Source organism: Bifidobacterium santillanense, from assembly GCF_018555385.1.
Classification (GTDB): Bacteria; Actinomycetota; Actinomycetes; order Actinomycetales; family Bifidobacteriaceae; genus Bifidobacterium; species Bifidobacterium santillanense.
In genome coordinates this window covers 115,344-230,686 of record NZ_JAFEJS010000002.1, presented here as the reverse complement: position 1 = coordinate 230,686, position 115,343 = coordinate 115,344, and the positions used below count along the sequence as shown (strand labels likewise).

At 66.3% G+C, this 115,343-nt stretch carries 91 protein-coding genes and 1 CRISPR repeat array (2 of these 92 cut by a window edge); of the genes, 75 read left to right on the top strand and 16 right to left on the bottom strand.

What is annotated here, in order from left to right:
- Together JS528_RS03525 and JS528_RS03520 are read right to left on the bottom strand one after the other, a co-directional pair.
- Nucleotides 1-438: the 5' end (the start) of a M13 family metallopeptidase gene (locus JS528_RS03525; RefSeq protein ID WP_214357723.1), read on the bottom strand. Its footprint begins 1,794 nt before the window's first position; 438 of the gene's 2,232 nt are visible here — the first part of the coding sequence; it begins with the start codon at nt 436-438; the stop codon falls past the left edge of the window.
- A 54-nt stretch (nt 439-492) separates the two neighbouring features.
- Nucleotides 493-1,242, bottom strand: coding sequence for a 3'-5' exonuclease (locus JS528_RS03520; protein WP_214357722.1), 750 nt, complete (start codon nt 1,240-1,242; stop codon nt 493-495).
- A gap of 155 nt (nt 1,243-1,397) precedes the next feature.
- On the opposite strand from JS528_RS03520, the gene JS528_RS03515 reads away from it, so the two are divergent.
- The gene (locus JS528_RS03515) at nt 1,398-3,716 is read left to right on the top strand and encodes a GTP-binding protein (RefSeq protein ID WP_214357721.1); all 2,319 of its coding nucleotides are present in this window, start codon (nt 1,398-1,400) and stop codon (nt 3,714-3,716) included.
- Between the two features lie 19 nt (nt 3,717-3,735).
- Here JS528_RS03515 and JS528_RS03510 read toward each other — a convergent pair whose 3' ends face one another.
- Nucleotides 3,736-4,395 (bottom strand): alpha/beta hydrolase, encoded by a 660-nt coding sequence (locus JS528_RS03510; RefSeq protein ID WP_214357720.1) that lies wholly within the window; start codon nt 4,393-4,395, stop codon nt 3,736-3,738.
- A 182-nt stretch (nt 4,396-4,577) separates the two neighbouring features.
- Here JS528_RS03510 and JS528_RS03505 point away from each other — a divergent pair, with 182 nt between their 5' ends.
- From JS528_RS03505 to JS528_RS03445, 13 genes are all read left to right on the top strand, one after another.
- On the top strand, nt 4,578-5,807 hold the full coding sequence (locus tag JS528_RS03505; RefSeq protein ID WP_214357719.1) for a trans-sulfuration enzyme family protein: 1,230 nt from the start codon (nt 4,578-4,580) through the stop codon (nt 5,805-5,807).
- A gap of 605 nt (nt 5,808-6,412) precedes the next feature.
- On the top strand, nt 6,413-7,513 hold the full coding sequence (locus JS528_RS03500; protein ID WP_214357718.1) for a glutathione S-transferase family protein: 1,101 nt from the start codon (nt 6,413-6,415) through the stop codon (nt 7,511-7,513).
- Nucleotides 7,514-7,548: 35 nt separating this feature from the next.
- Entirely contained in the window at nt 7,549-8,430 is an 882-nt protein-coding gene (locus JS528_RS03495; protein WP_214357717.1) for a transporter substrate-binding domain-containing protein, read from the top strand.
- Between the two features lie 344 nt (nt 8,431-8,774).
- Complete coding sequence (locus JS528_RS03490; protein WP_214357716.1) at nt 8,775-9,527, top strand: amino acid ABC transporter permease; 753 nt, start codon at nt 8,775-8,777, stop codon at nt 9,525-9,527.
- On the top strand, nt 9,520-10,356 hold the full coding sequence (locus tag JS528_RS03485) for an amino acid ABC transporter ATP-binding protein (protein WP_214357715.1): 837 nt from the start codon (nt 9,520-9,522) through the stop codon (nt 10,354-10,356). Before JS528_RS03490 ends, JS528_RS03485 begins: the two co-directional genes overlap by 8 nt.
- The gene (locus tag JS528_RS03480) at nt 10,356-12,062 is read left to right on the top strand and encodes a GNAT family N-acetyltransferase (RefSeq protein ID WP_214357714.1); all 1,707 of its coding nucleotides are present in this window, start codon (nt 10,356-10,358) and stop codon (nt 12,060-12,062) included. Before JS528_RS03485 ends, JS528_RS03480 begins: the two co-directional genes overlap by 1 nt.
- A gap of 326 nt (nt 12,063-12,388) precedes the next feature.
- Complete coding sequence (locus tag JS528_RS03475) at nt 12,389-13,261, top strand: transporter substrate-binding domain-containing protein (RefSeq protein ID WP_214357713.1); 873 nt, start codon at nt 12,389-12,391, stop codon at nt 13,259-13,261.
- A gap of 30 nt (nt 13,262-13,291) precedes the next feature.
- Nucleotides 13,292-14,425 carry a glutathione S-transferase C-terminal domain-containing protein gene (locus JS528_RS03470; protein WP_214357712.1) on the top strand — a complete coding sequence of 378 codons (1,134 nt, stop codon included), beginning with the start codon at nt 13,292-13,294 and terminating at the stop codon, nt 14,423-14,425.
- A gap of 333 nt (nt 14,426-14,758) precedes the next feature.
- Nucleotides 14,759-15,859, top strand: coding sequence for a glutathione S-transferase family protein (locus tag JS528_RS03465; RefSeq protein WP_214357711.1), 1,101 nt, complete (start codon nt 14,759-14,761; stop codon nt 15,857-15,859).
- A 35-nt stretch (nt 15,860-15,894) separates the two neighbouring features.
- Nucleotides 15,895-16,761 carry a transporter substrate-binding domain-containing protein gene (locus JS528_RS03460; RefSeq protein ID WP_214357710.1) on the top strand — a complete coding sequence of 289 codons (867 nt, stop codon included), beginning with the start codon at nt 15,895-15,897 and terminating at the stop codon, nt 16,759-16,761.
- 237 nt (nt 16,762-16,998) lie between these two features.
- Nucleotides 16,999-18,195, top strand: coding sequence for a glutathione S-transferase family protein (locus tag JS528_RS03455; RefSeq protein ID WP_214357709.1), 1,197 nt, complete (start codon nt 16,999-17,001; stop codon nt 18,193-18,195).
- A gap of 163 nt (nt 18,196-18,358) precedes the next feature.
- On the top strand, nt 18,359-19,570 hold the full coding sequence (locus JS528_RS03450; RefSeq protein ID WP_338069763.1) for an amidohydrolase: 1,212 nt from the start codon (nt 18,359-18,361) through the stop codon (nt 19,568-19,570).
- 122 nt (nt 19,571-19,692) lie between these two features.
- Nucleotides 19,693-20,988 carry an O-acetylhomoserine aminocarboxypropyltransferase/cysteine synthase family protein gene (locus tag JS528_RS03445; RefSeq protein ID WP_214357707.1) on the top strand — a complete coding sequence of 432 codons (1,296 nt, stop codon included), beginning with the start codon at nt 19,693-19,695 and terminating at the stop codon, nt 20,986-20,988.
- 329 nt (nt 20,989-21,317) lie between these two features.
- Here the strand turns inward: JS528_RS03445 and JS528_RS03440 are convergent, their stop codons facing one another.
- Nucleotides 21,318-22,274, bottom strand: coding sequence for a hypothetical protein (locus tag JS528_RS03440; protein WP_214357706.1), 957 nt, complete (start codon nt 22,272-22,274; stop codon nt 21,318-21,320).
- Nucleotides 22,275-22,799: 525 nt separating this feature from the next.
- Here JS528_RS03440 and JS528_RS03435 point away from each other — a divergent pair.
- The 3 genes from JS528_RS03435 (at nt 22,800) to JS528_RS03425 (ending at nt 27,188) form a co-directional block, all read left to right on the top strand.
- Nucleotides 22,800-23,600: a MurR/RpiR family transcriptional regulator gene (locus JS528_RS03435; RefSeq protein WP_214357705.1), complete on the top strand. Its 801-nt coding sequence runs from the start codon at nt 22,800-22,802 to the stop codon at nt 23,598-23,600.
- Between the two features lie 132 nt (nt 23,601-23,732).
- On the top strand, nt 23,733-25,676 hold the full coding sequence (locus JS528_RS03430; protein ID WP_214357704.1) for a beta-glucoside-specific PTS transporter subunit IIABC: 1,944 nt from the start codon (nt 23,733-23,735) through the stop codon (nt 25,674-25,676).
- 3 nt (nt 25,677-25,679) lie between these two features.
- Nucleotides 25,680-27,188 (top strand): glycoside hydrolase family 1 protein, encoded by a 1,509-nt coding sequence (locus JS528_RS03425; protein WP_276312605.1) that lies wholly within the window; start codon nt 25,680-25,682, stop codon nt 27,186-27,188.
- 358 nt (nt 27,189-27,546) lie between these two features.
- Here JS528_RS03425 and JS528_RS03420 read toward each other — a convergent pair whose 3' ends face one another.
- From JS528_RS03420 to murI, 4 genes are all read right to left on the bottom strand, one after another.
- A complete protein-coding gene (locus JS528_RS03420; protein WP_214357703.1) occupies nt 27,547-28,545 on the bottom strand; it encodes a D-2-hydroxyacid dehydrogenase in 999 nt (332 codons plus the stop codon).
- Nucleotides 28,546-28,716: 171 nt separating this feature from the next.
- Nucleotides 28,717-29,670 (bottom strand): SPFH domain-containing protein, encoded by a 954-nt coding sequence (locus tag JS528_RS03415; RefSeq protein WP_214357830.1) that lies wholly within the window; start codon nt 29,668-29,670, stop codon nt 28,717-28,719.
- Nucleotides 29,671-29,816: 146 nt separating this feature from the next.
- Nucleotides 29,817-30,665: a patatin-like phospholipase family protein gene (locus JS528_RS03410; protein WP_214357702.1), complete on the bottom strand. Its 849-nt coding sequence runs from the start codon at nt 30,663-30,665 to the stop codon at nt 29,817-29,819.
- Nucleotides 30,666-30,868: 203 nt separating this feature from the next.
- A complete protein-coding gene (gene murI, locus JS528_RS03405) occupies nt 30,869-31,663 on the bottom strand; it encodes a glutamate racemase (protein ID WP_214357701.1) in 795 nt (264 codons plus the stop codon).
- Nucleotides 31,664-31,759: 96 nt separating this feature from the next.
- Between murI and dapF the strand changes: the two genes are divergently transcribed.
- The 3 genes from dapF (at nt 31,760) to JS528_RS03390 (ending at nt 34,349) form a co-directional block, all read left to right on the top strand.
- On the top strand, nt 31,760-32,650 hold the full coding sequence (gene dapF, locus JS528_RS03400; protein WP_214357700.1) for a diaminopimelate epimerase: 891 nt from the start codon (nt 31,760-31,762) through the stop codon (nt 32,648-32,650).
- 75 nt (nt 32,651-32,725) lie between these two features.
- Nucleotides 32,726-33,433, top strand: coding sequence for a vitamin K epoxide reductase family protein (locus JS528_RS03395; protein WP_214357699.1), 708 nt, complete (start codon nt 32,726-32,728; stop codon nt 33,431-33,433).
- Between the two features lie 31 nt (nt 33,434-33,464).
- Nucleotides 33,465-34,349 carry a PHP domain-containing protein gene (locus JS528_RS03390; protein ID WP_214357698.1) on the top strand — a complete coding sequence of 295 codons (885 nt, stop codon included), beginning with the start codon at nt 33,465-33,467 and terminating at the stop codon, nt 34,347-34,349.
- Between the two features lie 190 nt (nt 34,350-34,539).
- Here JS528_RS03390 and JS528_RS03385 read toward each other — a convergent pair whose 3' ends face one another.
- Nucleotides 34,540-34,764, bottom strand: a complete 225-nt coding sequence (locus JS528_RS03385; protein ID WP_214357697.1) for a DUF3107 domain-containing protein — start codon at nt 34,762-34,764, stop codon at nt 34,540-34,542.
- Between the two features lie 124 nt (nt 34,765-34,888).
- The gene (locus JS528_RS03380; protein WP_240541308.1) at nt 34,889-36,940 is read right to left on the bottom strand and encodes a phosphotransferase; all 2,052 of its coding nucleotides are present in this window, start codon (nt 36,938-36,940) and stop codon (nt 34,889-34,891) included.
- A 69-nt stretch (nt 36,941-37,009) separates the two neighbouring features.
- On the opposite strand from JS528_RS03380, the gene JS528_RS03375 reads away from it, so the two are divergent.
- The 16 genes from JS528_RS03375 (at nt 37,010) to JS528_RS03310 (ending at nt 57,824) form a co-directional block, all read left to right on the top strand.
- A complete protein-coding gene (locus JS528_RS03375; protein WP_214357829.1) occupies nt 37,010-38,638 on the top strand; it encodes an ATP-dependent helicase in 1,629 nt (542 codons plus the stop codon).
- Nucleotides 38,639-39,002: 364 nt separating this feature from the next.
- The gene (gene ileS / locus JS528_RS03370) at nt 39,003-42,305 is read left to right on the top strand and encodes a mupirocin-resistant isoleucine--tRNA ligase (protein WP_214357696.1); all 3,303 of its coding nucleotides are present in this window, start codon (nt 39,003-39,005) and stop codon (nt 42,303-42,305) included.
- 314 nt (nt 42,306-42,619) lie between these two features.
- Nucleotides 42,620-43,858, top strand: coding sequence for a Fic family protein (locus JS528_RS03365; RefSeq protein WP_214357695.1), 1,239 nt, complete (start codon nt 42,620-42,622; stop codon nt 43,856-43,858).
- A gap of 6 nt (nt 43,859-43,864) precedes the next feature.
- Nucleotides 43,865-47,080: a CRISPR-associated helicase Cas3' gene (gene cas3 / locus JS528_RS03360; protein WP_214357694.1), complete on the top strand. Its 3,216-nt coding sequence runs from the start codon at nt 43,865-43,867 to the stop codon at nt 47,078-47,080.
- A complete protein-coding gene (gene casA, locus JS528_RS03355; protein WP_214357693.1) occupies nt 47,067-48,773 on the top strand; it encodes a type I-E CRISPR-associated protein Cse1/CasA in 1,707 nt (568 codons plus the stop codon). The genes cas3 and casA overlap by 14 nt, the downstream gene beginning before the upstream one ends.
- 3 nt (nt 48,774-48,776) lie before the next feature.
- Entirely contained in the window at nt 48,777-49,493 is a 717-nt protein-coding gene (casB, locus tag JS528_RS03350) for a type I-E CRISPR-associated protein Cse2/CasB (RefSeq protein ID WP_214357692.1), read from the top strand.
- Nucleotides 49,494-49,603: 110 nt separating this feature from the next.
- Nucleotides 49,604-50,794, top strand: coding sequence for a type I-E CRISPR-associated protein Cas7/Cse4/CasC (cas7e, locus tag JS528_RS03345; protein WP_214357691.1), 1,191 nt, complete (start codon nt 49,604-49,606; stop codon nt 50,792-50,794).
- A 3-nt stretch (nt 50,795-50,797) separates the two neighbouring features.
- Entirely contained in the window at nt 50,798-51,622 is an 825-nt protein-coding gene (gene cas5e, locus JS528_RS03340) for a type I-E CRISPR-associated protein Cas5/CasD (protein ID WP_214357690.1), read from the top strand.
- Entirely contained in the window at nt 51,619-52,314 is a 696-nt protein-coding gene (gene cas6e / locus JS528_RS03335) for a type I-E CRISPR-associated protein Cas6/Cse3/CasE (protein ID WP_214357689.1), read from the top strand. Before cas5e ends, cas6e begins: the two co-directional genes overlap by 4 nt.
- Complete coding sequence (gene cas1e / locus JS528_RS11500) at nt 52,311-52,985, top strand: type I-E CRISPR-associated endonuclease Cas1e (protein ID WP_240541283.1); 675 nt, start codon at nt 52,311-52,313, stop codon at nt 52,983-52,985. Before cas6e ends, cas1e begins: the two co-directional genes overlap by 4 nt.
- Nucleotides 52,973-53,494, top strand: a complete 522-nt coding sequence (locus JS528_RS11495) for a CRISPR-associated endonuclease Cas1 (protein ID WP_240541282.1) — start codon at nt 52,973-52,975, stop codon at nt 53,492-53,494. The genes cas1e and JS528_RS11495 overlap by 13 nt, the downstream gene beginning before the upstream one ends.
- Complete coding sequence (cas2e, locus tag JS528_RS11850) at nt 53,491-53,736, top strand: type I-E CRISPR-associated endoribonuclease Cas2e (RefSeq protein WP_420838174.1); 246 nt, start codon at nt 53,491-53,493, stop codon at nt 53,734-53,736. Before JS528_RS11495 ends, cas2e begins: the two co-directional genes overlap by 4 nt.
- Nucleotides 53,690-53,809 carry a hypothetical protein gene (locus JS528_RS11845; RefSeq protein WP_420838178.1) on the top strand — a complete coding sequence of 40 codons (120 nt, stop codon included), beginning with the start codon at nt 53,690-53,692 and terminating at the stop codon, nt 53,807-53,809. Before cas2e ends, JS528_RS11845 begins: the two co-directional genes overlap by 47 nt.
- Before the next feature lie 119 nt (nt 53,810-53,928).
- Nucleotides 53,929-54,200: a CRISPR direct-repeat array (repeat unit 28 nt; unit sequence GTTTGCCCCGCATCTGCGGGGATGATCC).
- 168 nt (nt 54,201-54,368) lie between these two features.
- The gene (locus tag JS528_RS03320; protein ID WP_214357688.1) at nt 54,369-55,226 is read left to right on the top strand and encodes an HdeD family acid-resistance protein; all 858 of its coding nucleotides are present in this window, start codon (nt 54,369-54,371) and stop codon (nt 55,224-55,226) included.
- Nucleotides 55,227-55,484: 258 nt separating this feature from the next.
- Nucleotides 55,485-56,264, top strand: coding sequence for a type I methionyl aminopeptidase (gene map, locus JS528_RS03315; RefSeq protein WP_214357687.1), 780 nt, complete (start codon nt 55,485-55,487; stop codon nt 56,262-56,264).
- A 267-nt stretch (nt 56,265-56,531) separates the two neighbouring features.
- Complete coding sequence (locus tag JS528_RS03310) at nt 56,532-57,824, top strand: citrate synthase (protein ID WP_214357686.1); 1,293 nt, start codon at nt 56,532-56,534, stop codon at nt 57,822-57,824.
- Between the two features lie 186 nt (nt 57,825-58,010).
- Here JS528_RS03310 and dapD read toward each other — a convergent pair whose 3' ends face one another.
- Nucleotides 58,011-59,030, bottom strand: coding sequence for a 2,3,4,5-tetrahydropyridine-2,6-dicarboxylate N-succinyltransferase (gene dapD, locus JS528_RS03305; protein WP_214357685.1), 1,020 nt, complete (start codon nt 59,028-59,030; stop codon nt 58,011-58,013).
- A gap of 138 nt (nt 59,031-59,168) precedes the next feature.
- Here dapD and JS528_RS11710 point away from each other — a divergent pair, with 138 nt between their 5' ends.
- From JS528_RS11710 to JS528_RS03240, 14 genes are all read left to right on the top strand, one after another.
- On the top strand, nt 59,169-59,303 hold the full coding sequence (locus tag JS528_RS11710; protein ID WP_338069762.1) for a hypothetical protein: 135 nt from the start codon (nt 59,169-59,171) through the stop codon (nt 59,301-59,303).
- A gap of 196 nt (nt 59,304-59,499) precedes the next feature.
- A complete protein-coding gene (gene prfB / locus JS528_RS03300; protein ID WP_214357684.1) occupies nt 59,500-60,630 on the top strand; it encodes a peptide chain release factor 2 in 1,131 nt (376 codons plus the stop codon).
- Nucleotides 60,631-60,684: 54 nt separating this feature from the next.
- The gene (gene ftsE / locus JS528_RS03295) at nt 60,685-62,061 is read left to right on the top strand and encodes a cell division ATP-binding protein FtsE (protein ID WP_214357683.1); all 1,377 of its coding nucleotides are present in this window, start codon (nt 60,685-60,687) and stop codon (nt 62,059-62,061) included.
- Complete coding sequence (ftsX, locus tag JS528_RS03290; protein ID WP_214357682.1) at nt 62,058-62,981, top strand: permease-like cell division protein FtsX; 924 nt, start codon at nt 62,058-62,060, stop codon at nt 62,979-62,981. The genes ftsE and ftsX overlap by 4 nt, the downstream gene beginning before the upstream one ends.
- Nucleotides 62,982-63,126: 145 nt before the next feature.
- Nucleotides 63,127-64,650, top strand: coding sequence for a CHAP domain-containing protein (locus JS528_RS03285; RefSeq protein ID WP_214357828.1), 1,524 nt, complete (start codon nt 63,127-63,129; stop codon nt 64,648-64,650).
- 130 nt (nt 64,651-64,780) lie between these two features.
- Nucleotides 64,781-65,263, top strand: coding sequence for an SsrA-binding protein SmpB (gene smpB / locus JS528_RS03280; RefSeq protein WP_214357681.1), 483 nt, complete (start codon nt 64,781-64,783; stop codon nt 65,261-65,263).
- A gap of 452 nt (nt 65,264-65,715) precedes the next feature.
- Nucleotides 65,716-66,672 (top strand): ABC transporter substrate-binding protein, encoded by a 957-nt coding sequence (locus JS528_RS03275; RefSeq protein WP_214357680.1) that lies wholly within the window; start codon nt 65,716-65,718, stop codon nt 66,670-66,672.
- 210 nt (nt 66,673-66,882) lie between these two features.
- Entirely contained in the window at nt 66,883-67,827 is a 945-nt protein-coding gene (locus JS528_RS03270) for an ABC transporter substrate-binding protein (protein WP_214357827.1), read from the top strand.
- Nucleotides 67,828-67,933: 106 nt separating this feature from the next.
- Entirely contained in the window at nt 67,934-68,917 is a 984-nt protein-coding gene (locus JS528_RS03265) for an amino acid ABC transporter permease (RefSeq protein ID WP_214357679.1), read from the top strand.
- 22 nt (nt 68,918-68,939) lie between these two features.
- On the top strand, nt 68,940-69,737 hold the full coding sequence (locus JS528_RS03260) for an amino acid ABC transporter ATP-binding protein (RefSeq protein ID WP_214357678.1): 798 nt from the start codon (nt 68,940-68,942) through the stop codon (nt 69,735-69,737).
- A 301-nt stretch (nt 69,738-70,038) separates the two neighbouring features.
- Nucleotides 70,039-71,931 carry a glutamine--fructose-6-phosphate transaminase (isomerizing) gene (gene glmS, locus JS528_RS03255; RefSeq protein WP_214357677.1) on the top strand — a complete coding sequence of 631 codons (1,893 nt, stop codon included), beginning with the start codon at nt 70,039-70,041 and terminating at the stop codon, nt 71,929-71,931.
- A 314-nt stretch (nt 71,932-72,245) separates the two neighbouring features.
- Nucleotides 72,246-73,208, top strand: coding sequence for a pseudouridine synthase (locus JS528_RS03250; RefSeq protein WP_214357676.1), 963 nt, complete (start codon nt 72,246-72,248; stop codon nt 73,206-73,208).
- Between the two features lie 154 nt (nt 73,209-73,362).
- Nucleotides 73,363-73,812 carry a hypothetical protein gene (locus JS528_RS03245; RefSeq protein ID WP_214357675.1) on the top strand — a complete coding sequence of 150 codons (450 nt, stop codon included), beginning with the start codon at nt 73,363-73,365 and terminating at the stop codon, nt 73,810-73,812.
- Between the two features lie 522 nt (nt 73,813-74,334).
- Complete coding sequence (locus JS528_RS03240; RefSeq protein ID WP_240541281.1) at nt 74,335-75,237, top strand: CTP synthase; 903 nt, start codon at nt 74,335-74,337, stop codon at nt 75,235-75,237.
- 249 nt (nt 75,238-75,486) lie between these two features.
- On the opposite strand, the gene JS528_RS03235 is transcribed toward JS528_RS03240, so the two are convergent.
- Nucleotides 75,487-76,476, bottom strand: a complete 990-nt coding sequence (locus JS528_RS03235) for a LacI family DNA-binding transcriptional regulator (RefSeq protein WP_214357825.1) — start codon at nt 76,474-76,476, stop codon at nt 75,487-75,489.
- A gap of 454 nt (nt 76,477-76,930) precedes the next feature.
- On the opposite strand from JS528_RS03235, the gene JS528_RS03230 reads away from it, so the two are divergent.
- The 4 genes from JS528_RS03230 to JS528_RS03215 all read left to right on the top strand — a co-directional run bounded on the left by JS528_RS03230 (nt 76,931) and on the right by JS528_RS03215 (nt 82,366).
- Nucleotides 76,931-77,863, top strand: coding sequence for a carbohydrate ABC transporter permease (locus tag JS528_RS03230; RefSeq protein WP_214357674.1), 933 nt, complete (start codon nt 76,931-76,933; stop codon nt 77,861-77,863).
- Nucleotides 77,860-78,849: a carbohydrate ABC transporter permease gene (locus JS528_RS03225; protein ID WP_214357673.1), complete on the top strand. Its 990-nt coding sequence runs from the start codon at nt 77,860-77,862 to the stop codon at nt 78,847-78,849. Before JS528_RS03230 ends, JS528_RS03225 begins: the two co-directional genes overlap by 4 nt.
- Before the next feature lie 206 nt (nt 78,850-79,055).
- A complete protein-coding gene (locus tag JS528_RS03220; RefSeq protein WP_214357672.1) occupies nt 79,056-81,137 on the top strand; it encodes a beta-galactosidase in 2,082 nt (693 codons plus the stop codon).
- 131 nt (nt 81,138-81,268) lie between these two features.
- Nucleotides 81,269-82,366, top strand: a complete 1,098-nt coding sequence (locus tag JS528_RS03215; protein WP_240541280.1) for a LacI family DNA-binding transcriptional regulator — start codon at nt 81,269-81,271, stop codon at nt 82,364-82,366.
- A 76-nt stretch (nt 82,367-82,442) separates the two neighbouring features.
- On the opposite strand, the gene arfA is transcribed toward JS528_RS03215, so the two are convergent.
- The gene (arfA, locus tag JS528_RS03210; protein WP_240541279.1) at nt 82,443-84,002 is read right to left on the bottom strand and encodes an arabinosylfuranosidase ArfA; all 1,560 of its coding nucleotides are present in this window, start codon (nt 84,000-84,002) and stop codon (nt 82,443-82,445) included.
- Between the two features lie 162 nt (nt 84,003-84,164).
- Between arfA and JS528_RS03205 the strand changes: the two genes are divergently transcribed.
- The 3 genes from JS528_RS03205 (at nt 84,165) to JS528_RS03195 (ending at nt 89,156) form a co-directional block, all read left to right on the top strand.
- Nucleotides 84,165-85,523: an ABC transporter substrate-binding protein gene (locus tag JS528_RS03205; protein ID WP_214357670.1), complete on the top strand. Its 1,359-nt coding sequence runs from the start codon at nt 84,165-84,167 to the stop codon at nt 85,521-85,523.
- 557 nt (nt 85,524-86,080) lie between these two features.
- On the top strand, nt 86,081-87,427 hold the full coding sequence (locus JS528_RS03200; protein ID WP_214357669.1) for an ABC transporter substrate-binding protein: 1,347 nt from the start codon (nt 86,081-86,083) through the stop codon (nt 87,425-87,427).
- A 271-nt stretch (nt 87,428-87,698) separates the two neighbouring features.
- Nucleotides 87,699-89,156 carry an ABC transporter substrate-binding protein gene (locus JS528_RS03195; RefSeq protein WP_214357668.1) on the top strand — a complete coding sequence of 486 codons (1,458 nt, stop codon included), beginning with the start codon at nt 87,699-87,701 and terminating at the stop codon, nt 89,154-89,156.
- A 24-nt stretch (nt 89,157-89,180) separates the two neighbouring features.
- On the opposite strand, the gene JS528_RS03190 is transcribed toward JS528_RS03195, so the two are convergent.
- On the bottom strand, nt 89,181-89,951 hold the full coding sequence (locus JS528_RS03190; protein ID WP_214357667.1) for a type III pantothenate kinase: 771 nt from the start codon (nt 89,949-89,951) through the stop codon (nt 89,181-89,183).
- Between the two features lie 58 nt (nt 89,952-90,009).
- Entirely contained in the window at nt 90,010-91,419 is a 1,410-nt protein-coding gene (locus tag JS528_RS03185; RefSeq protein WP_214357666.1) for a bifunctional phosphopantothenoylcysteine decarboxylase/phosphopantothenate synthase, read from the bottom strand.
- Nucleotides 91,420-91,697: 278 nt separating this feature from the next.
- Between JS528_RS03185 and dapB the strand changes: the two genes are divergently transcribed.
- The 12 genes from dapB (at nt 91,698) to JS528_RS03125 (ending at nt 106,873) form a co-directional block, all read left to right on the top strand.
- The gene (dapB, locus tag JS528_RS03180) at nt 91,698-92,453 is read left to right on the top strand and encodes a 4-hydroxy-tetrahydrodipicolinate reductase (protein ID WP_214357665.1); all 756 of its coding nucleotides are present in this window, start codon (nt 91,698-91,700) and stop codon (nt 92,451-92,453) included.
- 57 nt (nt 92,454-92,510) lie between these two features.
- Nucleotides 92,511-93,416 carry a 4-hydroxy-tetrahydrodipicolinate synthase gene (gene dapA, locus JS528_RS03175; RefSeq protein WP_214357664.1) on the top strand — a complete coding sequence of 302 codons (906 nt, stop codon included), beginning with the start codon at nt 92,511-92,513 and terminating at the stop codon, nt 93,414-93,416.
- A gap of 67 nt (nt 93,417-93,483) precedes the next feature.
- Nucleotides 93,484-95,433: a ribonuclease J gene (locus JS528_RS03170; protein ID WP_214357663.1), complete on the top strand. Its 1,950-nt coding sequence runs from the start codon at nt 93,484-93,486 to the stop codon at nt 95,431-95,433.
- A gap of 96 nt (nt 95,434-95,529) precedes the next feature.
- Nucleotides 95,530-98,139: an aminopeptidase N gene (gene pepN, locus JS528_RS03165; protein WP_214357662.1), complete on the top strand. Its 2,610-nt coding sequence runs from the start codon at nt 95,530-95,532 to the stop codon at nt 98,137-98,139.
- A gap of 124 nt (nt 98,140-98,263) precedes the next feature.
- The gene (locus JS528_RS03160) at nt 98,264-99,130 is read left to right on the top strand and encodes a sulfite exporter TauE/SafE family protein (RefSeq protein ID WP_214357661.1); all 867 of its coding nucleotides are present in this window, start codon (nt 98,264-98,266) and stop codon (nt 99,128-99,130) included.
- A gap of 178 nt (nt 99,131-99,308) precedes the next feature.
- Nucleotides 99,309-100,694 (top strand): phosphoglucosamine mutase, encoded by a 1,386-nt coding sequence (gene glmM, locus JS528_RS03155; protein ID WP_214357660.1) that lies wholly within the window; start codon nt 99,309-99,311, stop codon nt 100,692-100,694.
- A gap of 51 nt (nt 100,695-100,745) precedes the next feature.
- Entirely contained in the window at nt 100,746-101,399 is a 654-nt protein-coding gene (locus tag JS528_RS03150) for a peptide deformylase (protein ID WP_214357659.1), read from the top strand.
- Nucleotides 101,400-101,635: 236 nt separating this feature from the next.
- Nucleotides 101,636-103,312 carry an ABC transporter substrate-binding protein gene (locus JS528_RS03145; protein ID WP_214357658.1) on the top strand — a complete coding sequence of 559 codons (1,677 nt, stop codon included), beginning with the start codon at nt 101,636-101,638 and terminating at the stop codon, nt 103,310-103,312.
- A gap of 8 nt (nt 103,313-103,320) precedes the next feature.
- The gene (locus tag JS528_RS03140) at nt 103,321-104,283 is read left to right on the top strand and encodes an ABC transporter permease (RefSeq protein WP_214357657.1); all 963 of its coding nucleotides are present in this window, start codon (nt 103,321-103,323) and stop codon (nt 104,281-104,283) included.
- Nucleotides 104,283-105,266, top strand: a complete 984-nt coding sequence (locus tag JS528_RS03135) for an ABC transporter permease (RefSeq protein ID WP_240541306.1) — start codon at nt 104,283-104,285, stop codon at nt 105,264-105,266. Before JS528_RS03140 ends, JS528_RS03135 begins: the two co-directional genes overlap by 1 nt.
- Entirely contained in the window at nt 105,256-106,047 is a 792-nt protein-coding gene (locus tag JS528_RS03130) for an ABC transporter ATP-binding protein (RefSeq protein WP_214357656.1), read from the top strand. The genes JS528_RS03135 and JS528_RS03130 overlap by 11 nt, the downstream gene beginning before the upstream one ends.
- A complete protein-coding gene (locus tag JS528_RS03125) occupies nt 106,040-106,873 on the top strand; it encodes an ABC transporter ATP-binding protein (RefSeq protein ID WP_214357655.1) in 834 nt (277 codons plus the stop codon). Before JS528_RS03130 ends, JS528_RS03125 begins: the two co-directional genes overlap by 8 nt.
- Nucleotides 106,874-107,069: 196 nt before the next feature.
- Here the strand turns inward: JS528_RS03125 and JS528_RS03120 are convergent, their stop codons facing one another.
- Nucleotides 107,070-108,656, bottom strand: a complete 1,587-nt coding sequence (locus tag JS528_RS03120; RefSeq protein ID WP_214357654.1) for a glycoside-pentoside-hexuronide (GPH):cation symporter — start codon at nt 108,654-108,656, stop codon at nt 107,070-107,072.
- A gap of 537 nt (nt 108,657-109,193) precedes the next feature.
- Between JS528_RS03120 and JS528_RS03115 the strand changes: the two genes are divergently transcribed.
- The 6 genes from JS528_RS03115 to JS528_RS03090 form a co-directional block, all read left to right on the top strand.
- Complete coding sequence (locus JS528_RS03115; RefSeq protein ID WP_214357653.1) at nt 109,194-109,562, top strand: GntR family transcriptional regulator; 369 nt, start codon at nt 109,194-109,196, stop codon at nt 109,560-109,562.
- Nucleotides 109,559-110,551, top strand: a complete 993-nt coding sequence (locus JS528_RS03110) for an ATP-binding cassette domain-containing protein (RefSeq protein ID WP_214357652.1) — start codon at nt 109,559-109,561, stop codon at nt 110,549-110,551. Before JS528_RS03115 ends, JS528_RS03110 begins: the two co-directional genes overlap by 4 nt.
- The gene (locus tag JS528_RS03105) at nt 110,548-111,552 is read left to right on the top strand and encodes a hypothetical protein (protein ID WP_214357651.1); all 1,005 of its coding nucleotides are present in this window, start codon (nt 110,548-110,550) and stop codon (nt 111,550-111,552) included. The genes JS528_RS03110 and JS528_RS03105 overlap by 4 nt, the downstream gene beginning before the upstream one ends.
- 698 nt (nt 111,553-112,250) lie before the next feature.
- The gene (locus JS528_RS03100) at nt 112,251-113,273 is read left to right on the top strand and encodes a pyridoxal-phosphate dependent enzyme (RefSeq protein ID WP_214357650.1); all 1,023 of its coding nucleotides are present in this window, start codon (nt 112,251-112,253) and stop codon (nt 113,271-113,273) included.
- A gap of 160 nt (nt 113,274-113,433) precedes the next feature.
- Complete coding sequence (locus JS528_RS03095) at nt 113,434-114,618, top strand: cystathionine gamma-synthase (RefSeq protein ID WP_214357649.1); 1,185 nt, start codon at nt 113,434-113,436, stop codon at nt 114,616-114,618.
- A 22-nt stretch (nt 114,619-114,640) separates the two neighbouring features.
- Nucleotides 114,641-115,343, top strand: the beginning of a protein-coding gene (locus tag JS528_RS03090) for a RecQ family ATP-dependent DNA helicase (RefSeq protein ID WP_214357648.1). The gene runs 1,292 nt beyond the window's last position; 703 of the gene's 1,995 nt are visible here — the first part of the coding sequence; its start codon is at nt 114,641-114,643; its stop codon lies beyond the right edge, outside the window.

Here is a 115,343-nt window from a genome sequence, read left to right as displayed (position 1 = left end):
GAGGCCGAAGATGTCGGAGCCGCCCTCGGCATTGAGCTCGCCGAGCGTGCGGGTCATCGCGGCCTTGTCGGCGGCGGCGTCGATGGCGTCCAGCGCGGGCCTGATCGGCGCGATGCCGGCCGCCTCGATCGCCTCGGTATCGAGGAACGAGCGGTACAGGGCGCGCGACTTCGCGGCCGGCTTGTCGCCCGCGTCGCCGGAGTCGGCCCCGTCCGCGTCCTCCTCGAGGATGTCGCGGATCTGGTTCTCCGCGTCCTCGGCGAGCTTGTCGAACGAACCGTAGCGCGAACGGTCGTCGGGCAGACGGTACGTGTCGATCCACGGGCCGTTCGCGTAGCGGAACAGATCCTCGGACGGCCTGATGACGCCGGAGAACGACGCCGGATCGATGCCGGACTTCATCGCCGGCGTGATGTTGGTTTCGGGTGTTTCACTCATGGGAACCAACAGTAGTCGGCATGGGGGAGCGGTCGGGCCGTTCCGGCGATAAGTTCACCTGCAGTTCGACAGCGTGAGCTGACGGTGGATGACCGCGTCGTTGTTCTTGGCGGGCACGTCGTTCCAGCGGGCCTCGCCGAATCCGGTGCGGCCGGCGTGACGGTCGGTGTAGCGGTGCATCCACTCGAGGCACTGCTGCGTCTGGATCGCATCGCTCAGGGCGCGGTGCTCCTCGTTGTCGGCGATCTCGAAGCGCTGGATCAGGTCGAGCAGACGGTGATGACGCTCGTACGGGAACAGCGTGCGGCTGATCTGCATCGTGTCGTAGTCGACGCAGGAGAACGGGTCGCCGAGCACGTGGCGCGCGTTCCAGTCGAGGAAGCGGATGTCGAAGCTCACGTTGTGCCCGACGATCGGTTCGAACGGCACGGCCGCCACGGACTCGCCGTCGGCCTCGTAGGAGGCGTCCGGATCGGCCGAGACGCCGGCGGACAGCCACGCGACGAAGTGCGGCAGCACCTCGTCGATCGTGGGCAGGCCCGCGACCATGTCGTCGGTGATGCCGGTCAGCCTGACGACCTGCGCGGGGATCGGGCGCAGCGGGTTCACCAGCTGCTGGAAGCGGTCCACGATCCGACGCTCGCGCACGCGCACCGCGCCGATCTCGGTGATCGAGCAGCTGTTCGGATAGAAGCCGGTGGTCTCCAGATCGAGCGTGACGTAGTCGGTCGGGAATCCGGTCGCGTCGTCGTCGTACGCGGAATCGTCGATGCGGCCGAATGCGGTGATGCCGGAAGCGGTCACGGTGTGCTCCTTCTGTAACGTGGGCGCGCGAACCGTCCGGCGCGCCCGAAATGCTCAATCCATAGTAGAGGCACGCGCGGAAGGCGGGGCCGGTGCGCCGACGGCGGGCGGTCTATATTGGTGGGAATACGCGTTTCCGGGACGAAAGGAAGACGATGACACGGATCACGGCGGGAATCGTGGCGCATGTGGATGCCGGCAAGACCACACTGTCCGAGGCGCTGCTGTACCGCACCGGAGAGATCCGCACGCTCGGCCGCGTGGACCACGGCGACGCCTTCCTCGACACCGATTCGCTCGAGAAGGCGCGCGGCATCACGATCTTCGCGCACCAGGCGCTCGTCGAGCACGGCGACCTCAGGCTCACGTTGCTCGACACCCCCGGGCACGTCGACTTCGCCGCCGAGACCGAGCGTGTGCTGCGCGTGCTCGACTACGCGATCCTCGTCGTCTCCGGCACCGACGGAGTGCAGGGCTACACCGAGACGCTGTGGCGGCTGCTCGCGCGGTACCGCGTGCCGGTGTTCCTGTTCGTCAACAAGTGCGACGCGCCCGGATTCGACCGCGACGCCGTGCTGGCTCAGCTGCGACGACGCCTGAGCGACGCGGTGGTCCCGCTGCCGGCGATGGGCGACGGCGCCTCCGACGGGACGACCGTGCCGTTCGGTGACGAGGTCGAGGACGTCGCCGCGCTCGACGAGTCCGCGATGGAGGAGTACTTCGACGCCGGTGGGCTCACGCTCGGCCGAGTGCGCGCGATGATCGCCGCGCGCGAGCTGTTCCCCGTGTTCTTCGGCTCCGCGCTGAAGCTCGAAGGGGTCGAGGAGTTCCTCGACGGGTTCGCCGCCTACGCCCGCGAGCGCGAATGGCCGGCCGGGTTCGGCGCGCGCGTGTTCAAGATCTCGCACGACGACAAGCACAACCGCCTCACCTGGCTGCGCGTGACCGGCGGCACGCTCAGGGCGAAGTCGCTCGTGCGCACCGGCGACGGATCGGGCAGCGGGACGGCCGATGCGGCGGGCGATGCCGGCACGGCCGGGAACGGCGCCGGAACCACCGAGAAGATCGACCAGGTACGTGTCTACAACGGCGCGAAGTTCGACATCGAGACCGAGCTGCCCGCCGGCTCGGTGTGCGCGGTCACCGGTCTGGAGCACACGTTTCCCGGCGAGGGGCTCGGCGCGGAGCCGGACGCCGAATCGCCCGCGATGCAGCCGGTCCTCACCTACACCGTGCTGCCCGCCGGCGCAGGCGGCGTCGCCGTCCCGTCGTCATCGTCGGAACAGGATCGGAGCCCAGCCGCCGAGTTCCCGCGCTTCGACGACCTCACCCTGCACAAGGTGCTCACGGCCCTGCGCGAGCTCGAGGACGAGGACCCGCTGCTCCACGTCGTGTGGGTGGAGCGCGTGCAGGAGATCCACGTGCAGCTGATGGGCGCGGTCCAGCTGGAGATCATCCAGCAGACGCTGCACACGCGCTTCGGCCTCGACGTGTCGTTCGGCCCCGGCTCGATCCTCTACCGCGAGACCATCACCGAGCCGATCGAGGGCGTGGGGCACTTCGAACCGCTGCGCCACTACGCCGAGGCGCACATCCTCATCGAACCGGGCGAGCCGGGCAGCGGCGTGCATGTCGCGTCGGCCCTCACGACGAACGAGCTCGACCGCAACTGGCAGCGGCTCATCCTCACGCATCTGACCGAACGCGAGCATCTGGGCGTGCTCACCGGCTCGCCGCTGACGGACGTGAGGATGACGTTGGTCGCCGCGCGTGCGCACCTCAAGCACACCGAAGGCGGCGACTTCCGCCAGGCCACGTACCGGGCGATCCGTCAGGGGCTGATGGAGGCGCGCGCCGGCGTCGCCGGGCACGCGGTCGTCGGGAAGGACACGCAGCGACCCGCGTACGAGATCGACGACGAATCGGACGCGCCGGACGGCACGTCGCCGGAACCGTCGGGAAAGTCCGGGAAAGCGGGAGGGACGGAAGCCGACGGAACCGCCACGACGAACCCCGACGCCCGCGCGGAGGCCGTCGCGGCGATGGTCAAGGCCGTGGCCGCCGACCCGGGCAACTGCGTCGTGCTCGAGCCGTGGTACCGCTTCCGGCTCGAGGTGCCGGACGATATGGTGGGCCGCGCGATGGCGGACATCCAGCGCATGTCCGGCACGTTCGACCCGGCGACGTCGGACGGCGAGTACGCCCTGATCGAGGGGTCGGCGCCCGTGGCGGAGATGCGCGACTACGCGATGGACGTCAACGCGTACACGCACGGCCGCGGACGCTTCTCCGCGACGTTCGGCGGATACCGGCCGTGCCACGATCAGGCTCGCGTCATCGAGGAGGCCGCGTACGACCCCGAGTCGGATCTGGAGCATACGCCAGATTCGGTGTTCTGCGCGCACGGCGCCGGATATCCGGTCAAGTGGTACAAGGTGCCCGAGTTCATGCACGTCGACTACGCGACGGCGTGACCGCGGGGCCGCGTGGTGGTCACCAGATGCGCGGGCGCGTGAATCCGTTCGACTCGAGGAAGCGCTGCACGTCGCGCAGCTCGTCCATGTTGATCGAGTGCGCCATGCCGGGGTAGACGCGTTCGTCGAGCGTGCCGTGAGCGCTCCAGAACGCGCCCATCGCCGCGACGTCGGCCTTCGGGAAGATGTCGTCGGCCGCGCCGTGGCCGTAGAAGACCGGCGGCTTCATGCGTTCGAGCGTTCCGTCGCCGTCGGCCGCGCCCGGAGCGAGCCATCCGGAGAAGCTCACGGCCGCCGCGTAGCGCGCGGGGTCGAAGCGCAGCATGTGCGCGGCGAGGAGGCCGCCCTGCGAGAAGCCCATCGTGACGACCGGACGGTCGGCCGGGATGTTCGCCTTGACCCACGCGTCGATCGCCTCGGCCGCGTCGTGCGCCTGACGGGTCAGCGACTCGCCCTCCGGCACGCCCTCGTGCGCCCAGTCGCCGAACCACGTGTAGCCCATGCCGTATGCGATCGGGGCGCGAAGGCTCGCGTAGTCGGCCGAACCCGCGCCGCAGTAGCCCAACAGGTCGGGCAGATCGTATTCGTTGGAGCCCCAGCCGTGCAGCAGCACGAACACGGGATCGGTGGAGGAACCGGAATCGTCGGTCAGACGCGTCAAAGCCTTGGTGATCTTCATAAGGCCCAGTGTAGGCGGTCCGCGTGCGGTCCCGGCGTATGCCGTCGCGGGTTCATAACGCCCCATAAGCAAGCCGTATAACGACACCCTGTTTCGCGGGGCCGAGTTGCGTTATCTTCGATATCAGCCGCACGGGGAATGGCCCCGGGCGAACGACACACGAACACGATAGGGGGTGCGCAATGACCAGGTTCAACACTCAGCTCGTCCACGGACTGCCGGTCGGTGACAACAACACCGGCGCCGTGAACCCGCCGATCTACAACTCGACCACATATGCTTTCGAAGGGGTCGGCGCCATGCCCCGCTACGACTACGCGCGCAGCGGCAACCCCACCCGCGAGTTCCTCGAGCGCCAGATCGCGCAGCTCGAGCACGGCACCCGCGGCTTCGCGTTCGCCTCCGGTCTCGCAGCGATCCACGCCACCCTGAGCATCTTCGAGCCGGGCGACCGTATCGTCGTCGGCAAGAACATCTACGGCGGCACCTACTCGCTGTTCCACGAATACTTCTCCCGCTGGGGGCTGAAGATCGAATCGGTCGACACCCATGATTTCCAGGCGCTCGAACACGCGGTCGCCGGGGATCGCGAGCACGGCGTCTCGCCGGCCAAAGCCGTCTACTTCGAGGTCCTGACCAACCCGCTGCTCGACGTCAACGACGTGCGCGGCATCGCCAACATCGCCCGCCGCTACGGGGCCCTGACCATCGTGGACAACACGTTCGTCACCCCGTACCTGCAGCGTCCGCTCGATCTGGGCGCCGACATCGTCATCCACTCCGCGACCAAGTACCTCGCCGGACACTCCGACGTGAACGCCGGACTCGTGGTGACGTTGAGCGAGGAGGTCGGCAACAGGCTGTACTTCGCGCAGAACCGCTTCGGCGGGGTGCTCGCGCCTCTCGAATGCGACGCGGTGCGCCGCGGCATCCAGACGCTCGCGCTGCGCATGGATCGTCAGCAGGCCAACGCGAAGTCCGTCGCGCAGTACCTGCTCGCGCATCCGCTCGTCAAGACCGTCAACTACCCGGGTCTGCCGGGCCGTGACGCCGAGCTGCGCGAGAAGGGCCTCAAGGGCGCCGGCGGCGTGCTGAGCTTCGAGGTCGTGCCGGGCGTCGATCCGGCCGACGTGCTCGACAACCTGCACGTGTTCCGTCTGGCCGTCTCGCTGGGCGCGGTCGAGTCGCTCGCCGAGCTGCCGTGTCGCATGACGCATTTCGAACTGCCGCGCGAGGAGCGCCTCAAGGTCGGCATCACCGACGAACTGGTGCGTCTCGCCATCGGCATCGAGGACGCCGCCGACCTCATCGAGGATCTGGGCCAGGCGTTCGACATCGCCTACGAGAAGTACATCGAGCGCCACGCCGGCGCCGACGTCTTCGCCGAACTCACCTCGGGCGTCTTCGCCTGACCGAGATCGCCCGGACGCCGCCCGGACGCCGCTCGGGGGAGCGGCGGTTCGGGGATATTCCAAAAATTTTCGTCGTCGGAGGATCGGGGGACCTTCCGACGACGATGGAGGAAACCACCATCACACCGTGATTCATGACAGAAAGGGGATTTGTCATGATCAGCCATAAGGTCCGTATCGTCATCGGTGCGACCACCGGAGCCTTCCGAATGATGTAGCCTGCGGCCGGTTCGCAACCTGTCGTAGGCGTTAAACTCGCCCGTTTCGCGTCCGCCAGGGGCGCCGCAAGGATGTCCGGGCGATCCGTCGGGAACCGTCGCCGCATATCGATGCCGTATCACCATCCGTCATCGATTCCGCGTGGTCCCGAACACCGGTCCCGAAACCGATGACGGGAGACGTGTCCCGATCTTCCACCGTCCCGTCGATCGATCCGACATCCGTTCCGTGCCGGTCCCGTGCGACCGTTTCCGCAACGTGCGTACGAGGCCGGCACACCTTCCGGTCACGCGGTTCCCATGCGTGACCGCATCGTTTTCGATTCCAGAGCGGGATTCCGCGCGGATTCCGCCGGTCATCGTTTTCCATCATTCGAAAGGCCCATCATGTCCGATTCCATCCAGACCATCACGCAACCCGACCTGCGCCATAAGCAGCAGCTGCGCGTCACGCAGGACGGCACGTTCAACCGGCAGCGCGTCTACTTCACCAAGCGGTTCGGCTACGGCGCCGACGACCTGCCGGTCATCCCGAACCGATACCTCATCATCGGCCTGGTGACGTGCGGCTGGAACCGTCGTCTGCGCATCGTCCGCCGTCTGCTCGGACTGGAGAACGCCATCGCCGTCGAATCCGTGCTGGGAGGCGACGACGAAGGCTGGATCCTCGACCCGGAAGGATACGGCAAGCGGTTCGGCTACACGCATCTGGGCGACTTCTACGAGGCGACCGACCCGTTCTACGAGGGCAAGGGCACGTCGCCCGCCGTCATCGACGTCGAGACCGGCCGCGTGGTGACGAACAACTACCACACCCTGCCGCTCGACCTGGAGACGGTGTGGGCGCCGTACCACAAGGAGGGTGCGCCGGACCTGTACCCGAAGGACCTGCGCACGCGCATCGACCTGTTGAACCAGCAGCTGTTCGACGACGTCAACAACGGCACGTACAAGGTGCTGTTCGCCCAAAACCGCGAGGCCGCGCGCGTCGCCTACGACGTGTTCCGCATCCGCCTCGAGGACCTCGACTACCGTCTGGCCTCCCGCCGCTACCTGTTCGGACCGCGCCTGACCGACTCCGACGTGCGACTGTTCCAGACGCTCGAATCGTACGAGTCGACGTACCGTCCTGGCATCACTCGCCGGCTCGGTACGGACGACGTGGTGCACGTGTGGGACTACCCGCACCTGTGGGATTACGCGCGCGACCTGTTCCAGACGCCGGGATTCATCGACGACGAGGAGAAGTACGCGTTCGGATTCATCCCCGACGCCGACGGCGCATACAGCCCGCGCATCGTCGGCTCCGAGAAGGACGAGAGCGTGTTCGGTGGCCGCACCGAGGCCGGTCGTCCCGAATTCCTCGAGCGCTGGCTCGAACCGGTCGACCGCACGGCGCTCGCGGGCGACGAATGGTACTCGGGCCCCGGCACCGCCGGCACCGAGGAACTCTGGCAATTCGGCCGCCACATCGACCCGCTGGCCTGACGCGCCGACCGACCCGGAGGAGAGGAGAAGAACTCGTGAACACGAGGCACGGAAATTCCAACGGACTGTTCAGACGCGTCCTGGCGGGCGGCATCGCGGTGCTGCTCGCCATGGGACTGGCCGCATGCGGCTCGGCCCAGGCGGCGCAGGAAAGCGATTCGTCGACCGGCGTGAGGACGATTCGGGCCGTGACCGGAGGTAGTCCGGCGCCGTACACGTACAAGGACGAGTCCGGCACGCTGACCGGCGAGAACATCGAACTGACCAAGGCGATCTTCAAGGAGCTGCCCCAGTACAAGCTCGAATTCGAGACGGCCGACTTCAAGGCCATCTTCCCCGGGCTCGACTCCGGCCGCTACCAGATCGGCGTCAACAACTTCGCGAAGACCGACGAACGCAAGGACAAGTACCTGTTCAGCAAGCCGATCTACAAGAACCGGTACGTGGCGGTCGTGGCGCCCGGCTCGAGCATCACGAAGGTGGACAGCCTGTCCGATCTGGCCGGCCACACGATGCTGACCTCGGCGGACGGCACCAACATCTCCATCGCGTTGCAGAAATACAACAAGAGCAACCCGGACGATCAGATCAACCTGAAGTTCTCCTCCGTCGATATCCCCGACGAGATCCGCCAGGTCGAGAACGGGCAGGTGGACGCGATCATCATCGACGGGCCGATGTTCGACTTCTACACGAAGAAGCTCAACAGCAAGACTCAGGCCATCGAACTCGGCGAGAAGGTCAGCCAGGAACTGCAGGACCAGAACTACAGCTACCTGGTGTTCCCGAAGGGCGAGGAGAAGCTGCGCGACGAGGTGAACGAGGTCCTGACGAGGTTCGACAAGGACGGAACCACGAAGAAGCTCACCGAGAAGTGGTTCGGCTCCGATCAGACGCCGTCTCCCGACGCGCGGTGAGTCCGGCGCGGCGCCGATCCGCATGAGGACCATGGGCCGCATCGGGGTGACGGGAGGATTCCCGCCGCCCCTTTCCGCGTATCACGGGCGGCATCCGCCGGCGTGTCGTGGACGGTCGCGCGGGGAATTTCAACGGGATGCCGCCGCCGCGCGCCCCTCGCCGGAAACGGTTGATAGCGGTCTATAACCAACGCCGATTACGTGCGGATTGCATCCGCGCGGAACCGCGAAATACCATCTGAATAACGGTTCGAACGGGGGATTGTCGAACACCTTCGACATCGCCGGCACACGCAACCGCACATCATGAATCACGCAATCCCAACCCAGGTGGAGATGAAGCAATGCCCGACCTTTTCGACATCAAGCTGGTGTTCACGCAGATACCGCAGCTGTTGGCGTATCTGCCCGTGACGCTGGAACTGACCGCGGCGGCGGGCGTCGTCGGCCTGATCCTGGGCTTCCTCATCGCGATGATCCGCGTCAAGCGCGTTCCGGTCCTGTACCAGATCAGCACCGTGTACATCTCGTTCCTGCGCGGCACTCCGATCATCGTGCAGCTGTACATCAGCTATTTCGGCATCCCGATCCTGCTGAAGTACATCAACTACTGGAACGGCACGAACTTCGACATCAACGGCGTTCCGCCGGTCCTGTTCGCGATCCTCGCCCTCGCGCTCAACCAGTCGGCGTTCATGTCCGAGATCATCCGCGCGGCCATCACCGCCGTCGACCCCGGACAGATCGAGGCGGCCGAGTCGATGGGCATGACCCCGAACCAGGTGCGCATGCGCGTCGTCTTCCCGCAGGCCGGCATCATCGCCCTGCCGGGACTCATGAACTCGCTGATCGGACTGATCAAGGGCACGTCGCTCGCGTTCGTGTGCGCCGTGGTCGAGATGACGGCCGCCGGCCAGATCATGGCCGGATCGTCCTACCGCTACTTCGAGATGTACTGCTCGCTGGCGATCATCTACTGGATCATCACGCTCATCCTCGAATTCCTCAGCTCCCTGCTGGAGAAGAAGCTCTCCATCCCGCAGGAATCCCCCGCTTTGAAGCAAGCCACCGCTCAGGAGGTGCTGGCAAATGATTAAGATTCGCGGTCTGGTCAAGACCTATGGCAAGAACACCGTGCTCGACGGCATCGACCTCGACATCGAGAAGGGCGAGGTCGTCGCGCTGATCGGTCCGTCGGGAACTGGCAAGTCCACGTTCCTGCGGTCCATCAACCTGCTGGAGAAGCCCGACGCGGGCGAGCTGACGATCGACGGACACACGTACGACCTCGCGAAGATCTCCAAAAAGGACACGATCGCGATTCGCCGGTCCACCGCGATGGTGTTCCAGCAGTTCAACCTGTTCAAGAACCGCACCGCCCTCGAGAACGTGATGGAGGGGCTGACGGTCGTCAAGAAGGTGCCGAGGAAGGAGGCGCGCGAGCGCGCCCTCGCCGAACTGCGCAACGTCGGCCTCGAGGCGTGGCAGGACCACTACCCGCAGCACCTGTCCGGCGGCCAGCAGCAGCGCGTAGGCATCGCCCGCGCCCTGTCCATGGACCCGCAGCTGCTGCTCCTCGACGAGCCGACCTCCGCGCTCGACCCGGAGCGCGTGCGCGAGGTGCAGGAGACCATCGACAAGGCGGCGAAGGAGGGCAATACGATGCTCCTCGTCTCCCACGAGATGGGCTTCGTGCGCCAGATCGCCACCCGCGTGCTGTTCATCGACGGCGGCAAGGTCGTCGAGCAGGGCGCGCCCGAACAGGTGTTCTCCGCGCCGAAGACCCCGCGTCTGCGCGAGTTCCTCGCCTCGTTCAACGAATACGCGAACACGGAGGCGGACAACGCGCCCGCCCGCACCCCGATCAACGTGATCGTGCCGCGTACGCCCACCATCTTCCCGGTCAAGCAGGAGCAGCTCATCTGATGACGATCGCACTCGAACCAATCCAGACGAAGAACGCCGGCATCGGCATCGGTTTGACGGACGTCGCGGCGGCGAGCGCCTGCCCGGTGCGTCCCGTCCGCCTGTCGACGGGCAGGAAGGCCGACCTTCCGGTCGAGGAGACCACGGTCGAGCAGACCCCGGACGGCGCGTTCCGCCGCCAGCGCAACGCGTTCACCGCGCGCTTCGGCGACGCGCCCGGCGAGGTCGTGCCCGAATTCGGACGCTACCACCTCCTCGGGGCGATCGGCTGCGGATGGAACCGTCGCCAGCGCATCGTCATCCGTCTGCTCGGGCTCGAACGGGCCTTCCCGATCGAGGTGATCTACGGACGCGACGACCAGGGCTGGAAGCTCACGCGCACGCCCGGCTCGGTCGCCGAGAAGTTCGGCTTCGACCGGCTCAACGACTTCTACCGACTGACCGACCCCGACTACGCGGCACGCGGCACCTCGCCGTCCGTCATCGACTCCGAGACCGGCAAGGTGGTCACCAACAACTACCACGTGCTGAGCCTCGACCTCGAGACCGCGTGGAAGCCCTTCCACAAGGAGGGCGCGCCGGACCTCTACCCGGAGCCGCTGCGGCAGGAGATCGACCTGCTCAACCAGCAGCTGTTCGACGACGTCAACAACGGCACGTACAAGATCATCTTCGCGACGAACAAGGAGGCCGCCGAGGTCGCCTACGCGGTGCTCAAGGCGAGGCTCGCCGACTACGACTTCCGTCTGAAGTCCCGCCGCTACCTGTTCGGCCCGGAACTCACCGACTCCGACGTGCGTCTGTTCCAGACGCTCGAATCGTTCGAGCACACGTACCGTCCCGGCATCGTCGAGGCGCTCGGCACCGATGACGTCCTGCACCTGTGGGACTTCCCGAACCTGTGGGCCTACGCGCGCGACCTGTTCCAGACTCCCGGGTTCATCGACGACGAGGAGCTGTACACGCTCGGCTACACGCCGGACGCCGACGGCCACTACATCGCGGCCGACCTGGTCTCGGGCGACATCGAGCTGACCGCCGAGCAGAGGCGCGCCGACTACGAGCGCTGGCTCGAACCCGCGGGCCGCGAGCATCTCTCCGGCTCCCCGCTCTACTCCGGTCCGGGCGTCGGCGGCTCGTACGAGCTGTGGCAGTTCGCGCGGAACGTGGCGCCGTACGGGCATAAGGCGCCCGCGCTGCCCGGCGACCTGCTGGTCAGGGATCTCGGCGACGGGCTCACGCTGCGTCTGGCCGACCCGTCGGAATACGAGGCAGTGGGGAAGGTCCTCTACGAGGCGTTCAAAACCAACGGGCCGATGACCGAGTTCTACAAGCACCGTCTGCTTGACGTCCCGAGACGCTCTGCGAAGGAGGACATCTGGGTCATCGTCGACGGCGAGGGCACGCTGTACGGGGCCTGCACGACGGTCAAACCGGAGTTCAACACGGAGCCGACGTTCGAGTTCAACACGATGGGCGTGCTGCCCATCGGCCGCGGCCACGGCCTCGGCAAGGCGTTCGTCGAGCACAGCATCGCCGTCGGCAAGGCCTACGGCTACCACAAGGTGCTCATCCACTCCGGCCCGAACATGCCGTACGCGCACCGGCTCTACCAGAGGTGCGGCTTCGTGCGCCACCGCGAACTCGAGACGCTCGTCGTCGACGGCGGCCAGCGGCTGCTCGTCTTCACGTACGACATCGACTGACGTCGGTGGAGTTCGTCGTCAGGCTCCCCTTGGTACGAACCGAGGGGAGCCTTTGCATATCTGCCGCGGTATTCGACGAAATCTATAGCCGATTATCGGCCGGCGCGTTTCCGCACGTTGATAGCGGGGTATAAGAAATCGTGTTCGCTACGGGGGTGTGGCGGGTGTTCCGGCGCATTAGGTTGTTCATCAATCACGGATGAAGGGTCCGTGAATGTCGATTACCGGTCTGATCGCCGGCTCGCAACGCATCACACGCAATACAAACAACCGAACACGGACCGTACGGAACGTACGCGTCATCACGATTTTTCTGGAGAGAAGACATGACCTCGAAACTGGTGAAGAAGCTGATCGGAATCGCCGCCGTCGCCGCGCTGGCCTTGCCGCTGGCGGCCTGCGGCAACGCGAGCACTTCGCAGGGAGCCTCTTCCGGCAACTCGTCAACCGGCAACGTGCGCACCATCAACGCTGTGACCGGCGGCACGCCCGCTCCGTTCACCTTCAAGGACGCGCAGGGCAACGTCAGTGGCCAGAACATCGAACTGACCGAGGCCGTGTTCAAGAAGCTGCCCCAGTACAAGCTCAAGTGGCAGACCGCGGAGTTCTCGAGCCTCTTCTCCGGTCTTGACGCCGGCCGTTATCAGCTCGCCGTCAACAACTTCACCAAGAGCAAGGAGCGCGAGGCCAAGTACCTGTTCAGCGACCCGATCTACTCGAACTCCTACGTGGCCGTCGTGAGCAAGGACAGCGGTATCAAGAAGCTTGACTCGCTCGACGACCTCGCCGGCAAGAAGGTCATCGTGTGCGCCTCCGGCTGCAACATCGCGCTCGCCTTGCAGAAGTACAACACCGCGAATCCGGACAAGGCTTCCAAGCTTACCTACTCGCAGACCGAGGGCATCGATGCGATCCGTCAGGTCGAGAACGGCACCGGCGATGTCTATTTGCTCGATAAGCCGACGTTTGGCTACCTGAAGAAGAAGGTCGGTTTCGATGCGGAGAGCGTCGACCTCGGCGACGAGGCGCAGTCCACGCTCGCGCCGGACAGCTACAGCTACCTGGTGTTCCCGAAGGGTGAGGAACAACTCGTCAAGGATGTGAACAAGGCGCTCAAGGAGGTCTTCAAGGACGGCACGTCCAAGCAGATCGACGAGAAGTGGTTCGGATCCGACCAGACGCCGACCAACGTCGGCTGAGTTACTCAGTTAGATAAACAGGGGGGATCCATGGCGAACCTACTCAATCTCAAGCAGGCCGCGTCCGCAGCATGCGTCGTGCCCGACGCGGAGAACGACTCCGCCGGGGACATCGGACACGTCGCGAACCGCATCCGCGCCGAGATCACGCCCGACGGCAGCTTCCGCCGCCAGGGCAACGTCCTGCCGAAGCGCTTCGGCTACGGCATCGGCCAGGTGCCGGTCATCCCGAACCGGTACCGCGTCATCGGACTCATCGGCTGCGGCTGGAACCGCCGCCAGCGCATCGTGCTGCGTCTGACCGGACTCGACAAGGTCGTGAACATCGAGTCGGTGATCGGCAAGAAGGACCGTGGTTGGATCCTCGATCCGGAAGGCCTCGGCAAGAAGTTCGGCTACAAGGAGCTGGTCGAGTTCTACAAGGCCACGCTGCCCGACTTCCACGGCCGCGCCACCTCGCCCGCCGTCATCGACGAGGAGACAGGCAAGGTCGTCACCAACGAGTACCAGACGCTGACCCTCGACTGGGAGACCGTCTGGCGCCCCTACTGGAAGGAGGGCGCGCCCGACCTGTACCCGGAGTTCCTGCGCCGTCAGATCGACCTCTTGAACCAGCAGCTGTTCGACGACGTCAACAACGGCACGTACAAGGTCATCTTCGCCACGCAGCGCGACGTCGCCCAGGCGGCGCTCGGCGTGTTCGAGGCGCGTCTGGCCGAGATCGACCAGAGGCTCAAGACCCGCCGCTACTTGTTCGGACCGTACCTGACCGACTCCGACGTGCGCCTGTTCCAGACGCTCGAGGCGTACGAGGTCACGTACCGTCCGACCATCGTGCGCAAGGTCGGTCACGAGGTCAAGCATCTGTGGGACTTCCCGAACCTGTGGGCCTACGCCCGCGAGCTGTTCCAGACGCCCGGGTTCATCGACGACGAGGAGCTGCACGCGCTCGGCTTCGTCCCGTTCGACGACGGCACCTACGCCTACGCGTTCGGCTACACGCGCACGGACGACACCGCCACCGCCGAGGGACCGGCCGACCGTGAGGAATACCTCGCGCGTTGGAAGGAGCCGGTCGACCGCTCCGGCCTGACCGGTGGCTGGGAGTACTCCGGACCCGGCACCGGCGGCACCGACATCCTCTGGAAATTCGGCGAGATCTGATTGTCCTCTTCTTCCCTTCGGACAGTATCGTGGGGCGGCCATACGGAACCATATCGGATGGTTTCCGTATGGCCGCCTCTTCTGTTGTATGGGGCGGTCCTTCAGGGCGAGACTATACGGAAGATCTATGGTTCGCTGCAATGCCGAGGTGTCCCCGCCCCCGGATAGCGGGCCATAGATTCTCTCGTTGACGGGGGTGGTGCGTCGCGTCGCCATCCATGGTTGCATGTTCACAACGGCGAACGGGGATTCGCCGGATTGCATCATCGGGGATTCACGACTGGGGAAATGATTGGTCGGGGAATCTCGAAAATCCACGAGAGGGGAACTCCAATGGGGATTACGCTGCATCATGAGCCCGTCGCCGTGTGCGGCATCGTCGCGGACCGTACGAGGCCGATCAAGGTGCGTCTGACCGCGGACGGCACGTCGAACCGGCAGCCGGTCTACTTCACGAAGAGGTTCGGCTATGGGGAGCATCAGATCACGCCGGAGCCGAACAGGTATGCGGTTATCGGTGCGGTCACCTGCGGCTGGAATCGTCGTCAGCGCATTGCCATCCGCTTGCTCGGACTCCAGGACGTCATCGCTGTGGAATCGTTAGAAACCACACAGGATCCGGTCGGCTGGCGTCTTCGACCCGATGGCGTCGGCAAGCGGTTCGGATACGCGCATCTGCGCGACTTCTACGCCGCCGCCGATCCGGACTTTCAGGGGCGCGCCACGTCTCCCGCGGTAGTTGACCTCAAGGCCGGCAAGGTGGTGACGAACAACTACCACACCCTCACTCTCGACTTGGAGACCGTGTGGTCTCCATGGCACAAGAAGGAGGCCCCGGATCTGTATCCGAAGGAACTTCGCCCACGCATCGACCTGCTCAACGAGCAGCTGTTCGATGACGTGAACGACGGAACCTACCGCATTCTCTTCGCCGGCAACGCCCTTGCCGCGAGCCGTGCCTACGATGTACTCGCTGCCCGTCTGGCCGACTACGATTATCGCCTCGCCTCCCGCCGCTACCTGTTCGGCCAGTACCTGACCGACAGCGACATTCGCCTGTTCCAGACCTTGGAGGCATACGAAAGCATGTACCGTCCGGGCATCAGCCGCAAGCTCGGCGACGCCGTACTGCATGTCTGGGATTATCCGAATCTGTGGGCGTACGCGCGTGACCTGTTCCAGACTCCGGGATTCATCGACGACGAGGAATTGTACGAGTTCGGTTTCGTTCCGGATGAGAACGGCAGGTACACGCCGTTCGTGACCGACAAAGATTCCGACGGCACCCAGTTCGGCGGTCACACCATCGCCGGAACTCCTGAATACTATCGACGTTGGCTCGAACCCGCGCATCGCGAGCAGCTGTTCGGCGACGTCGAATATGCGGGACCGGGGACCGCCGGACTGGCCGATCTGTGGCGGTTCGACCGCTGACGCCATTCATTATCAAGCATAGGGGGGAAAGCATCATGATTCGGGGAAAGAAGAAGACCATCATCGTCGCGGGCATCAGCGTTCTCGCGCTGGCTGCATCCACGTTGCTGTCGGGGTGCGGCAACGCCAGCGCGGCAACCGCTCAGGCCGCGCAGAGCGACGGAACTAAGACGATCATCGTGGCCACCGGCGGTTCGCCGAAGCCTCATACCTATGTGAACGAGAAGGGAGAGTTGACCGGATACGATATTGCGGTGCTGAAGGCCGTCGACAAGAGACTTCCGCAGTACCAATTCGAGTATCGGAAGGTGTCATTCGACGGTCTGCTGACCGGACTCGACTCCGACCGCTACCAGATCGCCGCGAATTCGTATTCGATCACACCCGAGCGGGCCGAGAAATATGAGTACAGCGTTCCCTACTTCCATGAGAACTACGGCATCGTCACCAAGGAGGGCAATGCTCCGATCAAGCATCTGAAGGATCTCAGTGGCAAGACGACTCTCACATCCCCCGGCACCGCCATTGCGGCTCAACTTGAATCGTTGAACAAGGATCAGTTGAAGGACAATCCGATCAAGATCAACTACACGCAGGGCGACATCACGGTCATCTACAAGAGTTTGGAGGAGGGACAGTCCGACTTCCTGTTCGGTAGCCAATCGAATTACCACACGTTCACTAAGGCATTGGACATCAATCCGACGTTCACGGCTCTGCCCGACGACGAGTCGGCACTACTGGGCAACTCCGACAACGTATTCCTCTACAGCAAGACCGATGAGGGCAAGGCGTTGAAGAAGACCATCGACAAAGCCATCGAGCAACTCAACGGTGACGGCACGTTGACGAAGGTCAGCAAGCAGTTCTTCGATGGTCTGGACTTCGCGCCGAAGCAGTAGCGGTGATCGGAGAGGAATACGGAATCGATTTGCATGGACAACGGGCGCCGCATCGCGAGCATGCGGCGCCCGCTTGTCGTATAAGACGACGTTATCGGAGGCGACAACGAAAAGCGATAGAGAGGACGACATGTTGCGCTGCAGCGTCACGCATAATGACCGGCATCATCGCATATACGTCTCATCCGCGTGCATTGCGCACGATGATGCACGCATGTCAGGGGGGGGGGAATCATCATGGCACTCAACTTCGCTTCCGCATCCGTTTCGTTGAAGGCGGCCGACGTCGCGGCCGACGCGTGCGGCGTCCGTCCCGCGCAGCCGGCGGTCACGCCGCGCCCCGGTCACGACAAGCTCGACCGTCCGTTCGAGGAGACCACCGTCGAGCAGACGCCGGACGGCGCCTTCCGCCGTCAGCGCAACGCCTTCACCGTGCGCTTCGGCGACCAGCCCGGCCAGGCGCCGGTCGAGGCCGGCCGATACCACGTCCTCGGCGCGCTCGGCTGCGGCTGGAACCGCCGCCAGCGCATCGTCATCCGACTGCTCGGCCTGTGGGACGCGTTCACCCCGGAGATCGTCTACGGTCGCGACCAGGACGGCTGGAAGCTCACCAAGACGCCGGGCGGCGTCGCCGAGAAGTTCGGCTACGACCGACTCAACGACTTCTACCGCCGCACCCTGGGCGACCGCTTCACCGGACGCGGCACCTCGCCGACCGTCATCGACCTGACCAACGGCAAGGTCGTGACGAACAACTACCACATCCTGAGCAACGACCTCGAGACCGCGTGGGCGCCGTTCCACAAGCAGGGCGCGCCGGACCTGTACCCGCAGGAGCTGCGCCAGGAGATCGACCTGCTCAACCAGCAGCTGTTCGACGACATCAACAACGGCACCTACAAGGTGAACTTCGCGACCACCCGCGGCGCCGCGCAGGCCGCCTACACGATCTTCAAGGCGCGCCTTGCGGACTACGACTTCCGCCTCGCCTCCCGCCGCTACCTGTTCGGCCCCAACTTCACCGACTCCGACGTGCGCCTGTTCCAGACGCTCGAATCGTTCGAGTTCGGCTACCGTCCGGGCTTCATCCGCGCGCTCGGCACCGAGGACATCGTGCACGTGTGGGACTTCCCGAACCTGTGGGCCTACGCCCGCGACCTGTTCCAGACGCCGGGATTCATCGACGATCCGGAGTTGTTCGAGCTCGGCTACGTCCCCGACGAGGACGGCAACTACACGCGCGACCCGTTCACCCGCGACGAGGGCACGACGCCGCAGTCCGTCAAGGACGAGCGCAAGGCCGTCTACGAACGCTGGCTCGAGCCCGCCGGCCGCGAGGGCCTCGCCGGCTCCCCGTTCTACTCCGGCCCGGGCGTCGGCGGCTCCTACGAGCTGTGGAAGTTCGGCGCGTTCAACAACTACTACGAGGCCTGATCCGGCGGCCCCGATCAGGATGCCTCCGGTTCGTCCGTGCGGATGAACCGTTGAAGGGAGCGGATGACCGTCATCGCCGTTTGCGTACGGTCATCCGCTTTCCGCGTCCGTGAGCCGTTCGAAACCCAAAACCCGAAACTCGAAACCCATGAAAGGCAACGCAGTGAGCACGCCGACGACCGAAACGCCCGACCTCCACACGCTCGACGCCCTGCTTCAGGAGCACTACCGCTGGTTCCACCGGCATCCCGAACCCTCGTACGAGGAGTTCGAGACGACCGCGCGCATCCGTGGGATCCTCGAGGACCATGGCATCGAGATCCTCGACTCCGGGCTTGCAACCGGCTTGGTCGCGATCGTGCGCGGGGCGTCGAATGACGCATCCGCCCCGGTCGTCGCCATCCGCGGCGACATCGACGGCCTGCCCATCGTCGAGAACACCGGCCTCGACTACGCCTCCGAGAACCCCGGGCTCATGCACGGCTGCGGCCACGACTTCAACCTGTCGGTCGCGCTCGGCGCCGCCGTCCTCCTCAAGCGCCGTGCGGACGCGGGCGACCTCGCCGGCGACGTCAAGATCATCTTCCAACCCGCCGAGGAGGGCCGCGCCACCGCCGAACGCCCGACCGGCGCCGTGCAGGTGCTGAACACCGGCGTCCTCGACGACGTCCGGGCGTTCTTCGGCACCCACGACGGCCCCGGCGAGGTCGGATCCATCCGCATCCGCGAGGGCGGCGTCTCCGGCGCCGTCGACAAGTTCCAGGTCACCATCCACGGCAAGGGATCGCATGCGGCCGAACCCGACGGCGGCGTCGACCCGATCGTCGTGCTCACCAACGTCGTCCAGGCGCTCCAGTCGGTCGTCGGGCGCAGCCTCGATCCGGCCCACCCGCGCGTGCTGTCCGTCACGCACATCGAGGCCGGCAGCTCGTGGAACGTCATCCCGCAGGACGCCTTCTTCGAGGGCACCGTGCGCGTCACCGAACCCGAGGACCGAGTCATCGCCAAGGACCGCGCCGTCGCCATCATCGAGAACGTCGCCGCCGCGTACGGGGCGAGCGCCGACATCGAATGGTTCTTCGGCTCGCCGTCGGTCGTCAACGACCCGCATTGGGCCGACTTCGGCCGTCGCGTCGCGCTCGACAACGGCCTCGACGTGGCGGTCGACCGTCCGCAGCTGAGCGGCGAGGACTTCTCCTACTACCTCGACAGGGCGCCGGGACTGTTCGTCCACATCGGCGCCGGCGATACGGGGGCCGCCCACGGGCCGACCTTCCGTCCCGATCCCGCCGGCATCATCGCCGGCGCCCGGTTCCTCGACGCGCTCGCCGCGGATGCGCTGGACGCGCTCGCCGCGACGGATCAGATCGCGTAATCACTCGGGTTGATACCGCACGATAAGCAACGGCTGTATCGTGCGGGTCCTTTTCGCGCGGCATCGCGGCATCCGGGTTTTAGACTGGAGAGCATTGAACCGTGAGCAGAAGGACATTCCACATGACGCGAGCTTTTGACACCGATGCGATCCACGCCGGCTACGACTATTTGGGCAACGGCGACGCCGTGAGCCCTCCGATCTACGCCAGCGCCGCCTTCGACATGGAGAGCGCCGTGCGCGGCGACGCGCTCGCGGCCGGCACCGCCGAGGGATTCTCCTATTCGCGCGTGGCCAACCCCACCGTCGATGCCTTGGAGAAGCGCATCGCCAAGCTCGAGGGCGGCGTCGGCGCGGTCGCGGTCGCCTCCGGCATGGCCGCCGTGTCGTTCGCGCTGCTGTGCGCCGCGGAGGGCGGCGGTCGCATCGTCTCGCCGTCGAACCTGTACGGCGCCTCGGTCGACGCGATGGAGAGCTTCTTCCCGCAGTTCGGCATCCACGCCGACTTCGTGCACGACATCAACGACCTCGACGAGGTCGCCTCGAAGATCGGCCCGGACACGCGCGCGATCTTCGCCGAATCCGTCGCCAACCCGTCCACCGAGATCACCGATCTGGAGCCGCTCGCCGCGCTCGCACACGAGCACGGCATCCCGCTGATCGTCGACAACACCGTGCCCACCCCGTACCTGCTGCGCCCGATCGAGTTCGGCGCCGACATCGTCGTCCACTCGACGACCAAGGGCATCACCGGACACGGCAACGCCATCGGCGGCGTGGTCGTCGACGCCGGCAACTTCGATTGGTCGAACGGCCGCTTCCCGCAGTTCACCACGCCCGAGCTCGTCGTCTCCGACGAGCGCAACGGCATCGAGCACAGCTTCTTCAGCCGCTACGGGCGCGAGGCGTTCATCCGACGCATCCGCATCAAGTACCTGCGCACGTTCGGCGCGGTGCCCAGCCCGTTCAACGCGTACCTGTCGATGATCGGACTCGAGACGCTGCCGGTGCGCGCCGAGCGCGAGGTGGCCACGGCCCGCCGCATCGCCGCGCATCTGACGCGCACGCCGCACGTCATCAAGGTCAACTATTCCGGACTCGGCAACACCCCGCAGTTCGACCTGCTGCCCAAGTACTTCCCGAAGGGCGTCGGCCAGATCCTGTCGTTCCTGGTCGACGGCGACGAGAGCAACGTGCGCCGCATCCTCGACGGCGTCAGGGTGTTCTCCTACGTGCCGAACATCGGCGACGCCCGCTCGCTGATCGTCGATCCGGCGCGCATCACGCACCGCGAGGTGCCGGCCAAATACCGCATCGCCGCCGGCGTCACCGACAACCTCATCCGCCTGTCCATCGGTCTCGAGGACGCCGACGACCTCATCGCCGACCTCGACCAGGCCATCGCCAACGCCTACTGATCCGTCGGTCCGTCACGGTGCTCCGGTGACTCTCCGTTTCCGCGGCACCTTTTCTCGCGATCGTCCCGCTGCTCGAGAATAAGTACCGCTGGGCCATACTGAGCGGTACATATTCTCGCGATGGGGGAGGATCTCGAGAATAAGTACCGCCGGGAAGTTGCTGACGGCACATATTCTCGAGCATTGGACGAATCACGAGAATATGTGCCGCTGAGGCCCGCCTGGATACCGTCGGGACGATGCGCCGCGTCGGTAACCGGGAAACATCGGGACCGGGAAGCGCCGTCATGATCGGGAGCGGGGATCGTCGTCATCGTTGCGGCCGGGAATCACCGCAGTTTCGGTACGCCGGCGGTCGTCAGCTTCTCCCCGAGACGTTGCGGCGTCATCACGTCCTCATAGAAGACATGGACGATCGCCGTGACGCCCTGCGCCCTGAGATCCCGCTCACGGGCGCGTTCATAGTCGAGCTTCGACCGGAGACTGGCCCGGTTCGGATTGCTCGTGTCGGCGTATTTCGCCATGCCGTCGTATTCGGCGACGATGATGCGGCCGTCAGCGAGCCGCCAGCAGAAATCGACCCGATACGGCATCGACGGATTGGCGGGATTGTCGAATTCGACCTGCAGCAGCGGCTCGGCGAAATCCAGTTCGACGATCCGTCCGCGCATCAGCGACTCCCCGCCGTTCTCGCTCAGGGGATTCGCATGACGCAGCAGTCTGGTCACGGCGTCCTCATCGCAGGTGGTCTGGATCATGAGCGTACGCACATCCTCGATGGTGACGCGTCCTCCGCGCAGCGCGGAATCGTAGATGGCCAACGCGTTGGCGAACGGGTAGCCGGCGCAATCGATCAGCGTGCGGGCCGGGGACGTCATATAGCATCGATCGCGGTTGACCCACAGCGGTATGCGGGGCATGTAGATGCGTCGCAACCGGTCGTGGTCCCCATCGGTGATGCCTCCGGTGCAGACGATATGGACCGTGCCGTCATGGAGCGAATGGGCATGCTCGAAGCCGTACAGGCATGCGGCGCTCAATCCGGCGAACACCCATCGCGGGTGGAGCTTGGACAGTGCGCGGATCACATGCAACGACCGTTCCTCGGGATTGAGCGCATCCCAGTAGGTCCGTTCCATGTAGAGGTTCCGATACGGCGACACCAGTTCACCCGCATCCAGCCGACGCCTGCATGCCCGGCGGATGGATCTGCTGCAGCCGATGACGCAACGTCGTTCCCGTTGCGCGGTCCGCATCATCGCGGCGAGTTCCTTATGCGTTCTCATGATGCCGACCATATGGGGTCGCCATCGACGACGGCAACCGTCGGCGACCCATGTGGTCGGAGCCCCCTGTCCCGCGCGTGTCGCGGATGGTCAGTCCTTGGTCATCTCGACCCAGTACGACATTTGCCCGTGTCCCGCGCGTGTCGCGGATGGTCATGGGTCGGTGTCCTCGATGACCATGAGCCGAGGTGTCCCCGTGGCCGCGAACCACTGTAGCCCCTTAGGAGTCTGGTGTCCCTCTTCCTGATGCGTCTCCCGATGATGTGCTCTTTCCCGCTGCGCCCTCTCCGGGGTACTTATTCTCGGGATCGTCCCATTGCTCGAGAATAAGTACCGCTGATTGACGCTCGGCGGACAGACGCTCGGCGGCACCTATTCTCGCGATGGGGGAGAATCGCGAGAAAAAGTACCTCCAGGAAGCGGTTGGAGGCACCTATTCTCGAGCAAAGGACGAATCCCGAGAAAAGGTGACGCGGGGATGGGGCGTGGCTGGTTCCTCGACATTCGGGGAGGGATAATCAAAGCATGGGAATGCTGCTCAACCGTCTGCTGATCATCCTCATCGAAGAGGACATGCACTCGACGCGATACCACATCGCGCTCACCATGCTCGAGCACTATTGGTCCATCCAGAACATGACCATCGATGAGATGGCGGCGTTGTGCGCGGTCGCGAAATCGACGATCTCCAAGTTCTGCCGCTCCATCGGATTCCCCAACTACCCTGCGCTCAAGGAGTCCGTGCCGCGCAACGCCTCCAATCGACTCACCTTCGACAAGATGAATCTCGGCTACATGACCGAGCACGGCACCGACGAGTACATCGACAGACTCGCCGAGGACGTCGCGGCGCAGAAGGCGTTGCTGGAGGACGGCAACATCGATCGTCTCGCCATCGATCTGACCCGCTACGACAAGGTGGCCGCGTTCGGCCTCGTGTATTCGGAGACCGCCGCCATCGATCTGCAGTCGAAGCTCGCCTACGACCAGAAGTTCATCTACACGGCGATGCGCGACGACAAGCAGCACGAATTCGTCGCGTCGGCGGGTGAGGACACCCTGATCATCGTCTTCTCCTATTCGGGTGACTACCTGCTGCGCCAGCAATTGGCGCAGGGCGACGTCAGAAAGAACGTGTTCAAGGAGAGCCGCGCCAGAATCGTGTGCGTCACCGCCAATCCCGAGGTGGCGAAGTCGGGCATCGCCGACTACTGCATCACGATGCCGAACCCGTCGGGATTCGGCACGCACAGCGTCCTCTATCCGATCGTCACCGATCTGATCGCCTTCAAATACCGGCGATACGCCGGACTCGCCGACTCGTGAGGCCGGCGGTTTCCAATAAGGAAACCGACTCCGATTCCGCATCCTCCCGTTGTTAGTCTGGAACCACTGCGCAGCGATATCACAAGAAACCCAAGAAACGCAACGGTTTCCGACACACAATGAGGAGTGGATATGAGCGGGAAGGATTACTCCGCCCTTGCGCACGACATCGTGGACAAGGTGGGCGGCCCGGACAACGTCGTCAGCCTGTATCACTGCGTGACGCGTCTGCGGTTCCGTCTCAGGGACGGTTCCAAGGCGCGCCGCGACGAGCTGAAGCACACCAGAGGTGTGCTGTCGCTCGTCGAAGGCAACGGACAGTTCCAGGTCGTCATCGGCAGCGAGGTCGAGAACGTCTACGACGCCGTGCAGGCCGAATACCGGTTCCCGAGCCCGACCGAGGACGGCGACGGTGCCGTCGACCGTGCCGGTGCGGACGGCGGCGAGGAGAGGAAGCCGAACATCGTCATCCGACTGTTCAACACGCTCTCCACGATCTTCAACCCGGTCATTCCGGCGCTCGCCGGCGCGGGCATGCTCAAGGCCGTGCTGGTGATCCTCACCACCTACGACCTGATGAGCGCCGACGGCAGCACCTACAAGATCCTCGCTGCGGCCGGCAACAGCGTCTTCTACTTCCTGCCGTTGTTCCTCGCGGTCGGCTCCGCGCGCACGTTCAAATGCAACCCGTTCATCTCGCTGGCCATCGTGGGCGCGTTGATGGAGCCGAACTTCACCGGGCTGATGAAGAACACGGGCGATGTCGTCGACTTCCTCGGCATCCCGACCGTGCTGATGGGCTATTCGGGCACGGTCATCCCCGCGATCCTGTCCATCTGGATCTACTCGCATCTGGAACGACTGCTCAGGCGGTTCGTCCCGAAGAGTCTGGAGATCTTCCTGTCCAGCATGATCGCGCTGTTCGTCATGGTGCCGCTCTCCGCGATCGTCATCGGACCGCTCGGCGTCTATCTCGGCAACGGCATGGGCGAGATCGTCAACTTCCTGTCCGCGAAGTCCGGTCTGCTGACCGGTGCGCTCATCGGCGGCGGCTGGACCTTCCTGGTCATGGTCGGCATCCACTGGGGCATCGTGCCGATCATGGTCAACAACCTCGCCACGCGCGGCTACGACGTGATCCGACCGATGATCGCCGCCGCGACCTTCGCCTCGGCCGGTGCCGCCCTCGGCGCGTTCTTCCGCCTCAAGGACAAGGAGGAGAAGTCCCTCGCCCTGTCCGCCCTGTTCCCGGCGCTGCTCGGCGGCATCACCGAACCGATCGTCTACGGCATCTCCGTCAAGTACAAGCGTCCGCTCATCGCCCAGGTGATCGGCGGTGCGATTGCCGGCGGATTCATGGGCGCGTTCCAGACCAAGGCCATCGTGTACGTGTTCCCGGCGCTGACCACGCTGCCCGCGTTCTTCGGCGACACGTTCGCCGTCTACTGCATCGGCATCGCGATGTCGTTCGTCATCACCGCCGTGCTCACCTATATGCTCGGACTCGGCACTCAGGATGCCGATGCCGGGATCGGTGACGCGGCCGCGTCCGCGACGCCCGCCGTGCCGGTCGCGCAGCCCGAGACCGTCATCGAGGCATCCGGCGTCGACCTCGCCCCGTGCGTGGCCGGCAGGGTCGTCCCGCTCGACTCCGTCGCCGACCCGGTCTTCGCCGGCAAGGCGATGGGCGACGGCGTGGCGATCGAGCCGACCGAGGGGCAGCTGCTCGCCCCGGCCGACGGCGAGGTCAAGGTCGTCTTCCCGACCGGCCACGCGATCGGCATGGTGTGCGGGGGAGTCGAGATCCTCATGCACATCGGCATCGACACCGTCAACATGCAGGGCGAGGGGTTCACGCCCCTGGTCAAGCCGGGGGATCATGTCACGGTCGGACAACCGCTCGTCGACTTCGATCTGGGACTCATCCGCGACAGGGGATACGCGACCACCACGATGATGGTCGTCACCAACGCGGCCGAGTCCGGGCCGGTCCGAACCGTCATCGATGCATCCGGTACGGCTGATGCCGATACCGAAATCAGCGCAACCGCAACCACCAACGTCAAGGAGGCATGAACCATGACCATGAATACGATCGAAGACCCGACCGCGACCGATGTGAAGCACTTCCCCGAAGGATTCCTGTGGGGCGGCGCCATCGCCGCGAACCAGGCCGAGGGCGCGTGGAACGTCGACGGCAAGGGCATGAGCGTGGCGGACGTCGCCAGCTACCGTCCGCATCTCGACATCAAGGACTACGTCTCCCAGTGGCATGTCGGGCCGGAGGACATCGAGAAGGCGATGGCCACCGACGATGTCACGTACTATCCGAAGCGTCGCGGCATCGACTTCTACCACCGCTACCGCGAGGACATCGCGATGCTCGCCGAAATGGGGTTCAAGTCGTTCCGACTGTCCATCGCGTGGACGCGCATCTTCCCCAACGGCATCGAGGAGGAGCCGAACGAGGCCGGTCTCGCCTACTACGAGAACGTGTTCCGCTGCCTGCGCGAACACGGCATCGAGCCGCTGGTGACGCTGAGCCACTACGAGATGCCGCTCTATCTCGTCAACCACTACGACGGCTGGACGTCGCGCGAGGTCATCGGCATGTTCGTCAGATTCGCGAAGGTGTGCTTCGAGCGATACCGTGACCTCGTCACCTACTGGCTCACGTTCAACGAGATCGACAGCGTGTTCCGTCACGCGTTCACCACAGTCGGTGTGGTCGAGGAGAAGTACGCCGACAAGCACGAGGCGGAGCAGGCGATCTACCAGGCCCTGCACCACCAGTTCGTCGCCTCCTCGCTCGTCACCAAACTCGCACGCCGCATCAACCCCGACTTCCGCATCGGCTGCATGGTGACGAAGACCCTCAACTATCCGGAGACCTGCAATCCCGAGGATGTGTATCTGGCCCAGCGGGAGAACCGCACCAACATGTTCTACACGGACGTGCAGGTGCTCGGCGAATACCCGCGTCACGTGCTCAACTACTGGAGGCGCAACGACATCCACGTGCGCTTCGAGCCGGGCGACGAGGAGATCCTCAAGGCGTACACGGTCGACTTCATCACCTTCAGCTACTACATGTCGATGGTGCAGTCGGTGCACGCCGAGCAGCGCGAGAAGGTCGGCGGCAATCTCGTCACCGGAGTCAGGAACCCGTATCTGGAGACCAGCGACTGGGGCTGGCAGATCGACCCCGAAGGACTCAAGATCGGCATGATCGACCTGTATGACCGCTACCACAAGCCCGTATGGGTGGTCGAAAGCGGCATCGGCGCGTACGACACGGTGAACGAGGACGGCTCGATCGACGACGACTACCGCATCGACTACTTCCGTCGCCATTTCAAGGCGGTCGCCGAGGCCATCGACGAGGGCGTCGAATGCATGGGCTACCTCACCTGGGCCTGCATCGACATCATCAGCGCCTCCACCTCGCAGATGAGCAAGCGCTACGGCTTCATCTACGTGGACGAGGACGATCTCGGCAACGGCACGCTGGAGCGTCGCCGCAAGAAGTCGTTCGACTGGTACCGGCGCGTCATCGAGACCAACGGCGAGAGCCTGTACGAGGAGTGACGAAGCGCGTCGGCACTCCTCGGGTGCATGCCGGGGTACTTATTCTCGGGATCGTCCCATTGCCCGAGAATAAGTACCGCTGATTGACGCTTGGCGGCACCTATTCTCGCGATGGGGGAGAATCCCGAGAAAAAGTACCTCCAGGAAGCAGTTGGCGGCACCTATTCTCGGGCAAAGGACAAATCCCGAGAAAAGGTGCCGCGGAAGTGGGGTGCAGCGGATGGTGGGACGCGGTGGACGGTGAGGCGCGGTGGACGGTGAGGCGCGGTGGACGGTGAGGCGCAGTGGATGTGCGGGACGCGGTGGATGATGGGGTGCGGTGGACGGTGCAGTGGATGCCCGACTTGGTACCGATCGTTTACCGGCGCACGTTGATGAGGGGCTCGCCGGCGGCGTAGCGGCGCGTGTTCTCCAATGCGATGGCGACGATGCGTCGCTCGGTGACCTCCAGATGGTTGCCGCCGGCCACATGCGGGGTGATCAGGCAGTGCGGCTCGTCCCACAGCGGGCTGTCCGCCGGCAGCGGCTCGGGTTCGGTGACGTCGAGCCCCGCGCCGTGCAGCTGGTCCTCGGACAGGGCCCGCGCCAGCGCGATCGGGTCGACGGCGGTGCCGCGCCCCGCGTTGAGCAGGACCGCGGTGGACTTCATCATCTGCAGGCGACGGCCGTCGATGAGGTGATGGGTGTCCGGCGCGGCGGGCACGACGAGCGCGACCACGTCCGCCGTAGGCAGCAGCGCATCCAGATCGTCGAAGCCGTGCATCTCGTCGATGCCGTCCGCGGGCTTCGACGGGTCGCGGCGCACGCCGACCGTGCGCGCGCCGACCGCCTTGCACAGCGTCGCGAAGTGCGAGCCGATGTCGCCGGTGCCGACGACCAGCACGGTCGCCCCGGCCGGCGAGAGCGCGCGGCCCAGATCGTGCCAGCGGTGCTCGGACTGCTGACGCGCGTACATCGGGATGTTGCGCATCAACGACCACATCATCGCGAACAGATGCTCGGAGACGGTCTGGCCGTAGGCGCCGGACGCGTTCGTCACGCGCACGCCGTCGCCGAGGACGCCCGGCGCGACGTACCGGTCGACGCCGGCGCTCCACGTCTGAAGCCATTCGAGATGGGGGTACTGCGCGCACTCGTCCGGCGGGATGTTGCCGATGACGGCGGTCGCGCGGGACCTGAGTTCGGCGGGCACGCGCGCGTGCCACGACATCGTGCCGCGCTCCATCGGGTTGCCGACGAACTCGATGCGCGCGTCGGTACCGTCGACGGCGGAGATGAAGTCCCGCCGCTCGTCGTCGGTCAGCGGCAGGCAGTTGACGATCAGTCTGTTGTCGATGTATTCGGTGTTCTCGCTCATGCCGCCCAGTGTAGGACGGTGGGAGCCGTCCGCGGGCGTCCGTTCCGTGCAGTCGGGGATGACCTCGGTCACACGGAACGGACGACGATTGCAGGCGACACGGATGATACGAAACGTGCGAACGGTACGGAGAGGGTGGAATCGAAAGGACCGGACCGGCGGCGATCCCGACTATCTGGTCCGTGCGTGGGAGCCGGTCGAGCCGGAGGACGGCGCGGCGCCCGGAACGGTGCCGGACCCGCTCGCCTCGGACGCGGTGAGCATGGCCCTGGTGACCTGCTCGTAGAGGTCCTGGTAGCCGCCGGGCGTGGAGGCGGGCAGCACCAGGGTCTTCGCGTTCTTCGACTCGGACAACGAGCGCATCACGTCGAGGTACTGGTTGAACAGCACGACGTTGTTCACGTCGTTGATGCTCATGCCCACGGCCTGCAGGCTCTTGATCTGGTCGACGATGCCGTTGGCGATCTCGCGGCGGTAGTTGGCCTGGCCCTCGCCCTGAAGCCTGGTCTTCTCGGCCTCGGCGGCGGCCTGCGTCTCGATCTGGATGCGCTGGGCCTCGGCGCGCTGGCGCGTGGCCTCCTTCTCGCGCTGGGCCGCGTTGATCGAATCCATCGCGTTCTTGACCTGCGGCGACGGGTCGATCGCGGTGATCAGGGTCTTGACGACGGTGAAGCCGAACCGGCTCATCTCGTTGCCGACGGTCTTCTGCACGTCGAACGCGACGTCGTCCTTGCGGGCGAACGCGTCGTCGAGCGTCAGCGCGGGGATGGCGCTTCGCAGCGCGTCCTCCATGTAGGAGCGCAGCTGCCCGGCCGGGTCGCGCAGCTCGTAGTACGCGGTGGCCACGTTCTCCGGGTTGACGCGGAACTGCGTGGAGGCGACGACCGTGACGAACACGTTGTCGAGCGTCTTGGTCTCCAGCTGCACGTTGAGCTGGTTGACGCGCATGTTCGTCTTCATCGCGATGCGGTCGACGAACGGGATGCGCATGTGGATGCCGGCGAACTGCACGGTCTTGTATTTGCCGAACCGTTCGATGATGTAGGCCTGCTGCTGCGGCACGATGAAGATCGCCGAGAACAGCAGGAGGAGCAGGATCACGACGACGGCGAACACGATCGCCATCGTCGCCCCGAACGCTGCGCTGAAGAACATGGTGCTTTCCCCTTCCATGATGCGTCGCGTCCATCGTCGGCCGCGGCTGTCGATTCCATCGTATCAGCGTTCGGGGCATCCGGGAAAGGAACGTACCGGTCCGGTCCGGTACGAGATCAGCTCGCGAGGAAGTTCGGGATGGCGGCGGCCGCGGCGTAGCCCTTGCGGTACATCATCTCGAGGCCCTCGAAGTTCTTCTTCAGCGTATTGAGGCCGTAGAGGTCCTCGGGCGCGAGGATCAGCACGCGTCCCTCGGCCTCGTAGCGCTTGGCCAGCTCGATCTCGTCGTTGTACGTCTGGTAGCGCATGCGCAGACGTTCGGCGGCGGCCGGATACGTGCGCTCGAGGATGCGCGCCGGCGCGAGGTCGCGGCGCTGCTGGCGCACCTCGTCGCGCAGACGGGACAGGACCAGTACCACGCGGTCGTAGCCGTCGTCGAGCGCCTTCTGCACCGGGACCGGGTCGGCGATGCCGCCGTCGAAGTAGGGGACGCCGTCCACCACGTACGGCTCGCACGCCACCGGCACGGCCGACGACGCCTTGACCGCGTCGAAGTCGTCGTAGCGGATGCGCGACTTGTCGAAGTACTTGGTCGACCCGTCCTCGGCGTCGCACGCGACGATGGTGAATCCCGTCGGGTTCGCCTCGAACGCCTCGAAGTCGACCGGATACTCGCCGTCGTGGTTGCTCAGCGTGCCGTAGATGTAGTCGAGGTTCGCGAAGTTGTGGTTCCTGAAGTAGCTCTCGGCGCTCGCGTACTCCTTGCGGAACGCGTACTTCGTGTAGAACGTGTGGTTGCGTCCGTGCTGGCGCGCGATGAATGAGGTCATGTTCGCGGCGCCCGCGGAGACGCCGTAGCACATGTCGACGTCGACGCCCTCCTCGAGCATGTAGTCCATCACGCCGCATCCGAAGATCGCGCGGAACCCGCCGCCCACGTCGATCAGCGCCGTCCTGTTGCCCATAACACTTCCCCCTTATGTCCGCATAATCCGCGGGTTCGTGCCGTCGGCCGGAAGGTCCGTTCCGGTGCGATCCCCGCGTCGATCACGTGCGAGACTACGCCCTCGGCCGGGACAAAACGGGGGTAATTGGACAATTCGTCGGCCGTCGTCGATCTGCCTCGGGTTCCGCGGGGCCGTCCGTGAGGACGGCGCGGGAACCCGCGTCACGCCGCGAGCAGCTCCCTGGACAGCGCCGCGATGCGTTCCGACGGATCGGAGTTGGCGAGCTCGACCGATCCGGTCGCATCCTCCGGGGCGAGTCCGCCCAGCGATTCGAGCACCACGCCCAGATGCCGCACCGTGCCCTCGTTGCCGTCGATGACCGCCGCGCGCTCCGGCAGCAGCTCGCGGAAGTAGTCGCGGTAGAACACGAAATGCGTGCAGCCGAGCACCACCGAGTCGATGCGGTCCAGATCGTACTGGTCGAAGTAACCGTGCAGCGTGCGCATCACCAGATCGTGGTCGCCCAGACGCCCGGATTCGACGATCTCCACCAGATCGGGGCACGGCTCCTTGAAGATCTCGTTGTCGGAGTCGAAACGCTCCATCAGCTTCGCGAACTTGCGCTCGCGCAGCGTCAGCGGCGTGGCCGCGACGATCACGCGCTGCGGGATGTGGTGCGGGTCGGACGGCACGTCGCCGCGGTCGCACGCGATCTTGAGCGCCGGCTCCATGCCGATGATCGGGATGTCGTACGCCTCGCGCAGCTCGTTGACCGCGGCTGACGTGGCCGTGTTGCACGCGATGACCACGGCCTTGACGCCCTCGCGCACGAAGCGTTCGACGATGTCGAAGCTCAGCCGCTGCACCTGATCGGGCGATTTGACGCCGTACGGCGCGTTCGCGGAGTCGCCGAAGTACAGCACGCGCTCGTGCGGCATGTCCTTCGCCAACTGCCGGACCACCGAGATACCGCCCAAACCCGAGTCGAACACGCCGATCGGAGCCGTCGAGGCCATACGCATCCTCCTTTGCGTCTTCCTGTTCGCCTCCAGCCTACTCACCGCCGATATCAACGACAAACCGCGAGGGGAGGGCGAGTATGCTGTGGAGCCATGAGCATTCCGCAGCATGTCACCAAGGCGCACGCCACCGGCAATGATTTCGTCGTCTACCTCGATCCGGACGGCGCGTACGAGCCCACCGAGGATGAGGTCCGTCTTCTCGCCGACCGCCACTTCGGCATCGGCGGCGACGGTCTGATCCGTCTCGCCCATCCGGGCGACGTGTCCGACCTCGACGACGCGCAGGTGGCCGACTGCGCGGCGAACGGCGCCGAATGGTTCATGGACTACCGCAATGCCGACGGCTCGCTCGCGGAGATGTGCGGCAACGGCACGCGCGCCATCACGCTGTTCGCGCAGCGTCACGGCCTGTTCGACGGCGCCGAGTTCCGTCTCGGCACGCGCGCCGGCGTCAAGGTCCTCACCTCGCTCGGCGACGTGCCCGGACTCGGCCGCGACGTGTTCCGCGTGGAGATGGGGGCGTGGAGCCGCGGCGAGCTCGACGCGTACGAGGTCACGATCCCCGGCACCCCGGGCTCGGCGCGCGGCACGTTCGTCGACATGGGCAACCCGCACGTGGTGGCGCTTGTCGAGGACGCGTTCTCCAGCCTGCCCAAGGTCGAGGATCTCGATCTCGTGACCAAGCCGGTCGTCGCCCCGGTCATCGAATCCGACCAGAACGTCGAGTTCGTGCGCATCGACGAGATCGACGAGGCCGAGATGGCGGGCGAGGCGACGATGCGCGTCAACGAGCGCGGCTGCGGCGAGACCCTGTCGTGCGGCACCGGTCTGTGCGCCACGGCGATCACGCTGCGCGCCAAGACCGGCATCGACCATTGGACGATCACCGTGCGCGGCGGCACGTTGCGTGTCGACGTGACCGACGAGGACGTGAGGCTCACCGGTTCGGCCACGCTGGTCGGCGACGTCACGCTGCTGTAATCGCTGTAATCACTGCAGCCGTCGTGATCGGCGGTCTGCACGACGTCAGGCATACAGGCATAGAGGGGAGTACCGATGGCCGGCAATGGAAACCACAATGGAAACGAGGACGGGGACGCCGACACGATCGCCGTCGGGGCGGCGGCAGCGGCGGACGCGCGTCTGCCCAGGGGGTTCCGGCACGGCGCTACATGGACGTATCTGGTCATGCTGCTCGCCTCGGCGGCGGCGCTGGTCGTCTCGTTCGTGCTGAGCGCCGAGACGCTCGAACTGGCGAGGCACCCGGGCCAGTCGCTCGGCTGCGACGTGAACTCGGTGCTCTCGTGCTCGGCCGTCGCCCAGTCCTGGCAGGCGGAGATCGTCAGGTTCGCCGGACTGAGCTATCCGAACGCGTTCTTCGGCATCGCCGCGGAATCGGTGTTCGTCACGATCGCCGTGATCGGGCTGGCCCGGGTGAAGGTGCCGACGTGGTTCGCCGCATGCACGTGGTTCGGCGGACTGGCGGCGATCGCCTACTCCTACTGGCTGACCACGCAGTCGCTGTTCGTCATCCACGCCCTGTGCCCGTGGTGCCTCGCGCTCATGTTCTCGACCACGATCCAGTTCATCGCGCTGACGCACGCGACCGTCACGGTGCAGCGGCTCCCGGGCTCCCGGAATGGCGGCCCTCGCGCGCTCGACACCTACTACCGGCTTAATTACGACCTCATGGTCGACGTGGTGTGGATCGTCGCGCTCGTCGTGCTGATCGTCGTCAAGGACGGCGCCGCGCTCTTCGCCTGACCGACGGTCCGCGGCGGTTACGATAGAGGGTATGACACATTACGAGACGCCGGCCGTGCCGCCGCGGGCCGGCTGGGACCTGCATTGCCACACGGTGTTCTCCGACGGCACCAGAACGCCGGCGCAACTGGTGTCCGAGGCCGTGGAACGCGGTCTGCACGGCGTGGCCATCACCGACCACGACACCACGGCCGGCTGGGAGGCCGCCGAGGACGCGGCGCGCGCCGCCGGGCTGCCGCTGCTGCGCGGCACCGAGATCACCGCCGAGGACGACGGCGTGTCCGTGCACATGCTGGGCCTGCAGTACGATCCGCGCAACGTGCGCATCTCGCAGCTGTTCGCCACCACGCGCGAGGCGAGGCTCACCCGCACCAAACGCATGGTGGCCAGGCTCGCCGAGGACTTCCCGATCTCCTGGGAGTCGGTGCTCGACCAGGTCAAGGAGGGCGGCAGGACCACGATCGGCCGTCCGCACATCGCCGACGCGCTCGTCGCCGCCGGCGTCTACGCCACCCGTTCCGACGCGTTCGCGGGCGTGGTGAGCGCCCGGTCGAAGTACTACATCCCGACGCCCTCGCCCACGACGCACGAGGTGGTGCGCGCGGTCGGCGAGGCCGGAGGAGTGGTCATCATCGCCCATCCCGGCGATCTGAGCCGCAACCGGCGTCTGCTCTCCGACGCCCAGATCGAGCGGCTGGTCGACGAGGGGCTGGACGGTCTCGAGGTCTGGCATCGCGGCAACCCGCCCGAGCAGCGCGAACGGCTGCTCGCGATCGCGCGGGAGCGCCACCTGCTCGTCACCGGCGGATCCGACTGGCACGGCGCCGGCAAGCCCAACGAACTGGGCGAGAACCTCACCGACGACGCCACCGTGCGCGAGATCGTCCGTCGCGGCGCGATCCCGATGATCGGCTGAGACGGCACGCGATGCGCTCGGCCGCGTTTCCGTCCGGTCCGTGCATGCGCCCTCGGTTCGAGGCTCCCGAGGGCATGACCCCGCAGACGACGAAGCCCCGCGACCCATGTGGATGGTCGCGGGGCTTCGTCGCGTCATCGACGACGTCGACGGCTCCTCGTCCGTCGATCCGTCGGCCGCGATCGGTCGGTCACAGTGCGCCGAAGCCGACGGCGTGCTTGGTCTCCGAACCGACGATCGCATAGCCGAGCGCGTCGGCCGGCACGATGATGCGACGGCCCTTGTCGTCGGTCAGCGCGATCGGCTGGCCCTCGGCGACGGCCTTGGCGATGATCCCGTTGACCTCGTCGGCCGACTCGTCGGTGCTGAAGGTGACGGCGCGCGCCACGTTGCGGATTCCGAGTTCGATGTCCATGTGCTGCTCCTTTTGTGCTGCGTGTTTGTACTCGTTGTGCTTGTTGTGCTTGTTGCGCTGGTGCCCGGGCTGGCGTTGCGGGCCGATGTCCCATTGTGCCCGCCCGCGGCGAGAAGCGCGACGATTACGCCTTCGGCGTGGTCACCGATTCGCCGGTGTCGTCGTCCTCGTCCCCGTCCGTTTCCGGGTCGGGGGATCCCGTCGCGTCCGCCACCGGCGTATCGGCGGTATCGTCCGCATCGTCCGGTTCGTCCGTGACGTCGGGACCTGCGGCCGGGAACAGCCCGGACGCCGAGGCGACGGGGGTGTCCGCCGTATCGTCCGGCTCCTCGGCGTCGGCGTCCGCGGCACGGCCGTCGCCGGCATCCGCCCCGGTCGCCGCCGGCTCCGGCTTCTCGTCGAAGTTGCGGGGCTCCTCGGGCTCGGCCTGGGGCATGACGACCGGTTCGGTGTCGCGCGTGCCATTGGAGGAGTCCAGTCCGGCCCTCGCGTCGCGCAGCGCCCGTTCCTCGCGCTCGAGCAATGGGATCACGATGGTCGCCGCGTTGTTCGGATGACCGCCGCGCGGCGAGGAGAACGCGCTCGGGGGAACGCCCGGATCCATCAGACGGTCGGTGCCGAAGCCGCCGTGCGCCACCGCGGCCGCGACCGGGAACGACGGTGCGCTCGGGGCTTCGTCGTGGTCGTCCGTGGCCGGGGTCTCCTGGGAGACCGGCGCGGGGGAGTCCTTCGCCGCGCCGTCGCCGGACGGTCCCTCGACGTCGTGCTCGTCCGTGTCGTCGTCATCGTCGATCGAATCCAACGTGATGGTCTCGCTCGAGGACGGCGCCGGCATGGACGCGTATCCGCCCGCCGGCTGGGGCTTCGTGGTCGCGCCGGTCGCGCCCGTGCGCGTCGGGGCGCCGGAGCCCGCGTCCGCGGGCGCGCCGCCCACGTGGAAGCTCGGCGGCAGCGTCACCTCCGGGGCCTTGATCGGCGCGTCCATCGTGTCGTCGTTGCCGGTCGGCACCGCGATGCGCCCGGCCGCCTCGATGTCGGACGAGCCGGTGCGGTCGGACTCGGCGGTCTCGTCGTCCGGCTCCTGTGCGGCGCGCGCCGCCTCCTGCGCCGCCTTGGCAGCCGCGCGACGGCGCTCGCCGTCCTTGAGCAGCGTGCCCACGGTGATCGTCGACGGCGGGTTGTCGGCCGTGTCGTCCGGATCGTCGGCGCCGGCCGCGGCCGAGCGTCGCGCCTTGGCGGCGGCGTTGCTGTCGTCGACCGCGCGCGAGGTGACGCCCAGCTGGTGCGCGAGCCGGTCGACCTGCGCCTTGAAGCGGATGATGCCCTGCGTGTCCGCCTTGTTGAGCGCCTGGATGAACTCGCCCACCTGCTCCATCTGCACCCACAGGTTGGCGCGCAGCATGATCAGATCGTCCAGACGGTTGCCCATCATGCGCCCGTACGCCGTGAGCACCGCGTTGCGGTGGTCCTCGTCGAGCTTGGAGAAGATCCACGCCAGATCGCGCGCGGGGTCGTTGACCTGCATGTTCTGCCAGTTGTTGATCGCCGTGATCGTCGATCCGCTGAAGCGCACGTCGCCGTCCTCGAAGCCGCCGTGCACGAGGCATGTGCCGAACGACCACAGCCCCTCCGTCTCGAGGATCTTCGACCAGCTGGACGTGATCTCCGGCGGCACGTGGCCCGCGCGCTTGAGCCGTGCGATCCACGCGACCAGCTGCGCCTTGATCTGCGCGGTCGCGAACATCGGGTACTTGGCCTTGGCGAGGAACATCGGGTTCAGGCGGTGGATCGCGCCGATCGCCGTGCCCATCGACGAGCAGTCGTCGAGCGTGAGCAGGTTGAGGTCGCGTTCGCGGCCGTCCTGATGCATCGCCACCATCACGGCGGTCCGTCCGGTCGGCCCCTTCGGATCGTCGCCGGGGACGAACGCGAGCACGCGGTCGACCGCGAAGCCGAGGCCGCCCGGCTCGCGCGCCTCGGCGAGCGCCTTCGCCGCCTTCACGCGCGCCGCGAGCCGCCTGCGCCCCTTCTCGTCGTCGGTGGCGTACACGTCGTACGTTTTGCCGGTCACGTCTCGCACCTGCGCCTGGTCGATGCCGCCGATGTGCGTGGCGCCCGGAAACACGCCGGCCACGATCACGGACGGCAGTGCGGCCGAGGTGAGGGCCGCCAGCATCAGTTCATTACGTTCAGTCACACTCCCACAGTAATACAAGGAGACGCGATGGCCACGCCACTTGCCACAATGAAGGGCATGGACGTGGGGCGTACGGGATCGGCGGGGGAACTGCTCGAGGGATTGGACGAGTCGCAGCTGGCCGCGGCGAGCGCGCTGGACGGTCCGGTGCGCATCATCGCCGGTGCAGGCGCTGGCAAGACCCGCACGGTCACCCGTCGCATCGCCTACGGCTGTGCGACCGGGGCGTGGGATCCGGCGCGCACGCTCGCCGTCACGTTCTCCGTCAAGGCGGCCGCCGAGATGCGCGTGCGCCTGTCCGGGCTCGGCATCGGCGATCGGGTGACGGCCGCGACGTTCCATTCGGCCGCGCTGTCCCAGCTGCGCCGCGTGTGGGCGGACGTGTGCGACGCGCCCTTCCCGCGGCTCGTCGACGACGCCCGTGACGTCGCCGCGCGTGCGATGCGCCGCGTCGACCCGGATCTGGACGAGGACGATCTGACCGTGCGCACGGTGCGCGACGAGATCAACTGGGCGAAGATCTCGCTCGTGGCGCCCGACCAGGTGGCGCGCGTGGCCGCCGTGACCGAACGGTGCCGTCCGGCCGGCATCGACCCGGGGCGGTTCGCCGACATCTACGACGCGTACGAGAAGGAGAAGACCGCGCGCGGCGTGATGGACTTCGACGACATCCTGCTCATGGCCTGCCACGTGCTCGAGGGGTTCGACGAGGCGTCGGCCGTCATCCGGCGCTCGATCGGCTGGCTGACCGTCGACGAGTATCAGGACGTCTCGCCGCTGCAGCACCGGCTGATGCGTCTGTGGCTCGGCGACAACCGCAACGTGTGCGTGGTGGGGGATCCGGCGCAGACCATCTACTCGTTCGCCGGGGCGTCGAGCTACGACCTGCTGGCCTTCGCCGACGAGTTCGCGCCGCTCGCCGCCGACATCCGCCTCGACACCGACTACCGCTCCACCCCGCAGATCGTCTCCTACGCGAACCGCGTGCTCGCCGCGTCCCCGATCAGGCACGAGTACCTGCGGCTCACGTCGGCCCGGGAGAAGGGGCGGCACATCGAACGCACCATGTACGAGACCGACGCCGACGAGGCGCGCGGCGTGGCGGCGCGCATCCGCCGGCTCGTGGAGCAGGGCGTGAACCCGTCCGACTGCGCGATCCTGACGCGCATCAACGCGCAGCAGGCCGTGTGCTGCACGGCCCTGCGTCATGCCGGCCTGCGGTACCGGGTCAGGCGCGACAACGGCGGATCGTCGGCCGCGCCGGTCGCCGATCTGGACGCCGCGGCGCGCATCGCGATGCTCGAGGCGCTGCGCGAGACGGATGACGGGGCGGCCGCCCATGCCGGGGCGGGGGAATCGGGTGGCGCCGCCCGGCCCGCGTCCGGAGCGTCGGACGAGGGCGCGAGGGCGCGTGCGTGGGCCGCGCGGCTCGGTCAGGTCACCGTCTCGACGGTCCACGCCTCCAAGGGCCTCGAGTTCGCGCACGTGTTCCTCATCGGCTGCTCCGAGGGTCTGATGCCGTACGGCTCGCCCGCGCCCGGCGACGTGCTCGAGGAGGAGCGCCGGCTCATGTACGTGGGCATCACGCGCGCCGAGGACACCCTGCATCTGTCCTACGCGGTCTCCAAGGACGGCATGGGGCCGCAGCGGCGTCGGTTGAGCCGGTTCCTGAGCTGAACGTGCCGACGCGGGCCCTGCGCTTCCGGGCCCCGTGCCCCGGCCGGACGCCGCGCTTGATTTGGCGCATCGCCGTGCTACGATGTGCAACCGAAGTCAAGGCATCGATCCGTTATCAGCGGGGAGTCTTCGGAAGAACGGCGAAACGGAGCGTCGAATCGGCCCGAATCCGGCCCACGCGTCCGCGAAACTCAGTAGAACCGACGGGATCGGCCCGTCACAGCCGAACGCAAGAGGTCGCGCGCGGGCCATCGCCCGGACGCGACAAACGAGGTGGTACCGCGGTGGCGGGCCGGCGTCGGACGCGTCGGGCCCAAAGTCGTCCTCGTGAGCAACCAGCGAAGCACTCACGAGGAGACACACGGTGAGCGAAAACGTATATCCCAAGGCGAACGAGGGCGGCGAGACCGCGCACGTCGCGCCGAACCCCAGCTTCCCGCACATGGAGGAGACGGTCCTCGACTACTGGGACAAGGACGACACCTTCCAGAAGTCGGTCGAGCGCAACCCCTCCGGCGACCACAGCCAGAACGAGTTCGTGTTCTTCGACGGTCCGCCGTTCGCGAACGGCCTGCCGCACTACGGCCACCTGCTTACGGGCTACGCCAAGGACGTGATCCCGCGCTACCAGACGATGAAGGGCCGCAAGGTCAACCGCGTCTTCGGCTGGGACACCCACGGCCTGCCGGCCGAGCTCGAGGCGCAGAAGGAGCTCGGCATCGACTCGGTCGACCAGATCGAGAAGATGGGCATCGACAAGTTCAACGACGCCTGCCGCGCCTCCGTCCTGAAGTACACGCACGAATGGCAGGACTACGTGCACCGCCAGGCCCGCTGGGTCGACTTCGAGCACGGCTACAAGACCCTCAACATCCCGTACATGGAGTCCGTGATGTGGGCCTTCAAGCAGCTCTACGACAAGGGTCTGTCGTACCAGGGCTACCGCGTCCTGCCGTACTGCCCGAAGGACCGCACGCCGCTGTCCGCGCACGAGCTGCGCATGGACGCCGACGTGTACCAGGACCGTCAGGACACCACCGTCTCCGTGGCCGTCAAGCTGCGCGACGAGGACGCCTACGCCGTCTTCTGGACCACCACCCCGTGGACCGTCCCGACCAACTTCGCGATCGTCGTCGGCGCCGACATCGACTACGTCGAGGTGCGTCCGACCGAGGGCAAGTTCGCCGGCAAGAAGTTCTACCTCGGCAAGGCCCTGCTGCCGCACTACGAGAAGGAGCTCGGCGAGAACTACGAGATCGTGCGCGAGCTCAAGGGCTCCGAGCTCGAGGGCCGCCGCTACTACCCGGTCTTCCCGTACTTCGCCGGCGAGACCGCCGAGTCCGAGGGCCACGTGCCCGGTCCGAACGGCTACACCATCTTCACCGCCGACTACGTCGACACCGTCGAGGGCACCGGCCTCGTGCACCAAGCCCCCTACGGCGAGGACGATATGAACACCCTCAACGCCAAGGGCATCAAGAGCACCGACGTGCTCGACGAGGGCTGCCGCTTCACCGCGCAGTGCCCCGAGTACGAGGGCATGTTCGTCTTCGACGCCAACCTGCCGATCCTGCGTAACCTGCGTGCCGGCGACGGCCCGCTCGCCTCCATCCCGGAGGAGCGCCGCGCGATCCTCTTCCAGGAGAAGAGCTACGTGCACTCCTACCCGCACTGCTGGCGCTGCGCCACGCCGCTGATCTACAAGCCGGTGTCCTCCTGGTTCGTGTCCGTCACGAAGATCAAGCCGCGTCTGCTGGAGCTCAACCAGGAGATCAACTGGATCCCGGAGAACGTCAAGGACGGCCAGTTCGGCAAGTGGCTCGCCAACGCCCGCGACTGGTCCATCTCCCGCAACCGCTTCTGGGGCTCCCCGATCCCGGTGTGGGTCTCCGACGACCCGAAGCACCCGCGCGTCGACGTGTACGGCTCGCTCGAGGAGCTGAAGCGCGACTTCGGCGACTACCCGCGCGACAAGGACGGCAACGTCAACATGCACCGTCCGTGGATCGACAACCTCACCCGCCCGAACCCGGACGACCCGACCGGCAAGTCCACGATGCACCGCATCTCCGACGTGCTCGACTGCTGGTTCGAGTCCGGCTCCATGTCGTTCGCGCAGTTCCACTACCCGTTCGAGAACAAGGAGAAGTTCGAGCAGCACTTCCCGGCCGACTACATCGTCGAGTACATCGGCCAGACCCGCGGCTGGTTCTACCTGCTGCACGTCATGGCGACCGCCCTGTTCGACCGCCCGGCGTTCAAGAACGTGATCTGCCACGGCATCGTCCTCGGCTCCGACGGCCAGAAGATGTCCAAGCACCTGCGCAACTACCCGGACGTCAACGGCGTGTTCGACAAGTACGGCTCCGACGCGATGCGCTGGTTCCTCATGTCCTCGCCGATCCTCCGCGGCGGCAACCTCATCGTCACCGCCGAGGGCATCCGCGACACCGTCCGCCAGGTCATGCTGCCGGTGTGGAGCTCCTACTACTTCTTCACGCTGTACGCGAACGCCGCCGGCTACGACGCGCGCCAGCTGCGCGCGGACGAGGTCGCCTCGCTGCCGGAGATGGACCGCTACCTGCTGGCCCGCACCCGCCGCCTGATCGAGTCGACCGAGAAGTCCCTGAACGAGTTCGCGATCTCCGACGCGTGCGACGCCGCGTCCGACTTCATCGACGTGCTCACCAACTGGTACATCCGCAACAGCCGCGACCGCTTCCTGAACAAGGACGAGAACGCGTTCAACACGCTGTACACCGTGCTCGAGGCGTTCATGCGCGTGCTCGCGCCGCTCGCCCCGATGGAGGCCGAGTCCGTGTGGCGCGGCCTGACCGGCGGCGAGTCCGTGCATCTGGCCGACTGGCCGTTCGTGGCGGACGAGAAGACCGGCGAGGCCACCGAGCTGGGCCGCGTGCTCGTCGACGATCCGGCGCTGGTCGCCGCGATGGAGAAGGTCCGCGAGGTCGTCTCCGGCACCCTGTCGCTGCGCAAGGGCGCCAAGATCCGCGTGCGCCAGCCGCTGTCCAAGCTCACCGTCGTGGCCGAGGACGTGGCCGCCGTCGAGCCGTACGCCGAGCTGCTCAAGTCCGAGCTCAACGTCAAGGACATCGAGTTCTGCACGCTCGAGGACGCTGCCTCCCAGGGCCTCAAGATCGTGCACGAGCTGCGCGTCAACGCCCGCGTCGCCGGCAAGCGTCTGCGCAAGGACGTCCAGTTCGCGATCAAGGCGTCCAAGTCCGGCGCCTGGCATGTGGACGCCGCCTCCGGCGCCCCGGTCGTCGAGACCCCGAACGGCGAGATCGCGCTCGAGGACGGCGAGTACGAGCTGATCAACCGCGTGGAGGAGAAGGACGCCGCCGAGGAGGCCGTGTCCGTGTCCGCCGCGCTGCCGACCGGCGGCTTCGTGATCCTCGACACCGCGCTCACCCCCGAGCTCGAGGCCGAGGGCTACGCTCGCGACGCGATCCGCGTGATCCAGGACGCCCGCAAGGAGGCCGGTCTCGACGTGGCCGACTCCATCGCGCTGACTCTGACCGTGCCGGTCGCCGAGGTCGCCAAGATCGAGGAGTTCAAGGCCCTGATCGCCGAGTCCACGCTCGTCGCCGACGGCGCCTTCACCGTCGCCGAGGGCGACGAACTCAAGGCCGAGGTCAAGAAGGCCTGAGGCCGGGCGACCGACTGCAGTCGGTCTGACCGCCGATGAACGAACCTGTTTTCCGTCGCCCCCACGCGGAGAGACGGAAAACAGGTTTTCCGTTACCATATCCGTATGTCGCCGTTACGCCCCGCATATGCGGGGATGAACCATTGATAAAGTTCAATGGAGGAGTTGCCTCGGTGAACTGCCCCGCATTTGCGGGGATGATCGCATACGATGCCGATGAGCCGTTCGTGGTGTATACTGTATTATCTTAAGTTGATTAAGATTAATGGAAATCATATTACAACGGATATGAGCTTATGTGTTAAGGAGGATACATGAGCGTAACGGATGTCCCCCGATCATTCCCATCCCCGCTGCCCGTTCCCCCAATAGGCCACGAACCTCATGTCTGGCACCCCGATTTCGATGCCTACATGTCACGATCGGAGCGCAGGCGTGAAACCGGCGACTATTATTCGGCGGTGCCGGCCGTGATCGCGCAATACGGGTTCTCCCTGCCGGAAGGCATCTCCGCGGATCTGGAGGAGGCTGCGTACGAGCTGAGCCGGTTCGATGCGTATGCTGCGGCGAAGCTTGGCATGGACGATCACGAGCTCAGTCCGATGGCATCCATCCTGCTGCGCACGGAGTCCACGTCATCATCACAGATTGAGAACCTGACCGTTGGGGCGAGGAAGCTGGCGCTGCAGGAACTGGGCGAGGGGCACGGCGGCAACGCCCAGATCGTGGTGGGCAACGTCCATGCCATGAGAGCGGCGCTGGATTTCGCCCGGAACCTTGATGAGCCTCACCTGCTCGCCATGCATCGGGCTTTGCTCTCCGCGCAACCCGGATTCGCGCAATATGCCGGCCGATACCGCGATCAGCTGGTATGGGTCGGCGGAGGAAGGGGACCGCGTCACGCCACGCATGTGGCGCCGCAGCCGGAACTGGTCGCAGGTTGCATGGATGATCTGCTGGCCTTCCTGCAAAGGGACGATCTGCCGGTCATATTGCAGTGCGCGGTGGTGCATGCGCAATTCGAGACCATCCACCCCTTCGTGGACGGCAATGGCAGGGTGGGGCGTGCGCTGGTGCATGCGGTGCTGCGCAACAAAGGTCTGATCCGTAGCACCACGCCACCGGTCTCGGCGGGGCTGCTGACGGATACGCAACGGTACTTCGCGGCGTTGGGCGCCTACCGTGAGGGGGATGCGGAACCCATCGTGGCGTGCTTCGCGGACGCCTGCCGATACTCCGCCTCGACCGGCGTGAAGCTGATCGATGCGTTGGAAGAACAGTTGGCGGAATCCCGCGAACGGCTGCACGGCATACGCAGGGATTCGGCGGTGTGGCGGGTGCTGCCCCGGCTGATCGAACAGCCGATCATCAACCGCGACTACCTGAGCAAAACGCTGGGGCTGTCCCCGATGACCGCATCGCGCGCGATCAGGGTGTTGACGGAACGTGGGGTGCTGGACGAGATCACAGGCGGCCGGCGGAACACCGTATGGGAACATCGGGGCATCCTGTCGGTGCTGGACGACTATGCGGCCCGATTGAGAAGGGACTGATGTGATATGACTCGATGTGCATGGAACCGACGGATTTCCCCGCGTGCCGCATCCATATGGGCGAAGACCGCCTACCGCGGCCCCGAGAATGACGACCGGTATCTGCAGCTGTGGCAGCATCTCGCCGATGCAGGTGAGACGGCGTCGCATGTGTGGGAGGAATTCGTCGCCGATGATGTCAAGGGCATGCTGGCCCGTGACATAGGCGGGGAGGAGACCGCCGGGACGTTGTACCGCTTCATCGCTGCGATCCATGATGTCGGCAAGGCGTCCCCGGCATTCGTCGCGCAGAACGACGGACTCGCCGACAGGGTGAGAGACTCCGGTCTGAGCATTGATCCGATCGTCGCCAAGGACCGGGAACGCTCGTCATATCGTCATGAACTCGTCGGGTATGCGGCGGTCCGGGATTGGTTCCTCGCCCAGGGATTCCCGGTCGAACCGGGAACGTTCGCCTATGGCGTCGCCTGCATCGTCGCGGGCCACCACGGCACATCGCTGACCGGGGACAAACGTCGGCTGGTCACCCCCGGGAGTCCGGAAAGCTATCGCATGGGCACGTTCGTCGGGGGCGAGGCATGGGCCGAGACCCGCAATGAACTGCTGGATTGGGCCGCGGACATGACCGGCGCCCTACCGGTGTTGCGGTCGTTGTCCCGGCATCCGCTGCGCAGACGGTCGCAGATTATCCTGACCTCTCTGGTGGTCGTCGCCGACTGGTCCGCCAGCGACAGCCGTCTGTTCCCCCTCAACGAGGGGTCCGCCGACGAGGAGTCGTTCGATCCGTCGGAACGAGCGGCGCGCGCATGGCGCATGCTCGGTCTCCCCGGACCGTGGCGGGTACGGGGGACGGATATGTCCCCGGACGACATGTTCGCCCGGCGATTCGCCATCCCCGGCGCGCGGCTGCGTCCCATGCAACGCGAGGCGTCCCGTCTGGCGCGGGCCATGGAATCCCCGGGGCTGATGATCATCGAGGCCAATATGGGTGAAGGCAAGACCGAGGCGGCGCTGATCGCCGCGGAGATCCTCGCCGAACGTTTCCACTGCGGTGGCATCTACTACGCGCTACCCAGCCAGGCCACCGTCAACGCGATGTTCTCCCGGGTGCTTGATTGGGTGGGACGGCTTCCTGCCGGAGATCACGGGAATGTCGGGTCGGTGTTCCTCGCGCACGGCAGGAACGAGCTCAATGGTGACTATGAGCGGTTGCGTGAACAGTGGTTCGACGGCGGCGGATGCATGGATGCCGATTCGGCGTTCGCGTATCCTTCCGACGGCATCGTCGACGAGGATTCGGATGATGATTCGGAACACGATTGGCGTGATCCGTATGGAGACCATATGGTCATGCAGGCGGTCGTCAACTCCTGGCTGACCGGGCGTCGACGCGGCAACCTGTCCGATTTCGTCGTCGGCACCATCGATCAGGTGCTGATGGCTGGTCTCAAAAGCAAATACGTCGTGCTCCGGCATCTTGCGCTCGCCGGCAAGGTAGTGATATTGGATGAGGTTCATTCCAACACCGCCTACATGAACGTCTATATGGAGACGGTGCTGTCGTGGCTGGGGGCCTACGGGGTTCCGGTCATCATGCTCAGTGCGACGTTGCCGCAGGAAAGACGTCGTGCGTTCCTGACCGCATACCGCGACGGAGCCCGTGCGGCCGATGCCGTGGAACGGGAATCGGTGGATGGAGTCGAAACGACGGCGGAGAATGGCGGATCCGGTGGAGAACGTCTGCCGAGACGAATTCACCGCCGTGTGATTCCCGTCAGAAAACGGTCGGACGGCCGGGTGGACCATATGCCGGAATCTGGTTCCGAAGGCGATGGGGACGGTGCCGATGGACGTGCGGGGTTCGATATGCGATACCCGTTGATCTCCTTGGCGACGGCGGAGCGCGTGCATGGACCGTCCGCTCCCGCGCCGTCAGGTCGCGCCATCGATGTCGAGGTATCGATGATGGATGATGACGACAGCTCACTGGTGTCGTTGCTCAGGGACGGGCTTCGCGACGGCGGTTGCGCGGTCGTCATACGGGACACGGTGGCCCGTGCGCAGAAGACATACCAGACGTTGCGGGATGCGTTAGGTGACGGGATGGATGTCACCTTGGCGCATTCCCGGTTCCTGGCATGCGACCGTGCCCGCATCGATCGGGAGCTGCTCGCTCGATACGGCAGACACGGGGATCCGAAACGACGCTCCGGCATCGTCGTTGCAACGCAGGTCGTCGAGCAGTCGCTTGACGTGGATTTCGACCTGATGGTCACCGACATCGCTCCGATCGATCTGGTGCTGCAGCGTATCGGCCGATTGCACCGTCACCATCGCGGCGACGGGGAGAACCGCAGACCCGAACCGCTGAGGCATGCCCGGCTGGTCATCACCGGCATCGTGTCATGGAAGTACGACGGTCCCCCGGAATTCACCCGGGGGCTGGAACGTGTGTATCCACGGTATCTGCTGCTGCGTTCACTCGCCATATTGGGCATTGAACCGGGGAAGTGCCGGTCGTTGAATGTGCCGGGCGACATCCCCCACCTCGTGCAGACCGTATATAGTGATGCGCCGGTATGCCCTGATTCGTGGAGGGATGGGAACCGCGGTGAATTGGAGGCGCGGCGACGGCTGGAACAGGATCTGGATGCGAGTCGGAGTCTGGCCGGTCAATTCCGTATCTTCCGTCCGCAATACGACGACCAGCCGTTCGATCTGACCGACTGGTTGAAGGACAACGTGACCGATCCCGATACCCCCGGCAAAGCCGCGGAGCGTAAGGTCAGGGCGGGTGTCCGTGAGGGGGACGACTCGTTCGAGGTCGTCGTGTTGCAACAAGGGGACGATGGTGCTCTTCGTCTGCCGCCGTGGAGTGGTTTCGATGGTATGGGTCCGTTGCCCGACGGATTCGGAACTCCCGCCAAGGAGCAGGTGAGAGCGATGCTTTCATGCACGATTTCACTGGGGCGCACCGCGTTGGGGTACCTTGACCTCGACTCGGTGATCGGGGCGTTCGAATGTGCCACGCCGGAACGCTGGTATGACTACATGCAGCTGGACCGCAGTCTGGCTGGTCAGTTGATGATCACCTTGGATGAGAGCGGGACCGCGTCCTACCAAGTGCCGCTGTGGGACGGCAACGGTGGGATAATGGAATACAGGACGCTGAGGATCCAGTATTCGCCGCAGAGGGGATGGCAGGCGTATGTCGACAAATGATGTCTCGTTCAACCTCATGGATCGACCGTGGCTGCAGGTTGCGAAGACCGACGGTTCATGCCGGCTCATGTCGATCATCGAGGTCCTCGGGCAGTCCGATGAGATCCGCAGCATCGGTGGAGATATCCCATTGCAGCGCTTCGCGCTGACGAGACTGCTCATCGCGATCATGTACGCGACCTTCGGGCATGATCTCAAAGTGGATGAATGGCGGGCTCTGTTCGATGCCGGACCGCGCGACCCGGAGGTCCGTGACGCTCTGTACGGGTATTGTGACATGTATCGAGGCCGGTTCGACCTTTTTGATGAGAAACGCCCCTTCTACCAGGTCGCGGGATTGCATACGACGAAGAACGAAGTATCCGGATTGGAACGTCTGGTGCTGGATGTGCCTAATGGCGAGCCGTTCTTCACCACCCGTCTCGGCGAGGGGCTCAGAACGATGGGGCCCGCCGAAGCGGCGAGATGGCTGGTGACGACACAGGCCTTCGACGCATCGGGCATCAAATCGGGGGCCGTGGGCGACCCACTCGTCAAAGGCGGCAAGGGATACCCCATCGGTGTGGCATGGTCAGGGCATCTCGGCGGCGATCTGGTCGAGGGAACCGATCTGTGGCGGACGCTCATGCTGAACTACGTCAGTTCGCGTGTGTTCGGCATCGGGGACGCCGATGCGGGGTGGTCCGATGCCGATGATGTTCCGGTGTGGGAGCGGGAACCACTGACCCAATGCGGCGAGCCCGGGTTCTATCAGCCGCAGGAACGCACCGGGGATCCCTCGTTCTGCCATGGACCAGCCTCCCTGATGACCTGGCAGTCCAGACGGATGCTGCTGGCGCATACGGGGGAGACGGTCACCGGCGTGCTGATCTGCAACGGGGACCGGTTGAAGCCGCAGAACGCGCATCGGCATGAGACCATGACCGCATGGCGTCGCAGTGATCCGCAGCAGAAGGCCCTGAAGATGCCGTTGGTGTACATGCCGCGCAAGCACAGTCCGGAGAGGGCCCTGTGGCGTGGCCTGCTCACCGTGGTCGTCGATGAACTGACACCGCAGGAGCGCGGCGGAACCCCGGCCGAATCGTTGCGCCCCCTCACGCTGCAGTGGTTGACCGAGGTCAATTCCAAAGTCGATATCAGCGATCTGCCCGTTCGACTGCATGCCTTCGGTGTCGAATACGGCAGCAACGAGGCGGTCATCGACGCCACGGTGGATGATGAGCTCGACATGGATCTGGTCGTGCTGTCGGCGCAATCGCCTTATGTGGGGCAGATGGTCCGCAATGCCGTGCAGAAGGTGGATGACGGCGTGCGGGAGCTGCGCACATTGTCCGGAAACGTGGCGGCCGCGGCAGGCATGCCGGTGGATGCGGCCAAACGGAAGGCGGACGAACAGGGGTATACCGCATTCGATCAGGAGTTTCGCAACTGGCTGCGCACGCTTAACTCCGGAACCGACACGGAGGCCGCCGAGCGTGAGTGGAACGCAACGGCGCGTCGCATCCTGCTCCGTCTCGGTGAACGTGTCGTCGCGATGGCGCCGACACGGGCGATCGTCGGGAGGGCCATCACCTCCAGAAATCCCAAGACCGGTGTGCAGACCACGACGTACGTGAGCGCGACGGTCGCGGAGAACTGGTACAGACGCAAGATCGACGGGATCCTTCCCGTTGTTTCCAACGAAGGAGACTGATTCATGGGACAACATGACGAACGGACCGGCGAAACGTCGAGTCACGATACGGCGTATCGGCCGAAGTTGACGCCATTCGGGGATTGGGTCGCCGGACGCGTGCGACTGCTGGCGAAGGGCGGCAGGACACCCTCGGGCGTCAACGACCCCGGCTACCTGCGGAATGGTGCGTCCGCGACCGCTGCCGTGGCCAAACTCCGCCACGGGATCGGTCATGAGATCGGTGATGATTCCGATCTGCTCGCATGGGTGCTGCCGGATGCGGATGATGCGGGCATCGCCGGTCGGGATGCCGATGATTCGGGCGAACCCACGCCTCGGGAACGTGCCGCGTACGCGTCGATCACACTGTTCGCCATGCACCAGCAGTCGATCCATGACGTGTCGATGCACACGGACGGCTATGTCACCCTGGGGCGTGCCGTGGGGCGCATGGCGTACGGCAACGTCAACGAGAACGGCATCCGTCGTCTGTTCGATCGGCTGCAGACCGCCAATGGCTGGAAGGAGACGGTCCGGCACACGAGAGGCATGATCCAGCTGCTCAAACGGGAACGGATCGCCATCAACTACGGGTTGCTCGCGCAGGACCTGCTGGGATTGCGATCCGGGCGTGAGCGGGCCAACAGGGTGAGGCTGCGTTGGTGCCGTGATTTCCAGCGGGGGTACGGCGAGGCGAAGTCTCCGTCGGCATCCGCTCCGTCCAACCCATCCGCGTAGCGGCCATGTCGTTGTCCCGTAGCCCTGCACGGCTTTCATGAACATAAACCACGGGCGGCGGTGAGCGTCGGCACCCGACCTCATGACACCATTCGAAAGGAACCAGAACCATGTCCAACGTCAATCGCACCATCATCGAAATCCATGCATTGGAGACCACCGCGGCCGGCAACCTCAACCGTGACGACACCGGCAGCCCCAAGACCGTCGAGTACGGCGGCTTCACCCGCGCCCGTGTCTCCAGCCAGGCGTGGAAGCGGCCTACCCGCGAGCTGTTCCGTGAACTGGTCGACCCGAAGGATCTCGGGGTGAGGACCAAGCACGTCGTCGAGGAACTGGCGGGGCATATCGCCGAGCGTCGTCCCGACTGGGATGCGGAACGGACCCGTGGGCTCGCCGAGGCTGTGCTGCGCAGCGTGGGTAAGAAGGGCATCGCCTTGGATAAGCCCCGCAGGCGGAGTTCGGCCGACGAGACCGGGGAGGAACCCGCCAAGCAGTCGCAGTATCTGCTGTTCATGGGCAACCGTCAATACGACCGTCTGGCCGATGTGGCCATCGAGGCCGAGGACACGGGGGATGCGGCGAAGGCCCTCAAGGCGGACAAGAAGCGCATCAAGCAGATCGTGACCGATGACCGTTCCATCGATGTGGCACTGTTCGGTCGTATGGTGGCCGATGACACGGATTTGAACGTGGACGCCTGCGCTCAGGTCGCGCATGCGATCAGCGTGCAGGCGGTCGACTCCGAATCGGACTTCTTCACCGCCGTGGATGACCGTCAGGCCAAGGGCGGGGATGAGGGCGCCGGCGACGCCGGAGCCGCGATGATGGGTCAGATCGAATTCAATGCGGCCACGTTCTACCGGTATGCGAACGTGGATGCCAACCGTCTGTGCGACACGTTGGGTGATGCATCCGCAACGGCGAAGGCGGTCGCCGCGTTCGTCCGGGCGTTCGTCACCAGCATGCCGCAGGGCAAGATCAACACGTTCGCCCACGGGACGCTGCCCGATCTGGTCGTGGTCAATCTGCGTGACACGCAGGCCGTGAATCTGGTGGGGGCCTTCGAGAAGCCGGTGACGCCGGACTATGTGAGGCACGCGACCGAAGCGCTGGTGCGCCGAGAGCGGGATCTGGAACGGGCCTACGGCATCGAGCCGGTGCGTACGTGGGTCGTGCGCGTAGGCGACGACACCGCCGCCGCGGATGAGCTGGCCGGTGGCGATGGTCATGCCGTGTCGTTGAGGGATGCGGTGTCCGATGTCGAACAGGCCATCCTCGATCGTCTGGCGCAGGAGTGATCCATGACGGTGTTACTGATGAGATTGGCGGCCCCGATGCAGTCGTGGGGCGCCGGCAGTCGATTCGCCAGGCGGGAGACCGAGATGTGGCCGACCAAAAGCGGTGTCATCGGTATGGTCGCCGCGGCGTTGGGCATCGGTCGTGACGAATCGCTGGAGCGTTTCTCGGGACTGAGATTCGGCGTGCGGGTCGACCAGCCCGGCACGCTGATGTCCGACTACCAGACGGCGCGAACCGATGCGGGGGACATGCTGCCGCTTTCCCGTAGGTACTATCTGCAGGATGCTGTGTTTCTGGCGGGTCTGGAGTGCGGCGATCGCGGCGAGCTGGAGACGTACCGTCAGGCTCTTGCCGCACCGCATTACCAGTTGTTCCTGGGGCGGCGATCCTGCCCTCCCGACGGTCCGGTGCGGACATGGTTGGTCGATGACGATCTGGAATCCGCGTTGCGGAGCATACCGTGGTGCGCCACGGAACGGTACCAGCGATCTGTGCTCCTTGGCGGGGATGCCGATGGGCATCGCTTCGCGCCCATCGTGGTGGAGCCTCTGCTCGGTGAGCAAGATTCGGGCTCGGGGTTCGTCGACGAGCTGATGGATGAACCGATGAGTTTCGATCCGCGACGGCGCCAATGGGGGCCTCGCAGGTATATGAGACTTCATGATGAGACAAAGCCCGAGCCTACGGTTGTGGTGCCATCCACCACCGGTGACGTTCGGTACGGAGGGGGTCGAGGAGATACGTCGGCGTTTGACGGCGATGGGTTCTTTGAGACGGTCGCCGGCATGGATGCGGGCGTGGACGATGCGGATATGGAGGAGATATGACCGAATTTACCCGAGTCGTGGTTGATTCCCGGAACCGTCATGCAATCAGGGCGATGTCCTCGCTGGAACGCATGCACGCCATTATCGCTCGCTCGCTTGGACAGGGGGCGGAACAGGGGATGCCCCGCGCGCTCTGGCGTCTTGATGCCGGTCGTAGGGGTCGTGCGTGCAGACTGTACGTCGTCGCCTCCACGGTTCCCGATGGATTGGTGCTGGCCGAGGAATTGGGGGTTCGTCCCTCCGATGATATTGCGACGTGCGATTATGAGCCATTCCTGGGCCGACTGGAGTGCGGGCAGGAATGGGGCTTCCGTCTCAAGGCGAATCCAACCCGTTCCGTTCCCTCCAAGGATGCGTCGGCAAGGGGAAAGAGGGAAGGCATCCTCGACATCGAGAAGCAAAAGGAGTGGCTGTTCCGCCAGTCACGTCGTGCTGGATTCCATATGCCAATCAACCGTTTGGAGATGCCGGAGGTGATGGTGGGGGAGTCACGGCAGACCAGTTTCCGTCGTGGGGAATCGACAGTCACATTGGCGTCGGCCACGTTCGATGGCGTGCTCGTCGTCGATGATCCCGTTCTGCTGCGTCGCGCGCTCGTCCAAGGCATCGGTAGGGCGAAAGGATATGGATTCGGTCTGATGACACTGCTTCCGTTGCCTGCTTCGCCTCGTCCGACGGGAGACGGGGCATGAAGCCGGTGCCCGGCGTCAAACCGCCGGAATTGCGCTCGCCGGTGCGGGGACAGGATCGTCTGACATTCCTGTACGCCGAACATTGCGTGGTGAACCGTGCCGACAACGCCGTGACGATCACGGATTCGCGGGGGACGGTGCATGTCCCCGCCGCGGCGTTGAGTGTTCTGATGCTCGGTCCCGGCAGCAACATCACCTATGCGGCCATATGCCTGCTGGCCGAATCCCGTTCGACCTGTGTTTGGGTCGGCGAGCGTGGCGTACGCTACTACTGCCATGGAGCCTCTCTGGCCCAGTCGACACGGCTTCTGGAGGCGCAGGCGCGACTGGTGTCCTCGGAACGCACCCGCATCAAGGTCGCGCGTCGAATGTATGCGATGCGATTCCCCGACGAGCGCGCCGACGGGCTCACCATGCAGCAGCTGCTGGGCAAGGAGGGCACCCGTGTGCGCCGTGCATACGAACGTGAATCGCAGCGGACCGGCGTCGCTTGGTCCGGAAGATCATACAAGACCACGGATTTCGACGATGCGGACGAGGTGAACAAGGCGTTGTCCGCCGCGAATACGTCCTTGTACGGCGTCGTCCATGCGATCATCGTTGCGCTGGGGGCTCTCCGGGATTGGGATTCGTGCACGCGCGTAACGAACGTAGCTTCGTGTATGACATAGCAGATCTTTACAAAGTGGATATCACCATCCCGCTTGCCTTCGATCTGGTGTCCGAACAGGTTCCGGACATCTCCACGGCCGCTCGGCGCGGCATCCGCGATCGCATGAAGGATGGGAAGTTCATGCAACGCTGCGTGCATGACATCCGTTCGCTGTTGTTGGAGACCGACGGGGGAGAGGCCGGAGCCGTTCGCGCATCTCGTTCGGACCGATCCGATACCGGGGTCATCGACGATGATGAGGCCTCTGCAGTGGAAGTGGAGGACATCACCGCGCAGTTGTGGGCCGGTGCGTCGGGGTATAGGGCTGGTGGGTGTAACTACGGGCGGCGGGATGACGGTGAGCCGCTGCCGGATGTGGCGGCGAATGTAGGTACGGGCGATGACGGTGGCACCATCCATGACGATGATGCCGTCGCGGACGATTACGAAACCGATGAGGCGGAGGATACTCTGCGCGAGGAGTTCCGGGGTGAGGCTCATCAGAACGATTTCGGAGCGGAGACATGATTGTCATCGTGCTTACCGTCTGTCCTCCGAAGTTGAGGGGACATCTGACGCGGTGGTTGTTCGAGATCTCGCCGGGGGTGTACGTGGGCAAGGTCGGAGCCCGCGTGAGGGAGCTGCTATGGGAACAGGTGCTTGACAATATCGGTGGGGGGGGGGCGGGCGGTCATGGTCTTTCCCGCCGACAACGAGCAGGGACTGTCGTTCCGTACGCATGGTCAGGAATGGCAGCCGGTGGATTATGACGGCTTGGAGCTGATCATGAGGCCGAACTCCAATCAGAAGCAGCGTCGGAACGGGGAGCGAAAGACCGGATGAAGCAAGGCGTCTCGTTATCGGAGGTTCGGCAGATGACGGCTTGCCATGGCGTCCACGTGACTGCGCGAATCGAATTTTTCGACGTTGATGATGTCATGTTTTCCGCATAAAATCACACTGTTTGCCCCGCATCTGCGGGGATGATCCCCTCGACGTCCTGTCCGGCGGCACCGTCGCCTTGTTTGCCCCGCATCTGCGGGGATGATCCCTGGCTCGCGGGCCTCGGCAATGAGCACGCGGAGTTTGCCCCGCATCTGCGGGGATGATCCGGACGTGACCGACTGCGCCTCCTACCAGTGCAAGTTTGCCCCGCATCTGCGGGGATGATCCGCGCCCCGACCGTTGATGACCCATCGTCTCGTGGTTTGCTCCGCATCTGCGGGGGTGCTTTGTGTGGATCGGATGAGTGGCGGATTCTAGTTGCGGGGAATGCAGAAGAGTTTGAGAAGATTCGTTAATTGGGTAACGTGACCTGTTTTGGTGATGGTGTGAATTAGACGGGCTGTCTAGACTGTGGTGCAGAACCAATGACACGACACATCGTCAACAGGAGGGCATCATGACGGACTTCAACGAGAACGGCCGGGGCGATTCGAACGGCCGAAACCCGAGTCAGGGACGGCCGGAGTATGGACAGTACGCATCCGGCTATGGGGCGGGTGGAGCCGCGCAGGGCGCCCCACGGACCAACGGCCAGTACGGCGGCGGCCCCTACGGGCAGCCGCAGGCCGGGCAGGACGGCAACCCCTACGCCAATCCGTACGTGAACCAGGCCAACAACCCGTACGCGGGTGCGAACCCGAACGGCCAGTACGGCCAGCCGGGCTGGCAGCCGGTCGATCCGTTCAAGCTCATCGAGAGCATGCTGCCGCAGCGCACCAAGAACTGGGTGCGTGCCACGTACGCGATCATCGGCGTGGCCGCCATCCTCCTCGGCGTGGCCCTGCTCGTGTGGCCCGGCATCACGCTGCAGGTCGCGGCGGTTCTCCTCGGCGTCTACTTCGTCGTCTCCGGACTGGTGCGCGTGGTCACCGCCATCGTCGAGCTCGGCCTGCCCGGCGGCTGGCGCGTGCTCGACATCCTCGTCGGCGTGCTGCTCGCGGTCGGCGGCGTGGTCGTGCTCAAGAACGCGGCTCTGTCCGGCCAAACCCTCGCGCTGCTCGTCACGATGACGGTCGGCATCGGCTGGATGCTCGAGGGCTTCATGGCGCTCGTCGAATCGTGGAGGATGCCGAGCTCCGGCTGGGCCGTGCTTTACGCCGTTGTCTCGATCGTCGCCGGATTCGTCGTGCTGCTCTCGCCGGTCAGCTCGACCGTGTGGCTCGTCATCTTCGGCGGCTGCGCGCTGGTCGTCATGGGCGTATCCGCCATCGTGCGCGGCCTCAAGTTCGGCAGGCTGCCGAAGAACGCGCGGTGAAGGCGTCTGACGGGCGGCGGAATCGGAATTCCTAGGCACATTTTCCATTTCCTAGGCACCTGGCCGGATCGTCTCACGTCTGCAATGGCCGATTCCCGGGAGCCTCGCAGCGGCATACGACGGCCCACCTACCTAGGAAATGAAAAATGTGCCTAGGAATGCAGTGACATGGGCAAATGACGAGGCGGCGCACTATCGTGAGAGCCATTGCGCGGCGGGCGTCGGTCCCGCCGCATCAAGGTAGGTAGAAAGAGTCCCATGATCGAACTGAAGACCCCTCGCGAGATCGAGGAGATGAAGCCCGCCGGCCGTTTCGTCGGCTCCATCCTGCGCGAACTGAAGGAATACACGAAGGTCGGCACCAACCTGCTCGACATCGACGAGTTCGTCCACAAGAAGATCGTCGACCGCAAGGGCGCCGAGTCCTGCTACGTCGACTACGCGCCCGACTTCGGCACCGGCCCGTTCGCGCACTACATCTGCACCTCCGTCAACGACGCGGTGCTCCACGGCGTGCCGTACGATTACAACCTCAAGGACGGCGACCTCGTCTCCCTTGACCTCGCGATCAGCGTCGACGGCTGGGTGGGCGACTCCGCGATCAGCTTCGTGGTCGGCAAGGACAAGGACCCCGAGGACCTGCGCCTGATCAAGTGCACCGAGGAGGCGCTCGCCGCCGGCATCGAGGCCGCCCAGCCCGGCAACCGTCTGGGCGACGTGTCCTCCACGATCGGCGACATCGCCCGAGAGTACGGCTACCCGATCAACCTGGAGTTCGGCGGCCACGGTGTCGGCCACATCATGCACGGCGACCCGCACGTGCCGAACGACGGCAAGGCCCACCACGGCTACAAGCTGCGTCCGGGCCTGGTCATCGCCATCGAGCCGTGGTTCCTCAAGACCACCGACGAGATCTACCAGGATCCGAAGGACGGCTGGACCCTGCGCGCCGAGGACGGTTCGCGCGGCGCCCACTCCGAGCACACGATCGCCATCACCGAGAACGGCCCGATCATCCTCACCACGCGCGACGAGTGACGTCCGCGCGGCCGGTGCCGGCGATCGCCCGGCGACGGCCGTTCCGGCGGCATCCGTCCGCTCGTTTTGAGACGCCGAAAGCCGGCGTGCACCCCACGTTGTTACGATGGGGCGCACGCCGGCTTTCTCGCGTTCTCCGTACGATTCCGTTCGCCCGTACGTTCCCGCGCGATCCATCCGTGCGACCGCGTACCGACCGCGCACCCGCGGCGGTAACACAAGCGGTCTAATGTGTCCGGCAATACGTTGAACAGGAACGAGGTATCCATGGCCACAGCACAGCTGAATGTGGACGATAGCAAGTACAAGCTGCCCGTCGTGAAGGCCACGGCCGGGCCCGACGGCATTGTGGTCTCCAAGCTGCGCAACGATGGCTGGGTCACGCTCGACCCCGGCTTCCTCACCACCGCGCAGTGCGAATCGAAGATCACGTACATCGACGGCCAGCACTCGATCCTGCGCTACCGCGGATACCCGATCGAGCAGCTGTGCGACCAGTCCGACTTCCTCGAGGTCGCCTGGCTCCTGCGCCATGGCGAGCTGCCCAGCAGGGAGCAGTACGACAAGTTCGTCTCCGACATCAACCACCGCACGATGGTGGGGGAGGACTTCCGTACGTTCATGGGCTCGTTCCCGCGCACCGCGCACCCGATGAGCGTGCTCGCCTCCGCGATCAACGCGCTCGCCACCTTCTACCCGGACACCACCGACATCTCCGATTCCGACCAGCTCGACGAGTCCGCGGTCATCATCATGGCGAAGGTCCGCACGATCGTGTCGTACATCTTCCGCCGCCGTCGCGACGAGCCGATGCTGTATCCGGACTACGCGCGCGGCTACGTCGACGACTTCCTGCGCATGTGCTTCGCCGTGCCGTACGAGCCGTTCGAATCCGATCCGCTGTACGTGCACGCCCTCGGCCGTCTGCTCATCATCCACGCCGATCACGAGCAGAACTGCTCCACCTCGGTCGTGCGCATCGCCGGATCCGCCCATGCGAACCTGTACTCGGCCGTCGCCGCCGGCGTCAACGCCCTGTCCGGACCGCTGCACGGCGGCGCGAACGAGGCCGTGCTGCGCCAGCTGAAGGCCATCCGCGACTCGGGCAAGTCCGTGCGCGAGTTCGTCGAGGACGCCAAGGCGAACGGCCACCGCATCTCCGGCCTCGGTCACCGCGTGTACAAGTCGTACGATCCTCGCGCGGCCATCGCCAAGCAGTATCTGGAGAAGATCATGGAGCGCGAGGACACGTCGAAGCTGCCCGCCGACGAGCGCGCGCTGTTCGACGTGGCCACCGAGCTGGAGGACATCGCCCTGACCGACGACTATTTCGTCTCGCGTCATCTGTACCCGAACGTCGACTTCTACACGGGTCTGATCTACCGTGCGATCGGCTTCGACCCGGCCATGTTCACCACGCTGTTCGCGCTTGGCCGCATCCCCGGCTGGATCGCCCAGTACCGCGAGATGCTCGCCGACCCCAACACCAAGATCGGCCGTCCGCGCCAGGTCTACACCGGCGCCACCCTGCGCGACTACGTCCCCCTCGACGAGCGCTGAGCCTTACCGCATCGATAACGAAAGGGCAGTCCGCTGGGACTGCCCTTTCGTTATCGATGCGACGGCTGCATACGTCCATCGGGTGGAACGTGGAATAACGTGTGCGGAGGGCGCCGTCCGAAGCCGAAGGCGTACGAAGGTACGTCGAGGCTGAGGAAAGGCGGCATACGCTCCGTTATTCCACGTTCAGTTCTTGTGCAGCTTGGCGTTGAGTTCGATTCCGGTCTTGCGGTAGCGGGCCTCGATGCGGCCGTTGACCGAGTTGCGGATGAACAGGATGTTGTCCTTGCCGGACAGGTCGGCGCCCTTGACGACCTCGAGCGGTTCGCCGGCGGCGGCCTTGGCCTTGTCCCAGATCGTGACCTTGGTGCCGGCGGTGACGTACAGGCCGGCCTCGACGACGCAGTTGTCGCCCAGGGAGATGCCGATGCCGGCGTTCGCGCCGAGCAGCGAGTGTTCGCCGATCGAGTTCCTGAGCTTGCCGCCGCCGGAGAGGGTGCCCATGATCGAGGCGCCGCCGCCGATGTCGGAGCCGTTGCCGACGACCACGCCCTGCGAGACGCGGCCCTCGACCATCGAGACGCCGAGCGTGCCGGCGTTGAAGTTCACGAAGCCGGCGTGCATGACGGTGGTGCCCTCGGACAGGTACGCGCCCAGACGCACGCGGTCGGCGTCGCCGATGCGCACGCCGGTGGGGACGACGTAGTCGATCATGCGCGGGAACTTGTCCACGCCGAACACGTTGACCGAGGCGGCCGGGGCGGCGGCGGGAAGTCCGGCGTTCGCCGCGAACGACTGGGCGGCGGCGGTCGCGGCGGCCTCGACGTCGGCCTTGCGCGCGTTGAAGTCCTCGACGGCGAACGGGCCGTAGTTGGTCCACACCACGTTGGCGAGCGCCGCGAAGATGCCGTCCAGGTTGAGGGTGTTCGGCTGCGCCAGACGCATGCTCAGCAGGTGCAGCTTCAGGTACGCCTCCTCGGCGGTCGCGATCGGCTCGTCGAGCTTGGCGACGGTGAACACCGGCACGCGGCGCACGCCGCGGGCGTCGGCCTCGTCGTGCGCGAGCACGCCGAAGTCGTGGTTCGGGCGGTCGGCCTCGGCCGGCGCGGCCCCGAGCGTCAGGGACGGGTACCACACGTCGAGGGTGTTGCCTGCCGTGTCGACGCTGGCCAGACCCCATCCGTAGGCGGTGCGTTCTTCTGCCATCTTCTGTACTCCTTACGATCATCTTGCGCGGACCGGGGCCCGCGCGTCGAAAAGACGCTTCCAGCCCACCATACCGCTTCCGCCGAGAGCGCAGGACGCCGCGTCCAATGACCAAGCGGTACGGTACAATCCGACCTCGTGAGTGACTTTCAGCAGGATGAGCGCGAGGGGCGTGAGCGCCGCCGCCGCACGATGGTGCGTGCGGTGTGCGTCGTCATCGCCGCATGCATGCTGCTGTCCCTGGTGATTCCCGCCATCTACGCGGGTCTTTGACGTACGGTCACGCGCATCCCCGCGTGACGTTCCGTCCGCGCGGCGGCCCATGCCGGACCCCGCGGACCGAAGCTGCGACGATGCGCGCGACCCATGCCACCGACGACCGTCACGACGACGCCGGCAGACCGGAAACGACGTCAGGACACCAAGAACGACACCAAGCACAACGACACAGAACATAAGGTAAGACACGATGGCAGAATTCGATTATTCGCAGGCGATCGCCGACGCGCGCGCCAAGTACGATTCCATCGCCAAGGCGCTGGACGTCGACCGCATCAAGGCGGACATCAAGGATCTGGAGCAGCAGGCGGCCGCGCCGGGCCTGTGGGACGATCCGGAGAACGCGCAGAAGGTGACGAGCCGTCTGTCCGCGGCGGAGTCCCAGCTCAAGAAGCTCCAGTCCGCGGCCTCCCGCATCGACGACGTGGAGACGCTCGTCGAGCTCGGCCGCGAGGAGGGCGATCAGGACTCCCTCGACGATGCCCAGACGGAGCTCGGCTCCATCGCCGAGGATCTCGACGCGATGGAGATCCAGACGCTGCTCGACGGCGAGTACGACGAGCGCTCCGCGGTCGTGACGATCCGCTCCGGCGCCGGCGGCGTCGACGCGGCCGACTTCGCGCAGATGCTGCTGCGCATGTACCTGCGCTACTGCGAGCGCATGGGCTTCAAGGCCAAGGTCATGGACACCTCCTACGCCGAGGAGGCGGGCATCAAGTCCGCCACCTTCCAGGTGGACGCCCCGTACGCCTACGGCCGTCTGTCGGTCGAGGGCGGCACGCACCGTCTCGTGCGCATCTCCCCGTTCGACAACCAGGGCCGCCGCCAGACCAGCTTCGCGGCCGTCGAGGTCGTGCCGCTCGTCGAGGCGACCGATCACATCGACATCCCGGACTCCGACATCCGCGTCGACACGTACTGCTCCTCCGGCCCCGGCGGCCAGGGCGTGAACACGACCTACTCGGCCGTGCGCATCACCCACCTTCCCACCGGCCTGGTCGTCACGATGCAGGACGAGCGCTCGCAGATCCAGAACCGCGCCGCCGCCATGGCCGTGCTCCAGTCCCGACTGCTCGTGCTGCGCCACGAGGAGGAGGCCAAGAAGAAGAAGGAGCTCGCCGGCGACATCAAGGCCAGCTGGGGCGACCAGATGCGCTCCTACGTGCTGCATCCGTACCAGATGGTCAAGGATCTGCGCACCGGCTACGAGACCTCGCAGACCCAGGCGGTCTTCGACGGCGATCTCGACGGCTTCATCCAGGCCGGCATCCGCTGGCGTCACGAGGAGCGTCGCGCCGCCAAGGAGGAGGCCGGGGAGTAAGGTCCCGGGCGGCGTAGGTACAGTGCGTGAAGCATATGGCATAGAAGGGGCATAATGGCACTCATCTCGCTCAAGCACGTCAGCAAGGTCTACCCGAAGGGAACCCGGCCGGCGCTGGACGACATCAACCTCGACATCGACCGAGGCGATTTCGTGTTCCTCGTGGGCGCTTCGGGCTCCGGCAAGACGACGCTGCTGAGCCTGCTGCTGCGCGAGGAGGAGGCCACCGACGGCGAGATCCGCGTCGCGGGCAATGATCTGCGGCGCATCTCCAACCGTCAGGTGCCGCAGTACCGACGCACGATCGGCTTCGTGTTCCAGGACTACAAGCTGCTCAACAACAAGACCGTGTGGCAGAACGTGGCGTTCGCGCTCGAGGTGATCGGCACGCGCCGTTCCGCCATCAAGTCGCTGGTGCCGAAGGTCCTCGAGACCGTTGGACTGACCGGCAAGGAGGACAGCTACCCGCACGAGCTGTCCGGCGGCGAGCAGCAGCGCGTGGCGATCGCGCGCGCCTATGTGAACCATCCGCAGATCCTGCTCGCGGACGAGCCCACCGGCAACCTCGACCCGACCACGTCGCTGGGCATCATGGAGGTGCTTGACGCGATCAACCGCACCGGCACCACCATCGTCATGGCCACGCACAACGAGGAGATCGTCAACTCGATGCGCAAGCGCGTCGTCGAGCTGCACGCCGGCCGCATCGTGCGCGACGAGGAGCACGGCTCCTACGATTCCGCGGCGTTCTTCCCGGACGCCGAGGTTACGTCCAAGGCCCATCAGGCGATCGGCGCGGCCGCGGACGCCGCGTCGTCGGGCGCGTCGTCGGCCGCCTCCGACATGCGGTTCCGCCCGCAGGGCGCCGTCGAGACCGAGGTCACCCGCGCCATCGCCATCGAGGCCGGCGCGGTGGCGTCCGGCGCGATGAACGGCGACGAGGGCATCGCCCGACTCGCCCAGTCCGTGCACTCGGGCCGCACTGGCCGCTACGGCGAGGCGTTCGCGCCGCTGGAGACCACGCTCACGTGGGGCAAGGGTCTGAAGCTCGACGAGATGGAGCGCATCGCCAAGGCCAAGAAGGAGGCCGAGGAGACGGCCTCCCGCACCGCCGTCCCGCAGGCCGACGCGGCTCCGGACGCCTCGGAGGTCGAGGAGACGGCCGCGATGGACGCGGTGGACGAACCGCCGTCCGACGTCCCCGCGCCGCCGGTCCCGCCGACCGGCACGGCTGCGCCCGCGCACGACGACGGATCGGACGACGGCCGGGACGCCGACGATCGGACGCCGGACGCCGGTCTGCTCGCGCCGCCGGCCCCGCCCGCGCCGCCGGTCCATGCGCCGGCACGGCACGACGGTACGGACGACGTCTCCGACGCCGGCGACGGGAACGCAGACGAAGACAAGGACAGCGAGGAGGACCAGCAGTGAGGGCACGTTTCATCCTGTCGGAGACCTGGACGAGCCTCAAGCGCAATGTGCCGATGATCATCTCGGTGATGCTCGTCACCTTCATCTCCTTCGTGTTCATCGGGGCCTCGGCCCTGATGCAGGCGCAGGTGACCCGCGCGAAGGGCGAGTGGTACAACAAGATCGAGGTCGTCGTCTGGCTGTGCCCCGACGGCACCAGCCAGGCCGCCACGTGCGCGGCCGGCAAGGCCCCCACCAAGCAGGAGATCGTCGAGCTCGAGGAGTTCATCCAGGACGAGCTGACCGACAACGTCTCCAAGATCACGTACGTCAGCCGCGAGGACTTCTACAAGAACACGTTCCTCAAGCAGTACCCGAACGGCGACTATCAGGGCCGCACCCTGACCGCCGCCGACATGCAGGACTCCCTGCAGCTCAAGCTCAAGGACCCGACGAAGTACAAGATGGTCGCCGAGGTACTCTCCGGCAAGACCGGCGTGGAGGACGTCGTCGACCAGAAGCAGATCTTCGATCCGGTCTTCGCCGTACTCAACAGGGCCACCGCGGTCACCGTCGCGCTCGCCGTGGTGATGGTCGTCGTGGCGATCCTGCTGACCGGCACGACGATCCGCATGTCCGCCGCGTCGCGCAAGAACGAGACGGAGATCATGCGCCTCGTCGGCGCCTCCAACTGGACGATCCGTCTGCCGTTCATCCTCGAGGGCGTGGTCGCCTCGCTGGTCGGCTCGCTGCTCGCATGCGGCCTGCTCGCGGGCGTGGTGCAGGTGTTCATCACCGACGGCATCGCGCAGTCGGTCAGCTGGATGCCGTTCGTCACGCAGTCGACGGTGTGGCTGATCGCGCCGGCCCTGGTCGCGGGGGCCGTGCTCCTGTCGATCGTCGCCTCCGCGATCTCGCTGCGCCGCTATCTCAAGGCGTGAGCCGGCCGTCGGCATGCGGGCGGGGTCCTGCCGCGCGACTCGCCCGCTCAGATTTCTTCGTTACAATGACGCACAGCATCAACTTAGGAAGGACGATCAAGTGGTGAATCGCTCGAAGCGTTGCTGGTACACCGGGTTGGGATTCATGGTGTCCGCGGCGATGATGTCGTTGTGCGGTCTGGCGATGACCGCCACGGTGGCCGAGGTCCCGCAGGCCCAGGCCGTCTCCGTGTCCGAATACCAGCAGAAGGTGGCCAGCCACAACAACATCAAGGCCAAGCTGGCCGGCGTGGACAAGGCCCTGGCCGACAAGATCATCGAGCTGGACAATCTGACCAACGTGCAGATCCCGGCCGCGCAGCAGGCCGCCGAGGAGGCGCAGCAGAAGGCGCAGCAGGCGCAGAGCCTGGCCGACGCCACCGCCGAGCGTCTCAAGGCCGCCAAGCAGGACAAGGCCGATCTCGAGGAGAAGATCAAGGAGACCGGCATCGAGTACGACGACGCGAAGGACTCCGTCGCCGAGATGGCCCGCAGCAGCTTCCACGGCTCCCAGGCATCCAACGTGATGGAGGTCGTCACCGACGCCAAGTCGACCGACGACTTCGTCGCGCAGATGCAGTCCGAGGCGGCGGCCACGCGCTCCGCGTCGAACGCCGCGAACTCGGCCGCCACCACGCTCAACACCTCGATGAACCGCAAGCAGCGTCTCGCGGCCATCGAGGAGCAGATCACGCAGCTCAAGAACCAGGCCGACCAGCAGGCCGCCAGCGCGCAGAAGGCCGCCGCCGAGGCTACCGCCAAGCAGACGTCGCTGGAGCAGCTGCAGGACGAGGGCACCGCGCAGCGCGAGGCGCTCGAGTCGCAGAAGAGCAGCCTGACGACCCAGGAGGCCAAGGAGGCCGCCGAGATCGTCCTGCTCGAGTCGCAGCTGTCCACCTACAAGCCGTCGAGCGGCTCGACTAACTACACGCCGGGCAACACCGCGCAGCAGACCAATCCGGGCTCGTCCTCGAACAACTCCTCGAACTCGGGGAACTCCGGCTCCTCGTCCAACTCGAACTCGGGCTCGTCCTCGAACTCCGGTTCGTCGTCGAACTCGAATTCGGGCTCCTCGTCCAACTCGGGCTCCTCCAACTCCGGCGGTTCGTCGAACTCGGGCGGCTCGTCCTCGAACTCTGGTTCGTCGTCCAACTCGGGTTCCTCGTCCAACTCCGGCTCCTCCTCGAACTCCGGCGCCAGCGGCATGAACTATTCCGTGCCTGGCAACTGCCCCGAGGGCTCCTCGTACTGCTACGGCCACAACACCGGCAACACCGTCGGCGGCTCCGCCTACCCGTCCCGCCAGTGTACGCTGTGGGCGTACATGCGCCGCTCGCAGCTCAAGCTCCCCGTCGGCTCCTACATGGGCAACGGTGCGGAGTGGGGCGCCAAGGGCCGCGCGCTCGGCTACTACGTCAACACCACCCCGCACGTGGGCGCCGCGATGGTCTTCCGCGCCGGCCAGAAGGTCAGCACCTGGTACGCCAACCGCCTGTATGGCCACGTCGCCATCGTCGAGCGCGTCAACTCGGACGGCTCCCTGCTGATCTCCGAGGGCGGCACCGGCTTCGCGTCCTTCCCGAACTGGGAGACCGTCTGGCCGAACGGCAACGAGTTCGTCCACTACTGATCCGCCGATCCGCCGCCGAACCAACGCGCGACGGATTCAGCGCGCAGCGCAAAGCGCCGTACGGCTTCGGCCGGCGGCGCTTCATGCTATCGTCGATGGGTTGACACAGACCCGTGAAAGGAGGTCCGCGATGGCGAAGGAACAGGGGACGAAACTCATCGTCCAGAACAAGAAGGCGCGTCACGACTACGCCATCGAGGACAAGTACGAGGCCGGCCTCGTACTGACCGGCACCGAGGTCAAGTCCCTCAGGGAGGGACGCGCGTCGCTCGCCGAGGCGTTCATCTCGATCGACCGACGCAACGAGATCTGGCTCGAGAACGCCAACATCCCCGAATACCTCAACGGCACGTGGAACAACCACGCCCCCAAGCGCAAGCGCAAGCTCCTGCTGCACGAGCGCGAGATCCTCAAGCTCGCCCGCCAGTCCGAGGCCAAGGGCTACACGATCATCCCGCTGAGCCTCTACTTCAAGGACGGCCGCGTCAAGGCCGAGATCGCCCTGGCCCGGGGCAAGCGCGAATTCGACAAGCGTCAGGCCCTGCGCGAGGAGCAGGACAAGCGCGAGGCCCTCAGGGCCATGCGCTACGCCAACAAGCGCAGCGCGCGCTAGCCGCTGCTGACGTTCGGGAACCCGCAGATCCTTGTGACGGGCCGGGCGTCGGGCGACGATGCGCGACGCGCTCAAGGCCGCTCGGCCAAGCCTACGGTCGCGCATCGTCGCCCGACGCCCGGCCCTAACATTTGTGGGTCCGTTCCGTAAATAAGCAGGGGCGGCATGCGTCGAAACGTGACGTTCCCACGGCACGAGAGAGGGCGGATGGCCGTCGATGCGCGACCGTAGGCAGGGAGCGAAGCGACCGATGGCCGAGCGGCCTTGAGCGTGTCGCGCATCGACGGCCATCCGCCCTCTCGGACACCGGCCGAAACCGGTATCTCACGTAATGAACCATATTCATGAGATTTACGCTGCCGTAGCATAGGAAACCTACTCTCCGGAACCAGTCGGGAAACATACCCGCCCGATCGACATGTTCTGAGAGAGGAAATCCAATGTCCGTAAGCATGGGAATCACCAAGGGTCTCAAGACCGCAACCGCCGCCATCCTGTCCGCCGCGATGCTGTTCGCCGCGGCCGCGTGCGGCACCACCGACTCGTCCGACACCGCCTCGTCGTCCGGCGACAAGTCCGGTTCGTCGTCCAGCTCGTCGAGCACGAAGGGCTTCGACACCAGCTCCATCAAGAAGGACGACGAGATCGCCGCCCTGCTGCCCGACTCCGTGACCAAGGACGGCGTGCTCACCGTCGGCACCGACACCTCCTACGCCCCGGCCGAGTTCCTCGCCGCGGACGGCAAGACCCCGGTCGGCTTCGACGTCGACCTGTCCAAGGCGCTGGCCGCCGTGTTCGGCCTCAAGGAGAACACCGTCACCTCCACGTTCGATTCGATCATCCCGTCGGTCGGCTCCAAGTACGACCTCGGCATCTCCTCGTTCACCGTCACGAAGGACCGCCTCGACGCGGTCGACTTCGTCACCTACTTCAAGGCCGGCTCCACGTTCGTCGTGCAGAAGGGCAACCCGAACAAGGTCGACACCTCCGACCTGTGCGGCAAGAAGGTCGCCGTCCAGACCGGCACCACGCAGGAGGAGGAGGTCAACAAGGACAACGACCAGTGCAAGGCCGACGGCAAGTCCGAGATCGACATCCAGTCCTCCAAGCTGCAGACCGACGTGACCACCGCCGTCGCCTCCGGCAAGGCCGACGTGTTCTACGCCGACTCCCCGGTCGCCGGCTACGCGATCTCGCAGACCGGCGACACCCTCGAGGCGCTCGGCGAGGACGTCGGCGTGGCGCCCGAGGCCGTGGCCATCAAGAAGGGCGACTCCGCCACCGTCGAGGCCGTGCAGAAGGCCATCCAGAAGCTCATGGACGACGGCACGTACCAGAAGATCCTCGACACGTGGGGCGTCTCCTCCGGTGCCGTCGACAAGCCCGAGGTCAACCCCGCCGCCGAGTGACGGGGGAGCGGCGGGCGCGGACGCGTTTCGTATGTGTATGCAGTGCCGTGTATATTCGGTGCATACGTGATCGCGGTCGTGCCCGTGACCGTTCGTATACATAGCGCATATATGATGATGTGATCATCCGGTTGCTCGCCGGGCCGTCCGGCATACGGCGCGCGACCGGTGTCGTCAGGAAGAAAAGAAGTAAGGATTCATCCCATGTCCATGTCGTTCAAGGGACTCAAGACCGCCACGGCCGCCGTGCTCGGCGTCGTGATGCTGTTCTCCGCCGCCGCGTGCGGCACCACCGACGAGGCGACGAGCTCGTCCTCCGACGGCGGCTCCACCGACTCCGCCACCATCTCCAGCTACGACGTGAGCTCCGTCAAGAAGGACGACGCCATCGCCTCGCTGCTGCCGGAATCCGTCACCAAGGACGGCAAGCTGACGATCGGCACCAACCCGTCGTACGCCCCGGCCGAGTTCCTCGACTCCGACGGCAAGACGCAGATCGGCTACGACATGGACCTCGCCCGCGCCATGGGCAACGTCTTCGGCCTCGACACCGAGATCGTCTCCTCCAACTTCGACACGATCATCCCGGCCGTCGGCTCCAAGTACGACCTCGGCATCGCGGCCTTCACCATCACCCCGGACCGTATGGAATCGGTCGACTTCGTCTCCTACTTCACCGCCGGCATGGCCTACGCGGTCAAGAAGGGCAATCCGAACAAGGTCGACGAGAACGACCTGTGCGGCCTCAAGGTCGCGGTCGAGACCGGCACCGTCGAGGAGGAGGCCATCAACAAGACCGCCAAGCAGTGCAAGGCCGACGGCAAGAAGGACATCGAGATCCAGTCCTCCAAGCAGCAGACCGACGCCACCACCGCCGTCGTGACCGGCAAGGCCGACGTGTTCTTCGCCGACTCCCCGGTGGTCGGCTACGCGATCGCCCAGACCGAGGGCCAGCTCGAGCAGCTCGGCAAGGACTTCGACTCCGTGCCGAACGCCATCGCCATCAAGAAGGGCGACTCCGCCACCGTCGAGGCTGTGCAGAAGGCCATGCAGAAGCTCATGGACGACGGCACCTACGACAAGATCCTCAAGCACTGGGGCGTCGAGTCCGGCGCGCTGAAGACCGCCGAGGTCAACCCGAACGTCGAGGGCTGATCGCCCCGCCCCGCCCGGTGCGTGCGCGCGTGCATCCCACGCCGGCGCGCCGGGCGTCCCCATGCATATACGGCACACACGTCAACAATCGTAAGGAATCGAAGCAATGGCGAAGAAGGAAACCGACGGCGAGGGACTGAACATCCCGAACCGCATCAAGGCGCTGCCGGTCAAGAGCCCGGGGCCCGTCGTGGCAGCCGTCATCGTGGCGCTGCTCGCCGCGATGCTCATCCAGGGCATGATCACCAATCCGAGGCTCGACTGGCCGACCGTCTGGAAGTATCTGTTCAACGAGAACGTGCTCGAGGGCATCCGGTACACGCTCGAACTGACCGTCATCTCGATGGTCGTGGCGATCATCCTGTCGGTGATCCTCGCCATCATGCGCAAGTCCATCAACCCGGTGCTGCGCGGCGTGAGCTGGTTCTTCATCTGGTTCTTCCGCGGCACCCCTGTGTACACGCAGCTGATCTTCTGGGGCCTGTTCTCCGTGCTCATCCCGAAGCTCTCGCTCGGCGTGCCGTTCACGTCCATCGAGTTCTGGAGCATCGACTCCAGCGTCGTCGTCACCGCGTTCAACGCCGCATGGATCGGTCTGGCCCTCAACGAGGCCGCGTACCTGTCCGAGATCGTGCGCGCCGGCCTCGAGGCGGTCGACCCGGGGCAGACCGAGGCCGCCAAGGCCCTCGGCATGAAGCGCACGCTCATCATGCGCCGCATCATCCTGCCGCAGGCCATGCGCATCATCATCCCGCCGACCGGCAACGAGACCATCGGCATGCTCAAGACCACGTCGCTGGTCACGGCCGTGCCGTTCACGCTCGAACTGCAGTTCGCGACCAACGCGATCGCGAACCGCATCTACAAGCCGATCCCGCTGCTCATCGTGGCCTGCATCTGGTACCTGCTCATCACGTCCATCCTGATGGTCATCCAGTCTCGCCTCGAGAAGCACTTCGGCAAGGGATTCGACGCCCGCCCGGTCGGATCGCGCGGCAAGCAGCCGCCGCTGCCCGGCAAGACCGAGGGCGAGCCCAAGGACGACGTGAACAAGCTCAACGACGCCACGTTCAACGGATTGACGGCGTAAGGCAAGGGGAGAGGCGATTTCCATGACCGCAACCACAACCACCGGCGCGCACGTGCCCGCCGTCAAGGCCACGCAGGTGCACAAGGCGTTCGGTTCGCTCCACGTGCTCAAGGGCGTCGACCTGACGGTCGAACCCGGCACCGTGACCGTGATCCTCGGACCCTCCGGCTCCGGCAAGTCCACGTTCCTGCGCCTGATCAACCAGCTCGAGACCCTCACCGGCGGCTCCATCGAGGTCGACGGCGAGCTCATCGGCTACAAGCACGTCACCAAAAACGGCCAGGACATGCTCCAGACCCTCAACGACAAGGAGATCGCCGCGCAGCGCTCCAAGCTCGGCATGGTCTTCCAGCGCTTCAACCTGTTCCCGCACATGACCGCGCTCGAGAACGTGATGGAGGCGCCGGTCCACGTCAAGGGCATGAAGAAGGCCGAGGCGAAGGACCTCGCCATCGAGGAGCTCAACCGCGTGGGCCTCGGCGAGAGGCTCGACTACTATCCGGCCGAGCTCTCCGGCGGCCAGCAGCAGCGTGTGGCGATCGCCCGCGCCCTCGCGATGAAGCCGGAGATCATGCTCTTCGACGAGCCGACCTCCGCCCTCGACCCCGAGCTCGTCGGCGAGGTGCTCAACGTCATGCTCTCGCTCGCCAAGGAGGGCATGACGATGATCGTCGTCACGCACGAGATCGGCTTCGCACGCGAGGTCGCCGATCAGGTCGTCTTCATGGACGGCGGCGTCGTCGTCGAACACGGCACCTCCGACATCATCGACCACCCGACCGAGCCCCGCTTCAAGGACTTCCTCCAGCACGTGCTGTGACGCTGTGATTGTTCCGTAAGTTTGTTACGGTCGATCTGTTGTCCGCGAAGGGCGGCGGATCACGTTACCCGACACACTCAAGGCCGTTCGGCCAAGCCTACGGTCGGGCAACGTGATCCGCCGCCCTTCGCTCCGTTTCGTTGGTATCTCGCGCGTTTCGTACGGTTCCTGTGATGGGCGGCATTGCGTGTCGTCGGACCGTAGGCTTGGCCGAACGGCCTTGAGTGTGTCCGGCGACACGCAATGCCGCCCATCACCCACCCGCGAACCCCGTTACGTTTTGTTGGTAGGGTAGAGGGCTATGTGTGGAATCGTTGGATATGCAGGACAAGTTGAAACCGCGTGCGGCAAGCCTCTGGAGGTGTGCCTCCAGGGCCTCAAGCGACTCGAGTACCGTGGCTACGATTCGGCCGGCGTGGCGCTGACCGCGCCCGGCATGGACCACGTCGCGGTGCGCAAGAAGGCCGGCCGTCTCGCGAACCTCGTCGAGGACATCGAGAAGAAGCCCATGCCGCTGGCGACCGTCGGCATCGGCCACACGCGCTGGGCCACCAACGGCGTGCCGAGCGACGTGAACGCCCACCCGCACACCAGCGAGGACGGCAAGGTCGCGATCATCCACAACGGCATCATCGAGAACGCCTCCCAGCTGCGTCTCGATCTGCAGGCCGAGGGCTACCACTTCTCGTCCGCGACGGACACCGAGGTCGCCGCCAAGCTGCTCGGCAAGATCGTCGACACGATCATCAGGGAGGACGGCGCCCCCGACCTGTTCAAGGCCGTGCGCCGCATGGCCCGCATGCTCAAGGGCGCGTTCACGATCCTCGCCACCGACTGCCGCCAGCCGGACATCGTCGTCGGCGCGCGCCATGATTCGCCGCTCGTCGTCGGTCTCGGCGACGGCGAGAACTTCCTCGGCTCCGACGTCGCCGCGTTCGTCGCGTACACGAAGCGCGCGATGGAGGTCGATCAGGATCAGGCCGTGTGCGTGAGCGCCGACAAGGTGATCGTCACCGACTTCAACGGCAACGTCGTCGCGAACCCGAAGACCTACACCGTCGACTGGGATGCCTCCGCCGCGGAGAAGGGCGGCTGGGACTCGTTCATGGACAAGGAGATCCACGAGGATCCGGCCGCCGTGCAGCGCACGCTGCTCGGCCGATTCGACAAGAACGGCGACGTCGCCCTCGACGAGGTGCGCATCGATGAGCATGACTTCAAGGCCATCGACAAGATCATCGTCATCGCGTGCGGCACCGCCGCGTACGCGGGCATGGTCGCCAAGTACGCGATCGAGCACTGGGTGCGCATCCCCGTCGAGATCGAGCTGGCGCACGAGTTCCGCTACCGCGACCCGATCCTCACCCCGCGCACGCTCGTCGTCGCGATCTCGCAGTCCGGCGAGACGATGGACACGCTGATGGCTCTGCGCCATGCGCGCGAGCAGGGGTCGAAGGTGCTCGCGATCTGCAACACGCAGGGCGCCTCCATCCCGCGCGAATCCGACGCGGTGCTCTACACGCACGCCGGCCCGGAGGTCGCGGTCGCCTCGACCAAGGCGTTCGTCGCGCAGATCACCGCCGCCTACCTGCTCGGCCTGTACCTCGCGCAGGTCAAGGGCGCGATGTTCCGCGACGAGATCCGCCACATCCTCGACTCGCTCAAGAACATGCCCCGCAAGATCCAGTGGATGCTCGACACGCAGACCAAGACGATCCATCAGGCCGCCGAACGCATGCTGAACGCGCAGTCGTTCCTGTTCCTCGGCCGTCACGTGGGTTATCCGGTCGCGCTCGAGGGCGCGCTGAAGCTCAAGGAGATCGCGTACACGTTCACCGAGGGATTCGCCGCCGGCGAGCTCAAGCACGGTCCCATCGCGCTGGTCGACGAGGGCGAGCCGGTCGTGTTCATCGTGCCGCCGGAGCGCGGCCGCAACGTGCTGCACGCCAAGGTGCTCTCCGGCATCGAGGAGGTCAAGGCGCGCGGCGCGTTCATCATCGCGGTCGCCGAGGAGGGGGACAAGGACGTCGAACGCTACGCGGACGTCGTCTTCTGGCGCCCCGCCTGCCCGACGCTGATGAGCCCGCTCGTCGACGTGGTCCCGCTGCAGCTGTTCGCGATGGACATGGCCAAGCTCAAGGGCTACGACGTCGACAAGCCGCGCAATCTCGCGAAGTCGGTCACCGTGGAGTAGGGAATATACGAATCTGCCGGCGTGGGTCGGCGTATGCGATGCGGGACACGCTCCAGGCCGCTTGGCCAAGCCTACGGTCCCGCATCGCATACGCCGACCCACGCCTCGTTGCGCATGGATGTCGCGGGAGCGCCGGTATTGCATCTCGCTGTGTACGGATATTGCGTCGGGGTATGGCGTCCTTGCGGAGGGGACATCCTCCGAGATCAGCTCGGTGGTGGTTCGCGTGTGGCTCCTCTCGCCGGGGGGCGTCCGCGGAGCGGACTGAGGGGAGCCGGGACGGAGGATCCGGCAGACAGAGCAGAGGAGGACCCATGGCATCCCATCATCGTTTCGTGACCTCGGAACCGGCGATTCCGTTCGAGTTGGATGTGGTGTACGAGGACGCGGGCATCATCGTGGTGGACAAGCCGCATTTCCTCGCGACCACGCCGCGTGGCATGTGGTACCGCGAGACCGCGCTGATGCGGCTGCGCGAGATGTACGGGGACGACTCGATCACTCCGGCGCACCGGCTCGACCGGCTCACGGCGGGCATCGTCGTGTTCGTGCGGGAGCCCTCGCTGCGCGGGGCGTACCAGATGCTGTTCCAGGAGCGGCGCACATCGAAGACGTACGAGTGTCTGGCACCGTGCGCGCCGATCACGCGACCTCGGTACGGCACGATCGAACGGCTCGAACCGCCGCGCGTGTTCCCGTTGCGACGCCGCTCGCGCATCGTCAAGGAACGCGGGGTGCTGCAGGCGTACGAGGAACCGGGCGCCGTCAACGCCGAGACGATCATCGAACCGGGGGAGTGGCGTTCGGGCGGGTCCGTGGAGTCCACAGGCCGTCCGATTACCGCCGTGCCGCATCTCTGCGCTGATCCCGTGGATTCGGCCGCTCGGCCGTTCGTCGCCGTGTCGCATTCCCATGCCGCTTCCGAGGGCGGTCGGTCGGCCGATCCGTCGTCGGTCCCGCTCTCCGTCGGCCGGGGGCGCCGAGTCGGGCGGCGGATTATTCGGGCCGGCCGATCCGTCGTCTCTTCGTCCAATTCCGTTCGCGCCTACACGCTGCACCCGTTGACCGGCAAGACCCATCAGCTGCGGGTGCATATGAACTCGCTCGGACTACCGATCCTCGGCGACGATTTCTACCCACGAGTCGTCCAACGCGCCTACGACGACTTCTCCCAGCCGCTCGAGCTGGTCGCCCGGCGATTGGCATTCACCGATCCGGTGTCCGGCGAGCCGCGCGAGTTCGTCTCCCGCATCCCGCTTGGTCGGGTCGGCCGGTGATATCTGTCTCGACTGTGATTCGTCGGTTCGCGAACCGACGGATGCGACGGGTCTCCTTCGCATAGGCCGATCGTTCGTTTCCTGTCGTTTCCTGTCGTTTCCTGTCGTTCCGGTCCCATGGCGGATCTGTGCAGGTTCGTGTCATGGACTCCGCATGCCGGTGTGCGGCGGAATGATGGATCTCGTGGATGCCATCTCGAACCTGCTGCCGTGGTTCGTGCCTTGCGGTTTTGCCGCCGTCGCGCTCGCCGCGCTGTTTCGCCGATTGCTGCGCTGCGGGTGGATCAGCGCCGGAGCGCTTGGTTCCGCTCCGGTGCTCGGCTGGTCGGCCATGTTGCTATTGGATTTGAGCGTCGTGACCGCCGATTATCCGTCGATCTCCGCCCAGCATCCGAACGGCTGCGACGGATGGCTGCATCCGTGCGGCGTCGGTCCCGGTCCGTTGTCGGGAATGCTGTTCGCCGGCGCCGGACTGTGCGCGCTCGCGACGGTCGTCATACTGCTGATCGACGTCTTGATGCTCATCGTCGGCGTCGTTTCCCTCGTCTTCGATTGGGCCTCCGACCGTCGGGACCGTCCGTCCGGTCGTGGGCGATCCGGCTGATTCGGCCGGTTCGGATTCGACCGACTCGACCGATCCGTTCGATCCGGACTCGGTCGAATCCATGTCGGCATGTCTCGGTTGTCCCCATGAGTGGCGTCATTGCGGTGTCATCGGGCAGGTATTGGACGACACATACCTACGTGTTGTTTCACTTGGAAGCGCTGGAATGGAACAATACGCAGGTATAGGGCGGTTGAAACCTGCGTGATGTTTCATACGCCGTGCGATCCTGTCGCCATGAGGGGAGAAGCTGGTTCATGAGTGCAACGATGCACCGTCCACAGCCGGGAATCATCGGCGACGAAGGGGATTGCAATGGCAACGACAACAACGACGACATACGGACATGACGGTCGCGCATCCGAAAGGAGCGCGCCCCGCGACGGGACCCATGGTTTCGCCGGGAGCGCCGGCCCCGGCGGGAACGTCGGACCCGTAACACGCGAATCCGACGGCATCCCCGGCGCGCGGCTGTGCATCGTCGGGGCGGATCGGGCCACGCGCACACGCATGTGGCGTCGCATGAAGACCGGCAAGGCGGTCAGACCATACCGCGGCGTCTACGCCGACGCCGCATACTGGAGGACGCTGAACCCGAAACAACGTATGCTGCACGTGGCGGAGGCGCTGTCGCGGCGTCACCCGGAGTGGGTGTTCGCGGGATTGACCGCCGCGGCCGCGATGAATCTGGACTACACGTGGTCATTGCTGAACGACGATCGCATATACGTCGCTTCGGGCGCGGAAGGACGTGGGTACACGCGTTCGGAGGTGACGACGATCTTCGTGGCGTCGGGTGAAACCTGCATGACCAGATACGTCGTGGACGGTGCGGAGGTCACGGTCCGTACGACGACGCCCGCCCGCACGCTGGTGGATTGCGCGCTGCGGTATCCGTTCCGACTGGTGCTGGGCATGTTCGATTCGGCGTTCTGCCGGAAGATCGCCGATGAGGAGAGCGTGCTCGGCGAGTGCGACCGCGTACGCGCCGACTGCGGGCCGGTGTTCCGTCTGCTGCATTACACCGACGCGCGCAGCGAGAACGGAGGCGAATCGTTGTGCCGGGCGACGCTGATCGACGAGGGATTCGCCGTGCCCGAGCTGCAACGGGAATTCGTCGATCCAGCGAACGCGTGGAACGTGCGTCGCGTCGATTTCGTCTGGCATACGGCCGACGGACGCACGATCGTGCTCGAATACGACGGCACGCGCAAGTACGTCGATCCGGTCATGACGAACCGACGCGACATCCAGCGCGTCGTCGCCGAGGAGAAGTCCCGCGACGACATGCTGTTGCGTGCGGGCGTGGCGACGGTGGTGCACGTCACCTACGACGACGTCGTGAACCGGGGCGCGCTGTGGGGCAAGCTCACCGACGCCGGCGTGCCGCAGACCGGGCCGATTCCGTTCTACGAACGCGGGTAGGCGGGTGACGGGGCTATGGGCGGAACGATGGGCAGGTTTCGGACGGCACATACCTGCGTGTTGTTTCACTTGCGGGTCCTGATGTGGAACGATACGCAGGCATGTATCGTCCGAAACCTGCGTGACGTTTCATCCGGCCCCGTTCGCGGTGGATGAATCCGGTGGGCGTACGGGCATATCCCGTGGAACGGAGCCGATGGGACGGAAAGCCGACGGGCGGAATGCAGGCGGGAGCCGGAATCGGCCGCCCTACTCGTTCAAGTCGCGCACGGAGCCGCGTTCGACGAACTCGGCGGGGATGACGGTCTTGGTGCCGGTCGGCACCTTCTCGCCCTCGCACTGGCGGCGGACCATCGAGAAGGCGGTGGCGCCGATCTCATCGAACTTCATGCGCATCGTCGTCAGGTCGAGGCGCGGCACCATATGCACGAGCGAATCGTCCACGCCGACGACGCTGACGTCCTCCGGCACGCGCTTGCCCGCGGCCTTGAGCCCCTGGATCGCGCCGTACGCCATCTGGTCGTTCGCCGCGTAGATCGCCGTGCAGTTCGGGTCGTGGGCGAGTGCCATGCCGGCCTGATAGCCGGAGTCGGCACGCCAGTCGCCCACGTACGTGTCGGGGACCGGCGCGCCGAGCTGCTCGAGCGCCTCGCGCCATCCGCGGGCACGGCTTTCGGCGGCGCGCGACGACGCCGGACCGGCGATGTGGTAGACGGTGCGGTGCCCCTTGCTCATCAGATAGTCGACGATGGCGGTCGAGCAGCCGTACTGATCGGCGTCGACGGTGGGGCAGTGGTCGGCCGCGCCCTCGGTGATGAGCACGACTGGCAGGTCCTTCGGCGGACGGTATCCGGCGAATCCCGCGATGCGCTCCTCGAGCAGGACGATGACGCCGTCGACCGGCTGCTGCTTCATGCGGTCGACGGCCGCCGTCAGCGTGCGCTCGCCGGTGGGCGGGATGAGCTGGACGGTGATCGAGTAGCTGTCGGCGATCGCGGCCTTGAGGATGCCGTCGAGGATGCGCGAGTTGCCGAACGTGGTCATTTTGAACAGCACGACGCCGATGTTGCGGAAACTGCCGTGTTTCAGGGCGCGGGCCGCGTAGTTCGGGCGATAACCGAGACGCTCCATGGCGGCCTCGACGCGCTGGCGCGTGTCCGGGCGCACGGCGTCGCTGCCGTTGGCCACGCGGGAGACCGTCTGCGGCGAGACGCCCGCCTCCCTGGCGACGTCCTGCATCGACACCTGAATGCTGCGTGGCATGGTTCCTGCTCCTCGGTTCTCTCGCTCGCTATCCGTTCCGTCCGCGATCGGTCCGGTCCCGCCGGATTCCCGGCTCCGATCGGCTCCGTTCCCCGTGCCGTCGGATGGATCGGTCCGACGTTCTTCGGCATGGCGTATGGAACGCGGTTGTCCATCATACGTCCTCGTACGCTGGTTCGGTCCCGTTCTCCCCGATGCGGGGGTCGGAGGCATCCGTTTCGTCGCCGCTGACGTATATATGCACAACGATGTTTTCGTGACCATTATATGCCATTGCCGGCAAAACGCGGAAACCTCGGAGTGGACAGAGTGAGAAATGGTGTTATGATGATAACGCAAACATTTAGAGGGATGGATACGGAAGCCATGACGGCCGGAGGATCGACCGCCGGATTCCGCCCATCGAGCCTTCGAAGGAGAGGGGCTGGCAATGGCATCAGCACAGGCTTCCGCGGCCGTGGCGTCCGGTGGGGCGTCCGTCGGTCGTGAGAACAGGCACAGGGCGGATTGGCGTGGTTGGAAGTTCATGGGACCGTTCGCGGTGGTGTTCGTGTTCGTGTTCATCATTCCGATCGTGTACGCGATCTACATCTCGTTCTTCAAGAAGCAGATGATCGGCGGCACGAAGTTCGTCGGTTTCGAGAACTACACGCGTCTGTTCGTGGATGCCCAGTTCTGGAGCTCGGTCGGCCGCGTGGCGCTGTTCACGTGCGTGCAGGTGCCGATCATGCTGTTCCTGTCCGCGGCGATGGCGTTGGCGCTGGATTCGATGAAGCTGCACGGCGCGAAGTTCTTCCGCATCTCGACGTTCCTGCCCTACGCGGTGCCGGCCGTGGTCTCGACGTTGATCTGGGGCTTCGTGTACGGCGCCAAGTACGGCCTGGTCGGTTCGCTCAACGACGTGCTGGGCACCAACCTCGACCTGTTCGCCCCGTCGGTGCTGCTGGCGTCGATCGGCAACATCGTGACCTGGGAGTTCACGGGCTACAACATGCTGATCTTCTACAGCTCCCTGTCCACGATCCCGCACAGCCTGTACGAGGCGGCGTCGATCGACGGCGCGAGCGAGTGGCAGATCGTCAAGTCGATCAAGCTGCCCGAGCTCAAGGGGTCGCTGGCGATCACGGTGATCTTCTCGATCATCGGCTCGTTCCAGCTGTTCAACGAGCCCTCGATTCTGCAGAACATGGTGCCGGGCAATGCGATCACGACGTACTACACGCCGAACATGTACGCGTATAACCTGTCGTTCTCCGGCAACCAGTCGAACTACGCCGCCGCGCTGGCGATCACGATGGCGGTCATCACGATGGCGATCGCGTACGCGGTCCAGCTCAACAGCATGAAGGAGCAGATGAAGTGAGTGCAGCAACAACTTCCGCGCAGTCGCTGCGCGAGCAGGAGAGGGCCGCCCGCAGGGCCGAGAAGGAACGCCAGAGGAGGGTCGCCAGGGACGAGGCCGCGGAACGTCGTCGCGCCGAGAAGGCGGGTTTCGCGAACGTGAACAACCCGCGCCGTTCGACGTGGATGACGGTGGTGTGCGCGATCTTCGCGGTGTACTGCCTGTTCCCGTTCGTCTACCTGATGATCAACGCCACCAAGACCCAGGCCGACTTCACCTCGACCTTCGGCCTGGGCTTCGGCAGGACGTTCGCCCTGTTCGACAACATCGCGACGGTGTTCACGTACCAGGACGGCATCTTCGGCCGCTGGCTGGTCAACACGCTCCTGTACGTGGTGGTCGGCGCCGGCGGCGCGACCCTGCTGGCGATCATGGGCGGCTACGCGCTGGCGAAGTTCCGCTTCCCGGGCCGCAAGGCCGTGTTCGCGGTGATCATCGGCTCGATCTCCGTGCCGGGCATCGCGCTGGCGGTCCCGCAGTTCCTGCTGTTCGCCAAGCTGGGTCTGACGAACACCCCGTGGGCCATGATCATCCCGTCGCTGATCAGCCCGTTCGGCCTGTACCTCATGTGGATCTTCTCCGAGCAGGCGGTCCCGACCGAGCTGCTCGAGGCGGCCCGTGTGGACGGCGCCAGCGAGTTCCGCACGTTCTGGACCATCAGCCTGCCGCTGCTGGCGCCCGGCATCGTGACGACCGCGCTGTTCACGATCGTGGCGACGTGGAACAACTACTTCCTGCCGTTGATCATGCTCAAGGACGCCGACTGGTACCCGCTGACCATCGGCCTCAACCAGTGGAAGGACCAGGCCTCCACGGCCGGCGGCCAGGCGATCCAGAACCTCGTCATCACGGGATCCCTCATCACGATCATCCCGCTCGTGATCGCGTTCCTGTGCCTGCAGAAGTACTGGCAGTCCGGCCTCGCCGCAGGCGCCGTCAAGGAATGACGGGCGTGGAGACGTTCGTGATGCTGCGCATCGTGCAGGTCCCTCCCGACCGGTGCGCATGACGACAAGGGCCCGCGGGTCGCTCGCGCGATCCGGGCCCTTGCTCCGCATGGGCCGTCACGAACCGTCGTGAACAACCATCATGCGCCGCCCATGCGCCCATCCGACGAACGACGACAACCGCAACGAACACCAAAGGATTCGCAATGACTGAACGCAGAGCATTCAACTGGCCGCAGCCGCTTGCGGGCGACAAGCCCCGCATCTGGTACGGCGGCGACTACAACCCCGACCAGTGGCCCGAGGAGGTCTGGGACGAGGACATCGAACTGATGAGGAAGGCCGGAGTCAACCTCGTCTCCGTCGCCATCTTCTCCTGGGCGAAGCTTGAGCCCCGCGAGGGCGTCTACGACTTCGACTGGCTCGACCGCGTCATCGACAAGCTGGGCAAGGCCGGCGTCGCCGTCGACCTCGCCTCCGGCACCGCCTCGCCGCCGATGTGGATGACCCAGGCCCACCCGGAGATCCTGTGGGTCGACTACCGCGGCGACGTGTGCCAGCCCGGCGCACGCCAGCACTGGCGCGCCACCAGCCCGGTCTTCCTCGACTACGCGCTCACGCTGTGCCGTAAGATGGCCGAGCACTACAAGGACAACCCGTACGTGGTCTCCTGGCACGTGAGCAACGAGTACGGCTGCCACAACCGCTTCGACTACTCCGAGGACGCCGCGCGCGCCTTCCGCAAGTGGTGCGAGAAGCGCTACGGCACCATCGACGCCGTCAACGACGCCTGGGGCACCGCCTTCTGGGCGCAGCGCATGAACGACTTCTCCGAGATCATCCCGCCGCGCTTCATCGGCGACGGCAACTTCATGAACCCGGGCAAGCTGCTCGACTGGAAGCGCTTCAGCAGCGACGCCCTGCTCGACTTCTACAAGGCCGAGCGCGACGCCCTGCTCGAGATCACCCCGGGCAAGCCGCAGACCACGAACTTCATGATCTCCGCCGGCGGCACCGGCCTCGACTACGACAAGTGGGGCTACGACGTCGACTTCGTGTCCAACGACCACTACTTCACCCCCGGCGAGGCCCACCTCGACGAGATGGCATACGCCGCCTCCCTCACCGACGGCATCGCCCGCAAGAAGCCGTGGTTCCTGATGGAGCACTCCACGTCGGCCGTCAACTGGCGTCCGATCAACTACCGTAACGAGCCGGGCGAACTGGTGCGCGACTCCCTCGCCCACCTCGCCATGGGCGCCGACGCCATCTGCTACTTCCAGTGGCGCCAGTCCAAGGCCGGAGCCGAGAAGTGGCACTCCGCGATGGTGCCCCACGCGGGTGCCGACTCCCAGATCTTCCGCGACGTGTGCGAACTCGGCGCGGACCTGAACAAGCTCGCCGACGAGGGCCTGCTCGGCACCGAACTGGTCAAGAGCAGGGTCGCCGTCGTCTTCGACTACGAATCGCAGTGGGCCACCGAGCACACCGCCACCCCGAGCCAGAACGTGCGCCACTGGACCGAGCCGCTCGACTGGTTCCGCGCCTTCGCCGACAACGGCGTGACCGCGGACGTCGTGCCGGTGCGCGGCGACTGGGACAGCTACGACGTGGCCGTGCTGCCCGCCCTGTACATCCTGTCCGAGGACACCTCACGCCGCGTGCGCGAATACGTCGCCAACGGCGGCAAGGTCATCGTCACCTACTACACCGGCCTGTCCGACGAGCGCGACCACATCTGGCTCGGCGGCTACCCCGGCTCGATCCGCGACGTCGTCGGCGTGCGCGTCGAGGAGCACGCGCCGATGGGCGACGACTTCCCGGGCGCGATGGACCACCTCGACCTCGCGAACGGCGCCGTCGCGCACGACATCGCCGACGTGATCACCTCCGTGGCCGACACGGCCCGCGTCCTGACGACCTTCAAGGCCGACAAGTGGACCGGCCTCGACGGCGCGCCCGCCATCACCGTCAACGAGTACGGCGACGGCAAGGCCGTGTACGTCGGTGCCAAGCTCGGCCGCGCGGGACTGGCGACGAGCCTGCCCGAGATCCTCGGCGAACTCGGCGTCGAGACCCCGGCCGAGGACGACCGCGGCGAGGTGCTGCGCATCGAGCGTGCGGACGCGAGCGACGAGAACCACTTCGTGTTCCTGTTCAACCGCACGCACGACGTGGCGGTCGTCGACGTGGAGGGCGAGCCGCTCGTCGCCTCGCTGGCCCAGGTCAACGACGGCGAGCACACCGCCGCCATCCAGCCCAACGGCGTCCTCGTCGTGAAGCTGTAGTCGCTGCAGTCGATCCGCGCGATGCGCGACGTGACGCCCCCGCCGTACGGACGGGGGCGTCGTCGTATCCGCCGGCCGTACGGCATCGGCGGCGTCGGCCGCATCGCGGCATGTACGGTAGGGTGGAATCCATGTCTGGCAGGAACAGGAACGCGGTCACGATGGCCGACGTGGCCCGCGAGGCCGGCGTCTCGGTCGCCTCGGTCTCCAATTACCTCAACAAGCGCCCCTATATGAGCGAGGCGATGGGCGAGCGCATCGCACGGGCCATCGCGCGACTCGGCTATCAGGTCAACTCCTCGGCCCGCAACCTCAGATCCGGGCGCACCAAGCTGCTCAAACTCGTCATCCCCGACCTGCGTCAGATGTACTTCGCCGATCTCGCCGAGGACATCCTCGCCGAGGCGCGCCGGCGCGGGTACGGCGTCATCGTCGAATCGACGTCCAACAGCCGCGACCACGAGCTCGCCGCGATCGCCTCGATGGGCACGCGTCCGGCCGACGGCCTCATCCTCAGCCCGCTGATGATGACCCGCGACGACATGGGGCTGCTGGAGGGCGCCTATCCGCTGGTCATGCTCGGCGAACGCCTGTTCGGCATGGACGCGCCGCACGTGCTGATCCGCAACCACGAGGGCGCGGCGGCGGCCACGAGCCACCTCATCGAGTCCGGCCGGCGCCGCATCGCCGTCATCGGCGCCGTGCGCTCCGAAATCGCGCGGGAGGGCGCGGCTTCCGATCTCACCGCGGCGCACGGCAGATCGTCAACCGACGGGACGCGAGCCGAGACGTCGTCCGGCGCGCTGCGCACGCGGGGATACCTCGCGGCGCTCGCCGACCACGGCGTTCCTCTCGACCCGGAGCTGCTCGTCGAGACCCGCGGCTGGAACAGCGTCGACGGCTTCGACGCCATCGGGCGGATGTGCGATTCGGGACTCGGGTTCGACGCGGTGTTCGCGCTCAACGACACGCTGGCGTGGGGCGCGCTGCGGTGTCTGCGCGAGCGCGGCGTCGACATCCCGGGCGAGGTCCGCGTCGTCGGGTTCGACGACATCGACGAATCGTCGTACATGGTCCCGTCGCTGACGACGGTCGACCCCGGCCGCGCAGACATCGCCCGGCTCGCCGTCGAATCGATCGTCTCGCAGATCGAGGCGGGGGAGCGGGCCGGCGCCGCCTCGATCGAGGCGCCCTGCCGGCTGGTGTTCCGCGAATCCTCACCGAGGTAGGGCGTGTGCGACGCCCGCTCGCGACGGGTCGGGTCGGGCGCCGCACATCACGCGCGCCGCGGAACGGCCATCGGGATCACGCCGTGAAGCGGATCGCGGCCCAGGAGACGGGCGGTAGCGAGGTCGAGACGGAGCGGCCGTCGACGGCCGCGGCGAGCGGCCGCGGCGTGACCGCATCCGGCTCCTGGGCGGTGTTCGTGCGGTAGATGTCGTCGTCGTGCAGCACCTGTGTATGCGTGACGGTCGGCGCATCGCCGGCGTCGGGCAGCGAGGACAGGTCGATCGCGACGTCGTGCGCGTGCTCGGCGTCGCGGTTCACGACCAGCACGAGCCCCTCGCGGGCGGTACGGTCCCAGGTGACGACCGCATCGACCGCCGGCACGTCGCCGTAGGTCTCGGTGCGGATGACGGGGGAGTCGATCGCGGGAGCATAGGCGTCGCCCCTCGCGTGACGGGCGGCCTCGGCGAACGGATAGAACGTGGTCTGCCGCCACGCCGGGCCGTCGGGCTCGGCCATGATCGGCGCGATGACGTTGACGAGCTGCGCACGCGAGGCGGAGCGCACCCGGTCGCAGTGCCTGAGCAGCGTGATCATCAGCGAGCCCTCGACCACCGCGTCGGCCGCGGTGTACACGTCCTCCAGCAGGTGCGGCGCCTTCGGCCACGGCTCGTGGTGCAGTCCCTGGGAGGCGGCGGCCTTCCATGCGGCCTCCTGCTCGTTCCACCTGTCCGAATACCACACGCCCCACTCGTCGAAGCTCAGGGCGATGTCGCGTTCGCCGTGGTTCGCCTCGCGGGCCTCGTCGGCGCAGGCCGCGACGGTGTCGATGAATCCGGTCATGTCCTCGGCGGAGGCGAGGAACTCCTGCATCGCCTTGGCGTCGCGGGTCTTGTGGCCGTGGTCGAAGTAGTAGGCGTGCGCGGAGACGAAGTCGAGATGCTCGTAGGCGCGCGTGAGCACGGTGCGCTCCCACGTGCCGAACGTGGGCATGTGCGCGCTGGACGAGCCGCAGGCCACGAGTTCGAGGCCCGATTCGGCGAGCTTCATCGCGTGCGCGGTCTTCTCCACCGCGTCCGCGTACTCCTCGGGGCTCATGTGTCCGACCTGCCACGGGCCGTCCATCTCGTTGCCGATGCACCACATGCGGATGTCCATCGGCTCGGGAATGCCGTTGGCCACGCGCCGGTCCGCCCACGCGGTGCCCGGCGCGCCGTTGACGTACTCCAGCTCATCGAGCGCGGCCTTGAGCCCGCGGGTGCCCATGTTCACGGCGAGCATGATCTCCGTGCCGGCCTTGCGGCTCCAACGGTAGAAGTCGTCGATGCCCATCTCGTTGGTCTCGGTCTGGTGCCAGGCGAGGTCGCGGCGCACGGGGCGCTCGTCGCGCGGGCCGATGCCGTCCTCCCAGTTGTAGTTGGACACGAAGTTGCCGCCCGGGTAGCGCACGCAGGTCACGCCGAGCTCCTTGACGAGGTCGAGCACGTCGGTGCGGAAGCCGTCCCCGTCGGCGCTCGGGTGGTCCGGCTCGTAGATGCCGCCGTACACGCACCGGCCGAGATGCTCGACGAACGAGCCGAACAGCCTCGGCGGCACGTCCGCGACGGGGATGAGGTGTGCGATGGTGACGTTGCCCATGATGATTCCTTTCCATGGCCTGCTCTGGCCTGACTGATGGCCGTTCGCCACGCCGCGATGTCGTGTTTGCGCAAACATGTATCGTGTGCTATGGTCTTCTTAAAACGATACAAGACTTGGAGGAACAAGTCCAATCGTTGATTACAGGAAGGATAAAGGACGATGAAGTTCACTGCGATGAAGAAGGCGGTGGCGCTGGCAGGCGCCGTCGCGATGCTCACCAGCGTGGCCGCCTGCGGCGGCTCCAGCACTGGGTCCGGCTCCACCTCGGGCGATTCGGACAAGAAGATCGAGCTGACCGTCTGGTCGTGGGATTCCACGCTGCCGCGCACGGTCAAGGGCTTCGAGAAGGCCAATCCGAACATCAAGGTCAAGGTCACCAACGCCGGTACCAACAAGGACGAGTACAACGCCCTGTCCAACGCCATCGAGGGCGGCTCCGGCGCCCCGGACATCGCGCAGATCGAGTACTACGCGCTGCCGGAGTACGTCATCCGCGGCTACCTCGAGAACCTGTCCGACTACGGCGCGTCCGATTTCTCCGACTTCTACACGCCGGGCACCTGGGCCTCCGTGAACATCAACGACGGCGTCTACGCCCTGCCGATGGATTCCGGCCCGATGGCCTGGTTCTACAACAAGGAGGTCTTCGACAAGGCCGGTGTCGACCCGACGCAGGTGAAGACCTGGGACCAGTTCTACGAGGCCGCCAAGAAGATCAAGGCCGCCGGCTCCTACATCACCTCCGACTCCGGCGATGCGGGCTTCTTCGACTCGATGACCTGGCTGGCGGGCGCCAAGCCGTTCTCCACCTCCAAGGACGGCAAGACCGTCTCCATCGACCTGACGAGCGACGCCAAGGTCAAGTCGTTCACCGACTTCTGGCAGAAGATGATCGATGAGGGCCTCATCGACACCAAGACCGTCGGCTGGACCGACGACTGGAACAAGGGTCTCGACGACGGCTCCATCGCCTCGCTGCTCACCGGCGCGTGGATGCCGTACAACCTGCTCTCCGGCGCCCCGAACGGCGACGGCAAGTGGCGCATCGCCCAGATGCCGACCGCCGACGGCTCCGAGACCAACTCCGAGAACGGCGGCTCCTCGCTCGCCATTGTCAAGTCCGACGACAAGGACAAGGTCGCCGCGGCCTACAAGTTCATGGAGTACGCCTGCCACAACGCCGAGGGCATCAAGACCCGCGTCGACGGCGGCGCCTTCCCGGCCGACAACGACACCCTCAAGTCCGACGACTTCCTCAACATGACCACGCTGACCGATTCCGACGGCAACGCCCACGAGTACTTCGGCGGCCAGAAGTTCAACGAGGAGCTCGCCAAGGCGGCGGCCAACGTCTCCACCGGCTACAAGTTCCTGCCGTTCGAGGTCTACGCCCGCGGCAAGTTCGGCGACTTCGTCGGCGACGCCTACACCGGCAAGGGCAAGCTGGCCGACGGCATCGCCGCCTGGCAGAAGGACCTCAAGTCCTACGCCGAGGGCCAGGGCTACACGGTCAAGTGAGCCGAACGATCGATGTGCCGGTGATCGGCTGATCGGCTGATCGCCGGCCCGCACCTACGCGGCCGTCTTCCTCCCCGCAGCTCCTTCCGCGGGCATGGTCGCGATGACGGGGCGCGGGGTTCTCCGAGGAATCGGAGGGCCCCGCGCCCCTTTTGCATGCCCGGGGTTCCGGCCCCGTGCCCGTGCCCGGTCCATGTCCGTCCGTGCCCGATCCGTGGGTGGGGCCGCGGACCGCCCGGCGTCGGCGGCGACGTCTCATCCGCGCGAGTGGTCCGGTCCGTGGGGCCGGGGCCGCCCTCGCGCCGCGGATCCGATCCGGGCGCGGTCCGATGTCCGGGCGGCCGGCATCGCGCGGTGGCGTGTCGGACGAAACTGTGTATAATGAAAGATGTTATCGCAACCATACCCGTGAGGCGGCGGAAAACGTCGGTTTGCGGCGTCGGGGACGAAGCGATTTGTTTTCGATAGCATCGTTACGAGGAAGAACACGATGCGGTGTGGTCGCGGGAAACAGCGACGTCCGTCGAATGGCGGCCGAAGGAAGGAGCAATAGGACGATGAAGTTCACCAACGCCAAGAAGGCAGTCGCGCTCACCGGCGCGGTCGCCATGCTCGTCAGCGTCGCCGCGTGCGATTCCGACAGCAACTCCAGCAGCCAGCCGGAGCAGGAGAAGGACGTCCAGGAGATCACCGTGTGGGCCTGGGAGCCCACCCTGACCCAGGTCGCCAAGGACTTCACGAAGAAGACCGGCATCAAGGTCGACCTCAAGAACGTCGGCACCAACACCAAGGAGTACACGCAGCTCGACAACGCGATCGAGGCCGGCTCCGGCGCCCCGGACGTGGCACAGGTCGAGTACTACGCCATCCCGCAGTACGCCATCAAGGGCAACCTGCTCGACATCACCGACAAGACCTCCGGCTACGACAGCTTCTACACGCCCGGCCCGTGGGCCTCCGTGCAGTTCGCCGGCAAGGTCTACGGCCTGCCGATGGACTCCGGCCCGATGGCCTTCTTCTACAACAAGGAGGTCTTCGACAAGGCCGGCGTCGACGCCACCCAGATCAAGACCTGGGACGACTACTACCAGGCCGCCAAGAAGATCCACGCCCTCGGCGACAACTACTACATCACCTCCGACACCGGCGACGCCGGCTTCTACGACTCGATGACCTGGCTCGCGGGCGGTCAGCCGTTCAAGACCTCCTCCGACGGCTCCGAGGTCACCATCAACCTCACCGGCGACGAGAACGTCCAGAAGTTCAACGAGTTCTGGCAGAAGATGCTCGACGAGGGCCTGCTCGACACCAAGACCGCCGGCTGGTCTGAGGACTGGTTCAAGGGCATGGTCGACGGCACCATCGCCTCGCTGCTGACCGGCGCCTGGATGCCGGCCAACCTCGCCAACTCCGCGGCCGCGGGCGCCGGCAAGTGGCGCGTCACCCAGATGCCGACCGCCGACGGTTCCGCCACCAACTCCGAGAACGGCGGCTCCTCGCTGGCCGTGCTCTCCAGCTCCAAGAAGGCCGACGCCGCGTACAAGTTCATCGAGTACGCGAACCACGGCGACGGCGTGGCCACCCGTGTGGCCGGCGGCGCCTTCCCGGCCGACAAGGCCTCGATGGAGTCCGACTCCTTCAAGAACGCCACCACCGTCAAGAACGCCGACGGCGAGGACGTCGACTACTTCGGCGGTCAGAAGTACAACGAGGTCCTGGCGCAGGCCGCCGAGAACGTGTCCTCCGACTACCAGTTCCTGCCCTTCGAGGTCAAGGCCCGCACCATCTTCGGCGACTACGTCGGCAAGTCCTACACCGGCGACCAGAAGCTGTCCGACGGCGTGGCCGCCTGGCAGAAGGCGCTGAAGTCCTACGGCGAGGACCAGGGCTTCACCGTCAAGTGAGTCCGGTCCGATCCGATCGGTCCGGTCCGTCCGATTGACTGACCGGCCGGCCGATCGACGTCGATGCCCCGAGATCCAAGGCTCCCGTTCGCGATACGCGGCGGGAGCCTTATCCATGTGCGGCATGTGCGGCATGTGCGGCGGCGTGCGGGCCTCCCCTTCCGGGGAAGCCGGGGCGTCGGGGTGATGCCGGCATCGTCCGCGGAGAGGGGAGTCGGGTACACTCGATGGCGAATCGCATTCTGGTCGACACCACACGGCAGGAGGGCATATGACGTTCGGACGGTTCCCACGATGGCGCTCCCACCTGTCCGCGGCCGTGACCGGGGCCGTCACCAGAGCGGTGGCGTCCGTCGCCGCGCTCGCCGCCGTGGTCTCCCTCGCCTCCTGCGGACAGGCCGCCGACACCCGCACGCACATCACCGTGTGGAGCTGGGAACCGAACATGGCCGAGGTGGTCGAGGACTTCGAGCAGGACAATCCGGACGTGGTCGTGGACCTGAAGACCATCTCCGGCTACGAGAACCTCAACACCGCCATCCAGGACGGCTACGGCATGCCCGACGTGGCGCAGATCGAGTACTTCGCGCTGCTGCAGTACGCGGTCTCCGGACAGCTGCTCGACATCTCCGACTACGTCGGCTCCGACTACTCGAGCTTCTACTCGCCCGGCACCTGGTCGAGCGTGCAGCTCGCCGGCCGCGTGTACGGCCTGCCGATGGATTCCGGCCCGATGGCGTTCTTCTACAACAAGGACGTCTTCGATCAGGTCGGCGTCGACGCCACGCGGATCAAGACGTGGGACGACTACTACCAGGCCGCCAAGAAGCTCAAGGAGATCGGGGTCTACATCGCCGCCGACTCCGGCGACGCCAGCTTCTACGCGGCGATGATCTGGCTCGCCGGCGGTCAGCCGTTCCACACCAGCCCCGACGGCAAGACCGTCACCATCGCGCTCGACAGCGACGAGGGCACGAAGGAGTTCACGCGCTTCTGGCAGAAGATGCTCGACGAGGGGCTGATCGACACCCGCCGCACCACATGGTCGAACGGCTGGAAGCGCGCCCTGTCCAACGGCACCATCGCCTCGGTGTTCTCCGGCGCATGGATGCCGTCGATGCTCATGGCCAACGCGCTCGGCTCCGCCGGACTGTGGCGCGTCGCCCCGATGCCCACGACCGACGGCCGGACGACCAACGCCGAGAACGGCGGATCGGCGATGGCGGTCCTGCAGTCCACGCGCAAGCCGCGCGCCGCGTACCGGTTCGTCGACTACGTGACGCACAACCGCACCGGCATCGACACGCGCGTCAACGGCGGCGCGTTCCCCGCCGACCTCGAGACGCTCTCCAGCGAGGCGTTCCTCGACAAGACCACGATCCACAACACGAACGGCGTGGACATCCCGTACTTCGGAGGCCAGCAGTTCAACCGCGTGCTCGCCGAGGCGGCCGAGAACGTGTCCGTCGGCTACCAGTACCTGCCGTTCGAGGTGTACGCGCGCAGCGACTTCCGCAACACCGTGGGCAAGGCGTACAAGTGGGAGGGCTCATGGCAGTCCTACCTCAGGCGCCAGCGGCAGATCCGCGCCGGCATGACCGACGAGGAGGGCAACCCGCTCAAGCCGAGGACCCGCCCCACGCCGAAGGTGAGCCTGAAGGAGGGCATCGCCTCCTGGCAGGCCGACCTGCGCGAGTACGGCGCCAACCAGGGCTTCACGATCCAGTAGGGGCCGTCCGGGAGAGTGGACGCGCTAGCCGCGCACGTTGCGCGAGTAGATGTAGGACATGCCCTTGAAGATCAGGTCCGGATCGTACACGTCGATCAGATCGGTGTCCCGCTCGAACACGCGTCCGAGACCGCCGGTGGCGACCACCTGGAACGGCTCGTCGATCTCCTTGCGGAACTGGTTGATCGTGTACTCGATGCCGCCGAGGAACGTGTAGTACAGGCCGGCCTGCATGGCCGTGCGCGTGTTCGTCGCGAGGATCGACTTCGGGCGCGTGATCTCCACCTCCGGCAGCTGCGCGGTCTGGCCCCACAGCGCCTCGGCGCCCGTGCGGATGCCCGTCGTGATGTACCCGGAGACGATCGTGCCGGTCTCGTTGACGTAGTTGAACGTCGTCGCCGTGCCGAAGTCGGCCACCAGCACCGGTCCGCCGTACGTGTGGTAGGCGCCCGCGCAGTCGGCGATGCAGTCCGAGCCGAGGGTCTTCGGATCGTCGAGCCGGATGTTCATGCCCGTCTTGATGCCCGGGCCCACGACCATCGGCTCGAAGCCGAGGAACTTGATGATCGACGAGCGGAACGAGTACATGACCTTCGGCACCACCGAGCAGACGATCACGTCGTCCACGTCGGCGGGCGCGTAGCCCTTGAGCTCGAGGAACTGCCTGAGCATCAGGCCGTACTCGTCGGACGTGTGCGTCGCCTTCGTGGTGATGCGGTACGTGCCGACGATGCGCTCGCCCTCCAGAAAACCGATCACGATGTTCGTGTTGCCGATATCGACTGCCATCAGCATGGCTGCATGCTCCTTTGAATGAACTGGGATGAACGATTCGACGGACCGGACGGGAGGGTCAGCCGCGCATGGCGGCCAGACGCAGCATCAGCCGCTTGGCCAGCACGGTCTTGTCCATCTTGCTCCAACGCTCGATCTGCGGGGTGGAGAGGTCGGAGGTGCCGGGCGTGAGCACGGTCACCACGTTCGTGTCCGTCGCGAACCCCGCGCCCTCCTCGCGCAGGTTGTTCGCCACCAGCATGTCGCAGTGCTTCGAGGCGAGCTTGCGGGCCGCGTTGCGGATCAGGTTCTCCGTCTCCATCGCGAAGCCGCACAGGACCTGCGAGCCGTCGTCGCGCTTGCGCCCGCCGGCCCAGGCGAGGATGTCCGGATTCGACACGAGCCTGAGGGTGATCGACTCGCGGCCCTCCTTCTTGATCTTCTCCGGCGAGACCTCCTCGACGCGGAAGTCGCCCACCGCCGCGGCCATCACCGTGATGTCCGCGGCGGCGAACGCGTCGGACACCGCCTCGAACATGTCCTGCGCGGTGGTCACGTGCACCACGTCCACGCCGTCGGGGGCCGCGAGCGCGACCGGACCGGAGACGAGCGTGACGTGCGCGCCCAGCTCGGCGGCCGACGCCGCGAGCGCGTAGCCCATCTTGCCGGTCGAATGGTTCGTCAGATACCGCACCGGATCCAGCGGTTCCTGCGTGGGGCCGGCCGTGACCAACACGTTGAGGCCCCGGAGCGGCTGCGAGGCGGTGGCCGGATCGGCCGGTTCGCGGGACGTCGCGGCGGCGCCGGCTCCGGCTCCGGCGTCCTCGGCGGGTGCCGCCTCGCCCTTCGCCCTGATCGCGATGCCCTGCGTCGTGTCGTCGTCCGCGCCGTCGGTCTCCGCCTTGTGCGCCGCGCCGCGCAGCAGCTCCTCGACCACGCGCTCGATCTCGACCGGCTCGCTCATGCGCCCGCGCCCCACGTCGCCGCAGGCGAGGCTGCCCTCGCCCGGCTCGACGATCCTCCAGCCGAGCTCGCGGCAGACCCTCAGGTTGCGCTGCGTGGCCGGGTTGTCGTACATGTGCACGTTCATCGCCGGGCACAGCGCCTTCGGCCCCTCGTAGGCGAGGATCGTGGAGGTGAGCGTGTCGTCGGCGAGCCCCGCGGCGATGCGCGCGATCGCGTCCGCGCTCGCCGGCGCCACGACCAGCACGTCCGCCCATGCGGCGTCGCGCACGTGGTTGATCGTCTCGCGTGCGGTCGGGTTCGCCGCCACGTCGCCGAGGGCGTCGGAGGCGGGGGAGCCGGGGAACATCGTCGTGCGCGTGCGCTCGCCGGTCAGCGAGGTGAACGTCAGCGGGGTCACGAACCGTTCGGCCGCGGCCGTCTCGACGACGCGGACCGTGTGGCCGGCCTTCGTCCAGTCGGACGCCAGATGACAGGATTTGAACGCGGCGATGCTGCCGGTGACCCCCAGAAGAATGTGTGCCATATCGCCTTTCCCATACCGATGTATGCCGAAGTGCCGATGCCGCAGTGCATGGTGCGTTGCGGTCGCCGCGGACCATCCGTCGGCGCCGCCCTCCAGTATAGCCGCGCCCGATTCCGGATCGATCCGGTGGAACGCCGCTACCGCGAAGCCGCGGGGAATGCTAGGCTCGGTGCGAAACGGACAGGCGGCCGCGGCGGTCATGCCGCGCGGGCCGGTCGGGACAAGTCAAGACAGCACAATCACGACAATCACGCCAATCGGGCGGCAAGGAGTCAAACATGATCAGGGTTTCGGTGGTCGGCGCCAAGGGACGCATGGGATCGCACGTCGTCGACGCGGTGAACGGAGCCGCGGATACGCAGCTGGCGCTGGCGCTCGACGCGGGCGACGACCTGAAGGCCATCACGCCGGAGAACACCGACGTGGTCGTCGAGTTCACCGTGCCGGCCGTGAGCCTGGACAACGTGCTCGCCCTCGTCGCGCAGGGCGTCGACGTGGTCGTCGGCACCACCGGCTGGACCGAGGAGAAGCTCGCCCGGGTGCGCGAGGCCATCGCCGCCGGCCCCCGTCCGGAGAGCCAGAAGGTGTTCATCGCGCCGAACTTCGCGATCTCCGCCGTGCTCGCCGACCACTTCTCCACGCAGGCCGCGAAGTACTTCGAATCCGTCGAGGTCATCGAGCTGCACCACCCGAACAAGGTGGACGCCCCCTCCGGCACCGCCATCCACACCGCCCAGGGCATCGCCGCGGCCCGCGCGGCCGCCGGCCTCGGCCCCGTGCCGGACAACACCCAGACCGACGGCGGCTCCCGCGGCCAGGTCGTCGACGGCATCCACGTGCACGCCGTGCGTCTGCGCGGCCTCAACGCCCACGAGGAGGTGCTCTTCGGCAACGCCGGCGAGCAGCTCGTCATCCGCGCCGACAGCTTCGACCGCGGCTCCTTCATGCCCGGCGTCCTCCTCGCCGTGCGCAAGCTCGCCGGCGACGCCCCCGCCGGTCTGACCATCGGCCTCGACAAGTTCCTCGACCTGTGAGCCGGGTCCCCTCCACAAGTCCAATACGAGTCCACAACGCGAAGTACGGTAAACGATATGACTGAGAGCGATATGCATCTGCTGAATCCCGCCCCGTTCGGGCGCATCCTTCCCGCCATGGTCACCCCCATGAAGCCCAGCGGCGAGGTCGATTACGAGGCGGCGCAGAGGCTCGCCAAACAGTTGGTCGCCGACGGCGCCGACGGTCTGGTGGTCAACGGCACCACCGGCGAATCGCCCGTCACCCACATGGAGGAGAAGGTCGAGCTCGTCCGCGCGGTCAAGGAGGTCGTGAGCGTGCCGGTGATCTCCGGCGCCGGCTCCAACGACACCGCGCACACCGTGCGCATGGTCGAGCAGACCCAGGAGGCGGGCGCCGACGCGGTGCTCGTCGTCATGCCGTACTACTCCCGTCCGTCCCAGAACGGCATCGTCGGCCACTACAAGGCCGTCGACGAGAGCACCGACAAGCCGATCATCGTCTACGACGTGCCCGGCCGCACCGGACTGAAGGTCAAGGTCGACACCTACGACCGCCTCGCCGAGCTCGAGCATGTCGTGGCCGTCAAGGACGCCACCGGCGACCTCGCCGCCGCCGTCGAGAAGCAGCAGCGCACCGGCCTCGCCTGGTACTCGGGCGATGACGGCCTGTTCCTGCCGTTCCTGTCCATCGGCGCGGTGGGCATCATCTCCGTCATCGCGCACGCGGCGGCCGGCCCGATGCGCGATCTCGCCGAGGCGTTCGACCGCGGCGACATCCACGAGGCCCAGCGTCTCGCCAACCAGCTCGCCCCGCTGGTCCACGCCCTCAACGGCGACGGCTACCAGGCCGTCATGGCCAAGGCCGCGCTCAAGGTGCGCGGCGTCATCGACTCCACCTTCATGAGGCTGCCGAACATCGGCCCGGACGAGGCCCAGATCGAGAAGGCCAGGGCGGGCATGCACGCGGCCGGGCTGCTGTAGTCCAGCACACGTCGCCCCCGCGAGAGCGCGGAGGCACAGAAAGCAAATCAGGAAACACAAGAAAGTCATGGCACAAGAACAAACCAGCAACACCAACGCCGGCGCCGCCAAGGGCGCCAAGAAGACCACCGGCAGCCGCCGTCGCGGCTCCGCCGCACGCGGCGCGGCCTCCGGTCGTTCCGCATCCGGCCGCACCTCCGGCCGTTCCGCGTCCAACACCCGCGGCAAGGGCCGTTCCGCCGGCCGCTCGCGCGGCGCGTCCAACGCCTCCCGCACCCGCCGTCAGAACGTCGGCACGCAGGCCACCGCGCCCCAGCAGGACGCCGTGCTCATCGCCCCGCCGAAGTACCGCAAGGGCTCGATGCGCATCACGCCGCTCGGCGGCTTGGGCGAGATCGGCCGCAACATGAACGTCATCGAGTACAACGGCCACCTGCTGCTCATCGACTGCGGCGTGCTCTTCCCCGAGGAGGAGCAGCCGGGCGTCGACCTCATCCTTCCCGACTTCAGCTACATCAAGGACCGTCTCGACCAGGTCGAGGCCCTCGTGCTGACCCACGGCCACGAGGACCACATCGGCGGCGTGCCGTACCTGCTCAAGCTCCGTCCGGACATCCCGCTGATCGGCTCCAAGCTCACCCTCGCCTTCGTCGACGCGAAGTGCAAGGAGCACCACCAGAGCCCCACCAAGGTGGAGGTCCAGGGCCGCGACAAGCTCAAGGTCGGCCCGTTCGAGCTCGAGTTCGTCACCGTGACCCACTCCATCCCGGACGCGCTCGCCGTGTACGTGAAGACCCCGGCCGGCTCGCTCATCGACACCGGCGACATCAAGCTCGACCAGCTGCCGCTCGACCACAAGATCACCGATCTGGTCGAGTTCGGCAAGATCGGCGAGAAGGGCGTGGATCTGCTCATGATGGATTCCACGAACGCCGAGGTGCCGGGCTTCGTCAAGCCGGAGACCTCCATCGGACCGGCGCTCGACCAGGCGTTCGCGCAGGCCACCCGCAAGATCATCGTCGCGAGCTTCTCCAGCCACGTCCACCGCGTGCAGCAGGTCGTCGACACCGCCCACAAGTACGGGCGCAAGGTCGTCTTCGTCGGCCGTTCGATGGTGCGCAACATGTCCATCGCCGCCGACCTCGGCTACCTGCACATCCCCGAGGGCACCGTCGTGGACCTCAAGCAGGCCAACGACATCCAGGACGACAAGCTCGTCTACATGTGCACCGGTTCGCAGGGCGAGCCGATGGCCGCCCTCGGCCGCATCGCCGACGGCAACCACCGCGACATCCACGTCAACGAGTTCGACACCGTCATCCTCGCCAGCTCGCTGATCCCGGGCAACGAGCACGGCGTCTACAAGGTCATCAACAAGCTCGTGCAGCTCGGCGCGAAGGTCGTCAACCGCGACAACGCGGCCGTGCACGTGTCCGGCCACTGCAACGAGGGCGAGCTGCTGTACATGTACAACATCGTCAAGCCCAAGTGCGCGATGCCGATCCACGGCGAGAACCGCCATCTCGTGGCCAACGGCCTGATCGCCGTCAAGACCGGCGTGGACCCGCAGAACGTCGTCCTCGCCGAGGACGGCGACGTCGTGGACCTCTACCACGGCAAGGCCGCGGTCGTCGGCTCCGTGCCGTGCGGCTACGTGTACGTCGACGGCGACTCGGTCGGCGAGCTGACCGACGAGGAGCTCGAGAAGCGCCGCATCCTCGGCACCGAGGGCTTCGTCTCCGCGTTCGTCGTGGTCGACACCGAGGCCCGCGAGGTCATCTCCGGACCGAAGATCTACCTCAACGCCGTGGCCGAGGACGAGAGCGAGTTCGACAAGGTCCGTCACCAGATCGTCGAACAGCTCAACGACGCGATGATGCAGGGCACCGCCGACACGTACAAGCTGCAGCAGATCATGCGCCGCACGCTCGGCGGCTGGATCGCCCGCCAGCTCAAGCGCAAGCCGATGATCGTCCCGGTCGTCGCCGACATCGCCACCGACGTCGACGCGCGCTAACCAATCCCACCAGCATCAGCACCAGCAGTTAGGACAAAGCTCCCCCTGAACACAAGGGGGAGCCTTGTTCATGTCTAAGGATATTAAGGAGCATCCATGCCCGGATCGAATCTGACCCGCGTCGAGGCCGAGGCCCGCAAGGCCGTCGTCGAGGCGCCCATCCATTACCACGTGAACCTCGATCTGACCGTCGGCGCGAAGACCTTCGGCTCGGACACCCTGATCTGCTTCAACGCGCAGCCGGGATCGTCCACCTTCCTCGACCTGATCGCCGACGAGGTGAGCGAGGTCACGCTCAACGGCCGCGCCCTGGACCCGGCCGAGGTCTTCGTCGACGACCGCATCGAGCTGACCGACCTGAAGACCAAGAACGAGGTCGTCGTCAAGGCGCTGTGCCGCTACTCCAACACCGGAGAGGGCCTGCACCGCTCCGTCGACCCGTCCGACGGCAACGTGTACCTCTACTCCCAGTTCGAGGTGCCGGACGCCCGCCGCGTCTACGCCGTGTTCGACCAGCCCGACCTCAAGGCCACCTTCGACTTCAAGGTGCTCGCCCCCAAGAGCTGGATCGTCACCTCCAACATGCCGGCCGCCTCCGTCGAGGAGAGCGACCGCGAGACCGCCGAGGGCACGCTCGAGGCCAAGCCGGCCGAGACGTCCAGGCTGTGGTCCTTCGAGGCCACCCCGGTGATGAGCTCCTACCTCACCGCCATCTGCGCCGGCCCGTACGCCGAGTGGCACACCGAGTACCACAACGAGGACGGCCGCGTCATCCCGATGGCGCAGTACTGCCGTCAGGCCGTCGCCGAGGCGTTCGCCAAGGACGTCGACTACCTGTTCGACATCACCAAGAAGGGCTTCGCCTTCTACGCCAAGACATGGGGCGTGCCCTACCCGTACGCCAAGTTCGACCAGATCTACGTGCCCGAGTACAACGCGGGCGCGATGGAGAACATCGGCATGGTCACCATCCGCGACTCCTACGTCTTCGAGTCCAAGGTGACCGACGCCCTGGCCGAGCGCCGCGTCGTCACCGTCCTGCACGAGCTCGCCCACATGTGGTTCGGCGACTACGTGACGATGAAGTGGTGGAACGACCTGTGGCTCAACGAGTCCTTCGCCGAGTTCACCTCCACGCTCGCCACCGCCGAGGCCACCGAATGGCACGACGCATGGGCCACCTTCTGCTCCGGCGAGAAGAGCTGGGCGCTGCGCCAGGACCAGCTGCCCACCACGCACCCGATCGTCGCCCCGATCAACGACCTCAACGACACGTACGTGAACTTCGACGGCATCACCTACGCGAAGGGCGCCTCCGTGCTCAAGCAGCTCGTCTTCTACGTGGGCCGCGAGAAGTTCTTCCAGGGCATCCACAACTACCTCAACAAGCACGCGTACTCCAACGCCACCCTGGGCGATCTGCTCAACGAGCTGGAGGCGACCTCCGGCCGCGACCTCAAGGCGTGGAGCGCCAAGTGGCTCGAGCAGTCCGGCATCAACACGATCGCCCCGGCCCTCGAGGAGAACGGCGACGGCACCATCGCCTCCCTCACCCTCACCCAGACCGCGCCGGCCGAGCACCCGGTCCTGCGTCCGCACCGTCTCGCCCTCGGCTTCTACAACGAGGACGAGGCGACCGGCCGCATCGTGCGCACCGACCGACTCGAGCTCGACGTCGACGGCGAGACCACCACGGTCGAGGCCGCCGCGGGCAGGCAGCGTCCGGCCCTCCTCCTGATCAACGACGAGGACCTGACCTACACGAAGATCCGCTTCGACGCCAACTCCCTGGCGTTCGCCGAGCAGCGTCTGCCCGACTTCGACGACGCGCTCGCCCGCGCCGTCATCTGGCTCGCCTTCTGGGACATGACCCGCGACGGCGAGTTCCCGGCCGAGCGCTTCGTCGACCTGACGCTGCGCCTGCTGGCCACCGAGACCGAGTCCACCACGTTCCGCTACGCGCTGGCCTGCATGAGCACCACCGCGCACCACTACGTGGCCGCCGACCGTCGCGACGAGGTCCTCAAGCACGTGGCCGCCGAGCTGTGGAAGCTCGCGTCCGCCGCCGAGGCCGGCTCCGACGCCCAGTTCCAGCTCGCCACCGCCTACCTCGGCTACGGCGAGGAGGGCGACGACGCGTTCGTCGCCAACGCGAAGGGCCTGCTCGACGGCTCCGTCGCGCTCGACGGCCTCGAGATCGACAACAACTTCACCTGGACGATCGTCAACGCCCTGGCCTCGGTCAACGAGTACGACGAGGCGGACATCGACGCGCAGCTCAGGAAGAAGGAGACCACGGAGAACCGCGAGTTCGCCTACGGCGCCCGCGCCGTCAAGGGCACCGCCGAGGCGAAGGCGTGGGCGTGGGACCAGGCGCTCAACAACGCCGACCTGACCAACAGCCAGCTCGAGGCCGTGGCCCGCGGATTCGCCGCCACCCCGCGCCCGGATCTGGCCGAGCCGTACGCCGCGAAGTACTTCGAGACCGTCGACTGGATCTGGAAGAACAAGACCTTCCACATGGCCGAGGCGCTGCTCGAGGGCCTGTACCCGGGCTACGCCGACCCGTCCGAGCTGGTCTCGCTCGGCGAATCCTGGCTCGCCGCCCACGAGGACGCCGACGCCGCGCTGCGCCGCATCATCCTCGAGAACGTGTACTCCTCCAAGCGCACGCTCAAGGTCCGCAGGTACAACGAGTCCCTGTGATCCGCTGAGCCCGTGCACGCGACCCGCATAGGGTCCACATAACAAGAGAAAACCCGCGAACCGTCCGCAACGGCGTATCCTCGCACAAGGTCAGGGAACCTTGGAACGGGAAGGAAGCCGAAGGATGGTCGCGGGTTTTTCCGTCGTCACGCTGCTGCTGATCCTGCTCGCCGGCATCGGCGCGGGATTCGTCGGATACGCGGTGGGGGCGTCGTCGCTCGTCTCGTACCCGGCGCTGCTCGCGCTCGGCATCCCGCCGGTGCTCGCGAACGCGTCGAACACGGTCGGCGTGGTCGGCACCGGCATCGGCGGTGTGATGGGCGCCAGGCGCGAGCTGAAGGGACAGATGGCGCGCGTCGCCGTCTACGTCGCCATCGGCGCGGTCGGCGGCGTGGCCGGTGCGTTCCTCCTGCTCGAGCTCGACCCCAAGGTCTTCGAGTTCGCGGCCCCCGCGCTGATCCTGTTCAGCTCCCTCGTCATCGCGGCCAATCCGCGCGGCCGCATGCAGGCCAAGCAGGCCGCGCGCGACGCGCACGAGCAGCTCCGGCTCATGCAGGAGCGCCGCGCCGACGACACCGGGGCCGTCGAGCGGGCCGAGGCCGCCTCCGAACGCCCGGTCCAGCCGATGAGCCGCGACTCGTGGTGGGTGTGGCTCGGCGTGGTCGGCACCGCCGTCTACTCCGGATACTTCGGCGCGGGCGCCGGCACCGTCGCGCTCGCCGTGCTCGACGCCGCGAACATCGGCCCGTTCCACAAGATCAACGCGCTGAAGACCCTGATCGGCACCGGCGCGAACATCACCGCGTCCGTCGTGTTCATCGTGCGCGGCGTCGTCGACTGGCCCGCCGCGATCATGCTGTGCATCGGCTGCTTCATCGGCGGGTACATCGCCCCGCCCATCACCCGCCGCATCCCGGCGCGCGTCATGCGCTGGGCCGCCGTCATCGCCGGCGTCGTCCTGACGATCGACCTCGCGATCAAGACGTACTGAGCGGCGGTCGTCCCCGGACGCCGAATGTGCCCGAATCGGGAAGCAATCGGACGAAACGGGTGATTTTGCGTCCCGCGCCGATTACGATGGGTCACGTTATTCGGGGCGCGCCGCTCCGGGCCAGCGGACCCGGTCGTGCGTCATCCTGATCCGTTCGATTGAAGGATGTTCAGCAACTATGCCGAAGATGTTTGGAACCGATGGTGTTCGCGGTCTCGCGAACCGTGATCTGACGGCGCGTCTCGCGCTCGATCTGGGCGACGCCGCCGTGCGCGTGCTGGGCGACGCCGGCACGAAGGACAACCAGCCCGAGGGCCGTCGCCGCGCGCTGATCGGCCGCGACACGCGCGTGTCCGGCGACTTCCTCGCCTCCGCGCTGTCCGCGGGCATGTCCGCCGGCGGCTTCGACGTGATCGACGCGGGCATCATCCCGACCCCGGGCGTCGCGTACCTGACCTCCGTGCTCAACGTCGAGATGGGCGCCGTGATCTCCGCATCCCACAACCCGATGCCCGACAACGGCATCAAGTTCTTCGCGCGCGGCGGCTTCAAGCTGCCCGACGCCAAGGAGGACGAGATCGAGGCCGTGCTCGGCCAGGACTGGGACCGCCCGACCGGCGCCGGCGTCGGCCGCGTCAGCCACGACACCGTGACCGCCACCAACCTGTACATCGACCATCTGGTCTCCGCCATCGCCCCGGTCAACCCGGACAAGACCCAGCCCAAGCCCCTGAAGGGCCTCAAGATCGTGGCCGACTGCGCGAACGGCGCCACCTCCGTCGTGGCCCCCGAGGCGCTGCGCCGCGCCGGCGCCGAGGTCATGGTCATCAACGCCTCCCCGGACGGCTACAACATCAACAAGCACGCCGGCTCCACCCACCCCGAGCAGCTGCAGGCCATGGTCAAGGCCACCGACGCCGTCATGGGCGTCGCGTTCGACGGCGACGCCGACCGCTGCCTCGCGGTCGACGAGGACGGCAACATGGTCAACGGCGATCAGATCATGGGCATCCTCGCGCGCGCCAAGAAGGAGGCCGGCAAGCTCGCCGACAACACGCTCGTCGTCACCGTCATGAGCAATCTGGGCCTCAAGCTCGCCCTGCGCGACATGGGCATCAAGACCGTGCAGACCGCGGTCGGCGACCGCTACGTGCTCGAGGAGATGCTGCGCGGCGGCTACACGCTGGGCGGCGAGCAGTCCGGCCACGTCATCAACCGCGAGTTCGCCACCACCGGCGACGGCACCCTGACCGCGCTGACCCTGTGCAACGAGGTCGTCCGCTCCGGCAAGAGCCTCAAGGAGCTCGCCGCCGACTTCCCGCAGCTGCCGCAGACCCTCGTCAACGTGCCGAACGTCGACAAGATGGCCGCCCCCACCAACGCCAAGGTGCAGGCCGCCGTCGAGCGGGAGTCCAAGCTCCTGGGCGACACCGGGCGCGTGCTGCTGCGCCCGTCCGGCACCGAGCCGCTCGTGCGCGTCATGGCCGAGGCCGCCACGCAGGAGCAGGCCGACGAGGTCTGCGCCCGTCTGGCCAAGGTCGTCGCCGACGAGCTCGCCCTGTAGACCGAGCCGTCCCACCCGTCACCCATCAGGCCCCACCAGCAAAGGACCCATATGTTCGGAAAGAACGCGAAGGTCGACCTCGCGCTGAACCGCGACGTCGAGCAGCTCATCAAGACCGGAGGCAAGGAACAGATCCTGCCGATCGTGCAGGCCGGCGAACCGGTCCTGCGCCAGCAGACCGCCGCCTACACCGGCCAGCTGTCCAAGCGCACGCTCGCCAAGCTCATCGAGACGATGCGCGTCACCATGCTCGAGGCACCGGGCGTGGGACTGGCCGCCACGCAGATCGGCCTGGGCCTCGCGCTCGCCGTCGTCGAGGACCACGTGCGCGACGACGAGGACGACCCGCGCGAGATCGCCGAGTTCCCGTTCCACGTGATCATCAACCCGAAGTACACGCCGGTGGGGGAGAGGACCGCCAGCTTCTACGAGGGCTGCCTCAGCTTCGACGGCTATCAGGCCGTGCGTCGCCGCTGGCTCGACATCACGGCCGAATGGGACGACGAGGACGGCAGGCACCACAAGGAGCAGCTGCACGGCTGGCCGGCCCGCATCTTCCAGCACGAGACCGACCATCTGAGCGGCGAGCTGTACATCGACAAGGCCGAGATCCGCTCCCTGACCACCAACGAGAACCTCGAGGACTTCTGGTGCGAGGACCCGGTCCCCACCGACGCCGCCGAGGAGCTCGGCTTCGAGCTGTGACCCGACGGACGTGACGTCGGAACGACGCCGACCGAACGATGACGATGGCCCCTCCCCGTGAGGGGCCATCGCCGTATCGGCGCCGGCCCGCGGATCATGCCGGGGCGCATCGGTCGGATCGTGGTCTATAGTGGTACGCGGTGATCGACCTCGACCGGGGCGGTCAACCGCACACACATCACATCACACGATCGGAACCGGGCGACGCATGCCCGCTTCCGCACTAGGGAGACGATATGTCCCAGGACAACGGTGCGCACGGCCGGACCGGCGCGACCAACGAAGAGCAGAAGAAGCACGATGCGGCCAGCACCGACGCGAGCCTGAACGCCCGCGCGAAGACCCCGAGGAAGGGCGGCAAGGGGCCGAAATGGTGGTTGTGGTCGCTGATCGCGGTCATCGTCGTCTCCGCGCTCGTCGTCGGCGTCAACACCTTCTTCACGAACAGGCAGGCCGGCGCGGACGCCGCGGCCGGCGGTTCGACCGCCGCATCCAGGCAGTCCGACACCGTCTCGATCGGCCTCAAGCTCGCCCCCGTCAACCTCGACATCCGCCACCAGTCCGGCTCCGCGCTCGAGCAGATCCTCATCGGCAACGTGTACGAGAGCCTCGTCTCGCGCGGCTCCGACAACAAGGTCCACCCGGGCCTGGCCAAGAGCTGGGAGGTGTCGAAGGACGGCCTGACCTACACGTTCCACCTCAACGACAAGATGACCTTCTCCAACGGCGACGCGCTCGACGCCGACGACGTGGCCTGGTCCATCAACGAGCTCAAGGCGAGGAAGTACTACAACTACGATCAGGTCAAGAACCTCGACAAGGCCGAGGCCGTCGACCCCACGACCGTGAGGATCACCCTCTCCGCGCCCGACTCGAACATGCTGTGGTACCTGACCGGCCGCCCCGGCCTCGTCTACGACAAGGACGGCACGTGGGACGAGAAGACCGGCGCGCTCGGCTCCGGCCCGTACACCGTCGCCTCGTTCGACCCGAGCGACAAGATCGTGTTCAAGGCCAACCCGAAGTACTGGGGCACCGCGCACAAGGCACGGACCGAGAACGTGATCATCCGCTTCCTGCCCGACGACAACGCCGGCATCAACGCGCTCAAGAGCGGTGACGTGCAGGTCCTCTCGCCGATCACCGCGACCCTCGCCGAGCCGTTCCGCAAGGACTCCGACTACGTCGTCAAGGAGGGCGACGGCTCCGACAAGTTCGTCCTCGCCTTCAACATGACCAACGCGAAGCTCGCCGACAAGCGCGTGCGCCAGGCCATCCGATACGCCATCGACCATAAGCAGATCATCGCCTCGCGCGGCGGCGTCGACGCGGCCCTCGGCGGCCCGATCCCGAAGGTCGATCCCGGCTACGAGGACCTCACGGACCTCTACCCGCACGACGAGGCCAAGGCCAAGGCGCTCATGAAGGAGGCCGGCTACTCCGAGTCCAAGCCGCTCGAGCTCACCCTCACCTACGCGAACGTGTACGGCACCGAACTCGGCGACCAGCTCAAGAGCCAGCTCAAGCCCATCGGCATCGACCTGAAGATCAACTACGTCGAGTTCTCCACCTGGCTGCAGGACGTGCACACCAACGGCGACTACGACCTCTCGCTCGTCGACCACGCCGAGAGCCACGACTTCTACAAGTGGGCCACGCCGAGCTACTACTACCACTACGACTCGAAGCAGGTGCAGGACCTCTACGCCAAGGCGCTCGTCGCCACCTCCGACGACGAGGCGTCCAAGTACCTCGCCAAGGCCGCCAGGATCGTCTCCGAGGACGCCCCCGCCGACTGGCTGTTCAGCTGGCGCGTCGAACAGGCCTACGCCAAGGGAGTCAAGGGCTATCCGCAGAACCTCTCCCAGACCGTCCTGCCCCTCTGGCAGGTCACCTACACGCCGAACAAGTAAGGACTCCGATGCGATTCGTGGTGAGGCGACTGCTGCTGTTCGCGGCGGCGCTGGTCGGAGTGTCGGTGCTTGTGTTCGCGGCGCTGCGCATCCTGCCGGGCGACGTGGCCGTCGTCATGGCCGGCACCAACGCGTCCGCCTCGCGCGTGGCCGAACTGCGCGCCGAGTTCGGGCTCGACCGGCCGTACGTCGTCCAGTACCTCGACTGGGCCGGTGGGCTGCTGCACGGCGACCTCGGCATGTCCGCGCTGACCGGACGGGCCGTGGCCGCACAGGTCGGCCGCCGCGCCGCGATCACGTTCCCGCTGATCGTCATGAGCCTCGTCATCGCGCTCGCCATCGGCCTGCCGCTCGGCTGCGCCGCCTCGATCGCGCGATCGCCGCGGCTGCGCGGCCTCTTCCACGTGCTCGCCATCGCAGGAGGAGCGGTGCCCGCCCTGTGGAGCGGCCTGCTGCTGCTCCTGCTGTTCGGCCGGGGCGTCGGTCTCATCGGCCTGTTCCCCTCGCAGGGCTTCCCGGCCGACGGGTGGGGTGATCCCGCCCGCGCGATCGCCTCGCTGATCCTGCCGGCGCTCGCCACCGGATTCGTCGCCGCGGCCGGCATCATGCGCTACACGCGCGCCGCGCTCGACGACGTCGCCGTCGACGGCGGGCCGGTCGACATGGCGATGGCCTGCGGCATGACCCGCACGCAGGCGATGCTGCACGTGGGACTGCGTCTGGCGACCCCGCAGCTCGTCTCCGTCATCGGACTCACGTTCGCCTCGATGATCACCGGCGTGATGGTCATCGAGAACCTGTTCGCCCTTCCCGGACTCGGCGCGCTGCTCGTCGGCGACGTCGGCAACCGCGATCTCGTCGCCGTGCAGAGCGAGCTGTTCCTGCTCGCCGCGTTCTTCCTCGTGCTGGGACTGATCGTCGACCTGACCCACCGCGCGCTCGACCCGCGGCTCGCAGCGGAGGAGGAATGATGCAACGACTTCGTGTGATCCTGCGCACCATGTGGTCGCGCGGCACGGGCCGGTACGCGCTCGTCGTGCTCGCCCTGTGGCTGCTCGTCGCGCTCGTCTCCCTGTTCTGGACGCCGCGTCCGCTGCTCGCCACCGACGGCTACCACGTGTGGGCCGTCCCGTCCGCCGACCACTGGCTCGGCACCGACGGCACCGGCGCCGACGTGCTGAGCTGGCTCATGGCCGGCTCGCACACCAACCTCGTGATCGCGCTGCTCACCGTCGTCTGCTCGGGGGCGCTGGGACTCCTGCTCGTCGGCCTCATGGTCGCGCGCTCCTCGGCGCTCGCCTCCGTGTCGGTCGCCGTCGTCGACGCGCTCATCTCCATCCCGACCGTGCTCATCGCGCTGCTCCTCGCCGTGCCGTTCGGCGCCTCGGCGGCGGTCGTCGTCGGCGCCTGCTCGATCGCCTACGGACTGAACCTCGCCCGCGTGGCGCGTCCCGCGGCCCTGCTCGCCGCACGCTCGCAGTACGTCGAGTCGGCGCGGGCCGACGGGGCGAGCGGCCTCTACGTGCTCGTGCGGCACATCGTGCCGAACATCACGCCGGTGCTTGCGGTGCAGCTGTCCATGTCGGCGGGCACGTCGGTGCTGGCCGAGGCGGGACTGACGTACCTCGGCGTCGGCGTCGGTGCGGGCGTGCCCAGCTGGGGGCACTCGCTCGCGACCTCGGTCAAGCTGATCAACGTGTTCCCGCTCACCGTGCTGTGGCCGGGTTTGATCGTCACGCTCGTCGTCGTCGCGTTGAACCTGTTCGGGGACGCGTTGCGCGACGCGGCCGATCCCGTGGCGAATCCGGCGCTTCGTGCGGGTGTCCGGGGTGAATCCGCTGATGCGATGCCCGACACGCTCCAGGCCGCTCGGCCAAGCCTACGGTCGGGCATCGCATCAGCGGATTCACCCCTCGTTGCACATGGGACGAAGGAGATCGTCGATGAGCGTTGAGATCGAAGGGCTGCGTGTCGCCGTCGGGGCGACGGAGATCGTGCACGGGGTGGATCTGGCGGTCGGCGACGGGGAGCGCGTCGGTCTGATCGGGTCGTCCGGGTCGGGCAAGTCGATGATCGCGAAATCGCTGCTGGGACTGTTGCCGCACGAAGCGACGCCGTCGGGGCGGATCGCGATGGGCGATGCGGTCGTGCTCGGCGACGACGGCTACGCGGACGAGCGGACGCTCGCCGATCTGCGCGGACGATACGTGGGAACCGTGTTCCAGAATCCGGCGGCGGCGCTGAACCCGGTCGCGACCGTCGCCAAACAGATCGAGCTGCCGCTGCGGATGCACTACGACCTTGGCGCAGGCGAGCGCGAGGAGCGCGTTCGCGCCATGCTCGACAAGGTCGGACTGCCGCAGGACGTGCTGAACAAGCGCCCGCACGAGCTGTCCGGCGGGCAGCGCCAGCGCGTCGGCATCGCGACGGCGCTCATCACCTCGCCGCGCTTCATCGTCGCCGACGAGCCGACCACCGCGCTCGACTCGATCACGCAGCGTCAGATCGTCGACCTGCTCGTTTCGCTCGTCGACGACGCGGGCGCGTCCATGCTGTTCATCACGCACGATTTCGCGGTGCTCTCGCGCGCCACCACACGCTGCTACGTGCTCGAGGCCGGCCGTGTGGTCGAGACCGGGACGACCGCCGACCTGCTCACCGCGCCGAAGGCCGCGCCCACCCGGGATCTCGTCTCCGCCGCCCGCACCCTAACGCTGGAGGCGCATCATGACTGACATCCTGCTCGCCGCACGCCACATCGACGCCTCGTTCGCGGCCCGCGACATGCACGCCGGGCTGTCCGGGCTCCTCACGCCGAAGCGTCGCCGTCAGGTGCTGTTCGACGTGTCCGCCGAGGTGCGTGCGGGGGAGTGCCTCGCCGTGATCGGCGCATCCGGCTCGGGCAAGACCACGCTCACCCGCATCATGCTGGGCCTCGACGCGGCCGACGCCGGAACGGTCTCCTACCGGGGCGACGAGGTCGCGCGCGGCACGGCCGGCATGCGGGCCCTGCGCGCCGAATCGTCGATCGTGTTCCAGGACCCGTACGGTTCGCTCGACCCGAGATGGACCGTCGAACGGTCGGTGTCCGAGCCGCTGTGGCTGCGCCGCCGCGCGCTCGGATTCGCGTTCGACGAGGTCGGCGCGAGGACCGCGCAGGCGCTGGCGCGCGTCGGTCTCGACCCGCGCGCGTTCCTCGACCGCTATCCGTGCGATCTGTCCGGCGGACAGGCGCAGCGCGTCGCCATCGCTCGCGCCATCGTCAACGAGCCGAAGGTCATCCTCGCCGACGAGCCGATGAGCGCCATCGACGTGGCCGCGCGCATGCAGATCCTCGAAACGTTCCAGTCGATCCTGCACGGCTCCGGCACGGGGAGCGGGCATTCCGGCCGGCCGGCGCTGATCATCGTGTCGCACGATCTCGGCGTCGTCCAGCACATCGCCGACCGCATCCTCGTCCTGCGCGACGGGCGCGTGGTCGAGACCGGTCCCACGGATCGGGTGCTCGGGAGCCCTGAATCCGACTACACCAGACGTCTCATCGAGGCCGCCTCGCTGTAGGGGGAGGGCGTCGTCTGCCGCGGTTCGTCCGATCGTCCGACTCACGGCGATCCCGGAGCCGATGCGCGCCGTACCGGGTATGGGAATCCCGCGAAATGCGAATATGAGGAGCCGCACCTTGCGATCGTCGGATCGAGGTGCGGCTCCTCATATTCGCATTTCCGGGGTTGCGGTTCCCTCCCTACGGAATCGGACGTCAGGCGGCGTCGGCGATGCCGGTGACCTCGGAGGCCTCGGCCACGACGCGCGCGGCCTGCGCCGCCGCGTCGGGCGTCTGCACGCCGTCGGCGACCTGGACCGCTCCGGCGCCGCGCACGGACGCGGACTCCTCGGAGGAGGCGCCGTTCTCGCGCGCGAGCTTGACCTCGAGCTGCTTGACGATCTCTGCGTGCATCTTCTCGCTGATCTTCACGGTGAAGAAGTACACGAGGAAGCCGAGCACGATGAGCGCCATCGGGATGTAGAACGCGAAGGTCTTGAACGTGGCGATGTTGCCCGCGGTCATGTCGGCGGCGGTCGCGTGGCCGGTCATGCCGGCGGAGACCGCGATGAAGCCGACCAGGCCGTTGGAGACGGCGCCGGCGATCTTGTCGAGCATCGGGCGCACGGACAGGGTGACGGCCTCGTTGCGGCGGCCGTTCTTGAGCTGGCCGTACTCGATGGAATCGGTCAGACCGAGGATGACGGTCATCTGGATGAAGGTCTGCGGAACGTAGTACAGCACCAGCGCCGCGACCACCAGCGGCAGGCTCTTCGTGCTGGCGCTCAGCAGGAAGACGAGGTAGGAGACGACGACCAGGGCCATGCCGCCGAGGAACAGGTAGCGGCGCGGCACGCGGCGGTTGACGATCGGGTAGAGCGGGGACATGATCAGGCCGACGACCACGGGCACGACGCCGGCGATCGAGTAGCTGTTCGGCAGGCCGAGTACGAACTTGAACAGGTAGAACAGCACGCCGGTGGTGGCGACGTTCGCGATGGCGTAGCACAGGTAGCTCAGCGCCACCCACAGCAGCTGGTCGTTCTGGGCGATCGCCTTGAAGGCCTGCAGCGGGCCGCCGGCCTTCTGCGCCTTGGAACGCAGGGCGCTCTCGTTCTCCTTGGTGCCGAACGCGACGGTCCAAGCGGTCAGGATGCCCAGCAGGGCGACGATCACGGCGAACGCGGTCCAGCCGGCCTGGCCCTGTTCGTGACGGCCGGTGAACATGTAGGTGAAGGCGGTGACGATCGGGACCACGACGACGGTCAGGCCGTTGTAGCCGATGGAGCCGGTGAACGTGCCGAGCGCGGTGTAGACGGAGCGTTCGTGGGAATCCTCGGAGATGGCCGGGATCATGCCCCAGTAGGAGATGTCGCGCAGCGAGTAGAACACGTCGAGCACGATGAACGTGATGACGAAGAGCACGATGAACCACGTCTGGTTCACGTTGACCAGACCGAACAGGCCGGTGAACACCATGACGAGCAGCAGGGCGGAGACGAGGCCGCCGAGGAACTGCCACGGGCGGAAGCGTCCGAACTTGGTGGTGGTGTTGTCGACGAGGTTGCCCAGCAGCGGGTCGATGAAGATCTCGGCGATGCGGATCACGACGACGAGGCCGGTGATCAGCGCGATCAGGCCGGCGGCCTTGCCCTTGTCGACGTTGGCGAACAGCGCCTCGGTGACGTAGATGACGAAGTAGGTGCTCAGCGCGTTGTAGAACGCGGACTGACCGAAGTTGCCGCATGCGTACGCGATGCGTTGCGCGAGATGCGGCTGCGTCTGTGCCTGCCCTTGACTCATGATTGCTCTCTTCCTTGAATGATTGCGCTAACACGCGTCATAATACCCCCGTATTTCAACAAAAAACAACTTCATTGGCACAAAAAGTAACAAAATGGGTAAATTCAGCACGTTTGAAACGATATAATCGGCCATGAAAACGGTTATTGTCTAGTATTTACGTCGCTGATTCGGCGTGTCGCACGCTGAAGTCATCCATATTGCAGCCCTTCCGAATCGTTTGGTTGCGATAACAACGTTGTCGTTGCGGTGTTTTCGGCCTTCGCGACGACGTCCGCGGGGCCGCCTCGTCGCCCCGATGGCATGCCGGACGCGTTGACGTGACGACGCGTGGGTTCTATAGTTAGTTACATGACCAACTAACCAACGAGGTGTATCGGAGGAACGGCCGAAGGGTGGTGGTCATGCGGTGCGGGCGATGGAAGCGCGAACCTCTATCGCCGCTACGGCGCTCGGGCGCACGGGAGCGTGCGTCGCACGTGCGGGCCGCGCGGGCCCGCGCGAATCCCGGACAGACATCGAAGGAGGTGTACCGTCTTGCATTTCGACGACACCAGCGGCGAGCCGCTGTTCCGGCAGGTGGCGAACCAGCTGAACGAGGCGATCATCGCCGGCATCTACAAGGAGGGGGAGCAAGTGCCCAGCACCACCGAAATCTCCACGGCCTACCGCATCAACCCGGCGACCGTGCTCAAGGGCATGAACCTGCTGGTCGACCGGGGCCTCTTGGAAAAGCGCCGCGGCATCGGCATGTTCGTCGCCGCGGGCGCCCGGCGCAGGGCCGGCGACGACAGGCGCGACGAGTTCCTGTCCGTCGAGGTCGCGCGGTTCGTCGCCGAGGCGAAGCGCCTCGGCATCGGGGCCGACGAGCTCAAGGCCATCATCGAAAGGGGGTACGCATCATGACTCTGGCCATCAGGGACCTCACCAAGACGTTCCGCAAGGGCGGCGCGCCGGCGCTCGACCATGTGAACCTCACCCTCAAGCCCGGCATCCACGGCCTGTTCGGCCGCAACGGCGCCGGCAAGTCCACGCTGCTCGGCGTCATCGCCAACCGGCTGCTGCCCACCTCCGGCGTCGTCGAACTCGACGGCGCGGACGTGCGCGACAACGAGGACGCGCAGGGGCGCATCACCCTCGTCAACGAGACGCTGCCGTTCATGGCAGCCGTGCGCACCACGGCGATCCTCAAACGCGAGGAGCGCTACTACGGCGGCCTCGACTGGGCGTTCGCCGTGCGCATGCTCACCGCGTTCGGCGTCGAACCGGGCACGGCGTACAGCCAGCTCTCGCTCGGCCAGCGCCAGATCGTCCGGCTCGCCGCCGCACTATCCGTGCCGGTCGACGTGCTGCTCCTCGACGAACCGGTCAACGGCCTCGACGCGGCCAACCGCGAGCGCTTCTACCGGTTCCTGCTCGAATCGTACGGCGAGCGTCCGCGCATTATCGTCGTGTCGACCCACATCATCGACGAGGTCGCGCAGGTGGTCGAGCGCGCGGTCATCCTCGACAAGGGCCGCATCGTCGACGCGTTCGACGCCGATTCGGTCGCCTCGCGCGCGACCGTGCTCGTCGGCGATGGGAGCCGGATCCGCGCGTTCGTCGAGGCCGACGGTCTGCAGGTCATCGCCGACGAGCGCATCGGCCGGCTCGCCAGCGTCACCGTACGCGGCCCCGTGCCGATGCGCGACATCCCCGAGGGCGTCGTCGCGAGCGGCCTCGGCCTGCAGGACTACTTCATCCGCGTCACCGGTGTCACCGGCGTCGACGGCGATGCGGCAGTCGATCCAATCAACCGTGATGCGGCCGGCGGGGCCATCGGCGGAGCCGGTGATGCGGCCGTCGCACCCGACCCGGCCGATGCCGTAGCCGAATCCGAAAGGCGGTCATCATGAACGAGACGACAATCAAGGCGGGCGCCCGCCCATCCTCTCGAGGGAACGCGCATGCAACATCCGGAGGCGCATACGGACGGACCCGTCAGTTCCGTCTGGCGCTCGTGCGGTGCCTGACCCTGTACGCCGTGGTGTTTGCCGTCGCCGTGATCGTCCTCGCCGTGCTGACGTATCAGCGATACCGGGCGATGATCCTGCTGCCGAACGGCCTGTCCGGCGACGTCAACGTCGAACGGATCCTGTTCCCGATGCTGTTCGTGGCGGCGTTGGTCTGGCAGTGGGGGTTCTTCGCGACGCTGCTGTGTCATGGCGTCTCCCGGCGTTCGTTCGTCGGAGTGTCGGCGATTGGAGCTACCGCCATATCGTTGGCCGTCAGCATGGTGATCGTCGCGGCGCGTTATCCGCTGATCGTACTGGGCGGCGACGTGCGGATGGTCTGCGCCAAGGCGATCGGGGGATGTCTTCCCTCCGATATGTTCAAGGCGCCGCTCTCGGAGCAGTTCCTATACGCATGGCAGGAGGTCGGATCGACGCAGACGGTGTGCGACGGGTCGACATGTTCCATTGAAGGCGGTACGGCGACGTACTCGCCGATGCTGCAGTCCGGCTGGCTGTTCATGTTCCTCAAGTTCCTGTCGCTGATGCTCGCCGCCACGGCGCTCGGCATGCTGGTCGGCGCGGTGTTGGCGTGGGCCGCGGGCAGGGGGGTCTGGACGCTCGGCGTGGTGGCCGGTCTCGGATGGGGATTGTTCAGCATGCGGTTCGACATGGCGTACGGGGTCGCCGGCGTGATCGGCGAGCCGTGGCTCGCGACGTGGCTGATAGGGGCCGCCAGCGGCAGGGTGGGAAGTCTCGCGGCCGGCTCCGGCGTCGACTTCGGCACCTATATCGTCTGGATCCCGCTCGTCGAGTCGCTGGTCCTGTTCGCGCTCTGCGTGCTGATCGTATCCCGGCTCACTTCGCGCCGCGAGATCCGGCCGGGCCGCGGCCGTCTCGGGTGATTCATCGGGTGATTCGTCCCGCGGATTCCCCGTCCGCCGGTCCCGTTCCCGTCCATCCTTCCCGTCGGGTGCCGTTTCGGCTCCCTCGGCGTACGGTTTCCCGGGGATTTCACGGTCCGGCGGGCGGACGGCGTGAATGGGCGTCACGTCCGACATCGACGGCACGCGGCTGGTCTGGGGTGTCCGGACCGTCCACGATGCGGACAACGTCGACACGCCCTCGACGGGGAGAGTGGTATCGTGAGTCACATGCAGATTCTCTCGTGTTGTTGTCGCTAACCGACGCCCCCAGGCGAACGGTCAGTGACGCATAACTTGAGATAGAGCTTTCGGACGCGGCGATCGCCGCATCATCCATTTCGAATACGTGCGCGGCGGTTTCAGGCGCATACGGCTATTGGTACGTTGGGGGTACCGATATCCGGTTCGCAAACGGAAATCGAGCATCACGAACCATGGCGAACCAACGTTCGCGTACGGTTCGCGAGCCGCAGGGCAACCGGTCCGCAACGCATCCATCGCATCGCATCAACGCAAAACGTCACCTTCCTTGTTCGTCGGGGAACGTCGGTTCACGACATCGCACGTCGCTTCACCACAACCCACACCAACCCCAATCCCCGAACACGACACACGCAACCGGCGGACCCGCGGAACACCCCGAACCGCACGCCGGAACCACAAGGAAAGAGACGATCATGACCATCGCGAACAGCGTCGCCGACCTCATCGGCGGCACCCCCATCGTCAAGCTCAACCACATCCCGGCCGAGGAGGGCGTCAAGGCCACCATCGCCGTCAAGATCGAATACATGAACCCGGGAGGCTCGTCCAAGGACCGCATCGCCGCGCGCATCATCGACGCGGCCGAACGTTCCGGCGAACTCAAGCCCGGCGGCGTGATCGTCGAGCCCACGTCCGGCAACACCGGCGTCGGACTCGCGATGGTCGCCCAGCAGCGCGGCTACCGCACGATCTTCACCCTGCCCGACAAGGTCTCCGAATCCAAGCGCGCCGTGCTGCGCGCGTACGGGGCCGAAGTCGTCGTCACCCCGACCGACGCCGGCCCCGACGACCCGCGCTCCTACTACCAGGTCGCCGAACGCCTCGCCAAAGCCATCCCCGGCGGCTTCCGCCCCAACCAGTACGACAACCCGAACGGCCCCGCCAGCCACTACGCCACCACCGGTCCCGAGATCTGGGAGGCCACCGAAGGCAAGGTCACGCACTTCGTGGCCGGCATCGGCACCGGCGGCACCATCTCCGGCACCGGCAAGTACCTGAAAGAGGTCTCCGACGGCTCGGTCGTCGTGGTCGGCTCCGACCCGGAGGGCTCCATCTACTCCGCGCCGAGCCTCGCCGACGTCCACCAGTACGACATCGAGGGCGTGGGGGAGGACTTCTACCCGAAGGCCTACGACCGCTCCATCCCCGACGAGATCGTCAAGGCGAACGACGCCGAGGCGTTCGAGATGACCCGCCGGCTCGCCGCCGAGGAGGCCCTGCTCGTCGGCGGCTCCTCCGGCATGGCCGTCGTCAGCGCCATCAAGTACGCGAAGAAGCACGACCTCGACGAGAACCAGCTCGTCGTCGTCCTCGCCCCCGACTCCGGCCGCAGCTACCTCGAGAAGATCTTCGACGACGACTGGATGCGCGCCAACGGCTACGCCGACGTCGTCGAACGCACCACGAAGCCGTCGCTCGCCGAACAGTACCTGTGACCCGCCCCGGCCGGAACCCGGCGCATCGCCGCCCCGGCCGGATCCCCACGAAACCAACCGATAACCCGCCATCAGCAACGTCGATACCGACACACGCAACAAGCCATCCACGCCGACGTACCCTCGAAACCATCGCAACACCGAAAGGAACCCAACCATCATGTCCGCCGAATACAACGCCCAGTTCGCCGCCACCGACATCGCCACCCGCGCCATCCACGCCGGCCAGGAGCCCGACCCCACCACCGGCGCCGTGGTCACGCCGATCTACGCCACCTCCACGTTCAAGCAGGACGGCGTGCTCGGCCTGCGCGGCGGCCACGACTACTCGCGCTCCATCAACCCCACCCGCACCAGCTTCGACGAGCAGCTCGCCGCCGTCGAGGGCGCCAAGTACGCGCTCTCCTTCTCCTCCGGTCTCGCCGCCATCGACGTGCTGCTGCGCGCCACCGTCAAGCCCGGCGACAACATCCTGCTCGGCAACGACGTGTACGGCGGCACCTACCGCCTGCTCTCCAAGGTGTTCGTGCCGTGGGGCGTCGGCCTCGACGTCGTCGACATCACCGATTCCAAGGCCGTCGAGCAGGCACTCGCCGCCAAGCACTACGCGTACGTGTGGGTCGAGACCCCGTCGAACCCGCTGCTCAACATCACCGACATCGCCCTGACCTCCCAGATCGCGCACAAGTACGGCACCAAGGTCGTCGTCGACAACACCTTCGCCTCGCCGGCCCTCCAGCATCCGCTCGACGACGGCGCCGACGCGGTCGTCTACTCGACCACCAAGTACATCGGCGGCCACTCCGACGTGGTCGGCGGCGCCGTCGTGCTCAACGACGACGAGGTGCGCGAGCAGGTCGCGTTCCTGCAGAACGCCGCCGGCGCCGTGCCCTCGCCGTTCGATTCCTGGCTCGACATCCGCGGTCTCAAGACCCTCGCCCTGCGCGTACAGCGCCACTCCGAGAACGCGCTCAAGGTCGCGCAGTGGCTCGAATCGCAGCCGTCCGACGTGATCGAGCGCGTCTGGTACCCGGGCCTCGAATCCCACCCGGGCCACGAGATCGCCGCCCGCCAGATGCACGGCGGCTTCGGCGGCGTCGTCTCCGTCCAGCTCGCGGCCGGGGCCGAGGCGGCCAAGCGCTTCGTCGACCACACCCGCATCTTCACGCTGGCCGAATCCCTCGGCGGCGTCGAGAGCCTCATCGAGGTGCCCGCCGCCATGACCCACGCCTCCGTGGCCGGCACCACCCTGCAGGTGCCCGCCAACCTCATCCGCATCTCGGTGGGCATCGAGAACGCCGACGACCTCATCGCCGACCTCGACCAGGCCCTCAAGGCCATCTGACCGACCATCTACACTGGAGGGCATGACTGACTCCACGGCGGCGCTCGACGCGCTCAAACGGTACTTCGGCTACGATTCGTTCCGCCCCGGTCAGGCCGCCGTGGTGAACGCCCTCCTCGCCGGCCGCGACGTGCTCGCGGTCATGCCCACCGGCGCCGGCAAATCGGTGTGCTACCAGATCCCGGCCATGATCCTGCCCGGCGTCACCGTCGTCGTCTCGCCGCTCATCTCCCTGATGCAGGACCAGGTCGACGCCCTGAACGACGCCGGTATCCCCGCCGCGTTCGTTAACGGCATGCAGGCCCCCGACGAGCAGTCGATGGTCCTCGCCCAGGCCGCCGCGGGGCGCGTCAAACTCCTCTACGTGGCGCCGGAGCGTCTGGAGACGCAGCGGTTCAGGAACTTCGCCTCGTCCACGCCTATCTCGCTGGTCGCCGTGGACGAGGCGCACTGCGTCTCGCAGTGGGGCCAGGACTTCCGTTCCTCCTACCTGTCGATCGGCGACTTCATCACCTCGTTGCCGCGCCGGCCCATCGTCGGCGCGTTCACCGCCACCGCCACCGAGAAGGTGCGCCACGACGTCGTGAACCTGCTCGGCCTGCGCTCGCCGCAGGTCACCGTCACCGGATTCGACCGGCCCAACCTCTACTTCGACGTCCTCATGATGGAGACCAGACGCAAGGCCGCATGGATCGTCGACTACGTCGCCTCCCATCCGGACGAAT

What these genes read in the sequence shown, in the direction of transcription:
- JS528_RS03515 (WP_214357721.1), top strand. Translation starts at nt 1,398, where the DNA reads ATGACACGGATCACGGCGGGAATCGTGGCGCATGTGGATGCCGGCAAG.
- JS528_RS03510 (WP_214357720.1), bottom strand. Translation starts at nt 4,395, where the DNA reads ATGAAGATCACCAAGGCTTTGACGCGTCTGACCGACGATTCCGGTTCC.
- JS528_RS03505 (WP_214357719.1), top strand. Translation starts at nt 4,578, where the DNA reads ATGACCAGGTTCAACACTCAGCTCGTCCACGGACTGCCGGTCGGTGAC.
- JS528_RS03500 (WP_214357718.1), top strand. Translation starts at nt 6,413, where the DNA reads ATGTCCGATTCCATCCAGACCATCACGCAACCCGACCTGCGCCATAAG.
- JS528_RS03490 (WP_214357716.1), top strand. Translation starts at nt 8,775, where the DNA reads ATGCCCGACCTTTTCGACATCAAGCTGGTGTTCACGCAGATACCGCAG.
- JS528_RS03485 (WP_214357715.1), top strand. Translation starts at nt 9,520, where the DNA reads ATGATTAAGATTCGCGGTCTGGTCAAGACCTATGGCAAGAACACCGTG.
- JS528_RS03480 (WP_214357714.1), top strand. Translation starts at nt 10,356, where the DNA reads ATGACGATCGCACTCGAACCAATCCAGACGAAGAACGCCGGCATCGGC.
- JS528_RS03475 (WP_214357713.1), top strand. Translation starts at nt 12,389, where the DNA reads ATGACCTCGAAACTGGTGAAGAAGCTGATCGGAATCGCCGCCGTCGCC.
- JS528_RS03470 (WP_214357712.1), top strand. Translation starts at nt 13,292, where the DNA reads ATGGCGAACCTACTCAATCTCAAGCAGGCCGCGTCCGCAGCATGCGTC.
- JS528_RS03465 (WP_214357711.1), top strand. Translation starts at nt 14,759, where the DNA reads ATGGGGATTACGCTGCATCATGAGCCCGTCGCCGTGTGCGGCATCGTC.
- JS528_RS03460 (WP_214357710.1), top strand. Translation starts at nt 15,895, where the DNA reads ATGATTCGGGGAAAGAAGAAGACCATCATCGTCGCGGGCATCAGCGTT.
- JS528_RS03455 (WP_214357709.1), top strand. Translation starts at nt 16,999, where the DNA reads ATGGCACTCAACTTCGCTTCCGCATCCGTTTCGTTGAAGGCGGCCGAC.
- JS528_RS03445 (WP_214357707.1), top strand. Translation starts at nt 19,693, where the DNA reads ATGACGCGAGCTTTTGACACCGATGCGATCCACGCCGGCTACGACTAT.
- JS528_RS03440 (WP_214357706.1), bottom strand. Translation starts at nt 22,274, where the DNA reads ATGAGAACGCATAAGGAACTCGCCGCGATGATGCGGACCGCGCAACGG.
- JS528_RS03435 (WP_214357705.1), top strand. Translation starts at nt 22,800, where the DNA reads ATGGGAATGCTGCTCAACCGTCTGCTGATCATCCTCATCGAAGAGGAC.
- JS528_RS03430 (WP_214357704.1), top strand. Translation starts at nt 23,733, where the DNA reads ATGAGCGGGAAGGATTACTCCGCCCTTGCGCACGACATCGTGGACAAG.
- JS528_RS03425 (WP_276312605.1), top strand. Translation starts at nt 25,680, where the DNA reads ATGACCATGAATACGATCGAAGACCCGACCGCGACCGATGTGAAGCAC.
- JS528_RS03420 (WP_214357703.1), bottom strand. Translation starts at nt 28,545, where the DNA reads ATGAGCGAGAACACCGAATACATCGACAACAGACTGATCGTCAACTGC.
- JS528_RS03415 (WP_214357830.1), bottom strand. Translation starts at nt 29,670, where the DNA reads ATGGCGATCGTGTTCGCCGTCGTCGTGATCCTGCTCCTCCTGCTGTTC.
- JS528_RS03410 (WP_214357702.1), bottom strand. Translation starts at nt 30,665, where the DNA reads ATGGGCAACAGGACGGCGCTGATCGACGTGGGCGGCGGGTTCCGCGCG.
- murI (WP_214357701.1), bottom strand. Translation starts at nt 31,663, where the DNA reads ATGGCCTCGACGGCTCCGATCGGCGTGTTCGACTCGGGTTTGGGCGGT.
- dapF (WP_214357700.1), top strand. Translation starts at nt 31,760, where the DNA reads ATGAGCATTCCGCAGCATGTCACCAAGGCGCACGCCACCGGCAATGAT.
- JS528_RS03395 (WP_214357699.1), top strand. Translation starts at nt 32,726, where the DNA reads ATGGCCGGCAATGGAAACCACAATGGAAACGAGGACGGGGACGCCGAC.
- JS528_RS03390 (WP_214357698.1), top strand. Translation starts at nt 33,465, where the DNA reads ATGACACATTACGAGACGCCGGCCGTGCCGCCGCGGGCCGGCTGGGAC.
- JS528_RS03385 (WP_214357697.1), bottom strand. Translation starts at nt 34,764, where the DNA reads ATGGACATCGAACTCGGAATCCGCAACGTGGCGCGCGCCGTCACCTTC.
- JS528_RS03380 (WP_240541308.1), bottom strand. Translation starts at nt 36,940, where the DNA reads ATGCTGGCGGCCCTCACCTCGGCCGCACTGCCGTCCGTGATCGTGGCC.
- JS528_RS03375 (WP_214357829.1), top strand. Translation starts at nt 37,010, where the DNA reads ATGAAGGGCATGGACGTGGGGCGTACGGGATCGGCGGGGGAACTGCTC.
- JS528_RS03365 (WP_214357695.1), top strand. Translation starts at nt 42,620, where the DNA reads ATGAGCGTAACGGATGTCCCCCGATCATTCCCATCCCCGCTGCCCGTT.
- cas3 (WP_214357694.1), top strand. Translation starts at nt 43,865, where the DNA reads ATGACTCGATGTGCATGGAACCGACGGATTTCCCCGCGTGCCGCATCC.
- casA (WP_214357693.1), top strand. Translation starts at nt 47,067, where the DNA reads ATGTCGACAAATGATGTCTCGTTCAACCTCATGGATCGACCGTGGCTG.
- casB (WP_214357692.1), top strand. Translation starts at nt 48,777, where the DNA reads ATGGGACAACATGACGAACGGACCGGCGAAACGTCGAGTCACGATACG.
- cas7e (WP_214357691.1), top strand. Translation starts at nt 49,604, where the DNA reads ATGTCCAACGTCAATCGCACCATCATCGAAATCCATGCATTGGAGACC.
- cas5e (WP_214357690.1), top strand. Translation starts at nt 50,798, where the DNA reads ATGACGGTGTTACTGATGAGATTGGCGGCCCCGATGCAGTCGTGGGGC.
- cas6e (WP_214357689.1), top strand. Translation starts at nt 51,619, where the DNA reads ATGACCGAATTTACCCGAGTCGTGGTTGATTCCCGGAACCGTCATGCA.
- cas1e (WP_240541283.1), top strand. Translation starts at nt 52,311, where the DNA reads ATGAAGCCGGTGCCCGGCGTCAAACCGCCGGAATTGCGCTCGCCGGTG.
- cas2e (WP_420838174.1), top strand. Translation starts at nt 53,491, where the DNA reads ATGATTGTCATCGTGCTTACCGTCTGTCCTCCGAAGTTGAGGGGACAT.
- JS528_RS03320 (WP_214357688.1), top strand. Translation starts at nt 54,369, where the DNA reads ATGACGGACTTCAACGAGAACGGCCGGGGCGATTCGAACGGCCGAAAC.
- map (WP_214357687.1), top strand. Translation starts at nt 55,485, where the DNA reads ATGATCGAACTGAAGACCCCTCGCGAGATCGAGGAGATGAAGCCCGCC.
- JS528_RS03310 (WP_214357686.1), top strand. Translation starts at nt 56,532, where the DNA reads ATGGCCACAGCACAGCTGAATGTGGACGATAGCAAGTACAAGCTGCCC.
- dapD (WP_214357685.1), bottom strand. Translation starts at nt 59,030, where the DNA reads ATGGCAGAAGAACGCACCGCCTACGGATGGGGTCTGGCCAGCGTCGAC.
- prfB (WP_214357684.1), top strand. Translation starts at nt 59,500, where the DNA reads ATGGCAGAATTCGATTATTCGCAGGCGATCGCCGACGCGCGCGCCAAG.
- ftsE (WP_214357683.1), top strand. Translation starts at nt 60,685, where the DNA reads ATGGCACTCATCTCGCTCAAGCACGTCAGCAAGGTCTACCCGAAGGGA.
- JS528_RS03285 (WP_214357828.1), top strand. Translation starts at nt 63,127, where the DNA reads ATGGTGTCCGCGGCGATGATGTCGTTGTGCGGTCTGGCGATGACCGCC.
- smpB (WP_214357681.1), top strand. Translation starts at nt 64,781, where the DNA reads ATGGCGAAGGAACAGGGGACGAAACTCATCGTCCAGAACAAGAAGGCG.
- JS528_RS03275 (WP_214357680.1), top strand. Translation starts at nt 65,716, where the DNA reads ATGGGAATCACCAAGGGTCTCAAGACCGCAACCGCCGCCATCCTGTCC.
- JS528_RS03270 (WP_214357827.1), top strand. Translation starts at nt 66,883, where the DNA reads ATGTCGTTCAAGGGACTCAAGACCGCCACGGCCGCCGTGCTCGGCGTC.
- JS528_RS03265 (WP_214357679.1), top strand. Translation starts at nt 67,934, where the DNA reads ATGGCGAAGAAGGAAACCGACGGCGAGGGACTGAACATCCCGAACCGC.
- JS528_RS03260 (WP_214357678.1), top strand. Translation starts at nt 68,940, where the DNA reads ATGACCGCAACCACAACCACCGGCGCGCACGTGCCCGCCGTCAAGGCC.
- glmS (WP_214357677.1), top strand. Translation starts at nt 70,039, where the DNA reads ATGTGTGGAATCGTTGGATATGCAGGACAAGTTGAAACCGCGTGCGGC.
- JS528_RS03250 (WP_214357676.1), top strand. Translation starts at nt 72,246, where the DNA reads ATGGCATCCCATCATCGTTTCGTGACCTCGGAACCGGCGATTCCGTTC.
- JS528_RS03245 (WP_214357675.1), top strand. Translation starts at nt 73,363, where the DNA reads ATGCCGGTGTGCGGCGGAATGATGGATCTCGTGGATGCCATCTCGAAC.
- JS528_RS03240 (WP_240541281.1), top strand. Translation starts at nt 74,335, where the DNA reads ATGAAGACCGGCAAGGCGGTCAGACCATACCGCGGCGTCTACGCCGAC.
- JS528_RS03235 (WP_214357825.1), bottom strand. Translation starts at nt 76,476, where the DNA reads ATGCAGGACGTCGCCAGGGAGGCGGGCGTCTCGCCGCAGACGGTCTCC.
- JS528_RS03230 (WP_214357674.1), top strand. Translation starts at nt 76,931, where the DNA reads ATGGCATCAGCACAGGCTTCCGCGGCCGTGGCGTCCGGTGGGGCGTCC.
- JS528_RS03220 (WP_214357672.1), top strand. Translation starts at nt 79,056, where the DNA reads ATGACTGAACGCAGAGCATTCAACTGGCCGCAGCCGCTTGCGGGCGAC.
- JS528_RS03215 (WP_240541280.1), top strand. Translation starts at nt 81,269, where the DNA reads ATGTCTGGCAGGAACAGGAACGCGGTCACGATGGCCGACGTGGCCCGC.
- arfA (WP_240541279.1), bottom strand. Translation starts at nt 84,002, where the DNA reads ATGGGCAACGTCACCATCGCACACCTCATCCCCGTCGCGGACGTGCCG.
- JS528_RS03205 (WP_214357670.1), top strand. Translation starts at nt 84,165, where the DNA reads ATGAAGTTCACTGCGATGAAGAAGGCGGTGGCGCTGGCAGGCGCCGTC.
- JS528_RS03200 (WP_214357669.1), top strand. Translation starts at nt 86,081, where the DNA reads ATGAAGTTCACCAACGCCAAGAAGGCAGTCGCGCTCACCGGCGCGGTC.
- JS528_RS03195 (WP_214357668.1), top strand. Translation starts at nt 87,699, where the DNA reads ATGACGTTCGGACGGTTCCCACGATGGCGCTCCCACCTGTCCGCGGCC.
- JS528_RS03190 (WP_214357667.1), bottom strand. Translation starts at nt 89,951, where the DNA reads ATGCTGATGGCAGTCGATATCGGCAACACGAACATCGTGATCGGTTTT.
- JS528_RS03185 (WP_214357666.1), bottom strand. Translation starts at nt 91,419, where the DNA reads ATGGCACACATTCTTCTGGGGGTCACCGGCAGCATCGCCGCGTTCAAA.
- dapB (WP_214357665.1), top strand. Translation starts at nt 91,698, where the DNA reads ATGATCAGGGTTTCGGTGGTCGGCGCCAAGGGACGCATGGGATCGCAC.
- dapA (WP_214357664.1), top strand. Translation starts at nt 92,511, where the DNA reads ATGACTGAGAGCGATATGCATCTGCTGAATCCCGCCCCGTTCGGGCGC.
- JS528_RS03170 (WP_214357663.1), top strand. Translation starts at nt 93,484, where the DNA reads ATGGCACAAGAACAAACCAGCAACACCAACGCCGGCGCCGCCAAGGGC.
- pepN (WP_214357662.1), top strand. Translation starts at nt 95,530, where the DNA reads ATGCCCGGATCGAATCTGACCCGCGTCGAGGCCGAGGCCCGCAAGGCC.
- JS528_RS03160 (WP_214357661.1), top strand. Translation starts at nt 98,264, where the DNA reads ATGGTCGCGGGTTTTTCCGTCGTCACGCTGCTGCTGATCCTGCTCGCC.
- glmM (WP_214357660.1), top strand. Translation starts at nt 99,309, where the DNA reads ATGCCGAAGATGTTTGGAACCGATGGTGTTCGCGGTCTCGCGAACCGT.
- JS528_RS03150 (WP_214357659.1), top strand. Translation starts at nt 100,746, where the DNA reads ATGTTCGGAAAGAACGCGAAGGTCGACCTCGCGCTGAACCGCGACGTC.
- JS528_RS03145 (WP_214357658.1), top strand. Translation starts at nt 101,636, where the DNA reads ATGTCCCAGGACAACGGTGCGCACGGCCGGACCGGCGCGACCAACGAA.
- JS528_RS03140 (WP_214357657.1), top strand. Translation starts at nt 103,321, where the DNA reads ATGCGATTCGTGGTGAGGCGACTGCTGCTGTTCGCGGCGGCGCTGGTC.
- JS528_RS03135 (WP_240541306.1), top strand. Translation starts at nt 104,283, where the DNA reads ATGCAACGACTTCGTGTGATCCTGCGCACCATGTGGTCGCGCGGCACG.
- JS528_RS03130 (WP_214357656.1), top strand. Translation starts at nt 105,256, where the DNA reads ATGAGCGTTGAGATCGAAGGGCTGCGTGTCGCCGTCGGGGCGACGGAG.
- JS528_RS03125 (WP_214357655.1), top strand. Translation starts at nt 106,040, where the DNA reads ATGACTGACATCCTGCTCGCCGCACGCCACATCGACGCCTCGTTCGCG.
- JS528_RS03120 (WP_214357654.1), bottom strand. Translation starts at nt 108,656, where the DNA reads ATGAGTCAAGGGCAGGCACAGACGCAGCCGCATCTCGCGCAACGCATC.
- JS528_RS03110 (WP_214357652.1), top strand. Translation starts at nt 109,559, where the DNA reads ATGACTCTGGCCATCAGGGACCTCACCAAGACGTTCCGCAAGGGCGGC.
- JS528_RS03105 (WP_214357651.1), top strand. Translation starts at nt 110,548, where the DNA reads ATGAACGAGACGACAATCAAGGCGGGCGCCCGCCCATCCTCTCGAGGG.
- JS528_RS03100 (WP_214357650.1), top strand. Translation starts at nt 112,251, where the DNA reads ATGACCATCGCGAACAGCGTCGCCGACCTCATCGGCGGCACCCCCATC.
- JS528_RS03095 (WP_214357649.1), top strand. Translation starts at nt 113,434, where the DNA reads ATGTCCGCCGAATACAACGCCCAGTTCGCCGCCACCGACATCGCCACC.